Annotated in this window: 99 protein-coding genes, 1 other RNA gene and 1 pseudogene (2 of these 101 cut by a window edge); 53 read left to right on the forward strand and 48 right to left on the reverse strand. The window is 53.4% G+C overall.

Translation table 11 applies throughout. The features are described 5' to 3' along the window. On the forward strand, positions 1–198 hold the 3' portion of the coding sequence (locus HCX89_RS06045) for an NAD(P)H nitroreductase (protein WP_062793391.1). The gene continues 351 nt to the left of window position 1, outside the view; only the last 198 of its 549 coding nucleotides appear in the window; the start codon falls outside the window, past its left edge; it ends in the stop codon at positions 196–198. Positions 199–265: 67 nt separating this feature from the next. On the opposite strand, the gene HCX89_RS06050 is transcribed toward HCX89_RS06045, so the two are convergent. Further along, a complete protein-coding gene (locus HCX89_RS06050; protein WP_045282669.1) occupies positions 266–1,003 on the reverse strand; it encodes an MBL fold metallo-hydrolase in 738 nt (245 codons plus the stop codon). Between the two features lie 12 nt (positions 1,004–1,015). Then, on the reverse strand, positions 1,016–1,624 hold the full coding sequence (locus HCX89_RS06055; RefSeq protein WP_025011204.1) for a hypothetical protein: 609 nt from the start codon (positions 1,622–1,624) through the stop codon (positions 1,016–1,018). A 339-nt stretch (positions 1,625–1,963) separates the two neighbouring features. Here HCX89_RS06055 and HCX89_RS06060 point away from each other — a divergent pair, with 339 nt between their 5' ends. After that, positions 1,964–2,587 carry a 2OG-Fe(II) oxygenase gene (locus HCX89_RS06060; protein ID WP_025011205.1) on the forward strand — a complete coding sequence of 208 codons (624 nt, stop codon included), beginning with the start codon at positions 1,964–1,966 and terminating at the stop codon, positions 2,585–2,587. Between the two features lie 55 nt (positions 2,588–2,642). On the opposite strand, the gene HCX89_RS06065 is transcribed toward HCX89_RS06060, so the two are convergent. After that, the gene (locus HCX89_RS06065; protein ID WP_144133725.1) at positions 2,643–3,182 is read right to left on the reverse strand and encodes a hypothetical protein; all 540 of its coding nucleotides are present in this window, start codon (positions 3,180–3,182) and stop codon (positions 2,643–2,645) included. A 477-nt stretch (positions 3,183–3,659) separates the two neighbouring features. On the opposite strand from HCX89_RS06065, the gene HCX89_RS06070 reads away from it, so the two are divergent. The 9 genes from HCX89_RS06070 (at position 3,660) to HCX89_RS06110 (ending at position 11,319) form a co-directional block, all read left to right on the forward strand. Further along, complete coding sequence (locus tag HCX89_RS06070; protein ID WP_144438065.1) at positions 3,660–4,274, forward strand: GNAT family N-acetyltransferase; 615 nt, start codon at positions 3,660–3,662, stop codon at positions 4,272–4,274. Between the two features lie 40 nt (positions 4,275–4,314). Beyond that, complete coding sequence (locus HCX89_RS06075) at positions 4,315–4,770, forward strand: GNAT family N-acetyltransferase (protein WP_025887133.1); 456 nt, start codon at positions 4,315–4,317, stop codon at positions 4,768–4,770. A gap of 55 nt (positions 4,771–4,825) precedes the next feature. Further along, positions 4,826–5,230 carry a hypothetical protein gene (locus tag HCX89_RS06080; RefSeq protein WP_123116517.1) on the forward strand — a complete coding sequence of 135 codons (405 nt, stop codon included), beginning with the start codon at positions 4,826–4,828 and terminating at the stop codon, positions 5,228–5,230. Positions 5,231–5,282: 52 nt separating this feature from the next. Then, complete coding sequence (locus HCX89_RS06085; protein WP_109247371.1) at positions 5,283–5,690, forward strand: hypothetical protein; 408 nt, start codon at positions 5,283–5,285, stop codon at positions 5,688–5,690. Between the two features lie 271 nt (positions 5,691–5,961). Beyond that, positions 5,962–6,642 carry an ABC transporter ATP-binding protein gene (locus HCX89_RS06090; protein WP_025011211.1) on the forward strand — a complete coding sequence of 227 codons (681 nt, stop codon included), beginning with the start codon at positions 5,962–5,964 and terminating at the stop codon, positions 6,640–6,642. Continuing rightward, on the forward strand, positions 6,632–7,708 hold the full coding sequence (locus tag HCX89_RS06095) for an HlyD family secretion protein (RefSeq protein WP_167715368.1): 1,077 nt from the start codon (positions 6,632–6,634) through the stop codon (positions 7,706–7,708). Before HCX89_RS06090 ends, HCX89_RS06095 begins: the two co-directional genes overlap by 11 nt. Continuing rightward, the gene (locus tag HCX89_RS06100) at positions 7,695–8,858 is read left to right on the forward strand and encodes an efflux RND transporter periplasmic adaptor subunit (protein WP_107005378.1); all 1,164 of its coding nucleotides are present in this window, start codon (positions 7,695–7,697) and stop codon (positions 8,856–8,858) included. Before HCX89_RS06095 ends, HCX89_RS06100 begins: the two co-directional genes overlap by 14 nt. Next, entirely contained in the window at positions 8,855–10,075 is a 1,221-nt protein-coding gene (locus tag HCX89_RS06105) for an efflux RND transporter periplasmic adaptor subunit (RefSeq protein ID WP_101052991.1), read from the forward strand. Before HCX89_RS06100 ends, HCX89_RS06105 begins: the two co-directional genes overlap by 4 nt. Beyond that, complete coding sequence (locus tag HCX89_RS06110; protein WP_025011214.1) at positions 10,072–11,319, forward strand: ABC transporter permease; 1,248 nt, start codon at positions 10,072–10,074, stop codon at positions 11,317–11,319. The genes HCX89_RS06105 and HCX89_RS06110 overlap by 4 nt, the downstream gene beginning before the upstream one ends. Here the strand turns inward: HCX89_RS06110 and HCX89_RS06115 are convergent. Next, positions 11,297–12,115 carry an ABC transporter substrate-binding protein gene (locus tag HCX89_RS06115; RefSeq protein ID WP_165768868.1) on the reverse strand — a complete coding sequence of 273 codons (819 nt, stop codon included), beginning with the start codon at positions 12,113–12,115 and terminating at the stop codon, positions 11,297–11,299. The genes HCX89_RS06110 and HCX89_RS06115 overlap by 23 nt on opposite strands. 177 nt (positions 12,116–12,292) lie before the next feature. Between HCX89_RS06115 and HCX89_RS06120 the strand changes: the two genes are divergently transcribed. The 3 genes from HCX89_RS06120 (at position 12,293) to HCX89_RS06130 (ending at position 18,115) form a co-directional block, all read left to right on the forward strand. Further along, on the forward strand, positions 12,293–14,509 hold the full coding sequence (locus tag HCX89_RS06120) for a DUF2157 domain-containing protein (protein ID WP_167715370.1): 2,217 nt from the start codon (positions 12,293–12,295) through the stop codon (positions 14,507–14,509). Next, a complete protein-coding gene (locus tag HCX89_RS06125) occupies positions 14,506–15,024 on the forward strand; it encodes a GDYXXLXY domain-containing protein (RefSeq protein ID WP_217351521.1) in 519 nt (172 codons plus the stop codon). Before HCX89_RS06120 ends, HCX89_RS06125 begins: the two co-directional genes overlap by 4 nt. A 253-nt stretch (positions 15,025–15,277) precedes the next feature. Continuing rightward, on the forward strand, positions 15,278–18,115 hold the full coding sequence (locus HCX89_RS06130) for an ExeM/NucH family extracellular endonuclease (RefSeq protein ID WP_167715372.1): 2,838 nt from the start codon (positions 15,278–15,280) through the stop codon (positions 18,113–18,115). 118 nt (positions 18,116–18,233) lie between these two features. Here HCX89_RS06130 and fabV read toward each other — a convergent pair whose 3' ends face one another. The 7 genes from fabV to pspF form a co-directional block, all read right to left on the reverse strand. After that, complete coding sequence (fabV, locus tag HCX89_RS06135; RefSeq protein ID WP_025887141.1) at positions 18,234–19,436, reverse strand: enoyl-ACP reductase FabV; 1,203 nt, start codon at positions 19,434–19,436, stop codon at positions 18,234–18,236. 116 nt (positions 19,437–19,552) lie between these two features. Continuing rightward, positions 19,553–20,338 carry an ABC transporter ATP-binding protein gene (locus HCX89_RS06140; protein WP_025011219.1) on the reverse strand — a complete coding sequence of 262 codons (786 nt, stop codon included), beginning with the start codon at positions 20,336–20,338 and terminating at the stop codon, positions 19,553–19,555. After that, positions 20,319–21,326, reverse strand: coding sequence for an oligopeptide/dipeptide ABC transporter ATP-binding protein (locus HCX89_RS06145; RefSeq protein WP_025011220.1), 1,008 nt, complete (start codon positions 21,324–21,326; stop codon positions 20,319–20,321). The genes HCX89_RS06140 and HCX89_RS06145 overlap by 20 nt, the downstream gene beginning before the upstream one ends. Positions 21,327–21,328: 2 nt before the next feature. Further along, a complete protein-coding gene (locus HCX89_RS06150; protein WP_028780445.1) occupies positions 21,329–22,219 on the reverse strand; it encodes an ABC transporter permease subunit in 891 nt (296 codons plus the stop codon). Further along, complete coding sequence (locus HCX89_RS06155; RefSeq protein WP_025011221.1) at positions 22,206–23,237, reverse strand: ABC transporter permease subunit; 1,032 nt, start codon at positions 23,235–23,237, stop codon at positions 22,206–22,208. Before HCX89_RS06155 ends, HCX89_RS06150 begins: the two co-directional genes overlap by 14 nt. Further along, positions 23,237–24,841 carry an ABC transporter substrate-binding protein gene (locus tag HCX89_RS06160; protein ID WP_254428363.1) on the reverse strand — a complete coding sequence of 535 codons (1,605 nt, stop codon included), beginning with the start codon at positions 24,839–24,841 and terminating at the stop codon, positions 23,237–23,239. Before HCX89_RS06160 ends, HCX89_RS06155 begins: the two co-directional genes overlap by 1 nt. Before the next feature lie 226 nt (positions 24,842–25,067). Further along, positions 25,068–26,147 (reverse strand): phage shock protein operon transcriptional activator, encoded by a 1,080-nt coding sequence (gene pspF, locus HCX89_RS06165; RefSeq protein ID WP_167715374.1) that lies wholly within the window; start codon positions 26,145–26,147, stop codon positions 25,068–25,070. A 179-nt stretch (positions 26,148–26,326) separates the two neighbouring features. On the opposite strand from pspF, the gene pspA reads away from it, so the two are divergent. The 6 genes from pspA (at position 26,327) to HCX89_RS06195 (ending at position 31,597) form a co-directional block, all read left to right on the forward strand. Then, positions 26,327–27,010, forward strand: a complete 684-nt coding sequence (gene pspA, locus HCX89_RS06170; protein ID WP_025887146.1) for a phage shock protein PspA — start codon at positions 26,327–26,329, stop codon at positions 27,008–27,010. 20 nt (positions 27,011–27,030) lie between these two features. After that, complete coding sequence (gene pspB, locus HCX89_RS06175) at positions 27,031–27,264, forward strand: envelope stress response membrane protein PspB (protein WP_025011223.1); 234 nt, start codon at positions 27,031–27,033, stop codon at positions 27,262–27,264. Continuing rightward, positions 27,257–27,646: an envelope stress response membrane protein PspC gene (gene pspC, locus HCX89_RS06180; RefSeq protein WP_025887147.1), complete on the forward strand. Its 390-nt coding sequence runs from the start codon at positions 27,257–27,259 to the stop codon at positions 27,644–27,646. Before pspB ends, pspC begins: the two co-directional genes overlap by 8 nt. A 54-nt stretch (positions 27,647–27,700) precedes the next feature. Beyond that, positions 27,701–29,137 carry a YcjX family protein gene (locus tag HCX89_RS06185; RefSeq protein ID WP_093983127.1) on the forward strand — a complete coding sequence of 479 codons (1,437 nt, stop codon included), beginning with the start codon at positions 27,701–27,703 and terminating at the stop codon, positions 29,135–29,137. Positions 29,138–29,140: 3 nt separating this feature from the next. Continuing rightward, on the forward strand, positions 29,141–30,274 hold the full coding sequence (locus HCX89_RS06190) for a YcjF family protein (RefSeq protein WP_167715376.1): 1,134 nt from the start codon (positions 29,141–29,143) through the stop codon (positions 30,272–30,274). A gap of 129 nt (positions 30,275–30,403) precedes the next feature. After that, positions 30,404–31,597: a PLP-dependent aspartate aminotransferase family protein gene (locus HCX89_RS06195; RefSeq protein WP_167715378.1), complete on the forward strand. Its 1,194-nt coding sequence runs from the start codon at positions 30,404–30,406 to the stop codon at positions 31,595–31,597. Positions 31,598–31,645: 48 nt separating this feature from the next. On the opposite strand, the gene HCX89_RS06200 is transcribed toward HCX89_RS06195, so the two are convergent. Further along, complete coding sequence (locus tag HCX89_RS06200) at positions 31,646–33,040, reverse strand: DASS family sodium-coupled anion symporter (protein ID WP_167715380.1); 1,395 nt, start codon at positions 33,038–33,040, stop codon at positions 31,646–31,648. 376 nt (positions 33,041–33,416) lie between these two features. Here HCX89_RS06200 and HCX89_RS06205 point away from each other — a divergent pair, with 376 nt between their 5' ends. Continuing rightward, entirely contained in the window at positions 33,417–33,725 is a 309-nt protein-coding gene (locus HCX89_RS06205; protein ID WP_025887151.1) for a helix-hairpin-helix domain-containing protein, read from the forward strand. A gap of 145 nt (positions 33,726–33,870) precedes the next feature. After that, positions 33,871–33,967: signal recognition particle sRNA small type (gene ffs / locus HCX89_RS06210), an RNA gene on the forward strand. A 362-nt stretch (positions 33,968–34,329) separates the two neighbouring features. Here the strand turns inward: ffs and HCX89_RS06215 are convergent. The 6 genes from HCX89_RS06215 to dinG all read right to left on the reverse strand — a co-directional run bounded on the left by HCX89_RS06215 (position 34,330) and on the right by dinG (position 39,826). Continuing rightward, complete coding sequence (locus HCX89_RS06215) at positions 34,330–34,620, reverse strand: late competence development ComFB family protein (RefSeq protein WP_028780439.1); 291 nt, start codon at positions 34,618–34,620, stop codon at positions 34,330–34,332. Between the two features lie 62 nt (positions 34,621–34,682). Then, on the reverse strand, positions 34,683–35,588 hold the full coding sequence (locus HCX89_RS06220; RefSeq protein ID WP_028780438.1) for a histone deacetylase: 906 nt from the start codon (positions 35,586–35,588) through the stop codon (positions 34,683–34,685). 3 nt (positions 35,589–35,591) lie between these two features. Then, entirely contained in the window at positions 35,592–36,290 is a 699-nt protein-coding gene (locus HCX89_RS06225; protein WP_025011231.1) for a DUF2057 domain-containing protein, read from the reverse strand. A 9-nt stretch (positions 36,291–36,299) separates the two neighbouring features. Further along, positions 36,300–36,962, reverse strand: coding sequence for a primosomal replication protein (locus tag HCX89_RS06230; protein WP_025011232.1), 663 nt, complete (start codon positions 36,960–36,962; stop codon positions 36,300–36,302). Next, positions 36,959–37,732: a TSUP family transporter gene (locus HCX89_RS06235; protein WP_025011233.1), complete on the reverse strand. Its 774-nt coding sequence runs from the start codon at positions 37,730–37,732 to the stop codon at positions 36,959–36,961. Before HCX89_RS06235 ends, HCX89_RS06230 begins: the two co-directional genes overlap by 4 nt. Before the next feature lie 21 nt (positions 37,733–37,753). Then, positions 37,754–39,826: an ATP-dependent DNA helicase DinG gene (gene dinG / locus HCX89_RS06240; protein ID WP_025011234.1), complete on the reverse strand. Its 2,073-nt coding sequence runs from the start codon at positions 39,824–39,826 to the stop codon at positions 37,754–37,756. 86 nt (positions 39,827–39,912) lie between these two features. Between dinG and HCX89_RS06245 the strand changes: the two genes are divergently transcribed. The 9 genes and pseudogenes from HCX89_RS06245 (at position 39,913) to HCX89_RS06285 (ending at position 52,508) form a co-directional block, all read left to right on the forward strand. Further along, entirely contained in the window at positions 39,913–42,282 is a 2,370-nt protein-coding gene (locus tag HCX89_RS06245) for a DNA polymerase II (protein ID WP_167715382.1), read from the forward strand. A gap of 215 nt (positions 42,283–42,497) precedes the next feature. Beyond that, on the forward strand, positions 42,498–43,697 hold the full coding sequence (locus tag HCX89_RS06250) for a porin (protein WP_025887154.1): 1,200 nt from the start codon (positions 42,498–42,500) through the stop codon (positions 43,695–43,697). Between the two features lie 419 nt (positions 43,698–44,116). Further along, positions 44,117–46,875 (forward strand): annotated as a pseudogene (locus HCX89_RS06255) (TonB-dependent receptor). Between the two features lie 676 nt (positions 46,876–47,551). Then, positions 47,552–48,334, forward strand: a complete 783-nt coding sequence (locus tag HCX89_RS06260; RefSeq protein WP_025011235.1) for a DUF3450 domain-containing protein — start codon at positions 47,552–47,554, stop codon at positions 48,332–48,334. Then, on the forward strand, positions 48,334–49,689 hold the full coding sequence (locus HCX89_RS06265) for a MotA/TolQ/ExbB proton channel family protein (protein WP_071237515.1): 1,356 nt from the start codon (positions 48,334–48,336) through the stop codon (positions 49,687–49,689). The genes HCX89_RS06260 and HCX89_RS06265 overlap by 1 nt, the downstream gene beginning before the upstream one ends. Then, positions 49,689–50,216: a MotA/TolQ/ExbB proton channel family protein gene (locus tag HCX89_RS06270; RefSeq protein ID WP_081737208.1), complete on the forward strand. Its 528-nt coding sequence runs from the start codon at positions 49,689–49,691 to the stop codon at positions 50,214–50,216. The genes HCX89_RS06265 and HCX89_RS06270 overlap by 1 nt, the downstream gene beginning before the upstream one ends. A 13-nt stretch (positions 50,217–50,229) precedes the next feature. Further along, on the forward strand, positions 50,230–50,634 hold the full coding sequence (locus tag HCX89_RS06275) for a biopolymer transporter ExbD (RefSeq protein ID WP_025011238.1): 405 nt from the start codon (positions 50,230–50,232) through the stop codon (positions 50,632–50,634). A gap of 1 nt (position 50,635) precedes the next feature. Beyond that, positions 50,636–51,256, forward strand: coding sequence for an energy transducer TonB (locus HCX89_RS06280; protein WP_025011239.1), 621 nt, complete (start codon positions 50,636–50,638; stop codon positions 51,254–51,256). 1 nt (position 51,257) lies between these two features. Next, positions 51,258–52,508, forward strand: a complete 1,251-nt coding sequence (locus HCX89_RS06285; protein WP_025011240.1) for a lipopolysaccharide assembly protein LapB — start codon at positions 51,258–51,260, stop codon at positions 52,506–52,508. 49 nt (positions 52,509–52,557) lie between these two features. Here the strand turns inward: HCX89_RS06285 and HCX89_RS06290 are convergent, their stop codons facing one another. After that, positions 52,558–53,067 (reverse strand): diguanylate cyclase, encoded by a 510-nt coding sequence (locus tag HCX89_RS06290; protein WP_025011241.1) that lies wholly within the window; start codon positions 53,065–53,067, stop codon positions 52,558–52,560. Positions 53,068–53,146: 79 nt separating this feature from the next. Between HCX89_RS06290 and HCX89_RS06295 the strand changes: the two genes are divergently transcribed. The 6 genes from HCX89_RS06295 to HCX89_RS06320 all read left to right on the forward strand — a co-directional run bounded on the left by HCX89_RS06295 (position 53,147) and on the right by HCX89_RS06320 (position 58,764). After that, on the forward strand, positions 53,147–54,982 hold the full coding sequence (locus HCX89_RS06295) for a DUF885 family protein (protein WP_107110616.1): 1,836 nt from the start codon (positions 53,147–53,149) through the stop codon (positions 54,980–54,982). Positions 54,983–55,177: 195 nt separating this feature from the next. Further along, positions 55,178–55,456: a peptidylprolyl isomerase gene (locus tag HCX89_RS06300; protein ID WP_167715383.1), complete on the forward strand. Its 279-nt coding sequence runs from the start codon at positions 55,178–55,180 to the stop codon at positions 55,454–55,456. A gap of 15 nt (positions 55,457–55,471) precedes the next feature. Next, positions 55,472–56,005: a GNAT family N-acetyltransferase gene (locus HCX89_RS06305; protein ID WP_025887157.1), complete on the forward strand. Its 534-nt coding sequence runs from the start codon at positions 55,472–55,474 to the stop codon at positions 56,003–56,005. A gap of 87 nt (positions 56,006–56,092) precedes the next feature. Then, entirely contained in the window at positions 56,093–56,314 is a 222-nt protein-coding gene (locus HCX89_RS06310; protein ID WP_037437279.1) for an RNA-binding S4 domain-containing protein, read from the forward strand. A 16-nt stretch (positions 56,315–56,330) separates the two neighbouring features. Continuing rightward, the gene (locus HCX89_RS06315) at positions 56,331–56,717 is read left to right on the forward strand and encodes a ribonuclease E inhibitor RraB (protein WP_025011246.1); all 387 of its coding nucleotides are present in this window, start codon (positions 56,331–56,333) and stop codon (positions 56,715–56,717) included. Positions 56,718–56,802: 85 nt separating this feature from the next. Beyond that, positions 56,803–58,764, forward strand: coding sequence for an NERD domain-containing protein kinase family protein (locus HCX89_RS06320; RefSeq protein WP_144224868.1), 1,962 nt, complete (start codon positions 56,803–56,805; stop codon positions 58,762–58,764). Here HCX89_RS06320 and gcvA read toward each other — a convergent pair. Next, positions 58,734–59,639 (reverse strand): transcriptional regulator GcvA, encoded by a 906-nt coding sequence (gene gcvA, locus HCX89_RS06325; RefSeq protein WP_167715385.1) that lies wholly within the window; start codon positions 59,637–59,639, stop codon positions 58,734–58,736. The two genes, HCX89_RS06320 and gcvA, sit on opposite strands and share 31 nt — an antisense overlap. Before the next feature lie 121 nt (positions 59,640–59,760). Here gcvA and HCX89_RS06330 point away from each other — a divergent pair, with 121 nt between their 5' ends. From HCX89_RS06330 to HCX89_RS06350, 5 genes are all read left to right on the forward strand, one after another. Continuing rightward, complete coding sequence (locus HCX89_RS06330; RefSeq protein ID WP_144132292.1) at positions 59,761–60,534, forward strand: TSUP family transporter; 774 nt, start codon at positions 59,761–59,763, stop codon at positions 60,532–60,534. Positions 60,535–60,658: 124 nt separating this feature from the next. Beyond that, positions 60,659–61,801: an exonuclease SbcCD subunit D gene (locus HCX89_RS06335; protein ID WP_144132290.1), complete on the forward strand. Its 1,143-nt coding sequence runs from the start codon at positions 60,659–60,661 to the stop codon at positions 61,799–61,801. Further along, positions 61,798–64,956: an AAA family ATPase gene (locus HCX89_RS06340; RefSeq protein WP_167715387.1), complete on the forward strand. Its 3,159-nt coding sequence runs from the start codon at positions 61,798–61,800 to the stop codon at positions 64,954–64,956. The genes HCX89_RS06335 and HCX89_RS06340 overlap by 4 nt, the downstream gene beginning before the upstream one ends. Before the next feature lie 209 nt (positions 64,957–65,165). Beyond that, complete coding sequence (locus tag HCX89_RS06345) at positions 65,166–66,410, forward strand: peptidoglycan DD-metalloendopeptidase family protein (protein WP_167715442.1); 1,245 nt, start codon at positions 65,166–65,168, stop codon at positions 66,408–66,410. Positions 66,411–66,533: 123 nt separating this feature from the next. Further along, the gene (locus tag HCX89_RS06350) at positions 66,534–67,385 is read left to right on the forward strand and encodes an alkyl sulfatase dimerization domain-containing protein (protein ID WP_144132288.1); all 852 of its coding nucleotides are present in this window, start codon (positions 66,534–66,536) and stop codon (positions 67,383–67,385) included. A gap of 47 nt (positions 67,386–67,432) precedes the next feature. Here the strand turns inward: HCX89_RS06350 and HCX89_RS06355 are convergent, their stop codons facing one another. The 4 genes from HCX89_RS06355 to HCX89_RS06370 form a co-directional block, all read right to left on the reverse strand. After that, positions 67,433–67,837 (reverse strand): hypothetical protein, encoded by a 405-nt coding sequence (locus HCX89_RS06355; RefSeq protein ID WP_028780776.1) that lies wholly within the window; start codon positions 67,835–67,837, stop codon positions 67,433–67,435. 307 nt (positions 67,838–68,144) lie between these two features. Continuing rightward, positions 68,145–68,654 carry a M48 family metallopeptidase gene (locus tag HCX89_RS06360; RefSeq protein WP_144132287.1) on the reverse strand — a complete coding sequence of 170 codons (510 nt, stop codon included), beginning with the start codon at positions 68,652–68,654 and terminating at the stop codon, positions 68,145–68,147. Positions 68,655–68,658: 4 nt separating this feature from the next. Next, positions 68,659–69,096, reverse strand: coding sequence for a DUF3010 family protein (locus HCX89_RS06365; protein ID WP_025887164.1), 438 nt, complete (start codon positions 69,094–69,096; stop codon positions 68,659–68,661). 49 nt (positions 69,097–69,145) lie between these two features. Beyond that, positions 69,146–70,501, reverse strand: a complete 1,356-nt coding sequence (locus HCX89_RS06370) for a DEAD/DEAH box helicase (protein ID WP_144132286.1) — start codon at positions 70,499–70,501, stop codon at positions 69,146–69,148. Positions 70,502–70,719: 218 nt separating this feature from the next. Here HCX89_RS06370 and rssA point away from each other — a divergent pair, with 218 nt between their 5' ends. From rssA to HCX89_RS06405, 7 genes are all read left to right on the forward strand, one after another. Further along, positions 70,720–71,667 (forward strand): patatin-like phospholipase RssA, encoded by a 948-nt coding sequence (rssA, locus tag HCX89_RS06375; RefSeq protein WP_044734731.1) that lies wholly within the window; start codon positions 70,720–70,722, stop codon positions 71,665–71,667. A 158-nt stretch (positions 71,668–71,825) separates the two neighbouring features. Beyond that, the gene (locus HCX89_RS06380) at positions 71,826–72,569 is read left to right on the forward strand and encodes a hypothetical protein (protein WP_167715389.1); all 744 of its coding nucleotides are present in this window, start codon (positions 71,826–71,828) and stop codon (positions 72,567–72,569) included. A gap of 210 nt (positions 72,570–72,779) precedes the next feature. Further along, positions 72,780–74,897, forward strand: coding sequence for an anaerobic ribonucleoside-triphosphate reductase (gene nrdD, locus HCX89_RS06385; RefSeq protein WP_167715391.1), 2,118 nt, complete (start codon positions 72,780–72,782; stop codon positions 74,895–74,897). A 49-nt stretch (positions 74,898–74,946) separates the two neighbouring features. Beyond that, entirely contained in the window at positions 74,947–75,420 is a 474-nt protein-coding gene (nrdG, locus tag HCX89_RS06390) for an anaerobic ribonucleoside-triphosphate reductase-activating protein (protein WP_025011145.1), read from the forward strand. Between the two features lie 151 nt (positions 75,421–75,571). Beyond that, positions 75,572–75,928: a YibL family ribosome-associated protein gene (locus tag HCX89_RS06395; protein WP_025011144.1), complete on the forward strand. Its 357-nt coding sequence runs from the start codon at positions 75,572–75,574 to the stop codon at positions 75,926–75,928. A gap of 168 nt (positions 75,929–76,096) precedes the next feature. After that, positions 76,097–76,714 carry a GTP cyclohydrolase II gene (ribA, locus tag HCX89_RS06400; protein WP_025011143.1) on the forward strand — a complete coding sequence of 206 codons (618 nt, stop codon included), beginning with the start codon at positions 76,097–76,099 and terminating at the stop codon, positions 76,712–76,714. 55 nt (positions 76,715–76,769) lie between these two features. Continuing rightward, the gene (locus tag HCX89_RS06405) at positions 76,770–77,573 is read left to right on the forward strand and encodes a hypothetical protein (RefSeq protein ID WP_313906138.1); all 804 of its coding nucleotides are present in this window, start codon (positions 76,770–76,772) and stop codon (positions 77,571–77,573) included. Positions 77,574–77,579: 6 nt separating this feature from the next. Here HCX89_RS06405 and HCX89_RS06410 read toward each other — a convergent pair whose 3' ends face one another. The 18 genes from HCX89_RS06410 to HCX89_RS06495 all read right to left on the reverse strand — a co-directional run bounded on the left by HCX89_RS06410 (position 77,580) and on the right by HCX89_RS06495 (position 99,530). Next, the gene (locus HCX89_RS06410; protein ID WP_025887169.1) at positions 77,580–78,041 is read right to left on the reverse strand and encodes a hypothetical protein; all 462 of its coding nucleotides are present in this window, start codon (positions 78,039–78,041) and stop codon (positions 77,580–77,582) included. A gap of 132 nt (positions 78,042–78,173) precedes the next feature. Continuing rightward, positions 78,174–78,524 carry a VF530 family DNA-binding protein gene (locus tag HCX89_RS06415; protein ID WP_025887170.1) on the reverse strand — a complete coding sequence of 117 codons (351 nt, stop codon included), beginning with the start codon at positions 78,522–78,524 and terminating at the stop codon, positions 78,174–78,176. 173 nt (positions 78,525–78,697) lie between these two features. After that, positions 78,698–81,070 carry a S8 family serine peptidase gene (locus HCX89_RS06420; protein WP_144158379.1) on the reverse strand — a complete coding sequence of 791 codons (2,373 nt, stop codon included), beginning with the start codon at positions 81,068–81,070 and terminating at the stop codon, positions 78,698–78,700. Positions 81,071–81,613: 543 nt separating this feature from the next. Continuing rightward, the gene (locus HCX89_RS06425) at positions 81,614–81,934 is read right to left on the reverse strand and encodes a rhodanese-like domain-containing protein (protein WP_254428364.1); all 321 of its coding nucleotides are present in this window, start codon (positions 81,932–81,934) and stop codon (positions 81,614–81,616) included. Positions 81,935–82,010: 76 nt separating this feature from the next. Then, a complete protein-coding gene (locus HCX89_RS06430) occupies positions 82,011–82,223 on the reverse strand; it encodes a DUF2892 domain-containing protein (RefSeq protein WP_025011137.1) in 213 nt (70 codons plus the stop codon). Position 82,224: 1 nt separating this feature from the next. After that, on the reverse strand, positions 82,225–85,470 hold the full coding sequence (locus HCX89_RS06435) for an efflux RND transporter permease subunit (protein WP_109247346.1): 3,246 nt from the start codon (positions 85,468–85,470) through the stop codon (positions 82,225–82,227). Positions 85,471–85,479: 9 nt separating this feature from the next. Then, a complete protein-coding gene (locus HCX89_RS06440) occupies positions 85,480–86,505 on the reverse strand; it encodes an efflux RND transporter periplasmic adaptor subunit (RefSeq protein ID WP_109247345.1) in 1,026 nt (341 codons plus the stop codon). A gap of 225 nt (positions 86,506–86,730) precedes the next feature. Continuing rightward, positions 86,731–87,447, reverse strand: a complete 717-nt coding sequence (locus HCX89_RS06445; RefSeq protein WP_044734721.1) for an SIMPL domain-containing protein — start codon at positions 87,445–87,447, stop codon at positions 86,731–86,733. Positions 87,448–87,667: 220 nt separating this feature from the next. Next, the gene (locus tag HCX89_RS06450; protein ID WP_025011135.1) at positions 87,668–88,954 is read right to left on the reverse strand and encodes an OmpP1/FadL family transporter; all 1,287 of its coding nucleotides are present in this window, start codon (positions 88,952–88,954) and stop codon (positions 87,668–87,670) included. Positions 88,955–89,316: 362 nt separating this feature from the next. Then, positions 89,317–90,768 carry a sodium/proline symporter PutP gene (gene putP, locus HCX89_RS06455; protein ID WP_093983404.1) on the reverse strand — a complete coding sequence of 484 codons (1,452 nt, stop codon included), beginning with the start codon at positions 90,766–90,768 and terminating at the stop codon, positions 89,317–89,319. Positions 90,769–90,916: 148 nt separating this feature from the next. After that, a complete protein-coding gene (locus HCX89_RS06460; RefSeq protein ID WP_115390209.1) occupies positions 90,917–91,621 on the reverse strand; it encodes a DUF3379 domain-containing protein in 705 nt (234 codons plus the stop codon). After that, on the reverse strand, positions 91,614–92,177 hold the full coding sequence (locus HCX89_RS06465) for a sigma-70 family RNA polymerase sigma factor (protein ID WP_025011133.1): 564 nt from the start codon (positions 92,175–92,177) through the stop codon (positions 91,614–91,616). The genes HCX89_RS06460 and HCX89_RS06465 overlap by 8 nt, the downstream gene beginning before the upstream one ends. 299 nt (positions 92,178–92,476) lie before the next feature. Continuing rightward, on the reverse strand, positions 92,477–94,096 hold the full coding sequence (locus HCX89_RS06470) for a BatD family protein (protein ID WP_167715394.1): 1,620 nt from the start codon (positions 94,094–94,096) through the stop codon (positions 92,477–92,479). After that, positions 94,090–96,150: a VWA domain-containing protein gene (locus HCX89_RS06475; RefSeq protein ID WP_167715396.1), complete on the reverse strand. Its 2,061-nt coding sequence runs from the start codon at positions 96,148–96,150 to the stop codon at positions 94,090–94,092. The genes HCX89_RS06470 and HCX89_RS06475 overlap by 7 nt, the downstream gene beginning before the upstream one ends. Beyond that, the gene (locus tag HCX89_RS06480) at positions 96,147–97,136 is read right to left on the reverse strand and encodes a VWA domain-containing protein (protein WP_167715397.1); all 990 of its coding nucleotides are present in this window, start codon (positions 97,134–97,136) and stop codon (positions 96,147–96,149) included. Before HCX89_RS06480 ends, HCX89_RS06475 begins: the two co-directional genes overlap by 4 nt. Then, complete coding sequence (locus HCX89_RS06485; RefSeq protein WP_109247341.1) at positions 97,130–97,633, reverse strand: DUF4381 domain-containing protein; 504 nt, start codon at positions 97,631–97,633, stop codon at positions 97,130–97,132. The genes HCX89_RS06480 and HCX89_RS06485 overlap by 7 nt, the downstream gene beginning before the upstream one ends. Continuing rightward, positions 97,630–98,574, reverse strand: a complete 945-nt coding sequence (locus HCX89_RS06490; protein WP_109247340.1) for a DUF58 domain-containing protein — start codon at positions 98,572–98,574, stop codon at positions 97,630–97,632. Before HCX89_RS06490 ends, HCX89_RS06485 begins: the two co-directional genes overlap by 4 nt. After that, a complete protein-coding gene (locus HCX89_RS06495; RefSeq protein WP_028780795.1) occupies positions 98,574–99,530 on the reverse strand; it encodes a MoxR family ATPase in 957 nt (318 codons plus the stop codon). Before HCX89_RS06495 ends, HCX89_RS06490 begins: the two co-directional genes overlap by 1 nt. A 243-nt stretch (positions 99,531–99,773) precedes the next feature. On the opposite strand from HCX89_RS06495, the gene fadI reads away from it, so the two are divergent. Both fadI and fadJ read left to right on the forward strand, forming a co-directional pair. Continuing rightward, a complete protein-coding gene (gene fadI / locus HCX89_RS06500; protein ID WP_045282694.1) occupies positions 99,774–101,084 on the forward strand; it encodes an acetyl-CoA C-acyltransferase FadI in 1,311 nt (436 codons plus the stop codon). Positions 101,085–101,090: 6 nt separating this feature from the next. Further along, positions 101,091–103,229, forward strand: a complete 2,139-nt coding sequence (gene fadJ, locus HCX89_RS06505; RefSeq protein WP_109247339.1) for a fatty acid oxidation complex subunit alpha FadJ — start codon at positions 101,091–101,093, stop codon at positions 103,227–103,229. 504 nt (positions 103,230–103,733) lie between these two features. Here fadJ and HCX89_RS06510 read toward each other — a convergent pair. From HCX89_RS06510 to ggt, 3 genes are all read right to left on the reverse strand, one after another. Beyond that, entirely contained in the window at positions 103,734–105,362 is a 1,629-nt protein-coding gene (locus tag HCX89_RS06510) for a methyl-accepting chemotaxis protein (RefSeq protein WP_025887179.1), read from the reverse strand. A gap of 345 nt (positions 105,363–105,707) precedes the next feature. Beyond that, positions 105,708–107,801, reverse strand: a complete 2,094-nt coding sequence (locus HCX89_RS06515; protein ID WP_117200795.1) for a putative Ig domain-containing protein — start codon at positions 107,799–107,801, stop codon at positions 105,708–105,710. 570 nt (positions 107,802–108,371) lie between these two features. Then, positions 108,372–110,114: a gamma-glutamyltransferase gene (gene ggt, locus HCX89_RS06520; protein WP_109248733.1), complete on the reverse strand. Its 1,743-nt coding sequence runs from the start codon at positions 110,112–110,114 to the stop codon at positions 108,372–108,374. 92 nt (positions 110,115–110,206) lie between these two features. Between ggt and HCX89_RS06525 the strand changes: the two genes are divergently transcribed. Then, complete coding sequence (locus HCX89_RS06525) at positions 110,207–111,388, forward strand: GNAT family N-acetyltransferase (RefSeq protein ID WP_109248732.1); 1,182 nt, start codon at positions 110,207–110,209, stop codon at positions 111,386–111,388. Here HCX89_RS06525 and HCX89_RS06530 read toward each other — a convergent pair. The 3 genes from HCX89_RS06530 to HCX89_RS06540 form a co-directional block, all read right to left on the reverse strand. Beyond that, complete coding sequence (locus HCX89_RS06530; RefSeq protein WP_025887183.1) at positions 111,385–111,999, reverse strand: LysE family translocator; 615 nt, start codon at positions 111,997–111,999, stop codon at positions 111,385–111,387. The two genes, HCX89_RS06525 and HCX89_RS06530, sit on opposite strands and share 4 nt — an antisense overlap. Positions 112,000–112,149: 150 nt before the next feature. After that, entirely contained in the window at positions 112,150–113,190 is a 1,041-nt protein-coding gene (hppD, locus tag HCX89_RS06535) for a 4-hydroxyphenylpyruvate dioxygenase (RefSeq protein ID WP_039033461.1), read from the reverse strand. A gap of 71 nt (positions 113,191–113,261) precedes the next feature. Continuing rightward, the gene (locus HCX89_RS06540; protein ID WP_167715399.1) at positions 113,262–114,422 is read right to left on the reverse strand and encodes a homogentisate 1,2-dioxygenase; all 1,161 of its coding nucleotides are present in this window, start codon (positions 114,420–114,422) and stop codon (positions 113,262–113,264) included. Positions 114,423–114,666: 244 nt separating this feature from the next. Between HCX89_RS06540 and HCX89_RS06545 the strand changes: the two genes are divergently transcribed. Then, a protein-coding gene (locus HCX89_RS06545; protein WP_025011124.1) for a LysR family transcriptional regulator crosses the window boundary here: on the forward strand, positions 114,667–115,343 show its 5' portion. 238 nt of this gene lie beyond the right edge of the window; the window shows 677 of its 915 coding nt (coding positions 1–677); the start codon lies at positions 114,667–114,669; the stop codon falls past the right edge of the window.

A 115,343-nucleotide genomic window follows, 5' to 3' on the forward strand; every position in this document is an offset into this window, starting at 1 on the left:
ATGCAGCAGGCCGCATTTGCCCAGGGGCTGGGCGGAATATGGCGCACTGGTACCTTTGCCTTTGACTCTACGGTCAATACGGCGTTGGGGCTCGATGGCAGCGATCAGATAGTGGGCTTTCTCTATCTGGGCACTCCTGTGGTTGAAGCGCCGCTCAAAGCCACCAAAGAGGGCAGCGCCTTTGCCCGCTATCTCTGATAGCTGCCGAACACTCAATGGCGGAAAACTTGCCATGGGCTAAGCTCATGGCATCAAGCTATTTTACTCAGTTGCCTACCGCAACCCCCACTTCCAGGCGCTCGAACCAGTCGAGAAACTCAGGTATCTGCTCGCCCCTGAATATCCGCCCGTGCTGCGGACATAAATAGTCCAGCTCCAGCTCTCTCACTCTGGCTATCCAGTCCTGCTTGGCGCGGTTGGAGGGCATCCATCTTTGATGGAAAAAGCGCATCTTCTCGGTGTGACGGCCAAAGTCATCGACAAATAGCCCGGCATTCGTGTCTTCCAGTGCCGCACCTATATCGCCCGACATTAGCACTTTGCCGACAGGGTCGTAGACATGAAAATTGCCGGAAGCGTGCAGATAATGGGCCGGGATAAACTGCACCTCTACGCCATCGAGCGTCAGCTTGCCGCCTTGATCTTTAATGGCCTGGTATTGGATATGCTCCATCCCGAAATGGCGGATGAAACCTTCCCAAATCCAGGGCGCGTGCAGCTGGGCCCGCTCCAGAGTCTGATCCCACAGCCCCAGGGAGGAGATGATATCGGGATCCTGATGGGATGCGAATAGATGGGTGAGCTGCTCTATGGGAATGTGGCAAACCACATTGGCCAGCATGGGGGCAAATAGCTCTATGCCACCCGGGTCCATCAGCAGAGCCTGCTCGGCAGTGACCAACATATATTGATTGGTGTCTATGATGCCGTCGGGTTTGTCCGGATCCCGGCCAAAATAGATCCATTTGTGGCTATGGGTTTCCAACAAGAGTTGGCTCTTCATCCCTGTACTCCCTTATTGTTCAAGTAATTGAATCGCCTTATCTACCTGAGTGCGGATCGCCCCGGCAGCAGCATCGACCCGGTTGGCAACATGGTTGAAAGTGGCCTGGTCGGCGGGCTTTATCCGGCAGGCTTCGATGCGGCACAGCGAGGCCAGCACTTTAGCGGTTTTCAGCTGCTGGCAGAGCTCTTCCAGTTGCAATTCAATATCCAGGCTCAGGCGTTTGCACTGCTGCTCAAGGGCCGTAAAGTGTTGGCTGTTCTTCTCCAGCGCCGGCATGATGCTGTCGCCATAACGGGCTTTACGGGCTTTCTCCCTGGCGCGGGCAAATTGCAGCATCGCCTTGCGGACTCGGGTCTGCTCGCTGGTTAGGCGGCTGATGGTCTGTGCCAGATGATTGATTCTTGCGGCTGAGTGGGTGGTGAAATGCGCCAGTTCGTCGATGGAGTGGGTCAGCGCCTTAAAGCCCAGCGCCATGCTGCCGGCACGAATCGATGCCGCCTGGGCATTGCTGGCGATGATATTAATCTCTTTGCAGTGGCCCTGAGTCTTTTCCAGTTCGGCGGCTATGATGGCGGCACGAACATAGAACTGACGCGTTGGTTGACGTTCTGATCCCATAATTCACTGTTTTACAGTCATAATCCTGTTTGAGAGTATAGAAGATAATTAACTTCCCCACAGGCGCGAGCCGATTTTTCCCATCAATGGATTCAAGCTACAACTCAAGCGCTTGAATTTGCACCCTGTTTAGCTTGAAGAGCCTCTTTGATAATATATGGTTAGTGTTGTAACTATATGAATTGAAAGTTTTATTTTGATTGTCAGCCCAAATCGAATGCTCTAGTATCCGCTGCTATCAGAATCGGCCCCCGCTTTATTCAAGTGGGGGCTTTTTAGGTTGTGGCTTTGTCAATAAGCAGGCAATAACAGCCGCAGCATTTCAGAGAGGATACCCATTTGGTTTCGCTGTTAAACGATGAACTATTGGACAGGATTGCCGATGCACTTACGGACAAGGGATACATAGTGCTTGAGGATGTGCTGCCGGAGACGTTGAGTAGCGCATTGCTGGATAAGGTTAACCACTCGCCGGTAGAGAGTTTTCGCTGGGCTGAAATCGGCCGTGGCAATGAGCGTGTTCGCGAGCAGGAGATACGTTCAGACAGGATCCGCTGGTTGAATGAAGCACAACAACCGGATGCCGACTATTTGGAATACATGGCGTGCTTGCGTCATGGGCTTAACCGGCGCCTGTTTATGGGGCTATTCGATTATGAAAGCCATTACGCCTTTTATCGCCCTGGTACTTTTTACCGTAAACACCTGGATGCGCTGCGGGGCAGTCGCAACCGGATCTTGACCACGGTATTTTTCCTTAACCCCGACTGGCAACAGGGTGATGGTGGCGAGCTGATGCTCTATGAAGAGGACGACGCTCTGCTTGAGCAGATCCCGCCGAGAATGGGCACTCTGGTGATCTTCCTGAGCGAGCGTTTCCCCCATGAAGTACTGCCAACCCATAAAGATCGTGCCAGCATAGCCGGTTGGTTCCGGGTTGCCGGTAGTTATGAATTGTTGTAACTGGCACGATATTTGGCCGGGGTTAACCCGGCCAACGTTTTACTATTCTGAGCGCTTATATTGTTGGGGTTAATTCTGATGTATCAAACGGAATTGCTTGACATAAATTATGATGGCCGTTCATAAGGCCAGCGATAAACTTTTCCACAATACTAACATCAAAAAATACCGTATTTGACTCTTTCACCCTAAAAACCAAACGTTTATGTAATGGAATAAGCTCGAGTTTTTCCGGGCATATAGCTAGACGAGAAACAATAGGTGGTCGGTGGGGCTTTGGATTTTGAATAATTCTACTACGCTCAGTATCTATAACGTCAATGACATTCTTTATTGATACTATGTACCTTTCTGTAAGAAGTTCATTTTCAATGAGCAAACTTGCTGGATATATCTCCACACCATAAGGGTCAAATGACATTATTAGTTTAGCAACTTCTTTGGATACGAGCTTATCACCTTTTTCAACGATATCAGGAATCTCAGTACTATCTGATATCTCTGGATCCTCCCAAGTTATGGGTGAACGAGAAGAGCAAGGTATATATTCATTGGTGGCATAAAAGTAATTTCTCTCATCAACCTCTTTAAACATACAATCAGACTCGTCGAAGTCCTCGGATAGGGTCCCTAAATTAAAACATTTCTTACTCATCATTCTGCCTTCGACTGCAATTATTCAACTGTCATGACTCTATTACCGTCTCTCTATAGTGATTCAAGGGAAGCACGAATTCAACTTGGAAGCGCGACTCCGTCTATGTGATCAGAAGGTTCTTCAGGAGTACCATCTCAGGTTGCTTCAATTCAATCTATATAGTGAGCAGAAGCGTGCTGCTCAACGGTTGATGCCTCAGTCCGTTCAACCATGCGTGTTGCACTTATTGACTGCAGCCCTGGCTGATATTCAGCGGGTCAAAAGGCCGGGTTTTCCCCTCAGATTGACAGAGTTCAGCTGGCTTGCTGCAGAAACCGTTTGTTAACATTTTCTCTGGTTTAATGATTTATTCATGTTAGTCTGGTAATCAAACAAGTGTTAAATCATCATCTTGCATTATTAGGGAGGCAAATCATGGGACTGGAAGCATGCTTGACCGGAGAACATGTGATCCTCGAACCTTTGAGTCAGGATCATCTGCCGGCGTTGTCGCTGGCGGTCGCCGATGGTGAGTTGTGGCGCTTGTGGTACACCAGCGTGCCGCATCCGGATGAGATGAAAGAGTATATCCAGCAGGCTTTGGATAGTGAGCAGCGCGGTGAAGCCTTGGCCTTTGCGGTACGTAGCCGAGGCAGCGGTGCAATTGTCGGTTGTACCCGTATTTGCAACTGGGATCAGGCCAACCGCCGGCTGGAGATAGGGTATACCTGGTATGCCAAGAGCGTGCAGCGCAGCGCCATCAATACCGAAACCAAGCTGTTGTTGCTGGAGTACGCCTTCGAGACCCTGGATGTGATGGCGGTGGAGTTCAGAACCCATTTTCATAACCAGGCTTCGCGGGAAGCCATCACCCGCCTGGGAGCCAAGCAAGATGGCATCTTACGAAACCACAGACTACTCAAGGACGGCAGTGTCAGGGATACAGTGGTCTACTCCATCATTGACAGCGAATGGCCCGAGGTGAAACAAGGCCTCAAGGACAGGCTGGCATTACACAGTGATCAGTACCATGCCGAACTCGCACAGTGAGCACCATTTAGGACAATATTGAATTGAAGGGAAATCATTCATGCTAAAGCAAGTTATTCGGGCACAGTCACAGGATGCCGAGATTATCTCACCGCTGTTTGATGAGTATCGCCGGTTTTATGGATATCCCAGCGAGCCCGAACTGGCGTTAAGCTTTATCAGCCAAAGGCTTAAGCGGGATGAATCCGTGATTTTTTATCTGCCGGACGAGCAAAACCAAGCCTTGGGGTTTGTGCAGCTCTATCCCGGCTTTTCTTCGCTGCAGGCGGCGCCGCTGCTTATCCTCAATGATATTTATGTCACTCAGCATGCCAGGTGTGTCGGCATAGGTCGTGCGCTGCTCGATGCCACGCTGAGTTACGCCAAAGCACAGGGCATTGATGAATTGATCCTCGAAACCCAGCGTAATAATGTCAGGGCTCAAGCTCTCTATGAGTCCATTGGTTTTGTCCGGGACAATGAATTTTTCCACTACAGTCTGACCCTAAAACCTTGAAATTCATCAGGCACTAAAGTAGCTTGCCTTCATTGATATCAAGAGGATCACCAAGATGTCCCATAAAACTGCTTTGTCTGTCTTTGCCGCCATCGGCTTGTTTTCCAGTGCCACAGCACTCGCCGGTTCTGCCGAGGAGGCCTTTAGCGCCGAGTTGCAGCAATGCGCCGCCTATTATCAGATAAGTTCTGAAGCCATAGCAGCAATGAATGCACCGCAGATGGCCGCCGTTGGAGATAGACTGAAACAATCTGCCAAGGATGCCGAGGCTTTGGCCGCCCAGTACAGTTCGGCACAGGATGCCGAGAAGGGCGTGGCTGCGGCCCGTGCCGAAATGCTGGAAACCATGGGTAACAGCAAGAGTTTGGGTGGTTTGATGAGCCAATACAAAGACAGCTGCAAAACCATCTTGGCCGAGCCGCAAAAGCGCCTTGACTACTGGATAATGGCCAACATGTGATGCAATAAAATGCAGCCGCAGCCTGTCTCTTTGTCCATGGGAGGGAGGCACTATGCTTTTGAGTCTGTTATTGGCTGCTTGTATCATCTTGTTCGCGCTGGTGATTGAGTTCTGGCCCAGGATCCGTTCCAAAGCCCGCGAACGCCGGCAAGGGGCAGCTTGGACGCAGGAAAACCATGGCCGCGCCAACAGGCGTGAACAGCAAGACTGCTTTGCGGATCTCAGTTTTGCGCCCTTCTTGCTTACTGCTGCTCTGGCCTTGATAGCCTGCGCGTTTGAGCTGATGCCGGCAACTTATGTGTTTGGTTTAATACTCTTTATTGTTCTCAACCTACTTCTCTTGATGGTCTGGCATCTCTATGCCAGACTGCTTGGCGGGCAAAAAAGTGGCCAGAGCCTGTTGCCGCCGCTGCTTTACGGCCTCGCGGCCCTGTTTGCCTGGATAGGGGCTATGCCATAAGTCAGGCCATAAGTCAGGCCCTAAGCCCGATTCCAAGGCAAGAATTCATGAGCCCGGCCCGAATTACACCAAGAGGCGTTGCATCGGCCTCAAGCTGTTTGAGGCATCACAGTATTGGTTCTCGGGCGCTGAAATGTCAGCTTACAATTAGCTTGCGGCCCGGCGTTGGAATTTGGCATTAAATAGGGAACTTGCGCCTTTATCCAAGGTTCAAAGCTGCAGACAATAACAAGGAGTGGTTGAGCGCCGGTCGCAATACCCACCAAGAGCAATGATAAAGCTTCAACAACTTTGCAAAACCTATCAGATGGGCGACGCTTGTGTGCGTGCGCTTGATGAAGTCAGTTTCGACATTCAAGCCAATGAATTTGTGGCCATCATGGGGCCATCGGGTTCAGGCAAGTCGACGCTGATGAATATCATCGGCTGCCTGGATAAACCCAGCAGCGGCAGTTACCTGCTCAATGGCGAAGAGGTGGGACAACTGGATGATGATGCCTTGTCTGCGGTGCGTAACCGCCAGATAGGTTTCGTGTTCCAGAGTTTTCACCTCTTGCCGAGACTCACTGCGCTGCAAAATGTGATGCTGCCGCTGAGATACAGTCCAGAAGGGCAGGGCGATGAAACCCACGCTATAGAGTTACTGAGGCGTGTCGGGCTGGGAGAGCGACTGGATCACAGGCCTAACCAACTCTCGGGCGGTCAGCGTCAGCGGGTGGCGATAGCCCGCTCCCTGGTCAATCGCCCGGCCATTTTGCTGGCCGATGAGCCCACAGGGGCGCTGGACAGCAAGACTTCGCTTGAGATCATGGCGCTGTTTACCGAGCTGCATGCCGCAGGGCAAACCATTATTCTGGTGACCCACGAAGAGGAAGTGGCCGCTTACGCCCAGCGGGTTATCCGCATGCGTGATGGTTGCCTGCAGAGTGACAGGAGGGCAGATGCGGCCTGATTCTCTTTTACTTTTGAGCCTGGCGGTCTCTGGCCTGGCTTTTTCAAGCTTGGCTGTTTCAGGAAGTGCCATAGCGGTGGCAGCCGGCTCACCTTCTTCGATAGCTTCTCCATTGGAGCATCTAACGGACAAGGTGACGGACGCCAAGTCGCAGCCCGCCGCACAGCTGCTACTGACAGGTAAAGTCAGTTCCGCCAAATCGCAGACTTTCAGCGTCCCCAAGGCCGGTGATGCCTGGCGCTATCAAATTCAGTGGATGTTACCCGAGGGCTCTTTGGTGTCCCCCGGGCAAGTGGTGGTGGTGTTTGACAAGAGTCAGGTAGCCAACCAGATAGAACAGTTGGAAGCCAGCATGCTCAGGGTATCGGCGCAGGAGCAGAGCCAGTCCATAGAGCTCAAGTCCAAGGTATTGCAAGCCAGATTTGAGCTGAAAAAGCAGTTGCTGGAACAGGAAAAGGCGCAACTGGTAGCGGCCGTGCCGGCGGATTTTATTGCTGCCAAGGAGTACGCCGACAATCAGTTCAAGCTGTTGCAGATAAACGCCGAGGTGACCAAGGCCAAGCAAGCACTGGCCGAAGCTCTGGATACCGAGAAGGCGACTCTGGCACAGCTGAAGATTGACAAGGAAAAGGCGGCGCTCGAGCTGACCCAGGCCTTCAAGGACTTGGACAGCCTGGAGCTGAAAGCCGAAATCGCCGGCCCCTTGCTGCTTGGGCGTGAGCCTTGGAGCAATAAAAAATTCGAGGTGGGGGATACGGTGCAAGTGGGGCGACAAATCGCCACAGTACCTGCTATGGAGGATCTGGAGGTGATCGCCTGGGTCAATGAGGTGGATGTAGATCGCCTGAAACCCGGGCAAGCCGTGACCATGCGTCTGGATGCGGAAATTGAGCGCGCCTTTCCCGGACAAATTGCCAGTATCGGTCGCCAGGCCATCAATCTACCGGCCTGGGGCCGCAGTAACTGGTTTGAAGTGGGGATCCGTTTCAAGGCGCCTGAGGATATCGCCATGATCCCCGGCATGAGTGTGCTGGTGGAAACCGGAGGCAAACATGAAGCGCTTTAGTTTAGCCTGGCTGGCACTGCTTGCGCTGAGCGCCTGCAGTGATGGGGTGAGCACTCAGGTGGTGCAAGGTCCCCTGAGTCAAAAAATAGAAGTCACCGGTGAGCTGGTGGCGGCCGATACCGTATCTTTAATGCCGCCTGTGATGCGGCGCATCTGGCAATACCAGGTCAAGCAGCTGGCGCCGGAAGGCAGCGAGGTGGAAAGCGGCGAGATGGTGGCTCAGCTGGATACCTCGGAACTGACCCAAAGGCTGTCGGTCAAATCGGCCGAGCTTGAGGCTACGGTGCAGGACTTGCAGACCTCCAAGCTGCGTAATGCCAAGAAGATGGAAGAGCTTAAGTTGCAACTGGCGGAGGCCAAAATGGAGTTGGACAAGGCCGAGCGTAAGTTTGCCCTCTCTGATGACACAGTGGCGGCGTTGGATAAAGAAAAGTACCAGCGTGACGCGGTGATCGCCCGTGACAAAGTGACTCTGGTGCAGCAGCAACTGGTACTTGAGGCCGAGAGCGCCCGGCAACGGGAAGCCATGCTCGACGGAGACCGGCAGAAGTTCGCTGCCGAAGTGGCGGCGTTGAAAAAGGGTATCGCCTCGATGACCTTGGTGGCGCCCCGTGCCGGTATGGTGGTTTATGGCAACGATCCTCAGGGCAACAAGCTCAAGGAGGGCCAATCTGTGTTTGCCGGTGATGTGGTGTTGTCTATCCCGGATCTCGACAGCATGCAGGTCAATATGGCGATCCCTGAAGTAGAAGCCCGCAGAGTTAAACTGGGCCAGCAACTCAAGATCCGTCTGGATGCCAATCCTGATAAAGTCTTTACAGGAAAAATCAAAGAGTTGGGCGCGGTTTTTCGTAACAAAAGCCAGGAGGTTCCTCTGGTGGTGTTCGATGCGGTTGCCAGCATAGACGAGCCGGATACCGAGCTGATGCGCCCGGGAATGACCGCCAAGATCAGCATAGAAATTGCCGATGACAGCCAGCGTACTCTGGTGGCTCAGGATGCGGTGCATTACGAGGCCGGTCATCCTTATGTGCTGCTGGACGGGCTCTTGGGGGCTCGCAAACAGTCGGTGCGGGTTGGTGCCATGGGGGGCGATCAGGTTGAAATACTCTCCGGCTTGCAGGTGGGTGATGAGGTATTGCTGCCATGAAGAATCATTCGCTAATCGCTCTGGCCTTGATAACGCAGGCCTTGATAGCTTTGGCCTTGAGTGGCTGCCAACCGAGCGGCAACGATGGTGTGCTCACCATGACAGTCAGCCGCGGCGAGTTTCAGGTCAATATCCCCGCCAGCGGTGAGCTGGAAGCGGCGCAGTCCACTCCCGTTGTGGTGCCCACGGGGTTACGTGGGCCTCAGTCCCTGGCCTGGATCCAGAACAACTTTACTCAGGTCAAGGCCGGTGATGTGGTGGCCAGGCTCGATGATACCCGTGAGTCGTTTCGCTTGCAGATGGAAGCCTTCGACTTTGAGCGCCTGGCTCAGGATGCACAGATCCAGACAGAGAAAGATCTCACCTTGAGCCAGAGTTTGACTCTGGGAAGCAAGGTTACAGGTAATGAGCGGCAGTTGGCCGAGCGCTTTTTCAGTGAAGATGAGCGGGTCTACACCAAAATCGACATCATAGATCAGATGCGCAACAAGGAATATTTGGATGCCAAGCTGGACTATTTCCAGTGGGGCGGCACCCAGCACCAGGCGCAGGCCGATGCCGAGCAGGCGCTTATCAAGCTGAAACAGAAAGGCCATCAGGCCAAGATGGACAGGTATCAGGGCAATCTGTCACAGATGGAGATCATCGCGCCGCACGATGGGCTGTTTGTCTATCAGGCTGGCTGGGATGGCGCCTTTCCCGTGGTGGGTGACATGATCTGGTCCGGATTCCCCATAGGCATATTGCCGGATACTTCCGTGATGCAGGCAAGGGTCTATGTGCTTGAATCGGAAGCTGTGGGGCTCGCCATCGGCAAGCAAGCCACAGTGACTCTGGATGCCTATCCTGAGCGGCCTTTTAGCGGCACAGTGACTCAGGTCGATGCGCTGGCCAAGCCCAAAGACAGAGACAGCCCGGTGAACTATTTCCAGTTCACCATCAGCCTGGATCAAACTTTGCCGGCCATTATGCAGCCGGGAAGACAAGTGAACGCCAAGGTACAGGTGCTGGATCTCAATGATGTATTGACTGTACCCAATCAAGCCCTGTTTCAAAAAGATGGGCGCTACTGGGTGTTTCTTAAGCAGGGCGGCGGGTTTGTGCGCCGGGATGTGACTCCGGGGCACAGGTCCCTTAACCGCACCGAAATTACCGCCGGGCTAAATCCCGGTGATGTAATAGCCCTGACAACCCCACCCAAGAGGAGTCAGCTATGAGTCCGGTGATAGGGCTATGGCAAGGATTTGCCCAGGCGTTCGATGAGATGCGCCACCATAAGCTGCGTACCGCCTTGACGTTGCTGGGGATGATATTCGGTGTCGGCGCCGTTATAGCCATGCTCAGCGTCGGTGAGGGTGCCGAGCGTGAAGCTTTGAAGATGATTGAATCCATGGGGGTTCGCAATCTGGTGGTCAACAGCCGCAGCAATGACGGCGAGGCGCTGAAATCGATTCGTGAACACAGTGTCGGCCTGAGCCTGCGTGACATCGACAGTGCCAGAGACACCTTGCCTTTTATCCAGGATTGGGGCGCCGCCAAGGAAGTAAAGGCCTTCAGCCTGTTTTCCGCCGAAGGGCGCAGCGATGCCAGTGTGATGGGAGTGACTCCCAGCTATTTTGGGCTGACATCGCTCAAGCTCAGTGAAGGGCAGATTTTTACCGAGCAGGATCAAGTTTACTTTCGCCAGGTCGCCGTGTTGGGGCCAGAGGCGGCCCGCAGCCTGTTTCCCAAGGGCGATGCCCTTGGCAAGAACATCAAGATTAACCATCAATGGTTTACCGTGGTGGGTATCTTGGCCGATGCCAATCGCGGTAAGTCCAAAATCCAGGGCGTCAAGCTTGGGGGCGAGCGCAATCAGGTGTTTATTCCACTGTCGAGCGCCCTGAAAAAGATGCAGTTCAAGGCGCTTGAAGATGAGCTGGACATGATCAAGCTGTCGCTCAGGGAAGAGGTTGAGCCTTCGCTGGCGGCCAAGAGCCTGAATCATCTGTTGCAGCGCCGTCATGGCGGTGAGAAGGACTATGACATAGTGGTGCCGGCCGACCTTCTGGCCCAACATCAGAAGACCCAACAGATCTTCAATATCGTCATGGCCTGTGTCGCCGGGATCTCGCTTCTGGTGGGCGGGATTGGCATTATGAACATTATGCTGGCCACCATTTTGGAGCGCACCGCCGAGATAGGTTTGCTGCGGGCGCTGGGAGCCAGGCGCAAGGATATCGCCCGGCAGTTTTTGATTGAAAGTATCGCCATTTCGGCTACCGGCGGTCTGTTTGGCATAGTCGTAGGGCTGGGACTGGCGCTGCTTATATCAACTGCGGCCGGTTGGCCTGTGGCTTGGTCTCCCTTTGCGATACTGCTGGCGCTTGGGGTTTGTATGAGTATCGGGGTCGGCTTTGGCCTCTATCCGGCGCAGAAGGCGGCCAAACTGGATCCCATTATTGCCTTGCAACGGGACTGACAGAGGGTTCTTTCGCCTCTGTCAGCGGCCTTGGCGCCATGGACGGCGCTCGCAAGGGCAGGCTGAACTGACGTGACAGCTTTTCCAGCACGCCTTCGGCTCGTAACGCTTCCAGAGTGGCTATCAGTTCGGTCTCTTTGATGGCGGCATCGCCCGCGAGCAGAATATGGTGGTCATAATGCTGCACCCGGAGGCCGGATATCATCAATTGCCGGCGTTTATTGGGATACTTGGCCAGGTAGCGCTCCAGCATGGAACGGGTCAGGGGGGCGATATCTGCCCGTCCTTTGAGGATCCCCTGCAATACCTCATGATTACTGCTGACATAACGCACTCTTTTAGGTGGGCCTCCGAGCTCCTGCCAGAGTCCGGGGTAATGATAACCTTCCACCAGTAACATCTGTTTGTTGTTCAATTGGTTAAAAAACTGCTCGTCGCGATTTTTCTCTGCCTTGGCGATATAGATCTCACTGTCTTCAAATGGCAGTGGGATGAAGTGTGGCTGTGGATTGAGTTTGCTCCAGCCCCACTGTGGGTTTTCAAACAACATCATCTGGAAACGACCACGACTGAAGGCGGCATATCTGTTATGTATGCTGGTTGGAACAAACAGAAATCGATATTCGGGGTGTCTGGCGGCAATCGCATCGAGCAGCATGATACTCAAGCCCGAGGGCGGATGCTGATTGTGCAGCCGGATATAGGGCGGAAAATCATAACCGCCCACCAGGATAAGGGGCCTTGAGTCGCGAGACTCGGGCGTCTCAGTGGCGGCCTGCACTTGCGTGGGCAGCAACAGACAAGCCTGAAAGAGGCAAGCCAACAGCCACTGCCAAACAGGGGCTTTTCTTGATATCTTCTCGGCATGGAAACGTCCGACACACAAACCCTACCTCCAACTCTGCTGATCTGTTTGATCTTGTGATTAAATATAGGAACTTAATTCACTCAAGGAAAGCGGGCAGGTCATTTCATGGATGCTTTGCAACAACACAGAGCCCAGGCCAAGCAGCAACTCTATCTATGGCATTCGCAACATCTTGTCTCGGGGGCTGCGTGGCGCAACGCCTTGGGATTACTGCCATCAGCCGGGGCCAAGCAGAGCCTGAGCTTTTTCAACCTTTTGCTGCTGGGGAGTGCTGCGCTCTGTTTTGCTTCGGCGCTTATCTGCTTTTTTGCCTACAACTGGGCCGCTTTACCGCGCATGGGCAAGTTGGCGTTATTGGAAACCGGCTTGCTGGGCTGTTTGTTGCTGGCCTTTGCGTTGAGCCGATGGCTAAAGCCACCCCTTGCCGACAAGGCACAAGGCGCTTTGCCCTGGCTCCTGTTTGTGGCCTGTGTGTTTGTCGGCGTCTTGCTGGCCTTTATCGGCCAGAGCTATCAGCAAGGGGCTGACAACTGGCAGTTGTTTGCCGTGTGGGCACTGCTTATTCTGCCCTGGGTGGTATTTCTGAAACTGGAAGCCGGTTATCTGCTGCTTATCTTGCTGTTGAACCTGGCCCTGTGCTTGTTACTGCAGATAACCTCATTGCCGTTTGCAGACCTGTTTAGCTTCCTGGGGGATGACAGGCTCGCTATCCCTTGGTCACTGTTTGCGCTCAATTGGCTGCTGCATCAATGCCTGCTTCGTTTTGCGCTGACAGACAAGCACGGCATCCCCCTCAGCGAGGTAACAAGCGGGCTGCTGAGTTGGGGCTTTTTGTTGCTGGCGAGTTGTTGGACACTGTTCGACTCCTTGAGCAAAGAGCAGTTTATTGCTGTGGTTCTCTACGGGGTTGTTGCCGCAGCGCTGATACGAGGCTATCACACAAGGCGTAAACTCTACGGCATGGCGCTCGGGTTTTTCGGCACGGCAGCGCTGTTTGATCTCTGGTTGCTGCGCTTGCTGTCTGAAGTGTTTGATGGTGATGCCGTGGTACTGTTGTTTGCCCTGATGACGCTTTGCGTGCTGCTCAGTGCCTCAGTCGTCGCCTTGCTGCTAAAGCGCTTGCAAGCTGACTATCTGGCCACGGCACCAGAGCAACAGGCTAAGCAGCACCAAGATGCGACAGCCGACACAGAGCCCAGGGAGGATGAGCAAATCGTCCCTAATGCGGGCAGCCTTTTCTGGCAACGGCTGCAGCAGGCAGGCATTGTCTCGGGGGATGTGACACAAGAGACACCAGAGTTGCAAAGTCCCTGGTATCTCAAGGCGATGCTTATCCTGTTTGGCTGGTTAGCCGGGATCTGTTTGCTGGGTTTCATCGGCACCAGCCTGGCGTTATTGTTGGACGATATTCAGCCTGGGTTGCTGCTGAGCCTGGCGCTGGCGGCATCTGCAGTGGCCTTTGGTTTGAGCCGAGGTCAAAGTGGACTGTTTATCTCTCAGTTTGCCTTGAGCTTTGCCGTTGCCGCCTTGGTGCTCTATGGCATCGCCTTTGATGAGCTGCTGTTTGAAGTGGCTTCCTGGCGCTGGTGGTTGATGCTGGCTCTGGCGGCATCGCTTCACTGGTATCTGCTGCCAGCTTATTTGACCCGGTCCAGTTGCGCGCTGCTGGCATTATTGGCCTTGATTGCGCTGTTGCAGACTCTGGCACTATTACCCTTGGTGACGCCGGCACTGCTACTGGGCTTTGTGCTGCTTTGGCGCCATGAGGCCGACTGGGGCAAGACGCCGCTTCGCTGGCGCTCCCTTGCCATGGCCCTGACCTTGGCGCTGCTCTTTTGTCAGACGCCGCAATTGGTTTGGCTGGAAGGTGTCTGGGAGTTAAAGAGTTCCGGCGTGAGCCTTGCTATGTTGCAGGGCGCGCAATGGTTACTTGAAGCTTTGCTGCTGTGGCAACTTTGGTGTCTTTTCGGCAGTCGAATGAACGCAATCCGGCATCAATTGGATGGGCGTTCGCAGATGCTGTTGCTACTGGGACTGCTGTCGGCCTTGGTTTGGTTTTGGTGGATCCCCGGGCTTATCGCCGGCGCGTTGGTCGCGGTTTTCGGCTTTGTGCTGGCCGAGCGCTTGCTGCTCTGTCTCGGGGTTCTGGCTATGCCGGTTTACTGCGGTTATTACTATTACTCGTTGCAGCAAACCTTGTTGGAAAAATCCTTGCTGCTGATGCTGCTTGGCGTGAGTCTGCTACTGCTCTGGTTTGCGCTGAAGCCTTTGAGCGACAGGCCTGAGTGGCTGGCGGCGCAGAATGGAGGAGAGCAGTCATGAAACCCAAATTGACGCCCAAAATAATGGGGTTGTGCCTCGTGTGGGGGCTGCTTTGTTTGCTGGTCATCAACATTTCTGTGTGGCAGAAAGAGCAACTCTGGCAGCACGGTGAGCCCATCTTGCTTGAGCTGGCCCCGGTGGATCCCCGCTCGCTGATGCAGGGGGATTATATGCAACTCGATTATGAGTTGGCCCGGCAACTGGCCAATGAGCTGCGCGCAAAAGGGCAGTTTCAGGACAATATGCAGGGCTGGCTCAGAGTGAGTATCGATGAGCAGCAGCGTGCCGCTTTTGTGGCGCTGGAGAGTGACCCGGAGGCTCCTTTGTTGCAGCGGCAAAGACGCTTGCCGTTTAAAGTCCGTCAGGGAGAAGTGCAATTGGCGAGCCAGGCTTTTTTCTTTGAAGAGGGCCAGGCCGAGCATTTCAGTCAGGGGCATTATGGCGAGCTGAGATTGGGCGCTGACGGGGAACTGATGTTAGTGGGCCTGCGTGACAGCCAACTTAAGCCGCTTTGAACCTAAGAGTGGTAAGGCCATGTTCTTAGAGCACTAGAGTTACTCAGGCGCTTTCAATTTTTTCTCCAAGCTAACCCCTTGATAGGACTAATTAACTAACACTAAAGTTTGATAAATATTTTACATATTGCAACTTGATTGTAACCTGTGGCCTTTATAGTGGCTGCATCTCCGGATGCGGGGATGTAGAAATAACATTACTTATTGATAAATAAGAAAATCACTATAATCAGGATATATTTCAGGGGTCAATATGTTAACCAAGGCAAGTCTGCTTGCCCTGGCCGTGGGCAGTATTGCTGCCCAGGCTCAGGCGAGCGAGCAAGTGATCATTTCCGAATATGTTGAAGGCTCAGGCAATAACAAGGCCATCGAACTCTTTAACGCCGGCAGCCAAGCTGTCGATCTCAGCCAGTATCAGCTGGATATCTTCTTCAATGGCAGTAGCAGCGCAGGCAGCAGCATTGCCCTGAGCGGCATGCTGGCCGCCGGTGGCACTCATGTATTGGCCGACAATGATGCCGACGCTGCAATCCTGGCATTGGCGCAGCAAACCAGCAGCGCCAGTTTCTTCAACGGTGATGATGCCCTGGTGCTGAGCCGTAATGGTGAGGTGGTCGACAGCCTGGGCCAGGTTGGTGTGGATCCCGGCTCCGAGTGGGGCAGCGGTGATGTTTCCACTCAGAACAATACTATAAGGCGTAAGCTGGACAACTTGAGCGCGGATCTCGACCCCTTCGATGCGGTTGACCTCAGCGGTTGGGATGGTTTCGCCATCGATAATATCGACGACCTGGGGGCCTTTGGCGGTAATGCCGGCGAGCCGGGTGAACCGACAGATCCCGGTAATGGCGCCTTGGTTTGCGGCGATGCGGCTACACCCATTCATGCATTGCAGGGTAGCGGTGAGGCCAGTCCATTGGCCGGTGAAACCCTGGAAGTGGAAGCAATAGTCACCAGCAACCAGGAAGCGGGTCTCAAGGGATTGTTCCTGCAGATGGCCGATGCCGAGGCGGATGCCGATCCTTTGACCTCGGAAGGGGTGTTCCTGTACACAGGCAATAGCGCCAGTGGTTATCAGGCTGGCGACCGAATTCGAGTGCGGGCTCAGGTCACTGAATATCAAGGCCTGACCGAACTGACCAATGTCAGTGCCAAGGCCTTGTGTGCCACATCACAGCCTCTGCCGAGTGCAGCCAGGGTGAGCCTGCCGGTAAATGACAGCAGTGCACTTGAAGCCTTCGAAGGCATGTTGGTCAGCTTTGAGCAGCATCTTACGGTAAACGAAGTCTACAACCTTGGCCGTTATGGTGAGGTGTTGTTGGGTTCAAGCCGTCACTTTATCGGTACTCAGGTGGCCAATCCCGGCGCCGATGCCTTGGCGGTCACGGCAGCCAATGCCCTGGATTCCATAGTGCTTGACGATGGTCTGACGGCACAAAACCCGGATCCTGTTATCTATCCGGCCCCGGGTCTGAGCGCCGCTAACCCGCTCAGAGTCGGTGATACTGTCACAAACCTCACCGCGGTGATGCATTACGGTTTTGGCATTTACCGTTTGATGCCGGTCGATACCGTCAACTTTGTTGCCGCCAATCCCAGAGCATCCGAGCCTGAGTTGAATCGTCTCGATGCCTTGACAGTTGCCAGTTTCAACGTGCTCAACTATTTCAACGGCGATGGCCAGGGCGGTGGTTTCCCCACGTCCCGTGGCGCCGATACTCAAGAGGAGTTTGAGCGCCAACGAGCCAAGATAATCGCGGCGATGAAAACCATTAACGCCGATGTCTTCGGTTTGATGGAAATCGAGAACGATGGTTTCGGCAGTAACTCGGCAATTGCCGATCTGGCCCGCGGTCTCAATGACGCTATTGGCACTGACAGCTATCGCTATCTGGCGCCACAGGTTAATCGTATTGGCAACGATGAGATCAGCGTCGGTATTCTGTATCGTCAGGACAGAGTCACCCCAGAAGGGGTAGCGGCGATTCTGGACAGCAGTAATTCGGCGCTGGATGACAATGGTCAGGTGCTGTTCAACGATGGCAAGAACCGTCCCATGCTGACCCAGAAGTTTAGCGTCAACGACAGTGAGGATAGCTTTGTGGTGGCGGTCAACCACCTCAAGTCCAAGGGCAGTGATTGTAATGCGCTGGGCGATCCCGACATGAACGACGGCCAGGGTAACTGTAATCTGACCCGAACCCGCGCAGCCATGGCGATAGGCCAGTTCCTGCAGGCAGAATATCAGGATGACAAGGTGCTGGTGATAGGGGATCTCAACGCCTACGCCAAGGAAGATCCGCTGACGACCCTGGCCAATGCCGGTTACGCCGAGCTGTTTGGCGAGCTTGGTAAGCCTTCAGCATACTCCTATGTGTTCTCCGGTGAGTCGGGACAGCTAGATCATGCACTGGCCAATGAAGCCATGCTGGCCAATGTTCGTGATGTGACTGAGTGGCATATCAATACCGATGAACCCAGGGTGCTGGACTATAACACTGAGTTCAAGACGCCGGAGCAACTGCAAAGTTTCTACAGCAACGATGCCTTCCGTTCATCGGATCACGACCCTGTGATCATCGCCCTGGACTTTGCCGCGGCCAATCAGGCACCGGTTGCCGAGTTCTCAGTGCAGCAAAATGGCGCTGCGGTGGCGCTCTTTAGCACTTCGAGTGATAGTGACGGTGAGTTGGTGAGCCTGGAGTGGGATCTGGGTGATGGCACTCAAGCCTTTGGCGAGCAGGTGAGCCATGAATACCAGCAAAGCGGTGTCTACCTCATTACACTGACTGTGACTGACGACAAAGGTGCCCAGCACAGTGTCAGCCGTGAGGTAACCGTTGAGATAGCCCCTGAGCCGACCGAGCCTGTGGCGGTTATCCGTCATCTGGATCTTTGGCTGCTGCAGGTGTTTATCTCAGAGAGCTATGATCCTGACGGTTATATCAAAAAGCAGCAGTGGCGCTTCAACGATGGGCGTAGATTCAACGGCCCGGTTGCCATGCGTATTGGCGGTCGTGCCAATGAAGTGACACTGACAGTGACCGACAATGATAAGCAAAAGGCCAGCACCAGCCTGAGCTTCTAATCAAAAATACCCGAAAAGGTAAAACGCCCCCAATAGCTAAGGCAATTGGGGGCGTTTCTTTTGTGCATTTAATCAAGAGCAGCGTTTAACAGCGACTTGATACTTGCCTGCACCTTGTTTAGAGCTCTATAACATCAAACTCAACCGCCGGATTAACGTCGGCATCATAGTCTATGCCTTCGATACCAAAGCCAAACAGCTTGAGGAATTCGGCCTTGTACTCACGGTAGTCGGTCAGCTCACTGAGGTTTTCTGTGGTGATTTGTGGCCAGAGATCGCGGCAGTGCTGCTGGATATCTTCTCTCAGTTCCCAATCATCCAGGCGCAGGCGGTTGGCATCGTCTACTTCTGGCTTGCTGCCATCGGCCTTGTATAGGCGCTCGCTGAACATACGGTAAATCTGTTCCATGCAGCCTTCATGCAGGCCTTCTTCGCGCATCTTCTTGAATACCATGGCGATATACAGCGGCATTACCGGAATAGCCGAACTGGCCTGAGTGATCACACTCTTGAGCACGGCGACATTGGCACTGCCACCCTTGGCGGCCAGTCTTTGGTTCAGTTCGCCGGCGGCGCGGTCGAGATCCATCTTGGCTTTACCCAGAGCGCCATGCCAGTAGATAGGCCAGGTCAGCTCTGTACCTATATAGCTGTAAGCTACTGTCTTGCAACCATCGGCCAGCACGCCGGCCTTGTCGAGGGCATCTAGCCACAGTTCCCAATCCTGACCACCCATCACAGTAACAGTATCTTTGATTTCCTGCTCTGTCGCCGGCTCAACCGAGGCTTCAATGATGGTGTCTTTGTTGGTGTCCACCGCGGTAGAGCGATATGACTCGCCGATAGGCTTGAGGGCCGAGCGGATCACTTCGCCGCTGTCTGGCAGTTTGCGTACAGGCGAGGCCAGTGAATAAACCACCATGTCTATCTGGCCCAGATCGGCCTTGATCAGCTCAATCACCTTGGCTTTGGCTTCATGGCTGAAGGCATCACAGTTGATGCTCTTGGAATACAGGCCTTCAGCCTTGGCAAACTTGTCAAACGCCGCCGAGTTGTACCAACCGGCTGTGCCGGGTTTGGTCTCAGTGCCGGGCTTTTCAAAAAAGACCCCGATAGTGGCAGCGTCTGAACCAAAGGCGGCGGCAATACGGGAGGAGAGACCATAACCACTGGAAGAACCTACCACCAGTACTTTCTTGGGGCCATTGGCTATCTTGCCTTTGGCCTTGGTGGTGTTGATCTGCTCCAGCACGTTGGCTTCACAGCCCAGAGGATGAGTAGTGGTACAAATGAAACCACGAATTTTAGGTTTAATAATCATGTCTTAGCTTCTTCTTCCGAAAACTGTCATTAGGATAAGTATTTCAACTCTAATTGGTACTGATTTTTTCAAAAAGCCTGCCGACGGGGCAGTGGTTGGAGCAGTTTGAACCCTTATCAACGCTTGCGGGCCAGTTGTGCCTGCTCCTGCAATAATCTTTGGGTGTATTCGTGTTGCGGATCATTGAACAGGGTCTCGGTGGCGGCTTTTTCCACCATCACCCCCTTGTGCAACACCATGATCTTGTCGCTTACATGGCGGATAACATTGAGATTGTGGGACACAAAAATATAGGAAAGCCCCATCTCTTTTTGCAGCTTGAGCAGCAGGTTGAGGATCTGAGCCCGTACCGAGAGATCCAGCGCCGTCAGAGCTTCATCGGCGATAATGATCCTCGGGTTGAGCATCAAGGCCCGGGCCACCGCTACCCGCTGCTTCTGTCCTTCGGAAATCATATGGGGATAAAACTCCACATGTTCCGGCAGCAAGCCGACTTTGCGCAAAGTCTCAACCACTTGCTCGCTGCGGGCATGGGCCGAGAGCCGGGTATTAAACCTCAGCGGCTCATTGAGCAGTTCCCCTATGGTCAGCCTGGGGTTGAGTGAGGTGTTGGGATCCTGGAATATCATCCGGATAAGTCTGCAGCGCTGTTTCAGATCATGGCTGTCGAGCGGCTCACCATTGAACAGAATTTGTCCGCCGCTGCGATACTCGGCGCCGACCAAAATACGGGCCAGAGTACTCTTGCCGGAGCCGGCTTCACCGGCAATGGCCAGGGTTTCGCCACTGTTGAGTTCGAACGAAATGGGCGCCAAAGCCTCAGTATATTGGCGGCGAAAGCCCTTGTAGCCGCTGAAGTAGCGTTTGCTCAGGTCCGTGACTTTAAGCAAGGGAGTCGTCATCAATAGGCTCACTCTGATAAGGGAAATGGCAGGCGTAATATCTGTCTTTATGATGGCTCAGTTGCGGTTGTACCACGCATTGTTTGCGGGCCTCCGGGCAGCGAGGCCCCAGGCGACAGCCTATCGGCAGATGTTGCAGCGCCGGCACTGAGCCAGGCAGGGTCGGCATCAGCGTCTTGTGGGCTGCAGGGCCTGAGTAGTCCGGCATATTATCCAGCATCGCCTTGGTATAGGGATGATAAGGCTGCTCAAGTAGCTCTGCGGTAGGGCCGGATTCCATCACCTGGCCGCTGTAGAGCACAGTCAAACGGTTACACCAGTTCGACAGTGTGTCCAGCTCGTGGCTGATCAGCAAGATGGCGACGTTCTGCAACTGATTGAGCTGAGTCAACAGACGAAATATCTGCGCCTGGGTACTGGGTTCCATCGAAGCCGTGGGTTCATCGGCTATCAGCAACTTGGGACGATTGGCGAGCGCCATGGCGATCATCACTTTCTGGCATTCACCTTCGGAGAGTTCCCAGGCATAGCTGGCCAGCACCCGCCGCGGCTCTTTGACCCCCACCTTGTGCAACCATTTTTGTGCTGTAAGACGCCGCTCTTTACCGCGGCGCCAGAAAGGTGTCTGCTTATTCAGCGGCATGGCTTCAATCAATTGGCTGCCCACAGTAAGCGCCGGGTCAAAGCTGCCGGAGGGATCCTGAAATATCATCGACATATCAGAGCCCATAAGGCTGCGCCGCTCCGCCTGATTCATTTCCATCAGGTTGCGGCCATCCCACATCATGCGATCGGCGGTGACAGTCCAGTTGGGGCCGGGGATCCCGAGAATGGCCCGCGCCATGAGAGAGCGGCCCGAGCCGGATTCACCGACCAGACCATGGATTTCACCGGCATTGACTGTCAGGCTGACTTTTTCCAGCGCCTTGACCCGCCCATGGGGCGTGTCCAGTTCTATGGTGAGATTACGAATATCGAGTAACGGCATAATCAGTTTCTGATGGGCGCAAGCGCCGATCTCAGTCCATCGCCGACCAGGTTGACGGCCAACACACTCAGCAGGATAGCCGCTCCCGGAATGGTCACTGTCCAGGGAGCGGTCAGCAGGTTATCCAGGCCCTGGAATACCATGGCACCCCATTCGGATTTGGGCGCCTGGGCACCGAGATTGAGAAAACCCAGCGCGGCGATATCCAAAATGGCCGCCGATATTGCCAGCGTTGTTTGAATAATCACAGTCTCCCAGACATTGGGCATAATCACAAACCAGAATATCTGCAGACCATTGGCGCCATCCAACTTGGCGGCGGTGACATATTCTTTTTGCAACTCTTCATGCACGGCTTGATGTATGGCGCGAACAAACTGAGGCGTGAGCGCGATACCCACGGCCCAGAATACGTTCATCAGCCCGGGGCCCATTACCGCCACCACCAGAATAGCCATCAAGAGTGATGGAATCGACAGCAAGGCATCGAGCAGGTGCCCTAGGATACTGGACTTGAGGCCGCGCATCATCCCCGAGAATGAACCTATGATAAAACCCACCAGGAGTGCGGTGGCGACAATCGCCAGCGCCATGCCGAAGGTGTAACTGGTGCCGTGCAGCAGGCGGGAAAAGATATCCCGGCCGAGATCGTCTGTACCGAGAAAGTGCTCAACCGTGCCGAGATCGTCCCAGGATGGTGGCAGTAACAGGGCGTTGGGATCTTGAAAATCGGCCGGGTAGGGGGCAATCATGGGCCCGAACATTGTCAGGATCAGCAGGCAGAGCACGCCCCAGAGCCCGGCAAGCGCAAAAGGATTGGCGGCAAAGGTACGCCAGAGCTTGAGGCTGGGGGATGGAATATCGTCTTCCTGATAAATCTTAATTTGAGGCATAGAGTTCCTTCCTGCTGAGCGGATTGGTGGCCGTATGCAGCACTTCAATCAGAATACTCAGAAAGATAATCAGCAGCGCTACCGCCAGTGTGCCGCCCTGGATCACAGTGTAATCCCGTTGGTAGATACCTGATACCAGCCAGGAGCCGACCCCGGGCCAGCTGAAGATCACTTCCACCACTATGGCATAGCTGGCAAATGGCCCCAGCATAAGTCCCAGGTGCTTGAGCAGGGGGATCAAGGCATTGGGCAGGGCGTGGCGCAACACGATTTTACCCGTGGGCAGGCCTCTGGCCTCGGCGGCGCGGATATAGGTCTGGTTCATCACATTCATCATCGCCGAGCGGGTAATACGTACCACCACGGTAAAGGGCAACACAGACAAGGTCAGCGCCGGCAGGATAATGTGCAAGGCGGCATCCTTAAAGGCGGATAAGCGGTATTGCGAGTCGGACAGCAGGGTATCTATCAGCATAAAACCGGTCACAGGCTTGATCTCATAGAGCAGGTTTATCTGGCCGGAAATAGGCAGCCAACCCAGTCTGACCCCGAACCAGAGCGACAGGGACAGCCCGAGCCAGAATACCGGAATCGAGTAACCTGTCAGTGTCACCGCCATGATGGCGTTTTGGGTCAGTTTCTGTTTACTCAGCGAGGCCAACACCCCCAGCGGCACCCCGAAGATGATGGCAAACAAACCGGATACAGTCGCCAGTTCGAAAGACGCCGGCAGTACCGCCAACAGCTCTTCTGCCACCGGTCTTTGAGAGGTCACAGAAATGCCGAGATCGCCACTGAGTCTCTGCCCCAAGTAGCCAATAAACTGAGAAAAGGAGCCGCCATCGAGATGATAGTCGGCGATGATTTGTGCCTCCTGGGCATCACTCGGGGCCTGGATCCCGGTCAGGGCATAGATGCGGTCCACCGGAAACAAACTGGTGGCGTAGAAGAGTACACAGATAAGGATGAGTGAGGTGGCGACAAAGAGATTAAGCCTGCGCAGCAGATAAGCAGCCATCAGTTTTGCTCCTTGGCGGGCGATGTTTTTTTCTCAACAGCCGGTTTGTTGCCGTGGCCTATGTTGGCAAAGGCGATGCCGCCAAAAGGCGTGAGGCTGGTTTCGGTCACGCTGGCATTTTTCAGTGCCATACGTTTGGCATGAGCCAGGCTCACCAACGGCATATCCTGTGCCAGAATCGCCTCGGCCTGGCGGTACAGCAAACTGCGGCTTTCTCTGTCGGTCACGCGTCTGGCCTGGTTGAGCAGGCCGTCAAATTTGGGGTTACACCAGCGGGAACGGTTGTTGTTGGAAGCGATGGAGCCACAACTGAGCAAGGGGGTAAAGAAGTTATCCGGATCGCTGTTGTCGGCGTTCCAGCCGATGAGTACTGAGTCATAGTCACTGCGCGCCAGTTTTTGGGTGAACACACTCCAATCGTAGTTGACGATATTGACCTTGACACCTATGGTCGCCAAATCAGCCTGGATCAGCTCGGCGGTCTTTAGCGCATTGGGGTTGTATATTCGTGCCACAGGCATAGCCCAGATATCCAGCTCCAGTTTATCTATGCCGGCTTCATCCAGCAGCGCCCTGGCTTTGTCCGGGGCATATTCATAACTCTTGGCCGAGTCGGAATAGGCCCAGGAGGAGGGCGGCAGAATACCGGTTGCCTCGACGGCAGTGTCCTGATAAACGGCTTTGAGCAGGTTTTGCTTGTCGATGGCGTAGGCCAGCGCCCGTCTGACCCTGACATCATTGAACGGCGGCTTTTGGGTATTGAAGGCCCAATAGGCCACGTTCATCCCGGGGCGGCTTTCCAAAACCAGGTTGTCGTGCTGCTCAATAACCGGCAACTCACCGGCCTTGGGCAAGGCCGAGACGCTGCAATCGCCGGTGATCAGCTTGGCCAGGCGGGTAGTGCTTCGTGGCGTGATATCGAACACCAGCATTTCAGACTGCGGCATATTGCCCCAGTAACCCGGGTGGCGCCGGTAGCGGATATATTCATTCTTAACGTATTGCACCAGCATAAAGGGGCCTGTTCCTATCGGCTGGTTATCCAACTGCTGTGGGCTGCCTTGGGCAAGAAGCTGATCGGCATACTCTTTGGAGAGGATCACCGCAAAGTCGGTGGCCAGGTTGGAAAGGAATGAGGCATCGGGCTGGGTGAGTTCAAATCTGACTCTATATTCGCCCTGTTTGCTGATGGATTTTATCAGCCCGGCAAAACCTATGCTTTGGAAGAAGGGGTAACCGCCCTGAGCTACCTCATGGAAAGGGTGCTGCTTGTCTATGATGCGGTTGAAACTGAACAGCACATCATCTGCATTGAAATGCCGACTGGGGTGAAAGTAGGGCAGATCGTGAAACTGGGTACCCTGGCGCAGCTCAAACTCATAACTGAGGCCGTCTTCGCTTATCTGCCACTCGGTTGCCAGTGCCGGAATGATATCACCGCTCTCGGGATCATAATCCACCAGGCGGCTATAAATTTGGTGCGAGGTGGCATCGATTGTGGTTCCCGAGGTCACCAGCTGCGGGTTGAACGACTCGGGATTGCCCTCGGAGCAGTATACCAGGCCGGAGGGCACTTTCTGTTGACCACAGCCGCCAAGCAGCATTGTCAGAGCCAGGCCGGTCAGTATGCTCCCGGTCAGCTTCAGGCGCCGGCATGAGCGGAATAAACGCCCTGCCACAAGATCTCCGTAGAGCTTGCTCCTGGAGACTTGCGCCATTGCATCAGAGTCTTGCCCGGGGCGTAACGTCAGCAGATTCATTGCAAAATCGTTAGTTATTCAGATGTTGACCGAACATTTTAGCAGTGCAGCCGTTACCTGGGCAATCGGCTTATGCCTTATCGAGCAAATTGTATTTTTTCAGTATGCCTCTGAGCTGATGGTAGCTAAGTCCCAGTAGCTCTGCGGTTTTCTTTTGATTGAACTGGCTGGCACTGAGCGCACGTTGAATAAGGTCGGTCTCGAAGTCTTCACAGCACTGTTTGAAGTCCACCGGGAACTGTATCTGGTTTGCCGAAGGTTCAGGGTTATCGCTCGTCGGTGCGGCGGCACTGCCGGCAAGGACTTCATTGCCAACATCAGCAGTCGCCAGCTGGCGACTATGGGTCTTGACCCGCTTGGTGGGCCGGTAGGGCGAGGCAAAAGGGTCGAGCACTATGTTCTCAATCGGTTCGGGGTTATGGCCATGGCGATAGACGCTGCGCTCTATGGCGTTTTTTAGCTCCCGAATATTACCCGGCCAGCTGTGATCCAACATGGTCGCCACGGCTTCGGCGGCAAAACCGGTAAACAGCTCCAGTTTGAGCTGACGCGCCATCCCCACGGCAAAGTACTCGGCCAATGGCAAAATATCTTCCCGGCGGCAGCGCAGCGGCGGCAGGGTGATCACATCGAACGCCAAACGGTCGAGCAGATCGGCTCGAAACTCGCCGGCTTCAGCCAGACTGGGTAAATCTTCATTGGCGGCGCAGATTAGGCGTACATCGGCATTGAGGGTCTTGCTGCCGCCCACCCTTTCATATTCACCATATTCTATGACCCGCAGCAGCTTCTCCTGAATGAGGCCGGACGTATTGGCCAGCTCATCGAGAAACAGGGTGCCGCCGTCGGCGCGCTCGAAGCGGCCTTCATGACGCCCCTTGGCGCCGGTAAATGCGCCGGACTCATGGCCAAACAGTTCACTTTCCAGTAGATTTTCACTCAAAGAGGAACAATTGAGTTTGATAAAACTCTGATCCCAGCGTTGGGAAAGATAGTGCAGACGCTCGGCGATCAGCTCTTTACCCGTCCCCCGTTCACCTATGATAAGCACGGGTTTGGACAGCGGCGCGATTTGGGAAACGTGCTCCAACACCTCCAACAAGGCATTGGATTGACCGATAAGATTGTCTTGCTGATAGGGATTGGCCACGATAATAGTTAGTCTTTAACGCTAATAATTGGTGAAAATCATAATATGCGGGTAGGTTAAATAAATAAAGAGAAAGTTAAAATTTATATTAAACTATTGATTTTAAATGGCGTTTAAAAGTTGGCACGGGATCTGTATTACAAGAACCGAGACCCACAATAAATGTAGAGGACAGGATTATGGGAATTTTCACACGTTTTGCCGACATCATTAATGCCAACATCAGTGCCTTGCTGGACAAGGCGGAAGATCCGGAAAAAATGGTGCGCCTGATCATTCAGGAAATGGAAGATACCCTGGTTGAAGTGCGTTCTACTTCGGCTAAAGTATTGGCAGAGAAGAAAGAGTTGCTCCGCCGTATTGGCAAAGTGCAGCTTCAGGTGCAGGATTGGCAGGAAAAGGCTGAGCTGGCACTGACCAAAGACAGGGAAGACCTGGCCAAGGCCGCGTTGGTTGAAAAGCAAAAAGCCGCTACCCTGGCGCAGACTCTGGAGCAAGAGCTCGAGGTAGTTGAAGAGCATATTGCCCGCCTGAAAGAGGAAGTGGGTCAACTGCAGGAAAAGCTGGCCGATGCCAAGGCACGCCAGAAGACCATCATAATGCGCAAGCAAACCGCTTCTTCACGCCTGGAAGTGAAAAAGCAGCTGGATTCCAGCAAAATCGACAACGCCATGCTCAAGTTTGAGCAGTATGAGCGTCGCATCGAAGGGCTGGAAGCTGAAGTTGAGTCCTATGATCTGGGTGGCAAAAAGTCCAGTCTGGAAGAGGAATTTGCGGCACTCAAGGCCGAAGACTCTGTCAGCGCCGAGCTGGAAGCCTTGAAGGCCAAGGTGAAAGGCGATAGCGCCAAAACCAAAAAATAATTCAGACTCAGAGGTGATTTATGGATATGGACTTACTGCTGGCACCCCTGATTATCTTCATGATCTTTGTGGCGCCAATCTGGTTGATTCTGCATTACCGCAGTAAACGTCAGGTGAGCCAGGGGCTTACCGAAGCAGAGTTCAAACAGCTTAACGACTTGATAGACACAGCTGACAAGATGGGCCAAAGGATTGAAACGCTGGAAGCCATCCTGGATGCCGAGTCCCCGGAATGGAGGCAACGTCATGACTGAATCAGGCAAGCGTACTCTTTACCGCATTCCCCAGCAAAGGAAGATAGCCGGGGTCTGTGCCGGGGTAGCCGAGTACTTTAATCTGGAACCTTGGTTGGTTCGGGTGGTGGCAGCTTCCATCTTCCTGCTCGGTGGCTCAGGCATAGTGGTTATCATCTATCTGCTGCTGTGGATGATACTGGATGTCAAACCTTGGACAGCCAAAGACACCCATAAGGACATTGGGGTCAAGAAAAAGGTCTGGCAAGCCGGGGAGCCCGCCAAACAGGCGCTCAGAGATGTAAGCAATCGCTTTCAATCACTGGAGCATAGGCTCCGGGCACTCGAACAACATGTCACCTCTGAGCAGTTCGAGTTGAAAAGACAGATCAATAACCTATAAATCCTTGTTCAAGGGGCGGTGCTTACCGCCCCGTTTGTTTGTATCAGGAGAATTATGGCAAGCGTCAGGCAAAAGTTCGGCAAACTCAAACACAAAACCCGCGAGTTGGCACAACGCACCACAGACAGGCATCTTAGGTTGGCGGTTACCGGCCTTTCCGGCGCAGGCAAGACGGCCTTCATTACCGCGCTGGTGGATCGACTGCTGCGCGCCGGCACTGAGGCTGATGGCAGTGGCTTACCCCTATTTCAGGTGTGCCGCGACGGACGTTTACTCGGGGTCAGGCGGGAGCTGCAGCCTGATTTGACCATAGCCAGTTTTGACTTTGATGCTGCAATTGCCAGCTTGACCGCAGCCAAGCCCAGTTGGCCGGCGTCGACCCGCAGTATCAGTGAGCTGCGGCTGACGCTCAAATATGTGCCTACCAAAGGGATGCTGGCAAAATTGGCCGACAGCGCCAAACTGCATCTCGACATAGTTGATTATCCCGGGGAGTGGTTGCTGGACTTGCCCATGTTGAGCCAGGACTTTAACCGCTGGTCCGAAACCCGCTTTGCCCGGCAATCAACCCTGGAATCCTCGCCTCTCTATCCTAAGTTTGCTGCGGCGCTGGCGACGCTGGATTTGTACGCCGATGCCGACGATCAGGCGCTGGCCGCCATTGCCGAAAGTTATCGGTTATTGCTGCTGGATCTGGTGCAACAACAGGGGTTTTATCAAGCCCAGCCGGGGCGAATGTTGCTTCCCGGAGAGCTGGCCGGTACGCCAATTTTGGCTTTTTTCCCCCTGTTACCCGAGCAACTCCAAGATAAGCAGCAACTGGCATCGGCCGGACGTCGCAGCAATTATCAGGTGCTCAGGCACAGATATCTGCAATATCTGGCCAAAGTGGTCAAGCCCTTCTATCAGGAGTATTTTGCCGGTTTCGACCGTCAGTTAATTCTGGTGGATTGTTTCAGCGCCCTTAATCGTGGCAAGGCGCAGTTTGAAGATATGGCCGAAGCACTCAATGCCATTTGTGCCAGCTTCCAGTATGGCCAGTCCAGTCTGTTGCGACGTTTGTTTGCCCCCCGAATAGATACTCTGCTGTTTGCCGCCAGTAAAGTCGATCAGGTGACCCGGGATCAGCAGGGCAATGTGTTGTCACTGCTCAGTGCCATGTTGGCGCCCAGTCGGCAACAGGCCGGATTTGCCGGCAGTCGGGTGGAAACCATGGCCATCAGCGCCATCAAAGCGACCCGTCACGGTATGGTCAAAGATGCCGATGGCGTGGAGGTGGAAGTGGTTTGTGGCCGACGCATGAGCGATGGCCAGAAGGTGACCCTGTATCCGGGCGAGGTGCCCAGAGCCTTGCCTGAGCAAGCGTTTTGGCAAAGGCAGGGATTTCATTTCTGTGAGTTTGCGCCGCCCGACAGCCAACCGGAACTAGGCTATGAACATATCCGGCTCGATCATCTGCTGGAGTTTCTTTTGGGCGACAAGTTGAGGTAAGTCGTGGCAAAACACAGTTCAGAAAAGCATGTTGATAATGCTGCCGGCAACGGCAGTCACGCTGATGAAGCGCAACCCACAGAGTTGGCGCCGCAGAGAATTTTCAGTCATCAGCCGGAATCCGCCGCCGAATTGGCCGCGGCCAAGGATTTCCAAGGCGATGACTTTGTTGAATACCCCACAGAAGCCGAACTGGAACAAGTGCTGAGTGCACAGCCCAAGGCAGATGAACTCATCTCCCTCAAGCCCAAACGCTGGTCCTGGTTGGCGCGCTTGGCTCTGTTGGGCGTGATGGCGGCGGTCGTGGTGCAGACACTGCTCGGTCTTGTCGATGCCTGGCGCGACAGCCCTTGGCTGTTTGGTTTTTACAGCCTGGTGCTCGCTTTGGTGCTGGCCTGGGTAGGCAAGCTTTGTTTCGGGGAATGGCGCAAACTCAAACGCCTGCGCCAGGTGGAAGATACCCAGCAAACCGGGCAACGCCTGCTCGGCAGTATGCAGATGGGCGAAGCGCGCGACTTTATCTATGGTATTTGCAAGCAGATGCCCAAGGGGCCAGAGCAGGACAGGCTGCAGACGCTGCTGAATCCGGAGCAGAATGATGCCGAGCAGTTGCAGCTGTTTGATCAGGTAGTGCTGACCGAGCGCGACAAGGTTGGTATGAAGCTGGTGCGCCGTTATGCGGCCGAATCGGCCCTATTGCTGGCGGCCAGCCCGCTGGCGGTCTTGGATATGGCGCTGATCCTCTGGCGTAATCAGAAGATGATCCAGGATATCGCTCGCTGTTATGGGGTAGAGCTGGGTTATTGGAGCCGTATTCGGCTGATCCGCGGGATCCTGGTCAATATTCTCTATGCCGGCACCACAGAGCTTGCCACCGACTTGGGTACCCAATTGCTGTCGGTAGAGATGTCCGGCAAGCTTTCGGCGCGGCTTGGTCAGGGGCTGGGTGGCGGTTTGTTGACGGCGAGACTTGGCTATCAGGCGATGGCGCTTTGTCGGCCGCTGGCATTTTCCAGTGCCAGCAAGCCCAAACTGTCGCGGATCCACAAAAAACTCCTGTTGGAGCTGAAGGATTTTTCAGCCTCTGTGCTGGCCAGAAAAACCGAACGTAACAAAGATTTTACAACCAAGGAGTAATGATTTTTGCTTGCCGATTTGGGCAAGTCTTGCTGACTCAGTATGTTGGTGCCAGGACAACTGAATCATCCCGGGCGAGAAGCCGAATAACAATATAAGGGATGGTCGGACTGACATGGGGAGTTAAGCATGCAACACAAGCAGCCAAAAGCACTGCACTCAGCCACACTGGCTATTCATGGCGGCCTCTCGGGCGAGCCTTCCGGGGCACTGGTGTCGCCTTTATATCAGAGTGCCACCTTCTGTTTTGATACCGCCCAAAGCGGTGGTCGCCGCTTTGCCGGTGAAGAAGAGGGCTATATCTATACCCGCTTGGGTAACCCGACGGTTGCCGAGCTTGAGCGGCGTCTGGCGCTGCTTGAAGGCGCTGAAGCCGCTGCTGCTGCCGCGTCCGGCATGGGCGCGGTATCGGCGGCCTTGCTGGCATACTTGAGCTGTGGCGATCATCTGCTGGCTTCCTCAGCCGTCTATGGCTGTACTTTTTCATTGATGACAGAGCAGTTTGCCCGCTTCGGTATTGAGGTTTCTCTGGTGGATTTTGCCGATCTCGCGGCCGTCGAGGCGGCTATTCGCCCCAACACCCGGGTGATTTTCTGCGAAACCCCGGTGAACCCGCATCTGGCCGTGTATGATCTCCGCGCCATAGCCGCTATCGCCAAGCGCCATCAACTGACCAGCATAGTGGACAACACCTTTATGACGCCGCTGCTGCAGCAGCCACTGCAGTTGGGAATCGATCTTGTGGTTCACAGCGCCACCAAGTATCTCAATGGCCACGGCGATGTTATTGCCGGTATCATCTGTGGCTCACAGGCGGCGATAACGGCCATCAAGCAACAACAGCTAAAAGATATTGGTGCCGTGCTATCGCCTTTCGATGCCTGGTTGATTTTGCGAGGCCTGAAAACCCTCTCGGTACGACTCGAACGTCATTGCGATAATGCCGAGCGCCTGGCGCAGTATCTCGAATCTCATCGCGCCGTGGCCAAGGTACATTATCCCGGGTTGGTTTCCCATCCGGGCCATCAGTTTATCGGCTCGCAGATGCGCAGGGCCGGTGGGGTGTTGGCGTTTGAGCTTAAGGCCGATTTGGAGCAGTCCATGGCCTTTGTCAATCGACTGGGATTGTTCAAAATTGCCGTGAGTCTGGGGGATTGTGAGTCGCTTATTCAGCACCCGGCGTCCATGACCCATTCACCCTATACCCAGGAGGCGCGTCTTAAAGCCGGCATAGGTGACAGCCTGCTGCGAATATCGGCCGGGCTTGAAGATGTGGATGACCTGATAGCCGATCTGGAGCAGGCATTGACAGTGATCAGTTAAAAGAGACAAGGCGAGCATGGCTCGCCTTGTTTTTCGGGCTTAAGAGAATCAAATGCCCCAGAAGGTGTGGGCTATGATATAGAGCACCAACATACTGATGAAGTTGATGATAATACCGGCACGCATCATTTCAGACTGCTTTATGTAGCCTGAGCCGTAGACTATGGCGTTGGGTGGCGTGGCCACCGGCAGCATAAAGGCGCAGGATGCCGAAATACCTATGAGCACCGACAACATTACGGGCGATAGCCCCAATGCTTCGGCGATAGCGGCAAACACAGGTACCAGCAAGGCGGCACTGGCGGTATTACTGGCAAACTCGGTCAGCATCACCACAAAGAAAATGACCGCAAACACGAACAGCGACATATGGGTACTGCCGAAGATGTCCGTCATCCAGTGGGCCAGGAAGACGCTGGTACCCGTGGCTTTCAGTACGGCACTCAGGGTCAGACCGCCGCCGAACAGTATCAGCACACCCCAGTCGGTGGTTTTTTCTATTTTTTTCCAACCAACCAAGCCAAGACCTGCCAGCAAAACCACTGCAGAAAGAGCGACTATGGTGTCAAACTGGCTGATACCGCCAAGGGCGGCCGATAGAGGCTGACTAAAGATCCAGCAGCAAACTGTGGCCAGGAAAATAAGCAGAGTCAGTTTTCCCTGGAAACTCAGTTTTTGATCTTCGATATCCAGTTTACATTCCACCGACAGATCCGGTTTGAAATACAGATACAGGGCGATAAGCATGGTTGGCAACATCAAAGCCACGGTCAAGAGGCCAAACTCCAGCCAGTCGCTGAAGCTCAAGCCGGCCTGGGCAGCGGCGATGGCGTTTGGCGGACTACCTACCAGAGTGCCTATGCCACCAATGTTGGCCGAGTAAGCGATACCCAGCAGCATAAAGACATAGGTGTTGTGCTGGCTCTCTTTATCCAGTTGCTGCAAGATCCCCAGTGCCAGAGGCAACATCATGGCCGCGGTGGCCGTGTTGCTGATCCACATAGACAGCAATGCGGTTACCCCAAACAACATCATACAGGCGATGCTGAGTTTACCTTTGGAAGCCAGCAGTACCTTTTGGGCGATAAGGGTATCGATTTTTTGATGGTGCAGGGCAGCAGCCAATACAAAGCCACCAAAAAACAAATAGATAATTGGATTGGCAAAGTTGCTCATGGCAGCTTTGGTTTCAAATACACCGAAAAATACCGCCAGAACCGGAATGAGTATCGCCGTGATACTCAGATGAATGGCTTCCGTAAGCCAGAGCACAGCGGCAAATACCAAGATAGACAGACCGGTATTTATCCCGGGTTCAAAAGGTAAAAAGCTGTGCAATAGAAAAAGCAGCAGGATATCTGCAGCCAAGATCAACATGTTACGTTGTTGTGTGCTCTTCTCTGTCTGCGAAGGGGGTAAGCTTTCCGTTTGTTCTAAAGACATTCTCAACTTCCTCGTCTTGTTTTTATGGCAAGCAATTTAGGGCATAGCTCACATTTGGCAAAGGGCTTTCTTGGGTAAGTTAACTACCATGCCCACTACATTTGCATGAGGAATCTATCACGAAAATAGCAAATGTGAGAGCCGTATCACCCTAAATTGATCGCCTTTGAGCGTTTTTTTGTTTCAAACGGTTAACTAAGGAGCACGGCCTTTATATTGCTGAAAGAGAATGAAAGTTTAAAACGGTGATACTGATCACATTAACTTATTGTACTAATGTCTAGTTGCAATAATTTGGCAATATTCGTGCGCTGGTCTACATTTCTTTAAGGCCAAGGAAAGGGATACCGGCCTTAACAAATGACAGGAGTCTTATATGAAAACACCATTCTATGCTTTGCTACTTGCAGCCACCCTGAGTTCTCCCCTATACGCCGGAGAGCCCACTAAAGACAAAACCCCACAAACGCCGCAAGCCAGCCAAGCGCAGGTTCATAAAATCAACATTAATACCGCTTCGGAATCTGAGCTGCAGTTACTGAAAGGGATAGGTGAGGCCAAGGCCAAAGCGATTGTTGAATATCGCAGCAGCCAAGGTAAATTCAAATCCATTGATGAGTTGACCCAAGTCACGGGTATCGGCGCCAAACTGGTCGAGCAGAATAAACATCTGTTGGTACTTTGAAGGGCAGAGATAAACACAAGTTTTTGTTTATCTTATGTTCACTTGAATGCCACAGAGGGCAAACCTTAGTAATTTCCCTTGATCCCGGCGGGGCCATGATGGATAATCCCCGGCGTTGCAGCAAGGCTGCAAATCTGTGGTGACCCCAGGGTCCCCCCGCAATGATAACTTGTGAACCCGGCCAGGCCCGGAAGGGAGCAACCGTAGCAAGTGACTCATGTGCCGGGGTGTGGCTCTGGGGGAACCTCCAATTCCAAACCTTTTCAAATGGTTAGTGCTGAAAGTACCTAAGGGGTCCACAAGGTGGTCCACTTTGAGTCTAGCTAAAGCCGATTTTCACCCCTATCTCTGTTACTCCTGACACGATATTTGATGCGCCAGAAGCGCGGCCCCTCTATAGCGAAGAAGCGCCAATGGCTACCATTAACACTTTGTTTGGTATAAACAGCTGGCTACATGGACTGAGATGGCTTGGCTATCAACTCGTTAACGGCCAAAACAAGGCAGCCAAGAAATAAAAGAATAGTCGCAGAGCGGCGACTTTATTTCAGCTGGTAAGGCTCAAACCCAGAGTTGTCCGTGTTTCTTGATAACTGGGCCTGTGCTACCCCTGCGCTTGCTGGTCGGTTTCCAGTTTCGGGGGCAGTTTGGATTTCAAAAACGCGCGCGATTTCTCTAATGCCTGGTAGATTTCGTTGCGCATTCTAGCTTGCTCTTGATAGTCACCGTAGAAATAGGTGTCTACCAAATGGTGAATGTAGCGCACTGGTAGTTGATTGAGCGTGATACAAGCCAGATCGGCCACATAGTCGACCGGCAGCTCGTCCATTAATCCCTCTTCGGCGAGGATTTCCATTAACATCACTTCGTAGTAGTTGCGGATCTCTAACTGCATAGGTGACGCTCCCCAAAGTTTTGCTGCATTACGCTTGGTTTATAGCATTTGGTTTGTAGCCTTTAGCGATATAGCATAGCAGCGGCATGAAATAACTGACTGTGTCTGAGTGTTAATTGTAGAGGGTCTTTGCAGTATCCGCCTCCCGTGACACAGGCTATTGGTATTGCAGCGTCTCTGGCATGACGCAATACGCTCATATCCCGCCTGAATATGCCCTCAAGGCTGAGCTGCAGCAAGCCGAGTTCATCTTCAGCATGCACATCGACTCCGGCGTCATAAAGAATGAGATCCGGTCTATGAGTCAAGATCAGCAAAGGCAGTATCTGTTCCAGCGTTGAGAGGTACTCGTCATCACCAGCGTCTTTTTCAAGCTCGATATCATAGTGAGAGTCTGCTTTACGGGCGGGGAAGTTTTGCCGGCAGTGTATTGAGCAACTGATGATATTCGCATCGCCGACTGTCATGGTGGCTGTACCATCGCCTTGATGGACATCGCAGTCGATAATCAGAACCTTGTCCGCCAGTCCTTGGTTTATCATGCGTCTGGCACTATAGACCAGATCGTTGAAAATACAGTAACCGCTGCCAAAGTCCTGGTGAGCGTGATGGTAACCGCCGCTGATATGCAGCGCTATGCCGTGCTCGAACGCTTTTCGCGCCGCAAGCTCGGTACCCGCGACTGAGTGCAGTGTCCGCGTCAGTAGATGTTCGCTCCAGGGAAAACCTATGCGGCGCATCGCCTTGGGATCCAGTCGATTGTGAATAAACCCGGCAACATATTGAGGACAATGCACAGAAGCGAGGGCAGTTTGGTTTGCAGGCTTTGGAGAACAGAGGTTGAATTGCCCGGAAAATGGAGTTTGGCACAGGTACTCAAACAGGCGTTGATATTTGCTGATGGGAAATCTGTGCCGGGATGGTAACGCCAGCCTGGAATAGCTGGCGTGATATACCAAAGGGATCATCTATCAGAGCTGTTTGATGGCCCAGCTCATGAACTCTTTGCGAGTCGCTTCATCGGCCTGTAACCACCAGTACTGCAGCATTTGCTGAGCGTGGGCGGCACTGTCACCATTTTGGCCGGCAGCCTGAGGAGCATTGCTTGGCATTGTCATGGCGCTGACGGGGGATGGCTTGGATACAGGTGCTACCGGTTGACTGGCTGCCATGTTGCCTGCGGTTACGGCAGCGGCTGCGGTTTCAACATCAGGGCCATTGTTGCCGCTGAACAGTTGCGACAGGAACGAGGTTTCTTTCAGCTGAGTCAGTTCCACCTGGTAGTTGACCTGGCCCTTATCGGCGCGGGTAATGACGACCTGAGGGGTTTTGGCAAACTCTTTGGGCTTCTTGACGTAGTCACCATCGGCAGGCTTGAGGATGTACTCGTTGTCGCCTTCGGCTTTCAGGGTCAGAATGAAAGGAGAAGACTTAACGAAGCTCTGACTGTCGGAAAACTCGTCATCGATCATGTCATGATAACGAATGGCAATCTTGTGGACACCTTCGGACAGTGCCAGCTCAGATTTGTGGTTGAAGTTGCTGGTTTCAATTTCCTTGCCATCCAGTGCCAGATACTCAAAAGACATAGGGATGGTCAGATTGGCCGCAAATACCGAGGAAGTGCTGAGCAGGGCCAGTAGGGCCGAGGCGGTCAAGCGTAGTTTCATTGTTGCTCCTTAACGATTGTAACTCTGATGCGGACGTTCAAATGCCTGAATGCGATCTTCAATATAGCTGATCGCCTGCCTACACTTACCGAGGCGGCGATGCATCAAAAGGATGTCATTCTGGACGGGGATTTTGTCAGTACTATGACAGTTTTCAAGCTTTGATTGCAATTGTTCAATCTTTTGTTCTATTTTTTTGGCCCAGTTCAGATGTTTGTTCAGCTCTTCGTACAATTGATGGCTGTTTTGCATAACACCTGCGGCGATCCAGCCAAAACCACTTTCCTGATGCCGGCGGCCCTGACGTTGTTGGTAGCTTTGCCGTTTACTGGCCTGCTGCAGCTTCTGGATCCTGGCGTTGAGACCTGTGGTTCCCAAGGCCCGTTTCAGGGCGACAAACCTGTCCTGAATGCGTTCGCAGCTTAAGGCGATAGTGTGTTGGGCCAACTGATGGCGTAACTGTTTTTCTAGCTGATCTATGCTCTTGTGCAGCTGTTCCACGCAGGGATAGAGTTGGGCACCATGCTGAATAAACAGTTCGCTGTTGAAGCGTTCTGTATCCTGCAGCAGTTTGCGCTGCGCCGGTGGCAAAGAGGCATCATGCTGCAGCACTTCCTGCTCCAACTGCCTGAGTTGTTCCCGCAGGCGTTGTACCAGTTGGTTGGTGTTCAAAACCAGGCACTCCAGGCTAGATTGGCGGCGATAAGCACCACGATAGCAATAAAGAGTGGCCTGATAAACGGCATTCCAAAGCGGATAGCCGAGTGGGCGCCGATATAAGAACCCAGCATCATACACAAGCCCATCACCACACCAACCAAAAGGTGCACCTTACCTAGCAGCAGGAAAATCATCAATGCCGTGATATTGCTGACAAAAGTCATCGCTCTGGCCAAGGCACTGCTGTGCAGGAAGGGCAAGCGGTAAAGCGCGGTCGAGCTGACTGCCCAAAAGGCGCCAATGCCTGGGCCGGCAAAGCCGTCATAGGCGCCAAGCCCCAGCCCCTGAAGTATCTGTTTATGTTTCGCCGGCGTTTCGGTGACGGGTTTACACTGGCTGCAGCCCATGGCTCCGGGTGAAAACAGCGAATAGAGCGCGATTGCGATAATAAGCAATGGCAGAATTTTTTCCAGCCAACGGGTATCTATGAGATAAACGGCAATGCTGCCGATAACGGCGCCTACGGCGGTGGCAATAAAGGCGAACAGCCAGAACTTTGGCGTCAGCAACTGCTTGCGGTAGTAGGTAAATGCCGCCATGGAAGAGCCGAAGCAGGCCGCCAGTTTATTGGTCCCCAGCGCCAGATGAGGCGGCATGCCCACGGTCAGCAAGGCGGGAATGGACAACAGGCCGCCGCCACCGACTACGGCATCAATAAATCCGGCCAGCAGGCCGACTGCGGCCAATATGGCCCAGCTGCTGGGTTCGAGCAGAATATCCACTTTACATCCTGATTGAGCGCATCATTCGATAACGCGGCGGTAAGGCGGCAGGGCATCGAGCAGCGACGACCCGTATCTTTTGGTTACCAAACGCCTGTCCAATATGGTTATTCGGCCATAGTCCTGCTCTTTTCGCAACAGGCGGCCGCAACTCTGGATGAGTTTCCGTGACGCATCCGGAATAGTCAATTGTAAAAACGGGTTACCGCCTTTCATTTTGACATATTCAGCATGGGCCTGCTCTACCGGCGAGGTGGGCACGGCAAACGGCAGCTTGGTCACTATTAAGTTGGTCAGGTAGTCGCCGGGAAGGTCGAGCCCCTCGGAAAAACTGCCGGTACCAAAGATAATGCTGGGCTCGCCCTTGTCACATTTCTGCTTATGCTGCTCGAGCAAGTGTTGGCGTGGGGCACTGCCCTGGATCAGCGGTTCGGATACCAGCTTGTTGCGCAGTAGATCGGCCACCTTTTCCATCTGCCAGTATGAGGCAAACAGCACCAGAGTGGCCATTTCCCCCTCCACCAACTGCTTTATCTGGCTGGCGAGTTCTTCTGTGTAGGCGTCTTCGGTTGGCTCGGTGCGCATTTTCGGCAGGTAGAGAGTGGCGTTGTTTTCAAAATCGAAAGGAGATTGCAGCGCCAGGTAGCGACTGCCATCATTGAGTGACAGGCCAACCTGATAGGCAAAATGCTCAAAGCGGTTCAGCGCTCTGAGGGTGGCGCTACATAGCACGACGCCGGCGGCTTTTTCCCACAACATATGTTCCAGCATATAGCCGACTTCGATTGGCGATGCACTGAAAAGGTAGTCCTGCTGCTTGCCGCTGAGGGCTTCAATCCAGCGGGCGGTGGGGGCACCTTTGGGACTGTCCTCCTTGGCCATCATTTTCCAGAGCTTTTGCAGGTTTTCCAGGCGCTGCATCATAAAGCCGGTTTCACTCAAGAGGGCTTCCGCCTGATGCCTTGGCAATTCACCATCCTTGACGCTTTCGCTGAGGATAGCCTGCATCTTGTTGAATTGCTTGAGGGCATCGTTGGAGGCCGTGGCCAGGTTTTCCGCCTGAATCAACAGGGCGTCCGGCAGCTTGCCATGTTCGAACCGCAGGCGGTTTTCCGGGTTGGCAAAGAGTTTGGGTTGGGTATCACAGTAGTGGGCAACCTGATTCAGCAGACCGGTTAATTCTTCGATGCGATCCAGCATCGCCTGCGCCGGGGCGATGATATTGTTGCTCTTTATTTGGTTTTGCAGTTTGGCCGTGGTCTTGCTGACTTTCTCCAGCCAATCACAGGCGCCCCTGAGCGTGGCCTGGGCGCTGGAGAAATCCCTGGCTACATTCGGCAGGTGATGGGCTTCGTCGATAACGTAATAGACTTCTTCCGGATCCGGCAGAATCACACCGCCACCCAGCTCAAGGTCGGCCAGTAACAAACTATGGTTGGCAATAAGCACATCCCAGGTGTCAATATCTTCGCGGGCCTTGTGGAAGGGGCAGTGGCTGTGACTGGCCAGTTGGCGATGACAGCTGTGTTTGTCACAGGCTATCTGCTGCCACAGGTGGTCCGGCAGCGGTGTCTTGAGGGTATCGAGCTCACCATTCCAGCGGCCATCCTGATAGTCTTTGAGCAGCGCCTGCAACTGCTCAACCTGTGAGGTATCAGGCTTGGTCTGCCACATGGCCATCTGGCTGCCGTTGCCATCACCGACCAACATCTCAAGCTTAGCCAGGCACACGTAACGCTGACGCCCTTTGACCAGACCGAAACGGAAGTTGAGTTTGGAGTGTTGCAGAAAAAACGGCAGATCTTTATGCAGCAACTGTTCCTGCAGCGCCACTGTCGCGGTGGCAATACAGACTTTTTTCTTGCTGGCCAGCGCCAGGGGAATGGTTCCCAGAATATAGGCCAGGGATTTACCTATACCTGTTCCCGCTTCAATCACCATGATGCGCCGCTGCTTGTCGTATTCACCGGCAAGTGTCTTGGAGATCTCCGCCACCATATAATTCTGTTCCCGGCGGGAACGGAAGTTGGGCAGTGCAGAGGCAATGTCCTTGTAGATCTCACGGATCTGGGTCTTTACATGGGCTGCTAGCATGAGACTCGGTTCTGGAAAATTATCCTGTATATATTACCAGTAATTTCTTATGCTAATAAACCTCTAAAACGCGATTGTCCCGACTCATGCCCCAAAACACGCCGCAAACCCTTAAGGGCCGTATTCTTACCCGTCATCTGGCTCAGAGAGACGAGGGGCTATGCCTGCAGTACTATTTGGCCACCGAGTTGGGGCCTGTGTTGGTTGAGGTGCCGGGGCAGGAACAAGTTTGCTTTGCCAAAGAGCAGGATGCGGCGGTTTTATGCCAGGGTTTAAGCCAGGTGAGGGCCCAGCCGCTGGCGTTGAGAAACTTCGCCAAAGAGAAGGTTGCAGCGCTTTACAGTCGCAGTCGGCAACAGATGCGGTTGCTGCAAAAGCAGGCCCAGGATCAGGGGATGCCTTTGTATGAAGCCGATCTTAAACCCCAGCAGCGTTTCTTGATTGAACGCTTTATTGCGCTCGATGCCGAGTTTTACGGTTATTTCAGCGAGGAAAGCGGTGCGCTGAGGCGGTTTGTTGCCAGTCGCGCCAGGAAAGCCTCGCTGAACAATATAGGTCTGGCTGTTATTTCCCTCGATCTTGAATGCAGCATGCAGGGTGAACTCTACTCCGCCGGACTCTACGGTCGTGACCGCGAAGGAGAGCTGTTTCAGCGCGTGTACATGATAGGCCAAGCCCAGGACGGGCCTGACTATATCCACTGGGTCAGGGATGAAGCAGCCCTGTTGCAGGCTTTGGTTGACTGGTTCAGTATCTGGGATCCGGACATCATCATAGGTTGGTCGGTTGTCAATTTCGACCTGGCACTGCTGAGCCGACGATACGCCCATCATGGTATTGAAGCACGGCTTGGGCGCGCAGGCATGCCCATGTCCTGGTTGGTGGAAGGCAAGTATCGACCGGAAACCCTCTCCTTGCCCGGGAGAGTGGTGCTGGACGGTATAGACTGGCTCAAGGCCGCCTTCTATCAGTTTGAGCGCTATTCGCTCGAGTTCGTCTCCCGCGCACTCTTGAATGAGGGCAAGGCGATAGATAAAGTTGAAGATCGCGGTCAGGAGATAAGCCACCTCTTTCAAGAGGATAAATTGGCATTGGCCCACTACAATCTGACCGATTGCCGTCTGGTACTGGATATTTTCGATAAAACCGATCTATTGAATTTTGCTTTGGCCCGGGCGCAGCTGACCGGGTTGGAGTTTGGCCGGGTAGGGGCTTCGGTGGCGGCGTTCAATCATCTCTACCTGCCACACTTGCACCGCGGCGGATTTGTGGCGCCGGCAGCACCGGCCAGTGATGGTCTGGAGAGTCCCGGCGGCTATGTGATGGACTCCATTCCGGGCCTTTACCGGGACATTCTGGTGCTGGACTTCAAGAGTCTATACCCTTCGATTATCCGTACTTTTTTAATCGACCCCATGGGGCTGGTGCAGGGCATGGGTGAACCCGAAGTTGAGACGGTTCCCGGCTTTCTCGGTGCCAGATTCAGTCGCAAACAACCTATCTTGCCAACGCTTATCGCCAAGTTGGCCCAAGAGCGGGAAAGCGCCAAGGCCCAAGCCAATGCTCCCCTGTCTCAGGCAATCAAGATCATCATGAATTCGCTTTATGGGGTACTGGGCTCTCGGGGCTGTGTGTTCCACGATGCCCGATTGGCAAGCTCAATTACCATGCGCGGCCATGAAATCATGCAGCAGACCAAACGTTGGATTGAGGACGAAGGCATGAGTGTCATCTATGGCGACACAGATTCGACATTTGTTTGGCTGGGACAGCAGCATGATATAACAGATCCGCAAGCCTTCGGCAGGGAGTTGGCTGCCAGGATAACCGCCAAGTGGCAACAGCATTTGGCGGAGCATTTTCAGTTGCAGAGTCATCTGGAACTCGAGTTTGAGCGCCATTATGAACAGTTTCTGATGCCCACCCTCAGAGATTCGGAAGAAGGCTCCAAAAAGCGCTATGTCGGTGCCAGCCGCAATAGTCAAGGTCAGTTGGATATCATCTTCAAAGGCATGGAGCAGGTTCGCAGTGATTGGAGTCCCCTGGCCAGACGAGTGCAGTACGAGCTGTACCGGCGCATGTTCAATGGCTTGGATGTGGTGGGCTTTCTGGCCACAGAAATAGAAGCGCTCAAACGCGGCGACTATGATAGTGAGCTTGTTTTCTCCAAGCGGCTAAGGCGTAAGTTGGATGCCTATCAGGCCAAAGCATCACCCCATGTCAAGGCCGCCAGACAACTGTTGGAGCAGACCGGCGACCCTCGTTATGGCCGTTTGGGCACCCGGATTGATTATCTGGTAACAATCAATGGCCCCGAAGCTGTTTCCCTCAGACGTTCAGCCATTGATTATGACTACTACATCGAAAGACAGATTAAGCCGATAGCCGATCCAATACTTTCCATAATGAAAGAAAATTTCACATCAATCAGCACAGGACAAATGAGTTTAATCTGACGCTTAATTTGTTTCAAAAAGTTAATAAGGTTAATAAATGGTTTTATTGCTGGGTTTTATCGGTTCTTGTGGTTTTTTTTAAGGTAAAACTAATAAAAAATGTGATTTTTGTCTTTGCCGCTTTACTGACCTTTTGCTAATCTTCGCCACCCTTGGAAGGAAATAAAACAACGGAATGGGGTAGGCAGACTGAAAACACTTAAGGTTAACAGCAAATGAACAAGACTCTCATCGCATCCGTCCTGGCAGGACTCTTGGCCGTTCCATCGGTTCAAGCTATTGAAATCTACAAAGATCAAAAAAATGCAGTCTCTATCGGCGGTTTCGTTGATGCCCGAGTAATCAATACTCAGGGTGAAACGGAAGTCGTCAATGGTGCTTCCAGGATCAATTTTGGCTTTGAACGTGAGCTGACCCACGGCTGGAATGCGTTTGTGATGCTTGAATGGGGTGTCAACCCATTCGGTAACAGCGATATTGTCTATAGCAGCAAGTTTGAATCAGTCCAGGATGATTTCTTCTACAATCGTCTTGGTTATGCGGGACTTTCTCACGACAAGTACGGCACCCTGACCATAGGTAAACAGTGGGGCGCCTGGTATGACGTGGTGTACAACACCAACTATGGCTTTGTGTGGGATGGTAACGCTGCCGGTGTCTATACCTATAACAAGGATGATGGCGCCATCAATGGTACCGGTCGTGGTGATAAGACAGTTCAGTATCGCAACAGCTTTGGCGATTTTAGTTTTGCCATCCAGACTCAGTTGAAGCACGATGACTTCCTGATGGATGAAAGTTCAGGTACCAACCCGTTCCCGCCAAGGGATCATGCGCCTGTTACCGGCACTGCTGCGACTGCCGGAACCGCCACCAAGGTGGAATTCAACAACACCTATGGCATTGCCTTGACCTATGCGGTCAGCAAAGATCTCAGCCTGATGGCTGGCTATAACTATGGTGAGTTTGAAGCGACCCGCGCAGATGGCAGTACTTTCTCCGAGTCTGACTATATCTATGGTGCAGGTATTACTTGGGGTGGTTGGGATAATCAAGGTTTGTATGCCGCTGCCAACGTCAACAAGAACGAGTTCCACGATACAGATAATCTGGGGCGTCTGATCCCTGAATCTTATGGTGTTGAAACTCTGGTTTCGTACCGCTTTGACAATGATATTCGTACCTTTGTCTCATACAACTTACTGAACGCCGGCGATGCTTACGAGCAGGCTTACGGTGGTGATGTGTTCAAGCGTCAGTTTGTGGTTATGGGTGTTCACTATATATGGGATGCCAATACCGTATTGTATGTTGAAGGTCGTAAAGACTTCTCTGATTTCAAGGGCGCCGAAGAGGCTGCGATGGAATTGTCTGAAGATGATGGCATTGCAATAGGTATTCGCTATACCCTCTGATTACAGATTGAGCTGTTCAAAAAAGCGCCGAAAGGCGCTTTTTTATTGGAAAAACACAAGTATTCACACTCCTTTCCAGAAAGAGGTATGTAACACATGTGTTACGTTTCTGGTGGAAAAAGGCATCGCGATAAACTCCCCTTACTTCAGGCCGTTACAAGTTATAACACTACCCCAAATACCTACTACTGCTGTGATAGCCGTTATATTCAAGCTCAGTGAAATAATACCTTCTCTCTTTTGTTGTTAATTTTATATGCAATATTAACGTTTCAAATGTTGATAAAATGTTTGTTATGTGATTTTATTTGCGTGAAATTGTTGCCGGTTAACTTATGTCTACCTGCAAGCAACTAAAGGATCCGGGCAAAGCATTCGGATCCGTTACCAAGACACAAGATGTCGAAAGGGAGATAAGTATGTATAAGAATAATTCGTTAACCAACGCAGTGCGTCTGGCATTGGTTGGTGGTGTTGCAGCGACTGCTTTTAGCGCTCCAACCGTTTTGGCGGCCGAAGAAGGTGCTGACAATGTAGAGCGTATTCAGGTTACAGGCTCTCGCATCAAGCGCACCGATATGGAAACAGCAAGCCCTGTTAGCGTGATCGATGCTTCATCTATCATAGCGTCAGGTGCCGTTAACATTGATGACGTTCTACAGAAAATGACCTCTGCCGGTGGCGCCATGACCAACGCCGGTATCAACAACGGCTCAGGCGGTAACTCTCGTATCAACCTGCGTGGTTTGGGTGACAACCGTACTCTGGTTCTGGTGAATGGTCGTCGTATGATTGCATCCGGTACCGGTGCAGCTTCTTCTGTTGACCTTAACACTATCCCAGTTTCCATGATCCAGCGTGTCGAAGTACTGAAAGATGGTGCTTCTGCCATTTATGGTACCGATGCGATTGCCGGTGTGGTTAACATCATTCTGAAAAGAGATTTCGACGGTTTTGAAATCAACGTTCAGACCGGTATTTCCGGAGAAGGCGATGCCGACGAGTCCAGCATCGACATGACTCTGGGTAATACCTTCGAGAAAGGTAATATCGTAGTTAATGCTCAGTACACCAAGCGCGGTGATGCCAGCCAGGCAGATCGCGATTTCTCCAACTGTCCGATTGCAGAGACAGGTCCAAAAGGGGACCGTAGCCTGTACTGTGGCGGTAGTAGCTACTCTCAAGGCGGCCATGTCTGGGGTGACAACAACTTTGGTATTGTTGGCACCGGACCTGAAGGTGCTTATGCCATAGGTGACAAGGGCTACTATGGTGAATATGTTGATAACGGTGAAGGCAAGCCAAAGTTCCAGTACTTTGATGGCATGTCTGAGGCCGATCTGAGTGGCCTGGGTGGTACCTACCACGAGTTCGGTGATGCTGACAGATACAACTACGCCAAGGACAGCTATCTGTCGACGCCAATGGAGCGTTTGAACCTGTCCATGGCCGGTACTTATGAACTGACCGAATCTATTCGCTTCTTCACCGAAGCCATGTACTCCAAGCGTTGGTCCAATCAGCAGATGGCGCCTCAGCCAATCTGGAACGGTGATGCCTGGGTTTACAATCCAAAATCAGCCGGCGGCTGGATGACTGATGACCTGCTGCCTTGGGTTCAGCCAGGTGAAGAACTGGCTTATGGTCGTCGTATGGTTGAATCCGGTACCCGTGACTTTGACCAGGTAGTAGACACCATACGTATCGTTGTTGGCCTGGAAGGTGAGTTTGAAAACGGCTGGACCTGGGATGCTTCTTATAACAAAGGTAAGAACGACTCAACCGATACTCTGGCTAACCTGCACAACTTAGGTTCCATCAACGCTGCGGTACTCGAAGGCACTTTCGATCCTTTCCTGCAATCTTCATGGGAAGGTGAGAGCATCAAGCCATACATCTATACCGAAGTGAACAGCGGTGGCAGTGAGTTGGATGTGATTGCAGCGACTCTGTCCGGCGATCTGTTTGAAATGCCTGCCGGTATGATGGGCTTTGCAGCGGGTTATGAGCACCGTAAAGAAGCGGCTCATTATACTCCGGATTCCCTGACTTCTCAGGGGCTGGCAAACGATCCTCGTGTTGAGCCAACTGCCGGTGATTTCAGCGTTAACGAATTCTACGCAGAATTGGCAATCCCACTGCTGAGCGAGCTGCCTTTGGCACAACAAGTGGATCTGAGTGCTGCTATGCGTTACTTCGACTACAGCACTTTCGGTGATGATACTACCTGGAAACTGGGTCTGACTTGGCGTGTATATGATGACCTGATGATCCGCGGTGGTATGTCTACAGCCTTCCGTGCACCAACTGTATATGAACTGTACGGTGGTAAGTCACCATCGTTCGAACAGATAGTTCACCCTGCCACCGATCAGGACCAGGCTGAAGTGACTGTTGGTGGTAACGAAATGCTGACCCCTGAAGAAGCTGATATCACTACTCTGGGTCTGGTGTATTCACCAAGCTTTGTAGAAGGTCTGTCTCTGACCGTCGATTACTATGACATCGAGATCTCCAACACTATTACTTCAGTTGACAACAACTATGTTGCCAACCAGTGTCTGGATGCCGGTGGCAACAAGATCAACACAGGCACTGCGCTGTGTCAGTCTTCCAATATCGAAATCGACAATAGTGGTCGTATCAAGTTCGATAACGGTCTGCAGAACATAGGTGCTACCAATACCTCAGCTCAGGTTACGATATCAACGTTGCCTACGTATTCGATGCCTTCGGTCTGGACTGGAAAGCCGGCTGGGACAGCTCTATCCTGAGCGAGTATGAAGAGTTTGACCCGGATGGTAATGCGGTTGACTATCGTGGTTACATCACAGGTGGTGTGGGTGCTTATGCCAAATTCAAGAGCAACCTGAATATCACAGCAGCCGGTGATGACTGGACTGTCACTTATGAAGCCCGCTATATAGACGGTATGGATTCATTTGCTTGTAAGAACGACGATGGCAGCTGCTACGCGCCTTCAGTTGACAGTGTGGTTTACCATGACCTGTCGGGTTCTTACGATATCACCGACCGCATCCGCGTATCCGGTGGTGTCAACAACCTGTTCGACAAAGAGCCTCCATACTACACAGGTAACAACGACTCGAATACTGACCCTTATACCTATGATATGTTGGGCCGCTACTTCTTCGTTCGTGCCAGCATGAAGTTCTAATGGCAGATTTCATCTTTGGATGAATTAAGTCAGCTTCATTGAATGAAACCCCGGGATACCTTCCGGGGTTTTTACTTTTTAAACTCTCTATATAAGTAAGACATAGTCGCAAATTGACAAAACACTATTGCGTAACAACTGGAATCGACCCGGACTGCCAATTGATTTCATGGCAAGAGAGCAGGGGAGACGGCTTTGTGGTTAAACCGCTTTCCCAAGGACAGTAATCACTTGGAAAAAGTGTATTGCCATCGCTCGACAGAATTGAATTCTTTCAAGATTGATAAAACATAACGCACCGACTTATGCTTTTTAATTATATATAAATCATAAGGTTAAATATTAGCTGGTGCTGTTTTTACCGCTATTCACCGTTCAAGAAGAGGGCTGACAATTGATCACTAAATGTAAAAAAAAGCCATTGATGATTAATCACACAGTTAGCCTTAGTTTCCAGCGTTTTCGTCTCATTTCAAATGTTGACACAGGTCAACATTTTGTGAAATGATGCCAGCGGGTCTATGCCTTCAGGGGCATAGGAAAGGGAAGATAAAAAACTAACAATCACAAGAGAAAGACATACTTGATAGCACCACCTGCCGTTGAAATAGGGATATTCGGGGCACTGTTGCTGAAAAGTTAAACCTTTTTAATCACTTCAAATTGGTTGGGAACTATGTCCAAGGTAAGCAATAGAACAAAAATCGCTTCTGCGCTTGTTGGCGCGCTGGCACTCGCCAGCAGCAACTTAGTCGTTGCAGATCCTCTTACCGACGCGCAACAAGCCGCGGGTCGTCTGCAGTCAGACGCCGTTGCGTCACAGAAGAAGATCGATAAGTATTTTGACCAGGCTCAAGATATGCTTTTCGAATATTCCGCCGTTGCTGACGAGCGTGAATCTCTCAAAGCCTACAATGATTATCTGGCTGGACTGGTCGCTGATCAGGAAGCCACAATGAAATCCATTCAGGACGATATCAATGGTGTAGACAAACTGCGTCAGGGTGTTGTTCCTTTGATGTTTAAGATGGTTGATGCACTGGAGCAATTCGTGGCTCTGGATCTGCCATTTAAATCTGAAGACCGTGCACAGCGCGTTAAAAACCTCAAAGACCTGCTTAACACTGCCGAAGTGACTCTGGCTGAAAAGTTCCGTCTGATCCTGGATGCTTACAGCATCGAGCGTGAATACGGCAGCTTTGTTGACGTTGAAACCGGTAAGCTGAATCTTGATGGTAAAGAAGTGCTGGTTGATTTCTTCCGCTTGGGCCGCGTAGCTCTGTACGCTCAGAGCCTGGACCAGAAGACTGCCTGGATGTACAACCCTGAAACCAAGGGCTGGGATAAGCTGGATGACAGCTACCTGCGTGACATCACCAAGGGTATTCGTATCGCCCGTAAACAAGGGGCTCTGGATCTGTTCGCACTACCAATTCCAGCTGCGGAGGCTGCACAATAATGAAAAAGCTAATCACTACCGCCGTCGTTGCTGCCAGTTTTTCACTGTCTGCCGGTATGGCCAGTGCCGCCGAGGCGCCTAAGACGATTGACCAACTGCTGCAGCAAGTTAAAGTTGAGCGTGCCGCTCAAGGTAAAATCAACGCCAAGCGTGAGAAAGAGTTCCAAGCCGAGCGTGGCGACAAGGCTGCGCTGCTGAAGCGTGAAAAAGATGCGCTGGCTGCTGAAACTCAGCGTGGTAAAGACCTGAACCAGGCCTTCCTCGATAACGAGCGTAAGATAGCTCAGCTCGAAGAAGATCTGAAAACCGCTCAGGGTGACCTGGGTGAAATGTTTGGTGTGGTTAAAGGTGAAGCAGGCGATTTCGCCGGCAAGCTGATCAACTCCAACGTCAGTGCTCAGTATCCAGGACGTGACAAGTTCGTTCAGGACCTGGGTGCCCGTAAGCAACTGCCTAAGATTGAAGAACTGGAGCGCTTCTGGGAAGAGCAACTGTTCGAAATGGCCGAGTCTGGCAAAGTGGTTAAGTTCGAAGGTTCTGTAACCGACATTGATGGTAACGTGAAAAACACCACCATCTACCGTATCGGTGCCTTTAACCTGTTGGCTGACAACAAGTACGTGGTTCTGAACCACGAGCTGGGTTTGATCCAGGAGCTGTCACAGCAGCCTGAAGGTTATCAGGTTAAGCCTATCGCCGACTTCGAAAAGACCACTTCAGGTACAGCCAAGCTGTATGTTGACCCTGCCCGCGGTACTCTGCTGAACATCTTCACTCAGAAGGCCAGCTTCCAAGACCGTATCGAGGCCGGTGGTACCATTGGTTACATCATCATTGCCTTGCTGGCTCTGGGTCTGCTGATCTCTCTGGAGCGTCTGGTTACTCTGACTGTTATCGGTGCCCGTGTTAAGTCTCAGGCCAAGAATGTTGCCAACCCAGGTAACAACGCTCTGGGCCGTGTACTGAAAGTGTACCAAGAGAACAAAGATGTTGACGTTGAGACTCTGGAGTTGAAACTGGATGAAGCCATCCTGAAAGAAACACCAGCGCTGGAAACACGTATCTCCATCATCAAAGTATTGGCGGCTATCGCTCCTATGATGGGTCTGCTGGGTACCGTAACCGGTATGATTGCAACCTTCCAGAGCATCCAGCTGTTCGGTACTGGCGATCCAAAACTGATGGCCGGTGGTATCTCTATGGCACTGGTTACTACAGTACAGGGTCTGATTGCGGCTCTGCCACTGATGTTGTGTCATGCCATCGTTGTGGCTCGCAGTAAGTCTATTGTTCAAATCCTTGAAGAGCAAAGTGCCGGTATCATTGCTGAACACGCAGAGAAGAGGGCTGACTAATGATGCTATACCTGATGGACATTTGGGATTCCGTCAGGGGCTTCATGGCCTCCGGAGGCGACGTCCTCTGGCTTGTTGCGGCGGTGCTGTTTCTCATGTGGGTATTGATGCTTGAAAGATTCTGGTATCTGAACTGGGTATCACCAAAGAATCATAAAGACATTATTGCCGCATGGAATGCCAGGGAGGAAACGACTTCCTGGTATGCACACCGTATCCGTGAAGCTTGGGTATCCCAAGCGAAGCAAGATATGAATGCACGTATGCTGATCATCAAAACACTGGTAGCCATCTGTCCTATGATAGGTCTGCTGGGTACAGTGACAGGTATGATTTCAGTGTTCGATGTTATGGCAGTTCAGGGGACGAGTAATGCTCGTCTGATGGCAGCTGGTATTTCTATGGCCACTATGCCAACTATGGCTGGTATGGTCGCGGCATTGTCCGGGGTGTTCTTTAGCACTCGTTTGGACGCCAAGATGAAAATCAGCTTGGAAAAGCTGAAAGACAGCCTGCCACACCACTAGAGAGAGATTGAACATGGCACGTAAGAAGCATTCCAGTGTAGAAGAGGAAGCACAGATCGATATGACCCCGATGCTCGACATCGTGTTCATCATGCTGATCTTCTTCATTGTGACCACCTCGTTTGTGAAGCCATCCGGTTTGGACTACAACAAACCCAAGGCGTCTACAGCGACTTCAAAACCTTCGGCGAACATCTTTATCGGCGTCAGCAAAACCGGCGTGATCATGATGGAAAACCGTCAGGTTGATATTGAACGAGTAACCGCTAACGTAGAACGTATGTTGGCGGAGGCACCAGAAGCCGCCGTTCTGATCCAGGCAGACAAAGAAGCCCAACACGGCTTGGTTGTTAAGGTACTGGATCAGGTGAAGGCTGCTGGTATTGATAAGGTCTCGGTATCTGCGGGGAACGACTGATATGTTAAGAGCACTAGTATCTATCATTATTGGTGCTGCTGTGACTTTTGGTCTGTTCTGGTTTATGGCATTCCTGGTCGGAGGTGGCGCACAACGTGGCGACACCTCAGCCGAAACGCCAGTTATCGAGATCACAATGGACAAGCAGGATTCGAAGGCACAGAAGAAACCAAGGGTGACACCTAAGCCACCCCCACCACCAGAACAGCCACCGAAGCCAGCGGAAACGCCACCGGATAGCTCTTCTGATATTGATACCAATATGTCATTCAATATGGGTGGAGTAGAAGCAGGCGGTCCAAGCACAGGCTTTAAGCTGGGCAACATGATGACCCGTGACGGTGATGCAACACCTATAGTGCGGGTTGAACCTCAGTATCCCATTGCTGCGGCGCGTGACGGTAAAGAAGGTTGGGTACAACTTCGCTTTACCATCAACGAACTCGGTGGTGTTGAAGATGTTGAAGTTATCCAGGCTGAACCGAGAAGGATCTTTGATCGTGACGCGGTTCGTGCACTGAAGAAGTGGAAGTACAAGCCGAAGATTGTTGACGGTAAGCCGATGAAGCAACCCGGTATGACAGTTCAGCTGGACTTCACCCTGAACCAAGGAGACAGATAAGATGCAAAAAGTGAATAAGCTTGCTGCAGCCATGCTGTTGACTTTGACAGGCAGTGCAGTGCTGATGGCGCCAATCGCCCAGGCCGCTGAGAAGTGTCCTATCGACCAGCGTCAGGCCAAGGCTGTGGGTCAAACTGCTGCCAAAAAGGTGCAGAGATCCTTTGAAGCCTATCAGGACGGTAATCTGGACGAAGCAATCGCCGTATTGCTGGAAGCCAATGCCCGTAACGACTTCGACAAGGCCTATATCGCCCGTATGTTGGGTAACTTCTACGCTGAAAAAGGTCAGATGGGCACCTCCATCAAGTACCTGAAACAGGCGGTAGAAGCCGATATCCTCGGCGGAACCGACCACAGTGCAACGCTGAAGTTGTATGCGGATCTGCTGCTGCAGGAGAAGAAGTTTAAAGAAGCTATCACCTACTATAACAAGTGGATGGACTTCTCCTGTAAGCAAGATCCTGTGGTCTACCGTCGTATCGGTATTGCCTATACAGAATTGAAAGACTATCCAAACGTGCTGAAAACAGCGGACAAAGGTTTGTCACTGGCGGAAAAGCCTGACAAGAACCTTTATCAGCTTAAGTTCCAGGCTTACTTCAACCTCAAGCAGTACAAGAAAGCGGTTGGTGTTCTGGAAACTATGGTACCCCTGTTTCAGGACGATAAGCGTCTTTGGGTTCAGTTGGCTCAGCTCTATCTGCTGACCGAGGACTTCGACAAGGCAACAGTGACTTACGATCTGGCCTATCAGAACGGTTTCCTGGAAACCGCTGATAACATCACTCGTTTGTCGCAACTGTTGGCGTCCAAAGGTTCGGCTTATCGCGGCGCTGTGATTTTCGAGAAGCACATGAAACAAGGGCTTATCGAAAAGAATGAGAAAAACCTGTCTATGTTGGCCGGTTTCTTCCACAACGCCAAGGAGCTGAAGAAGGCCGCGGCCTATTATGGTCAAGCAGCTGCTGCCGGTAACGATGGCAAGCTGTACCTGAAACAAGGCCGTCTGCTGGCCTTGGATCAGCAGTTCAAGGAAGCGATTCCGGTATTCAAGCAAGCGCTGGATGCCGGACTGCAAAACCCAGGCGAAGCTCAGTTTGAGCTGGCACTGGCCTACTTGAACCTGAAAGACTATAAGTCGGCTTACCGCCGTGCCGAATTGGCCTCCAAGGATTCCAAGACTGCACGTAGCGCCACCAGCTACCTGTCATACATAAAAGAGAAAGCGCGGATCCACAACGTTTCGCTCTAATGTGATGTCAGTGAAAAGCCCCGCAAGGGGCTTTTTTATTGTCTGAGTGTCAATGAACTTCCTTGACCCTTGAAAGGGCGCTGTCCTGCTCTTCCAACTGATGGCTCAAGGTTTCGACGTCAATAAACAGGGTTTCGGGTTTCAATTCTTTGTTGGGTAAGCAAATACAGGCCGCCAGGCGATAATCCAGCCGAAGATGATGAAATTTGCTGTACTCTTCGCTGAAGGCCTTGAGCTTTTCATTAATTCGCTCAATCACTTTCTCTGTCCCCATTTTATCGACGTTGAACAGACCAAGGGCGAACAGATGGTGGTTCATGCGCCCCAGTAGATCGGTATTGCGCAGCAAGGCTTCCTGCACCTGTTTGGCAAAGAATTCCAGCAGGTGAGGTTGGTTAACTGTTTCATGTATGTGAGGGCAAAGATACAATAGCGCCAGACTCTGGTGATCTCGCAGATGGCGATACCATTCACGGTGAAAGACTTCCATAAAATAGGTCCGGTTATAGACCCCGGTTTCCGGATCCCTGAAACCCGAGTTACTGAAGGAATAAATCATGGGTTGGCTCCGAGCTAGTGACTGCTACAAGTATAGTTAACCAATCCATCTACTGAGTTGTGACAGGAGAATAACGACAATGAAAAAAGGGTTTTTGCTGTGCTCTATTATTTTGGCGTTGAGCGCTTGCTCCAAAGAGGAGAGCACTTTGGTGACTCAGCCACAGGCGGAGCAACAGCCCGCTGCGGCAATGGCACAAACGGCAGAGCAGGCTTATCTCGCCATGGTGGATCAGTTCTTCAAGGACTACCTCAAGCTTGAGCCCATCTATGCTACCTTTGTTGGGGTCAATGATTATAACGATACCTTCGGTGGTGACCTCTCCGAGGCTTACCTCAAACAGCGCCATGAACTCAATAGCCGCTACGCCGCCCAGGCCAAGACCATAGATAGACAAGCCTTGCCCGAACAGTTGCAACTCAGTTACGACATGTTTGTCTATGACAGGGACATGGCGTTGGTGGATGAAACCTTCCCCAGCCGTTTTATGCCAATAAGCCAGTTCTACAGCACAGTGATTACCATGGTGCAGCTTGGCAGCGGTGAGAGTGCCCAGCCTTTCAATACCCCGCAGGATTACGCCAACTGGCAGCAGAGGGTGAAAGGTTTTGTCAAATGGACTGAGCTGGCGAAACAGCGTATGGATGAGGGCATTGCCAGCAAGGTTGTGCTGCCACGGGTATTGGTCGAGCGGCTTATCCCTCAGTTGCAAGCACAGTTGGTGGATAAGCCTCAAGACAGTATCTTCTACGCCCCGGTGACCAAGATGCCCGAGAGCTTCAATGCCGCCGAGCGTGCCTTGATTGAGCAGGAATATCAACAGATGATCAGCCAAGAGTTGCTGCCGGCTATCGCCTCACTCAAGCAATATTTTGAGCAAACCTATCTGCCAGCCTCGCGGGCCACTGACGGTTGGTGGGCGCTGCCTAACGGTAAAGTCTGGTATCAACATCTGGCCAATGCCCATACCACAACCACTATGGCGGTGGACGATATTCATCAAATCGGCCTCAAGGAAGTGGCGCGGATCCTCGATGAGATGGACAAGGTGCGCCAGCAAGTGGGTTTTGAAGGTGATCTCAAGGCCTTCTTTGCTTCACTGTCATCCGAGCCAGAGTACTTCTTCAGTGACAAGCAGGGCTTAATTGACGGCTATATGGTGCTCAAGGACAAGATCAATGCCGTACTGCCCGGCTACTTCAATGTGATGCCCAAGGCCGACTATGTAGTTAAGCCGGTTGAAAGCTTCCGTGAAAAATCGGCCGCCGGAGCCTCCTATGAAGCACCGGCCGTCGATGGCAGTCGTCCAGGGGTGTTTTACATCAACACCTATAACCTGAAAGCTCAGCCCAAGTGGGGCATGACCACTTTGTCATTGCATGAAGCGGCGCCGGGTCACCACTTCCAAATAGCCATCAAGCAAGAGCTGCAGGGCGTGCCTGAGTTCCAGCGTTTCAGCGGTTACACCGCCTTTGAAGAGGGCTGGGCCCTCTATGCCGAATATCTTGGAATAGAGATGGGGCTGTTTGAAGACCCATACCAGTATTTCGGCAAGCTCTCGGATGAAATGCTGCGGGCGATGCGTCTGGTGGTGGATACCGGCCTGCATGCCAAGGGCTGGAGCCGTGAACAGGCGATTCAGTATATGAAAGACAACTCTCCGCTGGCAGAAAGCGACATTATCGCCGAGGTGGAGCGCTATATGGCAATTCCTGGTCAGGCGCTGTCTTATAAAGTCGGTCAGCTGAAGATCCTGGAGCTTAGAGCCCGGGCCGAGAAAGCCCTGGGGAACGACTTCGATCTCAAGGCCTTCCACGATCAAATTCTCACCACTGGCTCCTTACCCATGGCGGTGATGGAAGCCAAGATAGATCTCTGGATAGAAAAACAGCTGAAGCAGAAAGCATCAGCCTGAGACCAGAGTTAAGTCGAGTCTTTGATAAGCAAACTCAAAACGCCGCCATCAGACGGCGTTTTTCATTTTCAATTCAAGGCTTGCCATTATTGTTGTGTCAGTTAACTTCTGACACAGAATGATATTATACTGGCTGGCCTTGTTCGGTGAACCACCGAAAAAGGCCACTTGGCCAAGATTACTGAGGAGCAAATTATGGTGCAGGCAATAGCAAGACATCTACTGGTAAAGACCGAAGAGGAATGTGCCAGCTTGAAGCAACAGATTATCGATGGCGCCGATTTTGCCGAGTTGGCCCGTAAACATTCCGCCTGCCCTTCAGGAGCCCAAGGCGGTGAGCTGGGCTCTTTCGGCCCGGGTATGATGGTGCGTGAGTTTGATGAAGTGGTATTCAGCGCGCCGCTTAATGAAGTACAGGGGCCGGTCAAAACCGCTTTTGGTTTTCACCTGCTTGAAGTCACCAGTCGCGATTAAGCACGGGTTAAGCAAGTGATAGAAATCTATACCGATAGACTCAGGCTCAGGACTCTGACGGCGCAAGATTGGCCGGCGTTTCTGGCGCTGCATTGCGATCCTGAGGTGGGCCGCTTTGTACGTGAGCCGGAGCCGCAGGAGCAGATTAAAGCCAAGTTTGAGCAGCGAAGCCAGCCTTGGCGTTACGAGTCCGGGGATTGGCTGACGCTGGTGATTGAAGAACTGGGCAGCGACTGCTTTGTCGGCTTGACCGGCTTTTACTGTGTCGATCCTGAGCTGGCGCAGGCCGAGGTAGGTTACCTGTTGCATCCGGATATGCAAGGGAAGGGCTATGCCACAGAGTCGCTGCGCGGGGTAATAGATTGGGGCTGTTTGAGCTTCAATATTCACAAGTTCATCGGTCACTGCGCCAATGACAATTTGGCTTCGGCCAAGGTCATGGAGAAATGTGGCTTCGAGCTTGAGGGAATATTGCGGCACAACTTCCGTATCGGCGATCTTTGGGTGGATGACAGGGCCTATGGCCTGCTCAGCGATGAGCGTCGTTGACTTCTCTCCCCCAAGCGGATGCTTGCTGCTATAATCCGCCCCAAATCGAGTTAATTCCAGCAAGGCAAGATCACAGTGACACAGAAAATGAGCGAATTCACCCTCAATAGCGGCGATGAGTATATTGAGCTTTATAAGGTGCTGAAGGCAGAAGGCATGACCAGTGCCGGCGCCGAGGCCAAGCATGCAATTGCCGAAGGGCTGGTGCTGGTCAATAACGAGGTTGAAACCCGCAAGCGCAAGAAACTGCTGCCGGGCGATCTGGTCAGCTTCAACGGCGAAACGGTTAAAATAGTGGCGGCGCAATAAGCGCAAGGGGAACAGAATGCAATTTCCAGATGATGACAACGGCAAGATGCTGCAGGCAATGCAGGAGTCGGGTATCGACTTGAGCAAGCCTTTGGATGTGGACTTTTTCCTGGTGTTTGATGATCAGCGCGACGCTGAATCGGCATTGGAAGACCTGAGTCAATCCGAGCAGGCAGGCGAAGTTGAGCTGCAGTTCAACGAAGAGATTGAAAAGTGGGAGCTGATTGTCTGCATCAATATGGTGCCCGAGTATCAGGCTTTGGTGGCGCGCGAAACCGAGCTGAACAGCTTTGCCGCCGAGTTTGATGGTATGACAGATGGCTGGGGCGTGATGCAGCATCAGGACGGCGATGACGAGTTTGCCGATGATGACCACGAGTGCGATGAGCACTGCCACCACTGAAGATAAGTGAATTTTTCCTGAGCCACCCAAATTTGGGTGGCTTTTTATTCTGCACTCACGGATTGCCAATCTCAGGGAGAGTGATATGGCCAAACACATCAGTTTTGGAACCCCGGTCAACGACGCCGAGCGCTGGGCCTTTGAACTGCTGGGTGATGAGTTACCCAAAGATTATCTGCTGCTGACCAATATTGAGATCCCGACTCAGTCCGGGCAAGCGATGGAGGTGGATGCTCTGGTGGTCGGCGAGTGGGGCGTGTATGTCATCGATGTCAAAGGCTATATCGGCCGACTCAATGCCGGTCTGCACGCTTGGTCGCTGGATGGTCGCGAGGTGGACAACAGCCTGTCCAAGGCCAATTATGTTGCCAGAGTTTTGGCCGGTAAGCTGAAGAATAAGATCCCGGTCGGTGTCTATGCTCCCTGGTGCCAAGGCATGGTATTTGTAACAGGTCACAAGGGCGAAGCCATAGAGCTGGAGAAGCAGGACGGTGCCCTGAGCATCTATACCCCAAGGCAGATCATCGCTGCGCTTACCAAAGAGTGGGGCCTGACGGCTCCCCATAAGCACCAGATCAATCAGCGTCAGAAAGAGGCGGTGTTGGACACTCTGGGGCAGGTGGCTCTGGTGGAACAGCGCAACAATAAAATACAGGATTTTATCAAGCTCAAATGCCTGTTCCTGCAAAGTGGCCTCGAAGTCTGGCAGGCCGAGTACAATCCCGGCGGCTGGACCGCGCCCTGGCTGCTGAAAATTCTGATCCCTACCCATTTCGAGCAGCTTTCTGAAGCAAGACAGCATGAAGAGCGGCTGCGGGGGGAGTTTCAACGGTTACAGAAACTGTCCGGTTGCAGCGGCGTGCCTTACTCTGCGCCCCTTATTCAGGATGGCGAGCAGTTGGTGTTGCCTATTCGCATGCCAAGAGGTGTGCCTATTCATCTGCTGGAAATCGAGCGGCTCAGCATCTATCAACTGCTGGAGATACTGCGCCGCGGGGCCACCAGTCTGTCGCAAATTCATCGGCGTAATATCTGTGTCGGTGGCTGGGATGAGCACTGCCTGTTTATCGGTGATGATGGCGAAGTCGAGTTTATCGATATCCGTGATGACATCAGTATCGACGAGGATCTCAGGCGCTATGCTGAGCGATTCTTGCCCCTGGCGCTGGCCACTCATCAGCCACGTATCTATCTCTGGTTCCAGCGAGTCGCGGCAGGGCGGGGCGCGGATCTTGATGAGCTTAGAGCCGACCTCAGCGCGCTTATCGAAACCGGAGTCTGTGACAGCCTGGATAGTGATACAGAGATAGCCGAGGGCAGCGTTATCGACCATCACTTCCGCCTCGAAGAAGCTATCTATCAGGCAGCTCACAGTGAACTCTGGCGCGCCACTCACCTTCAGGGACAGTTCGATGTCGGGCTGTCTGTCTACCGCTTTTTGCAGCAGGACTGGCCCGGTCTAAATCATCAATACCGCAGCCTGAGCCGCATTTATCACCCCAATGTGGAGCGGGTATTGGCCTTTGGCGAACTTGGCGGCAGCGACAGGGTCTTCATTGCCAGGGCCTGGGAGCGGGGAGTTGCTTTGGATTGCGCCGAGATCCAATCGCCGCAACAGGTGATAGACTGGTTTCGGCAGTTGCTGACGGCGCTGCAGTATCTCCACAGATTGGATATCTTCCATCGTGCCATCTGCCCGAAGAATATTGTTTGCAATGGCGACAGCGCCGTGCTTTTGAACTTTGGCCTGGGTCAGGACATAGCGGCCAGACACTATGCTGCTCAATATGCTGACCCGGATCTCTGGGCCCTTGAAGGGGATGCCGAACGGGATCTCTATGGTTTGGTGGCCAGTTTTATTGATGTGTTGACCCCTATAGAGCTCAAGGGCGATGCAGGCCCTGCGGGTATGCTCAGGGCTCTTGATGCCTTCGATCCCCGTTGGTTGGGAGAGTCTTTGTTTGCCATGTGCCACAAAGTGCTGCGCTTTGAGGTCAGTCTGACGGACAATGCCGACTACTTGCCACTGTTTGGCTTCAAGCGGTAGGGCGCAAACTCAGACAGCAGCCAATCGATAAATAGTGCCGATTTACGTGGCAGGCTGCTGGACTTGGGGGTTAACAGATAATAGCTGTAGGGGCTGACAAAGGGCGCGTCAAAGGGGATCACCAGAGTGCCGGCCTTGAGCTGATCTTCGATAAAGAAACGCGGGATCAGCGCCGCCCCCATGCCGCTGGCGGCGGCCTGACTCAGCATATAGAAATGCTCGACGCCAAACTTCTGCTCTGTGGTCAATGTTATCCCCAGTTGCCTGGCCCAGTAAGGCCAAAGCTCAGGACGGGTGGTGTGCTTCAGCAGCGTCACCTGGTTGATGTCCTCGGGCCGTTTCAATTTAGGGGCCAGCAGCGGCGAGCATACCAGGCACAGCTCTTCATCCATCAGTTTGATCACATTCATCCCCTGAGGCTCGCTGGTGGCGGAGCGAATGGCAATGTCGTAGCGACCATTGGCAAAGTCGACAGCGAAGTCGCCTATAGTGAGATCCACGTACAGCTGTGGAAAGCGTGACTTGAACTCCTCCATTCTCGGGATCAACCAGTTGATGGTCAGGCTGGGTAACACATTGATGGCCAGGGTCTGCGCCTTGAGGCTTTGACGTTTCAGCTCGGCGGTGGCATTGGCCAGGGTCTGCAGTGCTGCCTGCACCTGCGGCAGGTATTGTCGCCCCTCATCTGTGAGCGCCAGTTGCCTGTGTTGACGCACAAACAGGCTGAACCCCAGGAAGTTCTCAAGTAGGCGCACCTGTTTGCTGATGGCACCGTGGGTCACATACAACTCCTGCGCCGCGAGGGTGATGCTTTGTAGCCTTGCCGCTGCCTCGAATGAACGCAGGGCATTGAGAGGAGGTAATTCCTGAAGCATATTTTCTCCGCTGTTTTTATGTGAGAAAATCTCACACATAGGCGAGAATAACTCCTTTGCCTTTTGGGGGCAAACTGCGTCTAATAGCAATCCTTCAACTCTGTACTCGACAACATAAAAAATGGCATTTGAACTCACTCTGCAATTGGCTACGGTTCTGTTTTTTGTCGCCCTGGTGGCGGGCTTTATTGACTCTATCGCCGGTGGCGGTGGTCTGTTGACTATTCCGGCGCTTATGTGGGCCGGACTGCCTCCGGCGGCGGCGCTTGGCACCAACAAGCTACAGGCCTGTGGTGGCAGTTTCTTCGCCAGTCTTTACTTTGTGCGTAAGGGAATGGTGAAGCTGGGGGAGATGAAACTGGCAATTGGCTGCGCCTTTGTCGGCGCCTCAGTCGGTACGATTCTGGTTCAGCTGATAGATGCCAGTGTGCTGGAGTTGGTGCTGCCGTTTCTTATCCTGGCTATTGGTTGTTACTTCCTGTTTTCAAAGAAAATTACTGAAGATGACCGTGCCAGGGTTCTGACCCCGGGGGTATTTGCCCTTACCGCCGCACTCGGGGTGGGTCTGTATGATGGCTTTTTCGGCCCGGGCACCGGCAGCTTCTTTGCCCTGGCGTTTGTGTCTCTGGCGGGTTTCGGCCTGGCCAAGGCGACGGCTCATGCCAAGGTACTGAATTTTTCCACCAATATTGCTTCGCTCATCTTTTTTGCCCTCGGCGGCAAGGTGGTGTGGCTGCTGGGATTGGTGATGCTGGCAGGGCAGGCAGCAGGGGCGACTCTGGGCTCACGTCTGGTGATCACCAAGGGCAGCAAGATCATCAAGCCGCTGGTGGTGGTCATGTCGCTGGTCATGAGCCTCAAGCTGCTGGCCGATCAATATCAGTGGAGTTTTTAAGCCCAAATAAGACAGACGGCTGAGTGGTAAGCACTCGGCCGTAGAACCTCGGCCGGCGCATATACTCTTGCATTGATTTTGCATACCATAAGGCTCACGTATCCGCCTGCAATCTTAGCGCCCAATGAAATTTATCCATACCTCGGACTGGCATATCGGTCGGCAACTGCACAACGAGTCGCTACTGGATGAGCAAGCTCATATGCTTGAGCAGATAGTGGCGCTTGCCGCTGAGCATCAGGTTGATGCCCTGGTGGTTGCCGGTGACATATACGACCGCTCGATCCCGCCTGCCAGCGCGGTTGCCCTGCTGGATAAGTTCCTCAATATCCTGCTCAATGAGCATCAAATTCCTGTGCTCATGATAGCCGGCAATCACGACGGTCAGGAGCGGCTCGGATTTGCGGCGCGGCAAATGGCCGCCAGTGGCCTTTATATTAGCGGCCCGCTGCAAGCGCAAGTTAAGCCGCTTATCCTCAAAGGCCGTGACGGCGATGCCTGTTTCTATCCCATTCCCTATGCCGAGCCGGCGCAGGTACGGCATGTGCTTGAGGTGGATGCCAGCAGCCACCAGCAGGCGATGGCCTGCTTGCTGGAGCAGGTTCAGGCGCACGATAGCCAAGGCCTGCCCAAGGTCGTGGTGGCCCACTGTTTCCTCGATGGCGGCAATGAGTCTGAATCCGAGCGGCCCTTGAGTATCGGCGGCGCCGATAAAATCGACCCTGCACTCTTTTGCGGCTTTGACTACGCGGCGCTCGGGCATCTTCATGGCCCGCAATACAAGGGCGCCGAGCACGTGCGCTATTCGGGCTCGCCGCTGAAATATTCCTTCAGTGAACACAAACAGAAAAAATCCGTGACTCTGGTGGAGCTGAGCGCAGGTAATCCCCCCAAAATCACCCTGCTAGCGCTAAAACCCAGGCGGGATGTGAGGGTGATTGAAGGCCTGCTCGATGAACTGCTGCAACAGGGCGAAAAAGATCCGGGGCGGGAAGATTACCTGATGGTGCGCCTGCTCGATACCCAGGCGCTGCTGGATCCCATGGGCAAGCTGCGCGGCGTCTATCCCAATGTGCTGCATCTGGAGCGCACGGGCCTGATGTCCCGGCAACAGGGGCAGGAGATTGGCCGCGACAGAATCAAAAAAGGCGAGCTCGACATGTTCAGCGATTTTTTCAGTCAGGTACAGGGTGAGGCCATGACAGAGGCGCAGCAGCAGACCATGAGCCGTTTGATTGAAGAGTTGCACAGGGAGCAGGAACAATGAGACCGCTGATTTTGGAAATGCGCGCCTTCGGCCCCTTCGCCGATTGTCAGCGCATCGACTTTACCGAGCTGGGTGACAAGCCGCTGTTTCTGATCAATGGCCCCACAGGGGCGGGCAAGACCACGATTCTGGATGCCATCTGTTTTGCCCTGTACGGCAAAACCACAGGTAACGAGCGGGAAGGCAGCCAGATGCGTTGCGATAATGCCGATGACGGCCTGCTCACCGAAGTGTATTTCAGTTTTGAATTGGGGCAAAAACGCTACAGCATTCGCCGCTGTCCCGAGCAGCAAAGAGCTAAAAGCCGCGGTGATGGTTTTACCCTGCAAAAGAGCGAGGCGGAACTCAAGCGGCTGTTGCCCGATGGCACCGAAGAGTTGCTGGTGGCCAGTAAGGTCACGGATGCCAACGCTTGCATTGAAGAGCTTACCGGCCTGGATGTGGATCAGTTTCGCCAGGTGATGGTGCTGCCCCAGGGCAAGTTCCGCGAGCTTTTGCTGGCGGACTCCAAAGAGCGGGAAAAGATCTTCAGCCAGCTGTTTCAAACCCATATCTACCGCCGTATTGAAGAGCGCCTCAAACAGCAGGCGCTGGAAATCAAGGCAAAGGCCAGAGACTTGCAATCACGCCGCGCCGGGATTTTGGAAACTGCCGGTGTCGAGAGTCTCGAGCAGTTGACCGCGGAAATTGCCGCTGTGACCCCCTCTTTGACCGAAGCGACAAGTAACAAACAAAAAGCCAGCGATGCCTTGGCCCAGAGTGCCAAGACGCTCGATAACGCCAAGGCGTTAACCGCCGAGTTTGAGCGCCGCAAGCTGCTGCAAACCCAGCTTAATGCGCTTGAGGAGCGGCGCGCTGAAATCGAGCTGCATCAGCAGACATTGGAGAATGCCCGCAAGGCTGAAAAGTTGCTGCCAAGCCTCAAAGAGTTGCAGTTTCGCCAGCAGGAGTGGCAGCAGGCTAAAGCCAAGGAAGCTGACTATGCCAAGCAGTTGCAGAGCGCTGAGCTGCGTCTGAAACAGGCTACAGATGATAAAGCTACACTCGCCGAGTTGGATGAGCACGCTAATAAGCTGCGACGGGAGCTTGAACAACTCGACAAGCTGCAGCCGGCCATTAACGAGCTCAAGCAACTGACCGAGGAGCATGAGCTTGGCCTAGTGGAGCTTGGGCGTCTTGAGCGGGCAGAGCAGCAGAGCCGCACTGAGCTGGAACAATGGCAGCAGCAACAGCAAAGACTCAAGTCAGAGGCGAACGAACTATTCTCAAGCGCCGAGCGCCAAGGGCCGTTGCATCAGGCACTGGCGGCGTTGAACACTCGCCTGGAGAAGACGGAGCAGCTCGGGCACATTAAGCAAAAATGGCAGCAAGCCCAAGCTGGCCTGCAGCAGGCCGAGGCCCATGGTCATCAATGCAAGGCCGAAAGACAGAGCGCCGAAACGGAACATCAAAGGTTGCAACTGGCCTGGCATACAGGGCAGGCGGCTATTCTGGCGGCTAAGCTGCAGCCTGGGCAACCTTGCCCTGTATGCGGCGGCTTGGAACATCCGGCACCGGCCGAAATGGCGCAGGATATTCCGGGTGAAACCGAGCTCAACCGAGCGAGAGACGCCGAGCAGCAAGCCACGGCAAGGCATGAGGCGGCCCGCAGCGATTATCGCAATATCAAGCGGCAAACCGAGGAGTTGCAGCTCGAACTGCAGCGCTTGAGCGCTGAGCTACAGGCCTGTGCTGCAGCAGATGTTATGGCTGATGTTAAGACTGATGCTACGATTGATGCGGCAATGGATGCCGACTCTTATGCCAAAGCCGATCTCACTATGGAAATAGACAGGCTTGTGTCCCGGCGCAGGCAGCTACTCAATGAATTGCAACAGGCCGAAGCTGCTCAAACCCGCCTCAATAACTGCAGGCAACAATTGCAGCAGGCCGAGCAGCAAGTGGAGCAGCGACTCAAACACAGAGAGACTCAATTACAACAGTTGCAGCAGCTAAGAGAGCAGTTGAGTCTTGCGGGTGCCCGTAAAGACGCGGCGCTTGCTGCTCTGCCCAATGAATATCATTCTTTGGCAGCCGAGGCGGCGCTTGAACTGATGGCGCGGCAACTTGAGCAAAAGCAGAGTGAGTGGCAACAGCTCAAACAGCAACAACAAGATATCAATCAACAGTATACCGAGGCCGTCAGCCAGCATAAGGCACTGATGCAGGCATTGGCATCGAGCCGTGAAGACAACGCCCGGGCCGAGCAGTTTGCCATCAAAGCACAACAAACGCTTGATGATGCCCTGAAACAATCTGGATTTGCCGGCCGTCAGGCGTTGGAACAGGCGCAGCTGGATGAAGCGCAGATGCAGGCATTGGCTGAGAAGATAGAGGCCTGGCGCACTCAGCGCTCGGAGCAGCAGGCGCTGCTCAAAGCCATGGATGAGCGGCTCGCCGGACAAAGCCTGCCTGAGCTTGGGCAGCTTGAAAGCCTCTGGCAGCAACAGCAGCAGCAACTCGCCGAGGCGGAGGATGCCTGGCAGACGCTCAACAACCGAATGCAAAGCCTTAAAGGCACAGAAGCCCAGCTCAATAAAGAAGCGCTAGCCGCTCAGGCGCTGGAGCAGGAATACGCCCTTATCGGCACACTGAGTGATGTGGCCAATGGCAACAGCCATAGCAAGGTGAGTCTGCAGCGCTTTGTGCTCAGTGTCTTGCTCGATGATGTGCTGCTCGAAGCCAGTCGCCGTTTGGTGCTGATGAGCAAAGGCCGCTACCGCTTGCTACGTAAAGAGGACAGGGCCAAGGGCAATAAGGCCTCTGGTCTGGAGCTTGAGGTGGAAGATGCATACAGCTCCAAGGTGCGTCCGGTGGCCACACTCAGCGGTGGTGAGAGCTTTATGGCGGCCTTGTCGCTGGCGCTGGGGCTCTCTGATGTGGTGCAGGCTTATGCCGGTGGTATCAAGCTCGATACCCTGTTTATCGATGAAGGTTTTGGCAGTTTGGATCAGGACTCACTGGAGCTGGCGGTTCGCACCCTGATGGATCTGCAATCCAGTGGCCGCATGATAGGGGTTATCTCCCATGTATCAGAGATGAAAGAGCAGATAAGCTGCCGTATTGATATCAACAAGCATGCACTGGGCAGCAGCATTCGCCTGGTTACAGTTTGATGCAAATGGGGCAATTTTGTCGGTCAATTCCGAAATTCACCCAGTAATCATGGGGTTTTGGCGAATAATACTTGTCTCAGGGACTTTTTTTGATATAAGTTTGCAGCTGGCCCCTTGAAAACAGGGGATCCAGCTATTGGTTTTTCAGTTTGAACTCGGTGAGGCAACAGTTGCAGACAGATAGAATATCCTGGTTGAGTATGATCCCTATGCGTTTGCAGGCCTTACCCGCTTTTCACAAGAAGCTGCTGCTCAGCTCAGGTTTGTTGGTGGGTGCGGTACTGCTTTGGCCTGGAGCTCACGAAGTCACCCCACAACGTATTCCCTTGCATCTGGATATGGAAGCTCTGCTGCCTCAAGTCGGCACTGAGCCTTCGGTTGTTGAAGTCGCCGGCCCGGATTTTGAACGTGTTATCCAAAGTGGTGACACCCTCAGCGTATTGTTCCAAAAGGCAGGTGTCGGCCAGCAAACCATGTACAAGGTGTTGGAAGCCGATTTGGATATCTTGGCACTCGATACCCTGCAACCGGGTAACAGGATCCGTTTCTGGCTCGATGAGCAGGGCAATCTTACCCAGCTGGAACTCTACTTCAACGCCGCACATCAGGTGCTGTTCAAGCGCTTCGACGATGGTGGCTATGGGGTGGAAGAGATCAACATCGAAGGTTTCTGGCAAAACCGGATTGTCAGCGGTGAAATCCAGGGGTCTTTCTATCGTTCGGCGCAGCGGGTCGGCCTGAGCGCCGCCGAAATTCAAAAAATTGAGAGTCTGCTGAAGGAAAAGCTCAATTTTGCCCGGGATCTGCGTGCCGGTGACCACTTTTCAGTGCTGATGAATGATCAGTACATAGAAGGGGAGTCGACCGGTGTCAGTCAGGTGCTGGGATTACGCATTCAAAACGGTCGCAATGAAATCACCGCCTTTCAGAGCACAGATGGCAACTTCTATGATGAGAAAGGTCAGAGCCTGGCGCGGGCATTTCAGCGGATCCCGCTGGAGAAACGTTACCGTATCAGCTCATCATTCAACCCCAATCGCCGTCACCCGGTCACAGGGCGGGTTTCACCCCATAACGGCACCGACTTTGCCGTGCCGATAGGCACCAAGGTCGTGGCGCCGGGCGACGGTGTGGTGACCCTGGTAACCAATCACAGATTCGCCGGTAAATATATAGTGATAGAGCACGGCAACAAATACCGTACCCGGTATCTGCACTTGTCCAAACCTTTGGTGCACAAGGGGCAGAGAGTCAGCCGTGGCCAGGTTATTGCGCTTTCCGGTAATACCGGGCGCTCGACCGGGCCGCATCTGCATTATGAATTTCATGTTAATGGTCGGCCGGTCAACCCAATGAAGGCGGATATCCCCATGGCCAGCCAACTCTCCAAAGAGCAGATGCGTGAGTTCAGCCAATTGGTCAGTACCCGCAAGATGATGATGGATCTCGGTTAAATCCGCTTATTGGTTTTGCAGTAGCCAGCGCTCAACGGCGCTGGCTTTTTTTATAAGCAAATTTTACCCATCCAGGCCCATTTGTTAGGGTGTGGAGAAAACCTGAGTGCAACAGGAGGAAAAATGAAGTTATGGCATGCACTGGTATTAGTGTTAATGAGCCTGGCGTTGCCGGTTACGGCGGCCGAAGAGCCGCCAAAACCCTATTCTGAGCAGAGTATTTACGACAAGCCCTTGATGGAGCGCTATGTGCTCGATGAGCTCAAGTCGATACGGCAAGACATGCAGTCGCTGGAAAAACGGGTCACGGTCGATATTACCGACCGAGAGTTGGCGGTGGCCGACAAGTCGATGAACTATGCCAATGTGACTGTGACCTACTTCTTCTATCTTATCGCTGCCGCGGTGTCACTGATTGCTCTGGTAGGTTGGCAGTCACTCAAGGATATTCGCGACAAGACCCAGGAGATGGCCAACGAGAAGCTGGAGGCGATTGCTGCCCAGTATGAGAAAAAGTTTCAGGAAATGGAACGTGAGCTGAAACGCAAGAGCCGGATCATTACTGAAAACAACAAGGAAATTGAACGGATCAACGAGATACACAACCTGTGGATCCGTGCTCAACATTCGCAGACGCCGGAGCAGCGAATCGAGATCTACAACGATATCCTCAAAATACGTCCGGGCGATCTCGAGGCCTTAACCTACAAGGCCGATGCTGCCATGGAAATGGGCGAGTATCACTGGGCCTTGAGCATCTGTAACCGGGTGTTGGAAGTGGATCCCGAGAACGCCAATGCACTTTATCAGCGGGCCTGCGCCTTTACCCGCATGGGTTCGGAAGAGCAGGCGATTTCCGATCTGGAATTGGCAGTGGGCTTCAGTGCCTCACTCAGTGAGGCGGCCAAGGAGGAGAAAGACTTTGATTCCCTGCATGGCTACAAACGTTTTGACGATCTGATCAGCGACGACTGACAGTGAACCCTGCAGGCCGGGACGGTTCTTGAGGCTGAAGGCGGGCGTTAGCCTGCCTGCTGTAGCCGCTGCTGATACTTAAGGGCGCAGCGGCACAGTTTGCCCTTGAGTGCCGGGCAGCCGCCACAGGGGGATTTCTTAAAGGGTCGCAGCGCAAAGCTCATGCTGCCGGTCTGGGGTTTTAGACTGTGAAGCTGCCCAAGAGAAGGTTGATTGGCGGCAATCCAACTGCCGGCACGGTTTTTCAGTTCCGCCTTGAGCAGTTTTTTTTGTGGCTTCTTGAGTTTCTTTTGCCGGGAGAGTTCTGTGGGCAGTTGCTGCTCTAATGCGCTAACCAAGTCTTTGCCAAGGCGTTTGCGGCTGGATTTGCCAAGTGCGGGCAGCGTCTTTTTCAGCGCTTTATTGGCCTGTTTATGGCATATCTTGGAAACATGCTTGCTTATCTTGGGCATAAACCACTCCACATCTAGCCGGTATCTTCATCTGTGCCAAGGCCGGTCAAAAGAAGCTGTCAGAAGGGCACTGACGATAACTTTTGGAAAGGCTGTTTTAAAGGGAGATACCAAAAACTAAAGCTGATTTTAAATGAAAACCATTATCAGTCAATATGCGGTTGAGTTTATAACGCTTGGGCTATTTGAGGGCAGGTCTTGGCGGAAACCGCTGCGAATAACGGCTGGATAGTAGCTGGATATATTACAGGAAGCCCAGGAGCCGCTCTTTTATAACCAAGTGGCTTTTTGAATGCAGCTCTAACATTTACATTGGGTAGGGGTCTTGGTTGGCATCCAGCAAGCTGAGGTAGATCCTGAGCTCAAACTCCAACTGATGGTAGTCAGGCTCCATATAGGTGCACAGTTTGTAGAAGGCCTTGTTGTGCTCTTTCTCCCTCAAGTGCGCCAACTCATGCACCACCAACATTCGCAAAAAGGCTTCGGGTGCCCGTTTCAGGCGGGAGGAGATACGGATTTCGTTCTTGCTCTTGAGTTTATGTCCTTGCTTACGGGCGGCGTAGGTATGCAGCCCCAGCGCCTGATGGCTGAGGCTGATCTTGTCGTCGAAACACACTTTGGCAAGCGGGTTTGATTGACGTAGATAAGTTTGCTTCAGCGCCTGGGTATAGTCCCAAAGCGCTTTATCACTGCGGATCTGGTGCAACTCAGGATGGCGTTTTCGCAGGTATTCTCCCAGCTTGCCCGCTTGGCTGAGCTGCTGAACCTGCTGCTTTATCTCGTCGCTGTAATGGGCCAGATAATCAAAACCGCTCAAGGGCTCAGACCTTTTTGTAGATCCGCATCTGCTGGAAGGCGTACGCGGCGTCAAAGGCGTTTTGCTGGAACTTTTTCAGCTCCAGGCCGCTGAAGTCCACTTGCGGTGGATTGCGTTTCAGCTGCTCTTTAATGCTTTGAGGTGTCAGCATTGTTACCGGCAACTTACCCAGTTGAATGGCTGCCTCGAACTTGAAACTGGCAGAGCTGCCGGCCAACTTACCCTTGTATTCGCGCTCGATAATCACTATGTGTTCGACCTGATAGTCTTCCATCAACTTATTGAAGGCGAATTGGAACTCCCTAATCGCCTCCTGGCTGGCAGGGTTGCTCAAGGTAAATGAGTGACGGCGGCAATCGGGGACGTTGAATACGTCACCCTGGGCGCTCAGCAAACAGATGACGGCTTCGCCGCCTTTTAATTCAACAGCACAAACTTTCATGGTATTCCTTGTGGTTCATCATGTGCCGCACCGGCGGCTAATGTTAATCTTATGACTCTGAGCCGCTTTCATCGCCGTTATCTACTGGAGCGGGTTTACGCCTCATAGGGGCATCGCCCACATCCACCCCGGTAATAAAGCGCTTGTCTCTGCCGGACTTGGTCTTGCCCGGTTTAGCCGCTGTCTTGCTGCGGCCCTTGGGCTTGCCGGCCTTGGCGTTCTTGGGTTTGCTGCTCTGACGCTTGGGATCGGCCAGGCCACTGAATTTGGGTTCTAGCCCCTCAAGGGTACTGAGCTCGAAGCGGCGACCGAGAAAGTTCTGCAGCTTCTTGAAGTTGAACCAGTCCTTGGGACCCACCAGAGACAGGGCGTCGCCCTTGGCACCGGCGCGGCCGGTACGGCCGATACGGTGGACATATTCTTCGGCGAATTTGGGCATGTCGAAGTTGACCACCAAGGACACATTCACCAGATCCAGACCGCGGGAGGCGACGTCGGTTGTCACCAGAATTTGCTGCTGGCCACGGCTGAACTGATCCATTATCTGGTTGCGGGCGCTTTGGCGCAGTTCACCACTGAGCGCCACGGCGCTGTAGCCTTCTTGCTTGAGCTTCTCGGCTAATCTGTCGGTATCCTGGCGGGTGGCGGTGAAGATGATCACCTGGCGCTGTTGCTCGCGCTTTAGCAGCTCAGTCAGCAGCGCCTCTTTATGATCCAGATGGTCACAGAGGAAAATACGCTGGTGTATGTCCTGATGCTCGGCATTGGCGGCGCCAATGGCTACGTGCAGTGGATCATTGAGCAAGGTGGCGGCGATGTCATTGACCTCTTCATGTTCCAGAGTGGCCGAGAACATCAGTGTTTGACGCCGTCTATGGTTGGCAGCGTCGTTGATTGCCTTGAGTTGCGGGGCAAAGCCGAGATCCAGCATGCGGTCGGCTTCGTCAAGAATAAGCAGTTCCAGCCCTTCCAGATACAGATGGCGTTGTGACAGGTGATCGGCAATCCGTCCCGGGGTGGCGACGATAAAGTGTGGATCCCGCGCCAGCGCCTTGGCCTGATCGTTGAAGTTTTCCCCGCCAAGCACACTGATGGCTCGATATTGGGTATTGGCAACCAACAGACGCAGCTGGGCGTAGACCTGGTTGGCCAGCTCACGGGTCGGCAGGAGTATCAGTACCCTGGGATCGCGCTTGCTGAGCGCCTTGGTGGAGATCACCCTTTGCATTGCCGGCAGCAAAAAGGCCAAGGTCTTTCCCGAGCCCGTCTTGGATGAGGCCATCAGGTCTTTCCCGGCCAGTGCTACGGGAATCGCTTCACGCTGAATTTCGGTAGGCTCGTCGATACCCATATGCTTAAGGGTTTGCAGCAGACGCTGATCCAGCGAAAAATCGGAAAAATGCAAAGGTAAACTCCTCAATAAAAACGACCGCATATTATAACGGCTTTTGTGGCGCTGGGCATGTATTTAGTCAAAGGAGTGTCGAAACAGCGGCGACTTTTGCTTAAAAAGGTCGCAAGCTCATGGCTGAAAGCCTGCCGGATAAAATCTGGAGCCGCTCAGGCTTCGGGTGTATGCTGCTTTGGCTGAATGGCATAGCTTGGAGTTTTTAAGGAGAGAGGATGGCGCAAAGTCATAACCCTTGTATCGGTATTGCCCTCGGAAGTGGCGCCGCCAAAGGATGGGCCCACATAGGAGTACTCAAAGGTCTGGCAGCCATGGGGGTGCATCCGGCCAAGGTGGCCGGTTCATCCATAGGTGCCCTGGTCGGTGCTGCCTATGCCAATGAGCGTCTCGAAGAGCTGGAAGACTGGGTGCGCAGTTTTTCCAGTTGGGACGTGTTGGGATTGATGGATATCAGTTGGGGCCGGGGCGGACTCATCAGTGGTGACAAGGTGTTCAATGCCATTCAGGACCGCATCGGCGATCTCTTGATTGAGGAGCTCAAATATCCCTTTACAGCGGTGTCGACCGACCTCTACTCAGGGCAGGAGATCTGGTTCCGTCAGGGCGACTTGCGCCAGGCCGTCAGGGCTTCCTGCTCCATGCCGGGGATCATGTCGCCGGTGCGTCAGGGCCATCGTTGGTTGGTGGATGGCGCAGTGGTGAATCCCATTCCCGTGTCTGTGGCCAGAGCCATGGGTGCCAGTTTGGTGATAGGTGTCGATCTGCATGGTCACAGGCGCGAACAGTTGCAGGTACTGCCGGTGGCACTCAATAGTGAAGAGCACTCATTACAGAACAAAGTGGTGGGGCATTCCTCCGAGAACGGTTTTATGGATCTGTTGGCCAAGGGCAAGGATTATATTTCCGGCCTGACCGACAAGTTCTCCCTCGGCAATAAGGCTGAACCCGGCATGTTGGCTGTGATGTCACAGTCGATGGATATTCTGGAGCAGCGCCACAAGCGCGCGCGCTTGATGGGGGATCCACCGGATATCTGTATCGTGCCCAAGGTGTCTGACATAGGCACTATGGAGTTTCACCGTGCCAGTGAAGCCATTGCCGCCGGTGAGAAGGCGGTGCAGCAGGCCTCGCATCTGATTGATGCGGCGTTGGGGCGTCTCTGAAACAGGCGCTTTTTTGTTAGTGCTTGGTATGGGCACACTTCCTGCATAGTCAGCACATCATCAGCATCAAGGCGCTTCAAGGGCGATTTTTTGACAATTTTTATGACAATCTTGTCTTAAAAACAACCGCTTGGGCGTCGATATGACGGAAAACTGACATGCAGCCTATCCATTCCTCTGTGGATCCCAGATTGTCCGGGGTCGATGCCTATGGCGTCAACAATCGTCTTACCAGCGGCAGCGGCCTTTCGGTTGTCGACACTGAAACTGTCAATGACAGCAGGAGCCAGGGCTCTGCATCGGCAAACATAGGGCAGGACAGCATATCCCTCTCCAACGATGGTAAAAGAGCCGCGCGGGTGCAGGAGTTGGCCAAGGAATTTTTCGGCTCAGGCCAGTTCAGCAGTGCCGATTTACCCAAGCTTCTGGCGCGCCTAGGCGACGAAGGGCTGTTGTCTGAAAGCCAGATGGCCAGATTGCAGGGCAGCGGCCTGATGGGAGTTGATACCAAGGATAACGCCAGCCTCAAGGAGTTTATTCAAGGCCAGATTGGTTTGCTCAGACAACAGGCCAGTCAAAGCCCTTTGCTCAACGCACTCAAGGGGGCGGACAGCCTGATGGGCAATATGGGGATGATGTATACCCCATCGAGCTCTTTGGCGGCCAACAAGGTGGCAGCTCAGTTGGACGCCGTGCTCAATGGAGAAAACCAAACTGCCGAGAGCGCAGAGAACAACAGCAACAAGCTAGCGGCCAAGGCCGATTCCGCACAGCAAGATCCTCAACTGTTATCCCGGCTCAGTGGTGTCAGCGCTCTGATGCGCACCGCAGCAGCCATAGGCAGCCAGCAGCAGGGCAGTGGGCAAATCAATAGTTATCTGGCCTTGGCAAAGAGGTACTGACTAGCGGCCGTTTGGGTCTCGGTCAAGGGAAAAATCTCCACAAGTTGTGCTCGTCGGCACTAATCCCATAGTGTTGTTCATCCTCTTCAATACCATGATCCAGATCATGGTATTGAAGAGCGATTTGTCGCTTAATTCTCTACATATTGTGCTTGGTTAATAAAACACCACTATATATGGTGTTAAATAAACAACATGGAGATTAGAGAAATGCCGGTAGTGATTAAGCGGGACGGGTGCCGTACTCAGTTCGACGAAACAAGGATAAGGGATGCGGTGCTGGCAGCCTCTAGCCACTGCGGTATAGAAGATGTGGACTATGCGGCCACAGTCGCAGTGCTGGTCACCCAGGCGGTAACCGACAAGGCTGAGGTCAATATCCAGGAGTTGCAGGACAGGGTCGAAAACCTGTTGATGGAAGGGCCGTACAAGCAAGTGGCCCGTAGCTACATCGAATATCGTCACGACAGAGATATCTGCCGTGAATCCAGCAGCCGACTGAATCTGGAGATCCGCGGCCTGGTCGAGCAGAGCAACGCGACCCTGCTCAACGAAAATGCCAATAAAGACTCCAAGGTGATCCCCACCCAGAGGGATCTCCTGGCCGGTATTGTCGCCAAACACTATGCCAAACATCATATCCTGCCCAAGGATGTGGTTGCCGCCCATGAGGCCGGTGAGATCCACTATCACGATCTCGACTATTCGCCTTTCTTCCCTATGTTCAACTGTATGCTGATCGATCTCGGTGGCATGTTGACCCAAGGGTTTAAGATGGGCAATGCCGAGATTGAGACACCAAAATCCATCTCGACTGCGACCGCAGTTACCGCGCAGATCATCGCCCAGGTCGCCAGCCATATTTATGGCGGCACCACAATCAACCGCATAGATGAAGTGTTGGCCCCTTTTGTGGCCAAGAGCTACGACAAGCATTATCAAACGGCGCTCAAGTGGGGGATTACCGATGCCAAGGCGTTTGCCACAGAGCAGACCAAGAAAGAGTGTCACGACGCCTTCCAGTCGCTGGAATATGAGGTCAATACCCTGCATACCGCCAATGGTCAGACGCCTTTTGTTACCTTCGGTTTCGGTTTGGGTACCAGCTGGGAGTCGAGGCTGATCCAAGAGTCTATTTTGCGGATCCGCATGGAAGGCCTTGGCAAGAACCGCAAGACAGCGGTTTTCCCCAAGTTGGTGTTTGCCATTCGTGATGGTATCAACCATAAGGCCGGCGACTGCAACTACGACATCAAGCAGTTGGCGCTCGAGTGTGCCAGCATCCGCATGTATCCGGATATTCTCAACTATGAGCAGGTGGTCAAGGTTACTGGCTCATTCAAGACTCCTATGGGTTGTCGCAGTTTCCTTGGCACCTATGAGGAAAACGGCGAGCTGCTGCATGAAGGTCGCAACAACTTAGGCGTAGTCAGCCTGAACTTGCCGAGGGTGGCGCTGGAAGCCAAGGGTGATGAAGCCGAGTTTTATCGCATTTTGGATCTAAGGCTGGAGATGGCCCGCAAGGCGCTGGATACCCGCATCGAACGCCTTGCCAACGTCAAGGCCAGAGTGGCGCCCATTCTCTATATGGAAGGGGCTTGCGGAGTGCGCCTGCGCGGTGATGACAATATTGCCGAAATCTTCAAAAACGGCCGAGCTTCCATCTCTCTGGGCTATATAGGCCTGCATGAGACAATCAATGCGCTTTATGGTACAGACACCCATGTGTTTGACGATGAAACATTGAGGCAGAAAGCGGTTGCCATAGTGGCTCACCTCAAGGCGGCTACAGTGCGCTGGAAAGAGGAAACCGGTTATGGTTTCAGCCTCTACAGTACACCGAGCGAGAGCCTGTGCAGCCGTTTTGCCAAGCTGGATGCCAAGAGCTTTGGCCTGGTTGATGGTGTTACCGACAAGGGCTATTACACCAACAGCTTCCACCTGGATGTGGAGAAGAAGGTGAACCCTTACGACAAACTCGACTTCGAACAGCCGTATCCCGAGCTCGCCAATGGTGGTTTCATCTGCTACGGCGAATACCCGAATATGCAGCACAACCTAGAAGCGCTGGAGAATGTCTGGGACTACAGCTACAGCCGGGTGCCTTACTATGGAACCAACACACCAATAGATGAGTGTTACGACTGTGGCTTTACCGGTGAGTTTATCTGTACCAGCAAGGGCTTTACCTGCCCCAAGTGTGGCAACCATGAGCCCAGTCGGGTGTCTGTGACCCGCAGGGTTTGCGGTTATCTCGGCAGCCCGGATGCCAGACCCTTCAACCATGGCAAGCAGGAAGAGGTCAAACGTCGGGTTAAGCACCTTTAACGACAAACTGTTTTATAGGCGCCCCTCGGGGCGCCTTGTGGATATAGCTATGAACTATCATCAGTATTACCCCGTGGATGTGGTCAATGGACCGGGCACCCGGGTAACCCTGTTTGTCTCCGGTTGTGAACATCAGTGCCGGGGTTGTTATAACCAGTCAACCTGGGATCCCCGCTCCGGGCATCCTTTCGACCAGGCGATGTCTGACAGGATCATTGCCGATCTCAATGACAGCCGGATCCCGAGAAGGGGCCTGTCACTTTCAGGTGGTGACCCACTGTTTCCGGGCAATCTTGACGCCATCAAGGCCTTACTGCTGCGGGTGCGGGACGAATGCCCTGGAAAGGATGTCTGGCTCTGGACTGGTTATCGTCTCGATGAACTCAGTCCGGCGCAGCGGGAATTGCTCGGGCTTATTCATGTGTTGGTGGATGGCAAATTCGTGCAGGAGCAAGCGGATCCGTCGCTGAAGTTTCGTGGTTCGGCCAACCAGGTGATACATCTGCTCAACGACCCTCAGTAAGTACAAAAGTGAAAACTGGTTAACACAATTGCTTTTCCCTGCTAAAAAACCCCGTCACCTGGGCTTGAGTTGCTGTTATACTTCTGTCCGGCACATTTACGGCAACCAGGCCGTCCATTCTCAGGGTGCCGGGATTTTGTAAGGTAACAGAATGAATTTGAAGCAGGAGCTGCAACAGCTCAACGATAAGCTGGATCAGTATCGCCGTAAATTGGCCGCCGCAGAGCAACGTGGCGATGGTCCTATCATTGCCCAGTTTCAGCGGGAAATCGCCGCCGTCAACAAGCGGATTGCAGCCATCAAGGGCCAGCAGAGTCGGCAGCTTGGCAAGCAGGGACAGTCTATTCGCGATCTGCCTTTTAGCCGCGAACTCACCAAAGCCGAACAGGCCGACATGGGCAAACTCAAGAAGTCTGTCCGGGGTTTGGTCGTTGTGCATCCCATGACAGCGCTGGGCAGAGAAATGGGTATTACTGCCGTTACCGGGTTTGCACCCAAGGCATTTTAACTGCCGCCGTGACAGCAGATAATAACCAATGAATTTACTTGGGTATTCCGGTCGGTGGTAAAAACGCATAAAATGACCGGCCTGAGTACTGAGCACGCTTCACTATTATCTTGATTTTGAGGGATGTTAACCGTCTCAGGGAATGAGAGCAGTCGTTAAGGTTAATTCATGTCTATTAAATTTATCGCCACCGCCAAATTGCCAACCCCTTGGGGGGTGTTTGCCATGCATGGTTTCGAGGATACCGAAACCGGTAAAGAGCACGTGGCGCTGACTTTTGGTGAGCTCCAAGCCGATAAACCCATGCTGGGACGGATCCATTCGGAATGTCTCACCGGAGATGCCCTGTTCAGCCTGCGCTGCGACTGCGGCTTTCAACTGCAGACCGCGATGCAAAATGTCGCCGAAGCCGGTCAGGGCTTTATTCTCTACCTGCGTCAGGAAGGTCGTGGCATAGGGCTGTTGAACAAAATTCGAGCCTACGAGTTGCAGGACGATGGCGCCAATACAGTGGAAGCCAACGAGCGTCTGGGCTTTCCGGCCGATATGCGCAAGTACGATATGATTGCGCCCATGCTGGAAAAAATTGGCGTTCACAAGGTTAGGTTGATGACCAATAATCCGCGCAAGGTGCAGGCGATGAAAGATGTCGGCATGGAAGTTGTCGAGCGGGTGCCGCTGCAGGTGGGCAAAAACCGTTACAACGAAGCCTACCTCAAGACCAAGTCTACTGAGCTTGGCCATATGATGTCTGAGTATCATTTCACCGAAGGTCATCAGGACTGAGTCGGCAAAGATGAAGTCACCGGGGAAAGCATCAACCCAAGTTGGTTTATTGAGTGTGTCTTCCCTGGGGCTTTTGCTGCTTGCAGCCCCAATCCTTGCCCAAGAGTCCCCCGGCCACGCCCGGCCGCCGGACAACTCCCACTATGCTTTTGGCAGCTATCTGGGCAGCGGGGTCTATCGCGCGTCCGAACAGGATGCTACCGTCATCAGCTTACCGCTGGACTTTACGCTGGAGCAGAGTGAGGACTCGGAGTTCTTGCTGCGCCTGCCCATCTCTGTAGGCTTTTTCAACTATAGCCTTGAAGATGCCGGTGAGTTCGAATTGCCTTCCAGTGTTGGTACCCTGACCGTGACCCCAGGCTTTGAAAAGCGTTGGCGTCTGGATGAAAACTGGCGCATGGAGGCCTATGGCGATCTCGGTTTTGGCAGTAATTTCGACCAAGGCGGTAATGTCGCCATCATGGCAGCCGGCATCAGTGGCTTACGTCATTTTGAGCTGTGGCAGGCAGATTCTCTGTGGGTGACCCGACTGAAATTTGCCGCCTACAGTGAACGGGCGTTCAGCATCAGCCAGAGCTTTTCCGTATTGCAAACCGGAGTGGATATCGGCTTGCCTTATCACTGGTCCTGGCAGGGGTTACAGATGCAGCCCAGGGTGTTTGCTTTGGGTTATTGGTATTTTGACCAGTTACAGTTTGCCGGCGATCTCAACCAGGATACCTTGGTGTCCGGCAGTGTTGAGCTGGGGGCCACCCTGGCCCTTGCCAAGCCAGTGCTTGGCATAGACAGATTGGGAATCAGTTACCGTAGTGGTGACGGGCTGGAGATCTGGCGCCTGGTGTTCAGCATGCCCATCTGAGCCGCATCAGCCCTCAGTGGCGGCGTTCTTGTCCTGGCGGGCTTTCTCGTTGAGCAGGGCGACCAACTGACCACTGACGGCGGCAATCTGATCCTGCAGCAACTTACGCTCTATCTCGGCCGCTTCAGAATCATCACCATTCAGTTGCTGTAGCTGCTGCTGCAACTCTTTGAGCTTGTCCTGCAGCTCTTTAATCTTCTTGTCAATTTCAGACATATCCGAGGTATCTTCCTCGGCGGCTTTCTGCGCTTCTGAGGTTTGCTCCGAATTGTTCCTATACAGCTGACCACCTATATCATCCGCCAGCGCCTTGCGACCGGCAGAAGAGATATTCACTTTATCCTGGCTGTCCGAACTTGTGGCAGCGCTTTCCTTGGCTGCGTCTTTGTCGGCCACTGTGACTTCACTCAGGTTGCGGGGACCGGTTCCCTGAGTGGCGATTTGACCTAAGCCTGCAATGTTCATCATTAAACTCCCTGGCGGCATCTGTTCGTGCTGATAGTCGATAACGACTTATCGGCTGCAAGGGGAAGAACTTTAGCAGCTTTAAGGCAAAATTGGTTAAAAATATAGCGGGTTGCGTGCTGTATCAGTATCTGCCTAGTCGCTCTTTTTACCCCAGATATGGGCATTGGTTTGAGGCTTGTCGGCACAGGTTTGTTTGGCTGGCTTTTGCCTTGTGGCCGGGGTTGAACTGCCCAGCAGGTGAGGCGGAATGGGCAAGCCCTTGCTGGTCAGATAGAGGCGTTCCAGTTTTTCCCTGGCCCATTGGGTCTTTCGCAAAAAGGTCAGGCTCGATTTAATGCTGGGATCATGGCTGAAGCAGCGCACTTTTATCCTTTGTGCCAGGCCATCAAAGCCGTACTGCTCCACCATCTCTGTGAGTATCGCCTTGAGGGTCAAGCCGTGCAGGGGATCTTTGTTGGCTTGAGGGGAATTGGAAGCTGTCATGAATGGGCCTTGGTAGCTGGTGTTATAAAAGCGGCGCCAGTATAACCGAGAAGCTTTTCAAATGCCTTGCAAAAAGGTTGAAAAAGTCGCGTCAAACTGTCCGGCAGCTCTTCAGCCAAGGGGAAACCATCGAGAGAGGAAAAAGGGGCCGTAGCGGCCCCTTGAAAGAGAGATTATTTAAAGTGCAGTGACCAGCTGTCGATGTAGCCTACGTCACGGCGACCGGAGTCAACGGCCTTGAGCAGCCAGGTACCACTGGACTCGACACCTGTCATATCGACCGAATAGCTCTGGTTGATATTGTCGGTGCCTTTGCCTGTGTTGTCGTGCAGCACGGCAATCTGGCCATTGGGGCTGTGCAGTTCAACCTGCAGATCGCCAATGTAAGGGTGCACTATGCTGACATCTACAGTGACCACACCCGAATCACCGCTGCGGCTGACACTGATGGGGCTGGTAATGCCTGTGCTGTTGTTGTCGGGAATATTGGCATTATCACCATTGGTGTAGCTCGCTGCGCCGCCACCTGGATTGGTGCTGCTTGAGCCTGTGTAGCTAGCCACCAGGCTGGCACCGCTGAAGCTGCTGTAACCGCGAACCATCACATAGTAAGTACCGGCTTGAGGGCTGTTGACCGAACAGCTTTCAGTGTTGCCGCCTTTCCAGGGGCGACAATCAAAGCTGCTGGTGGTTGGAGCCGCGCCGTACTGCATGTAAAGGTCGGCATCACCTGTGCCGCCACTCAGGTTGAAGCTGAGGTTGGAAGCGCCGGCAGGCACATCGAGGAAGAAGTGCAGTTCATCGTCTTTGGCACCACTAAGGTTGTTGACTGCCACACCGTTTTCCAACTGACCATCGCTTGGTGTGCCGGGATCGCTCGGGCCATTACAGGAGGCATCCAGATATTCCTTGGCAGCCACGGCATTGACCAGACCATAGCCGGTGCGATCGTCACGACCGGGAACATCCAGATCTTCGGCGGTGGCTTTCAGTGCCTGACGCACCTGGGCGGCACTACACTCAGTGTGATAGCTCCATACCAGAGTTGCGACGCCGGATACGTGTGGCGTCGCCATGGAAGTACCGTTGTAGTACTCATAGTCTTCACCAGTGGTGTTGGATACGCTGGCCTGCTGACCGATTTGGTTACGCAGCGCCAGACCGGTTTCACGGTCTACAGACACAGAAGCCTTGGTCAATTCAGTGTTTGAGTCCACCAGAAAGGGGTTTTGCAGTCCGGGCAGATCGCTGTTGGAGTAGACAATAGTCGCTGCCGAACCGGCGTTGTTACAGGCGCGAACCGCATTGATCTCGGGATAACCGGCACCTTGGTTTTCCAAACGTTGCACCAAACAGACTTTGCCTGTCATGTTGCCGCAGTTGTAGTTGCCGCCGCTGGTGTCACACTCGGCCAGTTCGCCGCTGGCACTGGCGCTGATGGGCGAGGGCACATAGTTGCTGCCCGATGGTACAAAGCGGTTATGAGGCACCACCCCTTCGGCAAACAGCGACTGACCGGCAATGACAATATCAGCCAGACGTCCTTCGCCGCGAGTCACGGTTGAGAGGATTGCTTCACCCGGGCCGGAGATTTCGACTTGATTGGTGTACTGGGAGAAGGCCGAATGGTCTTTGTTGCTGTCGACCGAGGCCACCGACATTACCGCATCATAGGAAGCCGGGTAGCTGTGGGTGTTGTTGCCATCGTTACCGGCCGCAGCAATCAAGAGCACGCCATTGTTAAAGTGGTTGGTCATGGCATTGCGCTCAGTGGTGCTGGATCCTGAGCCACCCAGGCTCATGGTGACCACATTGGCGCCATTGTCGACACAGGTATCTACGGCGGATACCAGTGAAGAGGAGTAACCCCAACCTGACTCGTTGAATACCTTGATCACATGGATATTGGCGTTCTGATTCGGCATCACCCCAACCACGCCTTCATTGTTGGCGATGGCGGCTATGGTGCCGGCAACGTGGGTTCCGTGGGCATTGTTATTGCCCGGCTCGAACCAGTTTCCGGTGCCCGAGTTGTTGGTACCTGTGACATTGTTGCCACTGAGATCCTGGTGAGCACGATCATAGCCGGAGTCTATGATACATATGGTGCGATTACCGCTGAGGTTATCGGCCAACTGAGTCGCGCCGACATAGGTTTGACCCCAGGGCGTGGTTTCACTCAACAAGCGGCGGGGCATATCTTCTTCGACATACTCCACATCGGTGCGGGCACGCAGCGCCTTGAGTCCGGGGTTATCCAACTTGACGCTGTAGCTGTGGCTGCGACCAATGCGCTTCATTTCGCGAGCCTTAACGCCGTTAAGCGCTCTGTGCTGGCCGAATACCTGATTCAGTTCGCTTTGGCCACTCATGGTTTGCAGGCCGTTGTTGTCCTTGAACTTAACGATATAGCGCTTGGGCAGGGGCGACTGCTGTGACAGATCATTGGCTTGAGGCTTGAAAGGTGCGCCATGAACACCGGCAGAGACTGCCAGGGCCAGCATGGACAGACTCAGGGCCAGCTGTTTATTTGTTATTTTTTTCATACTTGTCTTCCGTGTAACAGATCTTGGTTTATTGTCCTCGGGCACTTCAGCATTCACTGAAATGACCCATTTGCAATCTACCGCTATGAAAAAGTCATGTAAAACATATGTTAACGGAATGGCGTTCTATTTCAGTTTGGTTGTATTTCACTTTTTGTGAATAAAAATTCATTTTAGGTGTTGCTGTTACTAAATGTATCAGTAGCGGGTGCATGAAATTTTGCCGGGTTTGAATAAGATTCGATATGAGGTTTGATTGAGCTCTGAGATACGTGAAAGATATAATTGATTGATTTATAACTTTAATTATGTCTCTTATTCCAATTTGGCATAAGTAATTATTCTGAAGAATAATCGTTGCGAAAAGGAGACTTTAGTATGGGGTAAAGGCGACTTTTTGACTGAGCGTGCAAATTTGACACTTGCACGTTATCTTGGTTTTTGGTTTTTTGTTAATTATTTGTGCTACTTATTTCGTAAAAAGGCCCACTTGAGTGGGCCCGGTTGCATGAGTGGCGCAGTACTTAATGGTTATCTGGTCAGCTAGTTGCCGGCGCTGGCCTTGAGGCTATCATAGCCGCCACCATTGTAGACTTCCTGATAACCGGCTTTTTCCAGCGACTCTTTGGCAATACCTGAGCGGCGACCGCTACGGCAGTAAACAACTACCGGGATGTCCTTGGCAATGCCCTGTTTGGCAAAGGCTTCGGCTATCTGTTCAAAGGGGATATTAACCGCCTCTGGCAGATGTCCCTCTGCATATTCCTCCGGGGTTCTGACATCCACCAGCATGGCGCCCTGGGCGACCTTGGTCAGTGCCACCTCGGGAACCATCTGCTCGGCGCGAGCGCTGAGGCTCAGCAGTACAGCAAACAGCAGAGTGGTCAGCCACAGGAATTGGCGCTGGGTACGGGTTATTATCTTCACTTGCATTCCTTATTCAGTGGGCCTTGGCCTGTTCAGCCTCCGTTTTCATACCGAATTTACGCATCAGCATGCTGGCAGGACAAAAGCCGGTAAAAGCACTCTGAAACAGGTTAGCGCCAACAAACAGAGTTAGCCATACAAAATTGTGATGGACAGTGGCGGTTAACAGTAATGACAACATCACCATAAATCCGGCAAAGGCCATAGTGGCACGTTCTACAGACATTTTAAGCTCCTTTGGCCGCCTGGGCCTGGTTGATCACTGAGTCGATGCGCTTGCGCATCAGGGCATAGTAAAGTACCGGGATCACCACCAGCGTCAGCAGGGTGGAGATCAGGATCCCGAAGATAAGACTGATGGCCAGACCGTTGAAGATCGGGTCATCCAGAATAAACATGGCGCCTATCATGGCCGCCAGGGCGGTGAGCATAATAGGTTTGGCCCGCACGGCGCCTGAGTGAATGACCGCCTGTTCAAATGGCACTCCGGCAGCGGTTTCCTGGTTGATAAAGTCCACCAGGAGTATGGAGTTACGTACTATGATCCCCGCCAGCGCTATCATGCCTATCATGGAGGTGGCGGTGAACTGGGCGCCGAGTAAGGCGTGTCCCGGCATGACCCCGATAATGGTCAAGGGGATAGGCGCCATAATGATCAGCGGTACCAGATAGGAACGGAAGTGGGCCACCACCAGGAGATAGATGGCAATCATGCCGACCCCATAGGCCAGGCCCATATCACGGAAGGTTTCATAGGTGATCTTCCACTCGCCATCCCAGAGTACGCTGATGGCATCCAGACCATCGGGTTGGCTGAAATAATGCTGGTTGAAGCCAAGGCCACCTTCTGAGTCGATATCCGCCGCCATTTCAAACATACCGTACAGTGGGCTGTCGAGCGGCCCGGCCATGTCGGCAATCACCATGATCATCGGGATCATATTCTTGTGAATGATGGGTGCGTCTATCTGCCCCTTGCGGATTGTCACCAATTCGGCCACGGGCACAGTGCCGCCATGGAGGCTGTCGAGGCGCAGGTTAAGCACTGAAATCAAATCCAGTTTGTCGGCCTCAGGCAGTTCCAGGCGAATGGGCACAGGGCGTTTCTGCATCGGCTTATGCAGCACATTGATATCCTTGCCGCCGACAGCAGTGGCCACCAGATCCACTATGTTGGCGTAGGGCACGCCCAGCAGACTGGCCTTGCTGCGGTCGATAAGTACCTGCCATTTCTGTTGTGCCGCCGGCAGGAAGATATCGATATCCACCACATCCTCGGTCGCCTGGAACAGGGACTGCAGCTCTCTGGCCGCCTGCTGGCGAATATCTTGGCTGGGGCCATAGACCTCGGCCACAATCGGCGACCACACAGGTGGGCCGGGGGGCACTTCCACTACTTTGACATTGGCGTTGAAGCCCTGGGCGATTTGCTGCAGCGGGCCGCGCACCGCCAGGGCTATGCTGTGGCTGTCTCTGTCCCTGTGTTTCTTGTCACTGAGATTGACCTGAATATCGCCAAGCTCCTGACTGTTGCGAACAAAGTAATGCCTGACCAGGCCGTTGAAGTTAATCGGGGCATGGGTGCCGGCATAGAGCTGCAGATGCTGCACTTCGGGTACAGTCACCAGATAATCGGATAAGGCCTTGAGGACTTTTTCCGTCTGCTCCACCGGCGTGCCTTCCGGCATATCCACCATCACCTGGAATTCGCTCTTGTTGTCGAAGGGCAGCATCTTGAGCACCACCAATTGGCCGACGGGCAGGGCCACGGCCATGCCTATCAGCACAAACACGCCGGCGGCCATGCCTACACGGGCCTTTCGGCTCTCGAGGAATGGCTTGATAAGCCGGGTAAACAGCCTGAGCATCACAGGGTTGGCATTGTCGCTGTGCCCCTCGCCACCCTTGTGCCTGAGCAGTTTGTGGCTGAGCCAGGGGGTGACCACAAAGGCCACAGCCAGGGAGATCAACATGCCCATGCTGGCGTTGATGGGAATAGGGCTCATATAGGGGCCCATCAGCCCCGAGACAAAGGCCATCGGCAGCAATGCCGCAATAACGGTAAAGGTCGCCAGAATCGTGGGGCCACCCACTTCATCCACGGCGGCGGGAATAAGTTCACTCAGGCTGCGTTTGCCCATGGCCATATGACGGTGGATGTTTTCCACCACGACTATGGCATCGTCCACCAAAATACCTATGGAGAAGATCAGCGCAAACAGGGATACCCGGTTGAGGGTAAAGCCCCAGGCCCAGGAGGCGAAAAGGGTAATCGCCAGGGTAATGACAATCGCCACACCCACCACCAGTGCCTCGCGCATTCCCATGGTGAACACCACCAGGATAACCACAGCGGCGGTAGCAAAGATCAACTTGAAGATCAGAGTGTTGGATTTGTCAGCCGCCGTTACGCCATAGTTGCGCGACACAGTGACATTGACATTGTCCGGAATAAGCAGGTTACGGCTCTTTTCCACCTTGGCAAGGATAGCATCGGCCACATCCACGGCGTTTTCACCCGGTTGTTTGCCTATGGCTATGGTCACTGCCGGGAAGACGCCTTTAGCTTCTGCTTCGGCGCTGTGACCGTTTTGATGCCAGGCGCCATAGAGGGGCACATCGGCCTTGAGGCTGATATCGGCAATATCACTGAGGAACACTGGGGCGGCCTTGCCTTGGCTGTCATTGTGCACCGCGACCACCAGTTGCTGCACATCCTCCAGCGAACGCAGGAACTGGCCGGTCTGCACCTTGATCTCCTGGTTATCTTGCACCAGAGACACGGGCATGGAGACCGCATTATTGGCGCCGAGCGCCTGGTTGATGGCATCGAAGCTGACACCATAAAAACTCATTTGGGCCGGATTGATGCGTACATTGAGCACCAACTCATGGGACCCCATGGACTCGACATCTCGGGTGCCGGGAATGCGCTTGAGCTCGGTTTCGAGCCCATGGGCCACATGAGTCAGTTGCTGAGCAGAGACACCGGGATCCTCTGACCAGAGAGTCAGGCTGACAATGGGCACATCGTCTATGCCCATGGGTTTTATCAAGGGATCGCCCACACCCGCGGCTCTGGGCAGCTTGTCCAGGTTGGAATAGATTTGATTGTAGAGTTTGACTATTGCCTCGTTGCGGGGCACACCCACCTCAAAGATGACGATGATCATCGCGCCATCGGGCTGCGAGAAGGAGTAGAGGGTATCTATGCCTTTTATCTGCGAGATCACTTCTTCTGCCGGCAGGGTAACCAACTGCTCGACTTCGGTCGGTGTGGCGCCGGGGAAGGGGATAAACACATCGGCAAAGGTCACATCTATCTGAGGTTCTTCCTCCTTGGGAGTGACAAGAATGGCAAACATTCCCAGCAACAAGCCCAGCAGGGCTAGGAGCGGCGTAATGGCACTGAGCTGGAAACTGGCGGCAATGCGGCCGGAGATGCCGGTGTTATTTTCGCTGTGATTAGCCATGAGTTCCCCTTACTTGGCCTTGCGCTGCTCGAGCAGCAACCGATAGGCGTTGGCGGCGACTATGTCTCCGGCTTCGAGTCCTGCCAGTATGGTCACGCCATCGTCACGCACATCACCCAGGCGTACCTGTTGCAGGACAAAGTTGTCGCCGCGCTTGAGGTAGACGGCCGACAGCTCATTGACGCTGTAAAGTGCTTCTTTTGGCAGCACTATCTCCTGGCGCTTTTCTATGGCAAAGCGCACCTTAACGAAACTGCCGGGCAATAGATCGCCTGTGTTGGCCGGCAGTGGCAGTCTCACCTGAAAGGCGCGGCTCTGCTCATCACTGAAACCAAAGACCTTGGGGGTAGTGACATCAAAACTGCGGCCATCGGCTAGGATAACCGTCATCTTGTCTGTGGCTTTGGCGGCCTGAAGAAAACGCTGCGGCAGTTGCATCACCACCCGCATCTCATCGTCGGCAAAACCGGACAGGAGCGGCTGACCGGGAGCGACTGTTTCTCCCTCTTCCACATGCCTGGCCGTGACTATGCCAGCATATGGCGCGCTGACGACTGTGTATTTCAGTGATTCCTTTGCCTGAATGATCCTCGCCTTGGCAGCGCTGGCCGCTTGGGAGGCTGACTTGGCATTGGCTATGGCCTGATCCATTTGGCCGCGGGAAATCGCGCCCTTGGGAAACAGTTCCTGATAGCGCTTGAGCGTCAGCTGCGCTTCGGTATCCAAGGCTCTGGCTCTGGCGTATTCCGCCTCGGCCGCCGCCAGGGACGCGCCTTGCTCTTCACTGGTGATCTCAAGCAGCGCCGCCCCGGCGGGGACTCGGTCATTGACATCAAAGTAAAGCTTGAGGATCCGTCCCGAGGTCTGGGCCGACACGGTTGCGGCCTTGACCGCCTCGAGCCTGCCATCCAGGGTCAGCAATTGGGAGTGCTCTGTCTGGCGGACAGTCACTGTGGCCGGCTCGGCTGCCTTAACGGGTTGAATGAGCAGCAGCGCGGGCAGTAACAGGGTCAATACTGGCGTTATTCTGGGCATGGAACTGTTCTCAAAAAAGCATCTATGAGAAAATTCTAATGAATAAGGTGGTCGCCTGCAACTATTATTAGAAAAATATGATTAAATAAGAGGTGGCTTGAGTAACTGACTAGACCTTAAATACCCAGGCCAGAATATACACAGCCAAAATACAGATACGAAAACAGGCGGCCTTGGCCACCTGTTTATATTGAAAAATCCGTTTCAGGTTTGCGCTTCAAAAGTTCAGTCGTTGAGATAGTAGGTGAGGGTAGAGACGATTCGCACCTTCTTGATGTAAGGCGTATTACTGTCGCGATCGGAAATGGTGAAGGTGCCCTGGCTGGCTTGTTTGATCTTCCCAAGTACCGAGTCTGAATCTTTGGCAAACTTCTCGGCCACTTCACGGGCATTTTGGGTAGCCTCCTGCACCATGGCCGGCTTGATACTGTTGAGTTCGGTAAACAGGAATTCGGTGCGACTGTCATAGTCCTGACTGGCGATGGCTATGCCTTCTTTGGCCAGGGCCAGCAGCTTGTTACGGCTCTCAAGCAGCAGATCCACCTGGTGAGTATAAAGCGACACTGTCACCCGGGCTGCGTAGCGATACTTTACATTGGGATCGACATAACCCTGGGCTTGCCTGTCTTCGATGGAAGGCAGAGAGACAGAGATTTCATCCTTGTTGAAACCTTGCTGTTCAAGAAAAGCCGTCACTTTATCTGTGTTTTGTTGCACCGTCTGATACAAGGTGTTGAGATCGTTATCCACCTCATTGAAGCGAATCGGCCAGATGGCGACGTTGGCCTTGACCTCGCGTTCAGCCAGACCTTTGACCGCCACGGTTCGCTCCATACCTTTCATTGCCAGCAGGCTGTTTCCAATACTGGTGCCAAGCAGCAGTAAACCGGCGCAAATAAAACCCCCAAGCAACAGGGCCGCCAGAGAATAATTTTTACTCATTTCAAAATCCTTTTGTGACATAGGGAAGATATGAAGTACGCCTTATATCCGGCCCTGTAAGCCAGCCGATGCAGCGCAATTTACACCTTTCATAAGATAACCAAGCCTTGGCGAGAATGCATCTGTAAGCTTGAATGTTGCCTGAACAACTTGCTGTTAATCAACAAAAAAGCCGCCCCGAAGGGCGGCCTTGTCAGCTTAAACTCGTTGGAGCCTTGGCTCAGAATTGATAGCTGTACTGCACTGAGTAGTACATAGCTTCTGATTTGGTAATGGCGTTAACCGGACCAACTACTGCACTGTTTTCTACCAGTTCCACTTCTTCACCTTTAACAAAGGCCATACCGAAGTCGATGGTTTGATGCTGGTTGATGTGGTAGCTCAAGCCAGCAGTGAACCATTGACGGTCAGAATCAGGGATAGAGATTGAACTGATTTCATCAACCACACCATTGTCGAACATGTAACCGGCGCGAACAGTGAATTGTTCGTTAATGTCGTAGGTTCCGCCCACACTCATCAGCCAGGAGTTTTTCCACTGATACTGCTTCAGAGGGGCATTGACATTGTTGGCAATCACTGTACCTGTACCATAAATGCTGCTGACACCATCTTTGGCTGTAATTTGATCGAAGTTGCCCCAACGGGTGTATTGAGCCGTGTAATGGACAGCAAAGTTTTCGGTTAACTGGTGGAAACCGGCCAACTGGAATATGTCTGCCAAAGGCACTTCCAACTCGTCAAACAGGGTTGAAGCAAAACTGTTTGTTTGGCCAGGCAAAGGTGTCAGTGTCGCAATATGGCCACTCACATCGACATTGGGGCTGTAACGGTAACTCAGACCAAAACGGTTGTTCTCATTCAGCTCAAGTGTGGCACCAACAATACCGCCAATACCCCAACCATCGGCATCCACATCGACCAATGGCATTTGATTGTAATAGCGATCCAGGTTGCCTTCGCCATAAACCAAATCCAGTCCGACACCCAAACTCAGCATGTCATTGATGCGGTAAGACACACTGGTGTTGAAGTTGATGGTGGTTACTTCGGTATTACCTATTAGATCATAGGGAGCCGCCACTGTTTTGCTATTGACCAATGAGGCGCTGTCTGTGCCGGTACCGAAGTTGGAAAAGGCAGCAAAGCCCACAGCCCATTTATCATTCAAAGGCTGGATGTAATAGATGTTGGGGATCCATTTGACGCTGCCGGCATCATCAATCCCACCCAGATCCACCTGGCCGCCCATGAAGTTGACGTCTTTGATATCTACCTGGACGTCAACAGTGGTGACACCAACCGATATAGCGGCTTTGTCAAACAGTGCCATGGCGGCCGGGTTACGGGATAACACGGATGCGTTGTCTGCAATCACGGCATCACCGGCAAAGGCGCGGCCGATACCTGTGGCTGATTGGCTGTTGAGCTGGAAACCGGCTGCCAGGGTCTGGCCACTGACCAGCGCTACTGAAACCGCGATAAGAGTCTTGTTGAAATACTTCATTATTATCTTCTCTTTTATGTTTGCAGGTTGGCTGTCAGTCTCTAATACCCCACAGACACCCGCTTATTAGTCCAGTGCATCTTATGGACGCCCTATAGTGCCAACAACTCCGACCAGATGTGAAATTTTGTAATATTTTGGTTAATTTCTGCGAATGTGCTGCGAACGTGCGATGAACTTCAAAATGCAGGTTGAGCCGGAAAAGCTGCAATAGCTGAATAGTGGCTGGTTGAAGGTGACAAGTCTGTGTGTTGCTAAGCTGTAAAATCGGGTGAAACAATAAATTACAAACTGGCGGTGCGTTTGGCGTACAAGTGTACGCCAAACGCCGGGGTGGGCAATCGAAAGCTGAACTGACGAGCTTAGAGGCTCTGTTCGAAGCGACTGAACTGTGTCTGTGTAGTCTCGGATGGCGGCGACAAACGGCTCACTACAACCCCGGCCAGGGTGGCCAGAATGAATCCAGGCAATATTTCATAGAGGGCGAAGATACCGCTTTCCAATTGCTTCCAGATGATTACTGTCAAGCCGCCAACTAGGATGGTGGCAATGGCGCCGTTGCGGCTGTAGCCACGCCAAAACAGCGACAGGATCACTACAGGGCCGAAGGCGGCACCGAAACCGGCCCAGGCATAGCTCACCAGACCCAGTACGCTGGCTTCCCGATCCAGGGCAACAACCACTGAGATAATGGCAATGGCCAACACGCCGATACGACCGACCAACATCAGCTCCTTGCTTGAAGCCTCGGGCCTAAGCCACTTACGGTAGAAATCTTCGGTGATCACGCTGGAACACACCAGCAGTTGCGAGTCTATGGTGCTCATGATGGCCGACAAGATAGCGGCGATAAGCAGGCCACCAATCCAGGGGTTAAAGGCGACCTGAGTCAGATGGATAAACACAGTTTCCGGATTCTTGAGCGGCTCGTCGGCAAAATAGAGCGCGCCGGCAATGCCGGTCGCCAGGGCGCCGATCAGGGAGACAAACATCCAGCTCATGGCGATGCGGCGCGAAACCGGCAGATCCTTGACACTGTTAATCGCCATAAAGCGCGACAGAATATGGGGCTGTCCAAAGTAACCCAGCCCCCAGGCCAGAGCCGACAGCAGACCTATCAGGGTCAGCTTATCGCTCCATAACGACAGCATAGCCGGGTCCAGGGCATCCAGGCTCTTGTGACTCTCAGGATGGGTAAACATGCTGACCGGGACTATCAACAGGGCTATCAACATCAAGCAACCCTGGAAGAAGTCTGTCCAGCTGACGGCAAAAAAACCGCCGACAAAGGTATAGGCCACTATCACCGCGGAACCTATCAGCAGCGCCGTCAGGTACTCGAGGCCAAAGACATTGCTGAACAGCACCGCGCCGCCCACCATGCCGGAGGAGGCGTAGAAGGTGAAAAACAGTAATATGGTGACGGCGGAAACCAGTTTCAGGAGGCCGCCCTCGTCGTTGAAACGCTTCTCAAAAAAGTCCGGCAGGGTGAGGGCATTATCTGCCATCTGGGTATAGATCCGCAGGCGTTTGGCCACCAAAAGCCAGTTAAGCCAGGCGCCCAGTAACAGACCTATTCCCATCCAGGCTTCGCCCAGACCGCCGAGATAGACGGCGCCGGGCAAACCCAGCAGCAGCCAACCGGACATGTCGGAGGCGCCGACACTGAGAGCGGTCACCGCCGGGCCCATCTTGCGACCGCCGAGAATATAGTCATCGACCGAATCGGTCGCCTTGTAGGCCCAAAGACCTATCCCCATCATCAGAGCTAAATAGCCCAGAAAAGTTATCATTACCGGGGTTTCAATATGCATGCTGGTTTACACTTTTGTGTTGTTGTTTGGCGCGGATACTAGCAAAAGTTTGCCAAAGCGCCCAATGTTGACAGATTATGTGAGGCAGATCTGACCAGTCCCGGCAAGTGTTCGCCGGGAGATTTGGCAAGCAAAGAACCGCGATACCTTAGATAAAGCTCTGTTTTATTTCTTCTTTAACAGCGTCTAGGTCCTGAGGATATTCGGCTACCAACACCAGGTAAGCTGAGTCGGTTTTTATCGCCTCTCCCCGGTATTCGCTGTCAGCAAAGGCCTCGGCCAGCATCACCCTGTGCTCAGGGGGCACAATAAACACTGTTACCTTGCCTTGTTCACCGGCCAATACCAGGTGAATACTCTCAATTCCCTGAAAATCGCAGAAGGTGCTGTAAAACACCCGTCCAGGCTGGCTGTTGAATCTGGCACTGCCCAACCCCTTGAGCGATGCGAGCTTGGCATTGACCGCCTGATAAGAGATATCGGCATCACTGGTCATGGCGATGGTTTCATGGCGGACATGGGCGAGGGCGTGTTGTCCTAAATCCACCGGCCCTTGGCGCCAGAGACTGAAGCTGACTCCGGCAACAAAAGCGACGGAGGCCGCCATCGCCAGCATCCAGCCGGTGCGTTTGCGTTGGGCGTGATGCACGGCCAGCTGCTGTTTCAGCAGCAGTTTTTCGCTCAGTTCTTCGGCCACAGGAATTCTGAGCGCCTGACTTATCTTGCCATCGAGTGCCTTGAGTTCGGCGATAAACGCCTGATTGTCCTCGCTCTGGCTGAGGGCCTCGAGAAACTCGGGATCCTGATTATTGGGGTCGCCATAGGCCTGGCGGCGAAACTTCAGCTCATCCATTGGATTGACCTCTGACCTTGGAGTGTTCCAGTGCTTCTTTTAACTGATTTCTGGCCCGAAACAAGCGGGTCATGACAGTATTTCGGTTTAGATCCAGCAATTGGGCAATTTCATCGCCACTGAATCCGGCTATCAGCTGTAATAACAAAGGCTCCCGATACTCGGGTTCCAATTGGGCGATTTGACGCCTGAGCAGATAGTGCTCGGCATGATCTTCCTGGCTCTGGGACCCGGGATCCTGCCAATGCTCTTCGCCGATATCGGCATAATCAAACTGTTTACGCTCAAAGCGGCGGGCATTTTCCCGCCGTAAAATCGTGATTAACCAAGCCTTGGCCGCCTTGTCATCTTTCAAAGAATCCAGCGAGCGCCAAGCCCGGAGAAAAGTTTCCTGGGTGATATCTTCGGCCACATGACGGTCGCCGCAAAGCCAGAAGGCGTAGCGGTAAATATCGGTATGCAGCGCCCGGACCAGGCTATCGTAACGTCTTTGTTTATTCAGCATGTCAGAAATGACCGCGTCATCAGACTTTTTCTTTCGCCAGCTATCGAACATTTTCCATGCTTGTTTTATTTTTGTTGCCGCTAAGCTTAATGGCCTTGGGGGCATTCTGGCAAATACCATGAGTGTAAAATCGGTTGCAAGCCTGATTTAGTCTGGATTTCAGCACGCTTGGCGGTAAAAGTGATGGCCGAAATATCGGGATAAGGGTAAACACACTGTTGAAAAGGGAGGGAAACAGTTGGTTGAAAAAGTCTGCTGTTAAAGGCCTTGAGAGGGGAAATGGTAACGGCAGGCTATACCCAGACGGGCACTCAGCCATAGCGAATAGACGCTATGGCTGAAGCTGCCAATTAAGGGTTTAGCGGCGCCAGCACTGAGGCCGTACCGGCGGCGTTGGAGTACTGACTCTTGAAGCGCTCAAAGGCCTGCAGCAGCGCCGGGAAATGCTGACCGGGATCGCCGCCTTGTCTGCCATAGCGGCTGGCCTGAATCTTGGCGACCACGGCGGCCAACTCAGGGGCCAGTTGAGGCAGTTCATCGAGTGTGACGCTATGGCCTGTGATATCACTGAGTTCCTGCTGCAACGCCTTGAACACCTGGCTCAAGTCCCCTTGCTGACAAGCCTGGCTCAATCCCGGCTGGGTTTGGCTTGTTTGAGCTTGCAACACTGTTGCCGGAGCGGTCGGAGCTTGCTGCCTGCGGGCCTTTAGCCACAACACACAGGTGGCCAGCCACAGCGACGCAAACAGGGCCGTCAACCAAGGCCAGAAACCTGCGCTACTGCCGGGCTCCTGCGCAGGTTGGTTGATGGTTGGTTGCGGCATATCGGCGGCGGGGGCGACCTGGATAGTGCGCGCCGGCAGTAGGGCGAACTCCTGCTGTTTCAAATGCGGATTCCACCAAGGCACCTTGATCTCCGGCAGGGTATAGCTCCCCGGTTTCGAGGGCACTATGGCAATGGTCTGAGTCAGTTGCGATACCAGTTGGTTGTCGCGAACAAAGGTCTTGCGCTGCGCCTTTTCCGGATAGCTCTTGAGATTGTCCGGCAAGCTCAGTTTAAGCTCCGGTAGGCTGGTTTCATCGGCATTGGATGCCAGCAGTGTCAGGTTGCGGGTAATAGGGCGACCCACTTCAAAAGTCTGCTTGTCGTCCCATTCCTCTTTGAGCATCACCAGATCCGATATCAGCCCGTCGCCGTGATATTCGGCTGGGATGGGCTTGATGCTGACCAGCATGCTGTCACTCTGGGCCTGCATGGGGCGACTTTCCTGAAAGGCGAACATGCCCCGTCTTGGGGTATCGACCAGCACATCGCCAGAGAAGTTGGCACCGGAAATCGCCAGCTCGCCGGGTTCATCGGCTATGATGCCGTAGCTGCGCTCTATCACCCGAAAACGGCGGCCGTTGACGATTTCACTGCTTTCTTTATCCTCGCCGAGCTGTTTTATCTGGGCGCCGCTGATAGAGGGGGCCGACAACACCCCACGCTGCAGCTCGACGGCCAGAAAGAGTTTTACCTTGTAGGTGAGCAGTTGGCCGACATAGGCCTCCTTGGCCGAGATACTGGTACGCAGGAACAGGTTTTTTTGCGCCTCGGGGCGACTACCTGCCGGCATCACCTTCAATTCGATGGCATCGCTGCTGACGCCATCGATACTCAGGGCCGGAATAGTGACCTGGCCGGTGGTTTTGGGGGCCAGCATCACTTGCCAGCGGGTTTCCTTGCGGGCATCAAAATTGATGATCTGGGTACTGCGACTGACGCTGGTGCGGCCGACGATAAAGTCTTTCAACAGGGCCGAGGTGTCCAGTGCCTGGGCTTCGAGTTCATCATCTGCCACCACGGACAGCATAAAGTACTCGCTCTCGGTCACGGGATTGCGATCGACCGAGGCCTGAAGCTGTGTCAGTGCCAGTGCCTTGAGCGGCAGCAGGCACAGAAGCAATAGAGGAATAAGTCTAGTTACCACTGTTCATTGTCCTTGGGTGTCTCGCCGCGCTGGCGGCGTTTTTGATACTCGAGTTGCATCTTGTTGCGCAGCAAAGTGGCCGGGTCATCCACCAATGCCTTCAGCGCCCGCTCCATTTCAGGGGGCAGGGGCTCGGTGTCATCGAGTGACGAGGCGGCAACTTGTGCCTTAGGCTGCTCATCACTTTGCTCATCGTTTGGCCCCTCTTGTTGCTCGGCAAGGCTCGCCGAATTGGCCTTGTCGGCATCAGACTCTGAACCATCCTGCTTAGCTGCACCGTTTTGACTTGCAGCTGTGCTTGACTCATTTTGCGGCTCTTGCTCTTGTGGCAATGAAGCCTGCATCTCAGGCTCAGAGCTTGCGCCAGTGTTATCCTCGGCATTTTGCGGGTTCTGATCGCCTTTGGCGTCCTTCTCGGCGGCATTGTCAGCATCATTTTGCTGCGAGTCGGCAGTGGAAGGCTCGCTATTTTCTTTGTTCGCGTCTTTATCTGAGCCCTGGTGCGAGTCCTTGCTTGAGCCCTGGTAGGCTTGGCTGTCTTGGCCTTGCTCTTTGTCCTGGTTTTGGCCCTGGCTGTTGTCACCCTGGGCGCTGTCCTGACTGCCCTGACTCTGATCCTTGCCGGACTGAGAATTCTGTTGTTGATCCTGCTGGCTTTGATCCTCTTGCTTATCCTGGCTCTGTTGATCTTGTTGCTGCTCTCGCTGCTTTAGCAAGGATTCCGCCAACGCCTTATTGTCGATGGCATCCTGCATATCGGGCACTTGTGTCAGGGCGTCACTGTAGCGCTTGATGGCTTCTTCATATTGGCCAAGCTGCATCAGGGCATTGCCTTGGTTGTATAAGCCTGTGGCACTGTCATCTTGCTCGAAGGCTTGCAGCGCGCCTTGATAATCGCCGCTGCGGTAGCGGGCGCTGCCTTGCCAGGCCGGGTCAACAAACTTGTCGGCGGCAGTGGCAAAATCCTCTTGCTTGAATGCCTGCATTCCCTGCTGATCTCGGGTTTGCCAAAGGTCATCCCAGCCGCTCGCCTGGCTAGGTGGGCTGACAAGCAGGCCAAGACTCAAGGGCAGCAACAGTACCGGCAGGCCGCTGCGAAAGCTCAAGAGCAGCGGCAACAACAGCAAGAGCGCCAGATAGGGGCCAAGGTCGACCCAGGTATCGCCGGCAAGATCTGTTTCTGTGGCATCCGAGCTGGTGGCGAGCCACTGCTGCAGCGTCTGCAGATCCTTGCCGTCGTTGCTGTAGGGCACCAAAATGCCGTTCCCGGCACTTGCCAGCTCGCTGAGCAGACCAAAGTCGGTGGCCGGTACTACCACTTCATTGCGGCTGTCCTTGAGCAGTTGCCCATCCGGCAGCCTTATCGGTGCACCCTGGGATGAACCTATCGCCATAATGCCTAAGCGGTAGTGACTGCCCTCAATCGCCTGTTTGGCGGCATTGAGCTGACGGCTGCCGACGCCATCTGTCATCAAGATGATATCGCCCTGCAGGTGGCCGCCCTGGCTGAGCAGTTCCTTGGCTTTCTCCAGTGCCGCGACCAAATTGGAGCCGCGCACTGGCATGATGGCCGGGCTCAGGGTTGGCAACAGATTGAGCAGGGTGTTGCGATCCCGGGTCAAGGGGCTGATGACAAAGGCGTCACCCGCGTAGGCCAGCAGGGCGGTTTCCCCCTCATTGAGTTGCTCCAGCAGATCCGTGGCGCGGAACCTGGCCTGGGTTAAACGGTTGGGGGCGGCGTCTGTGGCATACATGGACAAAGACATATCCATCACCAGCACCCGTCCTGTGCTGCTGGCAAATATCGGCAGGGGTTTCTTGTAAAGCGCCGGGCCGCTTAAGGCCAGTACTGCCACTAACCAGGCCAGACCAAGCCAGGGCAGGCGGTTTCGGCGGCTTTTGCTGCCTTGGGTCAACAGCAGTGACGCCAGATGCGGCGCAATATAACGATCCCAGTCAGATTGGCCCGTTTGACGGCGACTTTGTAGCACTAACAGCAATGCCAGTGGCACTAAGGCCCACAGCCATTCGGGACGGATAAAGTGCAAACTCATGATTTCCTCCCCCAAGGCCTTGGCCAGACGCTGAGCAACAGGCTTTGCAGCTGCAATAGTGCGCTTAGCGCCAGCGCCAGTCCCAGCGGCCAGTAAAACAGCTCGGATTGCGGCCGGTAACTGAGGGCGTCACGGCTGACGGGCTCCAGCTTGTCGATTTCCTGATAGATCTGTTCCAGTTCTTCGGTATTCCGGGCACGGAAATAGCGCCCCTTGGTGGCATCGCTTATCCGTTGCAGCTGGGCTTCATCCAGATCCATCGAGGGGTTGACCCGTTCACGGCCAAACAGGGTGCGACGCTCCATCACATCGGCGCCCACACCTATGGTGTAGATGGTGATGCCGCGCTTGGCGGCAATAGCGGCGGCCTGATCCGGCACTATGCTGCCGGCATTGTTGGAGCCATCGGTCAAAAGCACCAACACCCGGTTGCTGTCTTTCACCTTATCGAAGCGTTTTACCGCCAGGGCAATGGCATCGCCAATGGCGGTCTGTTTGCCCACCAGGCCGATTTGGGCTTCCTTGAGATACTGAGCCACAGAGCGTCTGTCCTGAGTCAGTGGCGCCTGCAGGTAGGCGGCATCGGCAAACAATATCAGGCCGATACGATCGCCGGCGCGGCGCTCGATAAAGTCGCTGACCACTTTCTGGATCAGGGTGAATCTGTCTACCGCTTTGCCATCGAGCACCATGTCTTCAATTTGCATACTGCCGGAGAGATCCACAGCCAGCATCAGATCCCGCCCCTCGGTGGGCAGCTCTATGGGATCGCCAAGCCACTGTGGCCGGGCGATGGCCAAAAGCAACAGGCACCACAGCAGCCAGAGACTCAAGGGCGCTCTGCGTTTGCTTTGTTGCTGCTCGCGGGCATGGGCATTGACGCCGGGCAGTTGCAGTTGCCCGCCGCTGTTGACGGCGGGGCGATAGGCTAGCAGCAGCGGCAAGGGAATAAGCAGCAGTAACCAGGGCCAATTGAGGGTCAGCATCTTGGCTTGCCTCCCTTGGCAAAGTGTTTGGGCGCGCACTTGAGCCAGCAAACACAAAGCGCCCGCAACTCGGTGGGGGCAGCGCTCGGTTGGCCACTGTATTGATTTTCGAGCAAAGAGGCGAAGCGCCCGCGCTGCTCGGCTGGCAGTGCGTTATCCAGATACTCGGCCCAGGATTTACCGCTGAGTCCGGCCACCTGGGCGCGCTCACCATAGCTGATGGCGGTGCGTTTCAACAATGCGCTCATCTTGGATAGCAGCTGCGGGTCCTGGTCCTGCAGCTGTGTCAGTTCAGTCATGGCGGCTTGAGCCACCGCCTTGTGAGCCTTGGCTGCCTGCAGGCGCCGATAGCCAAAGAATGCCACGGCGCCAAGCAGTAACAAGGCCAGCAGCATCAGCAGCCAAATACCGGGAGCCGGAGGCCAAAAGGGCACCTCGGCCGGCAGTTGAATATCCTTGAGCGCACTCAGCGCCGGATTGGCTTGATTGGGATTCATCTTAACAGTGTCAATTGTTGATTGAGGCGCCGGCTGGCATCCAGAGTGCGAACCGGGACCTTGAGTTGTTGCATCAGGGTATCAAACTGCGCCAGGTTGGCGCGCTGACGACCGAGCCAGGCATCATAACCGCTGCGATCCAGGATCAGGCTGCGGCCCGACTCCCGTACCGGCAGGGCAAACTGCCGCGGCAGCTCGAGTGTGCCTTGGCGCATGGGATCTGTTACCACAAAGGCCGCCAGCTCGCAGTGGCGTTTGAGTTCCGACAGCGCCTGCTGACATTCGCTGCCAAAACCGTTGCCGTCTGTGATTATCCAGATAAGGGAGCCGGGTTTGGCCAGTCGTGCCAGACGCTGACAGGCCTGGAGCATTAATGCCTGACCATCTGCATAGGGGCTGTCCAGCGCTTCGAGCTGCGACTTGTGTACCGCCACCAGCGCCGATATCAGTGCCAGAATCCCCTGATTGCGTGCTCTTGGCTTCAGCTCTCTGTGGGCGCTATCGCCCACCACCAGCGCGCCGAGACGGTCGCCCTGCATGATGGCATTCCAGCCCAAGGTCGCCGCCAGATGTGCCACCTGTACTGATTGCAATAACAGCTGGGAGCCGAAATAGAGGCTGTGCTTCATATCCACCAACAGCAGAATAGGGCGCTCACGCTCCTCGACAAACAGCTTGGTATGCGCCTTGCCGGTGCGGGCTGTGACCCGCCAATCTATTGTGCGGACATCATCGCCCTGTTGATAGTGACGCACTTCGGCAAATTCCATGCCGCGGCCTTTGACCAGGCTGGCTCTGTGACCGGCCATGGCCGCGCGGGCTTTTCCCTGCCTGTCACCCAGAGCGCGGGCGATATTCTGGCAGGCTAGCAGCTCGGCCTCACACAGGTGGAGGCCGTCGGCAAACAGTGGCAGTGAAGAGTCTGTTGTTGCGGCTTTCATCAGGGAACGGCCACCTGATTGAGCACATGGTCAATCACCTGATCGCGGCTGACCCCTTCGGCCTGCGCCTGATAACTCAGCAGCAAACGGTGGCGCAGTACATTGGGCACCACGGCTTGAATATCTTCAGGGGAGACAAAGTCACGTTCATATAACCAGGCGCGGGCGCGGGCACAGCGCTCGATGGATTGGGTCGCCCGCGGGCTGACACCGTATTCCAGCCACTTGGCAAGCTGGTCGCTGTAGCGCTGAGGCTGACGGGTCGCCATCACCAAGTCGACAATATAACGCTCCAGCGGTTCGGCCAGATACAGCTCCAGCGCTTGCTCCCGGGCGAGGAACACTTCCTGCTGGCCTATGGGAGTGACTTTCTCCATGCCGTGGGTCTTGGCTTCGCTGCGGGACAAACGCAGGATCTCAAGCTCAGTGTCTGCCTCCGGGTAATCCAGGTTCAGGTGCATCAGGAAGCGGTCAAGCTGGGCTTCCGGCAACGGGTAGGTGCCCTCGTTTTCCAGCGGGTTTTGGGTCGCCATCACTAAAAACAGCGGCGGTAACTTGTAGGAGTGCTTGCCCACCGTCACCTGGCCTTCGGCCATGGCTTCCAAAAGGGCGGACTGCACCTTGGCCGGGGCGCGGTTGATTTCATCCGCCAGAATAAGGTTGTGAAATATCGGCCCCGCCTCAAACTCAAAGGTCGCGGTTTGGGCGCGATAGATGTCGGTGCCGGTCAAATCGGCCGGCAGCAGGTCCGGGGTAAACTGAATGCGGTGAAAGTCGCCCTCAATGCCATCACACAGCGCTTTAACGGCCCGGGTCTTGGCCAGCCCAGGTGGTCCTTCCACTAACAGGTGGCCATCGGCTATCAGAGCGATAAGCAGGTTTTCGGTCAAAATTGGCTGACCTATGATCACTTGATCCAGATAGGTCCGCAGTGCATGAAATCGACTCAAAGGCATGATGCTACTCGTTTTATTTTAAGGCCCAACTATAGACAGCGGTTATGGTAAAGAATTCCCTGCGCCCTTGGCTAGTGTTAAAAAAACAAACAGGTGTTTAAAACCGGCCAACAAGAAGTTAGAATCAGATCACATTTTTAATGGTCAGACCTGTTTAGGGCAGTACGGGTCTCTTATGGAAAAACAATAAAGCGCAGCGTCAGGGCCAGTTTTCGGCGTGCGCCACTGTAAAGAGGGTGACAAATGAGTGACAGACAACAGGTAACCAATGCCAGGGGCGAGCGGATTGCCATAGTGGCCGGTCTGCGTACCCCGTTCGCCAAACAGGCGACGGCGTTTCACGGCGTATCGGCGCTGGATATGGGCAAGATGGTGGTCAATGAGCTGCTCAGTCGCAGTGAATTGGACCCCAAGCTGATTGAGCAGCTTGTCTATGGCCAGGTCGTACAGATGCCGGCAGCGCCCAATATTGCCCGTGAAATTGTCCTGGGTACCGGCATGAACTTGCACACAGATGCCTACAGTGTTACCCGTGCCTGTGCCACCAGTTTTCAGTCCACTGTCAATATTGCCGAGTCGATCATGACGGGCAATATCGAAATAGGCATAGCCGGGGGCTCGGACTCCTCCTCTGTGCTGCCTATCGGGGTGTCCCGCAAGTTGGCCCATGCCTTGGTTGATCTCAACAAGGCCCGTACCCTGGGACAGAAGTGGAACATAGTTCGCCGTCTGGGGTTCAAAGATCTCTTGCCTGTGCCGCCTGCTGTGGCCGAATATTCCACCGGCCTGTCCATGGGGCAAACCGCCGAGCAGATGGCCAAGAGCCACGGCATCAGCCGCGCCGATCAGGACGCGCTGGCCCACCGCTCTCATACCCTGGCGAGCCAGAGCTGGAACGAAGGCAAGCTCAAGGATGAAGTCATGGTGGCTCATGTACCGCCCTACAAGAGTTTTATCGAGCGTGACAACAATATCCGCGACAACTCGTCCCTTGAGTCTTACGCCAAACTCAGACCCGTATTCGACCGCAAGCACGGCAGTGTCACCGCCGCCAACAGTACCCCGCTGACCGATGGCGCCTCGGCGGTGATCCTGATGAGTGAAGGCCGAGCCAAGGCCCTGGGTTACACCCCCATTGGCTATATCAAGAGCTATGCCTTCAGCGCCATAGATGTTTGGGAGGATATGCTGATGGGGCCATCCTACGCTACGCCACTGGCGCTGAAACGCGCCGGTATGCAGCTCGAAGATCTGACCCTGATAGAGATGCATGAAGCCTTTGCCGCCCAGACTTTGGCCAATATGAAGATGTTTGCCTCGAAGAAGTTTGCCGAGGAAAAACTCGGTCAGAGCCGCGCCATTGGAGAAATCGATATGAGCAAGTTCAACGTACTCGGCGGCTCGCTGGCCTATGGCCATCCGTTTGCGGCCACGGGTACTCGCTTGATCACCCAAGTGTGTAATGAACTGAAACGCCGCGGTGGCGGTACGGGGCTGACAACCGCCTGTGCGGCCGGTGGTCTGGGTGTGGCAATGATAGTGGAAGTGGAGTAATTGCAGATGGAAAACAGCAACAAGAGTTTTAGCCTCAGCCGCCGCGACGACGGCATTGCCATTCTTTCCATGGATGTACCCGGCGAAAGCATGAATACCCTCAAGGCCGAATTCGGCCCTGAGATCAGCGCCTTGCTGAGCGAAATCAAAGCGGACAGCGGTATCAAGGGCTTGGTGATCATTTCAGGCAAGCCCGATTCCTTCGTGGCCGGCGCCGATATCTCCATGCTCGATGCCTGTCAAAGCGCCGCTGATGCCCGCGAGCTGTCGAGCTCAGGGCATAAGGTGTTTGCCGAACTGGAAGGGTTGAAGATCCCCGTGGTGGCAGCCATTCACGGCGCCTGTCTCGGTGGCGGCCTCGAGCTGGCACTGGCTTGCCATCTGCGGCTGTGCAGTGACGACAAGAAAACCATGTTGGGGGTGCCGGAAGTTCAGCTCGGTCTGCTGCCGGGCGGTGGTGGTACCCAGCGTCTGCCACGCCTGGTGGGGATCACCACAGCGCTGGATATGATGCTTACCGGTAAGCAGGTTCGCCCCAAGCAAGCGCTGAAGATGGGGCTGGTGGACGATGTGGTGCCCAAGTCGATTCTGCTGGAGGCGGCAGTTGAACTGGCATTGGCCGGCAAAGCCAAGCGCGGTAAAGGCAAAAATAATAAACCTATGATGAACAAGCTGCTCGAAAGCAACGGCTTTGGGCAGAAAATCATCTTTGATCAGGCCCGTAAACAGGTTGCCAGAAAAACTCAGGGTAACTATCCGGCGCCGGACAAGATCATCGACTGTGTGCGGGTGGGGATGAGCCAGGGGCTAGAGGCAGGTTTGGCCACCGAGGCGCGCCATTTCGGCGAGCTGGTGATGACGCCCGAGTCGGCGGCGCTGCGCTCCATCTTCTTTGCCACCACAGAAATGAAAAAGGAAACCGGCGCCGAAGGTGCTGAGCCGAGTCCGGTTCACAAGGCCGTAGTGCTCGGCGGAGGCCTGATGGGCGGCGGTATCGCCTCAGTGACCACTACCAAGGCCAAAATTCCGGTGCGGGTCAAGGATATCAGTGAGCAGGGACTCAGCAATGCGCTGGGCTATGCCTATAAGTTGCTGGATAAGGGCGTCAAGCGTCGACATATGACCCCGGCGGTGCGCGATAAGCAGATGGCCTTGATGACGACGACTACAGACTATGTCGGGGTAAAGGATGCCGACATAGTGGTCGAGGCGGTATTTGAGGATCTCAGCCTCAAGCATCAAATGGTGCGGGATATCGAGCGCGAATGCGGTGAACACACTATTTTTGCTTCCAACACCTCGTCTCTGCCCATAGGTCAGATTGCCGAAGCCGCCGCCAGGCCGGAAAACGTCATCGGCCTGCATTACTTCTCGCCGGTAGAGAAGATGCCGCTGGTGGAAGTGATTGCTCACGACAAGACCTCGCCCCAGACGATAGCCACCACAGTGGCCTTTGCCCGCAAACAGGGCAAGACGCCGATAGTGGTGAAAGATGGCGCCGGTTTCTATGTTAACCGTATTCTGGCGCTCTATATGAATGAAGCGGCGCAGCTGCTGCTTGAGGGCAACAGTGTCGAGAGCCTAGATAAGGCGCTGGTGAAGTTTGGCTTCCCGGTCGGCCCTATCACTCTGCTCGATGAAGTGGGTATTGATGTGGGCGCCAAGATTTCGCCGATACTCGAAAAAGAGTTGGGTGAGCGTTTTGCTGCCCCCTCTGCCTTCGATAAGCTGCTCGCCGATGACCGCAAGGGGCGCAAGAACGCCAAGGGTTTCTATCTCTATGGTCCCAAAGCCGGCAAGAAGAAGGAAGTGGACAAGAGCGTTTATCAGGTGCTGGGGATAGCGCCGGGTGTTGGCGCCGAAAATGCCAACCTGGCAGAGCGCTGTGTGGTGCAGATGCTCAATGAAGCGGTGCGGTGTCTGGAAGAGGGCATCATAGCCTCTGCCCGCGACGGCGATATTGGCGCCATCTTCGGCATTGGCTTCCCGCCTTTCCTCGGTGGGCCTTTCCACTATATAGACACCATGGGCGCCGATCAGTTGCTGGCCAAGCTGGAACGCTTCCAGAGCCGCTTCGGCGACAGATTCGCCCCGAGTGAATTGCTCAAGACCATGGCCGCAGAAGGACGACGCTTCTTCGACTGACAGTGATTGGAATGGCTGTTCTTCGAATCGCCTTTGAGTAACAGCACTTTGAATAACAGTGCTTTGAGTTACAGTGCTTCGAATAACAGCGCTGCTTTACTGTAAAAGCGGCCTCAGGCCGCAACCCTCCAACCAAACGCCCCGGTAAGGCAGTAAATCTCCGGGGCGTTTTTTTATAGAAGCTTGGGACGTCCCGCTCTTGGCAACCAAGGTGGCAGAGCTCAGGGAAGAGCAAGGAGCCAATCTAAATGAGTGGGTCGCTATGCTTATCAATGAGCAGAATGCTGATGTCAATCTGGCATCAGATACAGGGCGATGCCGCGTTTAATGATCTGAAAGCCTGTCCACTGGATAAGTCAGCCTTGGCAGAGGTTTTCTAGCCTTGATAAAGGCAAACTGACTACACGCTTTATCCAGTCAGCTTATCGGTTGTTTCCATGGTGAGCCGGCTTCTGTGGCTTGGCGGGATTCGCCGTAAGCCACAGAAGCCGGGTTAATGTTGACTCAGAGCTTGAATACTTCCATCCTGGCTTTGAGGCTATGGGTTAAGTTGCTGATCTCCTGGCACGCTATGGCCGTTTGCGATGCCCCTTCGGCCATTTCGGTCGACACGTTATTGATATGGTCGACACTGCGGTTCAACTCTTCCGATACCGCATTTTGCTCACTGCAGGCGGTAGCAATTTGAGTACTCATTTGGGCGATGTTTTCCACCGAGTGCTCTATTTCGGTTATTTGGTTTCCGGCTTCGTTAACCTGCTCTACGCATTGGGTGATACCCGTCTGACATTCTTGGCTGGAAAGACCGATTTTGCTGCTGTTTTCCTGCAGTTGATTGACGATGTCGACAATTTGCGAGGTTGAATCCTGGGTGCGCTGCGCCAAAGAGCGCACTTCGTCCGCGACCACGGCAAATCCACGTCCTTGCTCACCGGCTCTGGCCGCTTCTATGGCGGCATTCAGTGCCAGGAGGTTGGTTTGTTCCGCGATGCCGCGAATAACGTCGACCACCATATTGATGTTGTTTGAGCTTGATTCCAGCTCTCTTGCCAATAGATCGGATTGCTGAATGCTCTTGGACACTTGCTCGATAACCGCCACGGTGCGTTGCAGGGTAGCAGTGCCTTGTTTGGCGACTTCGGTTGCCGAATAGGCCGACGTTGCCCCAGCCTCGGTATTTTGAGCCACTTCGGCGACTGCTGCCTGCATTTGGGTCATGGCCGATGCGACAGAGCTGAGCTCTGATTGCTGGTTTTGCATACTCGAGGCATTTTGCGCCGAAATGGCACTCACTTCCTCCACCGCTGCGGTCAGTTGGATGGTGGAGTCGCTGATCTCAGACACCAGAGAGTGGAGGTTGGCCTGCATGGTGACCAACTCTTTCAGTAGTGTTCCCAGCTCATCTTTGGTCAGGGCCTGCTCATCTATGGCGTTATTCAGTTGTCCCTTGGCTATCTTGGCGGCGAATTTCAGGGCCCTGTCTATGGGGCGGCAAATTGCCCGCGAGAGCAGAGTGGAGGAGAGGGCTATCACCATTATGATGATGAGCGCACCTATGGCAGCACCGTACTGGGTCAATGAGGCTTCATGCTGAACGTCATCACTGATTTTATTGATTAATTCATCATTGAGCCCCAAGGTATTGTCAAGACTCGTCAAGGCGCGGGAATAGGTATCAAAGCTGGAGAGGATCACCTGATTGGCGGTTGTCGCATCACCTTTTTTCAATAGTTCATTATAGGAACGGGTTTCCTGAATGTATTGATTCCAGGTGTCTTTAAAGGCTTTAAAAGCGTTCTGCTCTTGCCTGCTCAGTTCCAAAGCTTCGTAGGCGACTATGCCCGCCTGAACGTCGGCTCTCAGTTTATCCAGCCCTTGCAGCCATTCACCTATTTGCGGGTTATCTATATTGGGAAGCAGTGAAAACTCATCTTTTCGAACCTTGGTGATATCGACTTGGATACCTTTCAATATGGCCACCGAAGGCAGGCTCTTGTCGGTCAGCACCTTGATATTTTGGTTCAATGCCGACAGGCTCAGTACCAATAATATGGCTACAGCAGCAAATACCACAAAGACGACCAGGTAACTCGCCCATATTTTTTTAACGACACTTAAGTCTCTAATATTCATTTACTTCCCCATCAAGGATTGGCTATTAGACAAATGTACAATAACTATAGCCTGATTCCGGGGGACTCCCACCTGTTATAAACAGTTTGCTATTCCGTTTGAAGATTGTGACTTTCCCAACGTTTGTGGGTGATGCCAAGTGAGTGCTAAAGCCAAAGTCAGGCGGGAGTTGTGTTTTTTGCCAAGGGGAATAAATATGCGGCGTTACATGCTACGAGCCACTTAAGAAAGGTAGAGCGTGTTTACTTGAGACAAAAAAGCCGGTCAGCATCTTGCCCACCGGCTTGGTAGAGTTCACGGCATCAGAGCCCTATTCAGTCAAGGCGCCGATTCTATTTAGCGGTATCACTCGTTATTGCCTGTCCCTGTCCATTGGATATTGGCTTTAATCTCTTCCACCAGACCGGCATCCTCTTCGGTAACATGACCTATAACACTGTAAATTTTGCCGACAACAGGTTGCTCGATATCGAATTGCGCCTGGCAGTATTCGATACTATTTTCTTTACCGGAGAACAGATAGGCAGGAATGCGATATTCCATACCTTCGTAGCTGAGGTTGAGGTCGTAAAACTCCCTTACCTCATCACAGCTGAAGTCGGTGTTGGGTACATCGAAGTAGAGCCCCACCTTGGCGCCGCCATTATCCGCAGCTGTCATCTGCATGGTCAGGTGACCGAGCTGATAGCTTGCTTCCGTGGCCGCCGGCAGTTCCGCTGTAAACATACGACCTTGGGCATCGTCATCAGACTCAATATCCAGACGTTTTTCTACATCATCGGCTTTGCTGAACAGGGTATAGCGACCGTCCCAAAGTTGCAGCACTTTGGCATTGTCACCGACACCGGCAATGGCGTCGTTCAGTTTGATGGTTTCCTGATGTTCAACACCTTCATCATCGCCGTACTCCAGCACCATTTGGCCTAGTTCATTAATGATATAAGTGGAGACTTCCACGGTTGCAGTGGCGGAACATTCGCTGAGGTTGTCTTGAGTGCGGACATTACGCAGCACAGAGCCGTTTTTGAACTCCAGAGTGTCGCACCATACTTGCATCACACCGTCGTCGTTCTCGTCGGCAGAACCCCATTCTGTAGTGAACCAGGTTTTGCCTTCCAGCGGATGTTTGGGCTCTGCTTCGACACCGTTATCGGCAACCTTGACTTTGAGGTCGGTCTTCACAGCTGCATGTTTGCCGTCATTGACTGTCACAGTGATCACAAAGTCGCCGGCAACCAGAGGCTTGCCGGACAAACGCAATGAGTCACCTTGCTCAATTTTCAGGGCGATACCTTGCATATCCGTCATGGCGCTGAAGGTCAGTTGATCTTTATCCTGATCGCCAAACAGCTCATCCAGGTCAATCACCTGATCGATTTGATTGCCTACTGTCAGCGACATGCGTGCCAGTTCAGCTTCCAGTTCGGCTTTTTCAGCCGGGTTGATGACAGGAGCATGGTTGATACTGCTGACTTCAATCTCAATTTCCAGTGGGTATGAGCGGGCGCCCTTGCTGTCGGTGGCGTAAGCGTGCAGCTCAATTTCACCGGCTACCTTAGGTGTACCGCTGAGTACGCCTGTTTTGGCATCGAATGCCAGGCCCAGGGTTTCCAGTGCTATGTTGCCATCTTCCTCCATCAGGCTCAGAGTGAAGCTGTCGTTGTCCTTGTCGGCAAAAGCGGCTGACAAATCTACGGCAGTCATCGGCTGACCCAGTTCCACTTCAATTTGGGGCAGCTTGTCCAGCTCAGTCTGGCTCAAGGCAATATGAGGCCTGTGGTTGGACTCTACACCGCCTTCTGGGGTGATCACCGGCTCGTAGTCGTCGAGTTTGTCACCGGCTTCTACCTTGGCAGCCACATCTTCAACCAAGCGTTGCAGATGCGCTTCAGCCAGGCCCTGATGGCTAACCAGCGTCTCGCCGACAATGTTCAGCGCTTGAGCGACCTTGTTGGCACTACTCTTGGCCAGATAGTCACCAAACAGCAGCTCTGGTTCGGCTTTAAGTTCTGCAAATTGAGCCGACACAGCTTGTTCGGCATCCGCCTTGGATACACCTTGGTTGGCATCCATATGCTTGACAACCAAGTCGGTCAGCGGGCTGATCACTTGGCTGTTGGCATCTTTGCTTGCCGGGGCCTTGAGCTCAAAGTTTTTTTTCACCAAGCCGCGGCTTTCATCCATGGTCTTGTCGGCAACAGCCTTAACACACAGTGTTTGTCCCTGATATTGGCCATCGATCCGGGCAATACCGCCTTTGCCGGTTGTCGCCACTTTGGTTTGGCAGTTTTCGCCGGCATAAACGTCGGCATTCACCAGATAACCATCAATGGCTGTGACCGAAAATGATTTGGCTGTGGGGTTGTCATTGTTGTCGCTGCCGCCGCAACCGGCCAGTGCCAGTGCAATTGACGCTGCAAGCAAAGTCGTCTTCTTCATTCTTTATCCCAAAATAATTTGAGCGCCTTGATGACGCCCATCCACCTTTTTAGATACAAAAGTTCCATTTAAAGGGATGCAGATGATAACTTTGATAAATAAAAGATAAATTGATTGGCATCACATAAAATTCCTGATTAAAAACAGTGTGATAGGTTGAATTTTGAGCTGTGGTTTAATTTTGAACACATATTGGCGTCATAATCGCCAAAAGTGCCGCTATCTGAGTTTTTACTTGTCAGAAGCAAGGAATTGTGCCGCCTGAATGGATTGATAAATGCTTATAAATAAGAGGGTTATTGATGGCTTGTTAATTGCGTCTCGGGTAGCAGAAATGAAAGCTCTGGATTGAATTAGCGCATATTTAGCCCACGCCAAGGCGCGGAGGTTAAGCCGCCGGTTTGTTAAAAGTGAACCTTGGTTCAGTGTAAAAAACAGCTCCGCAAGAGTGGCATCTGCGGAGCTGTTTTAAATGAGAGTTAAGCCGAATTTAATGCCCGTCGCTCACTACTTTGTTTCAGAAACCTATCTAAGGAGTTTTTTCAGTGGCTTAGGTTTAGGTAACTGGGCTCAGTAGCCCGCCGCTTCGCTGCCGGCACGGCGCGGGTCAGATGCACCAAATTTACCTTCTTCGGTCACCATAATGCTCTGGGTGCTGCCCATGGAACTTTTGACCTTGACCTGGTGGCCCATGGCTTCCAGCAGCGCTATGGTGTCACCATTGAGGCTGCGCTCAACCCGAATTTCATCTGGCAGCCACTGGTGATGCATTCGCGGCGCAAAGCTGGCTTCGGCGATATTCAGGTCGTGGTCAATCACATTCATGATGATCTGCAGCACTGTGGTAATGATCCTGGCGCCACCCGGGCTGCCGGTAACCAGAAACGGCTGACCGTCTTTCATTATCATGGTCGGGCTCATGGAGCTCAGTGGCCGCTTGTTGCCCTGTACCGAGTTGGCTTCACCGCCCACTAGGCCATAACCGTTGGGGGTGCCGGGTTTGGCTGAGAAATCATCCATCTCATTGTTCAGCAAAATCCCTGTACCATCGGCCACCAGCCCAGAGCCATAACTGAAGTTGAGGGTATAGGTGTTGGATACCGCATTGCCCCATTTATCCACGACCGAGTAGTGAGTTGTCTGGTCACTTTCATAGGGGGCCAGTTTGCCGGGTTTGACCTGGCTTGAAGGGGTGGCGTGCTTGCTGTCGATGCTCTTGGCCAATGTCTGGGCATAATCCGGGCTCAACAGGGCTTTAACCGGCACAGGATAGAAATCCGGATCGCCGAGATACTCGCTGCGATCGGCATAGGCCCGTCTCATGGCCTCGGCCATAAGATGCAAAGTGGCGGCGGTGTTGTGGCCCAGATCATGGATGGGGTACTGCTCGAGAATGTTGAGGATCTCTATGATATGGATGCCACCCGATGATGGCGGCGGCATGGAAACCACCTCATAGCCTCGATAGTGTCCGCGCACCGGCTGGCGCTCTATGGCCTGATAGTTGTTGAGATCCTCAAGGGTCATGATGCCGCCGGCGGCCTGAATGGCACTCACCAGTTTCTCGGCGGTTTCCCCTTGGTAAAATCCTTTGCTGCCCTGTTTGGCAATCAGCTCCAGCGAGTGAGCCAACTCAGGCTGCTTGATGATGTCGCCCGGTACAAAGCTGCTGCCATCTGCCTTGTAGAAGATGGCGGCAGAGCTTGGCCATTGGGAGATGCGGCGCTTAACCCCATCGAGGGAGTTGGCCAGATCTGAAGTAACGCTGATCCCTTCCCGCGCCAGTTTGATCGCCGGGGCTATCACTTGTTCCCGTTTCATGGTGCCATACTTGGACAGGGCCAGCTCCATGCCCATCACAGTGCCGGGAACACCCACCGCCAGGCCGTGCTCGCGGCTGAGTTTATTGACCGCATTGCCCTTGTCATCGAGGAAGATATCCCTGTGGGCCTTGGAAGGCGCCATCTCCCGATAGTCTATGGCTATGGTCTTGTTTTCCTTCGCCAGGTGTACCAGCATGAAACCACCGCCACCTATATTGCCGGCCCGGGGCAAAGTCACTGCCAGGGCATAACCCACGGCCACTGCTGCATCTACTGCATTGCCGCCTTGCTTGAGAATATCCACCCCGATACGGGAAGCCAGTGCCTCTTGGCTGGAAACCATGCCATGCTTGGCCCAAACGGGCTGGGCTGTGGCCATTTCACTGTAAATCGAGGATTCGTTGGCGGTAGCTTGTGGGCTGTAACTCAGGGTGGAGGCTGCAGGCAGAGCCAGAGCGACGGCGAAGATCAGCGGTTTTATCAGACGCACTATATTTCCTTATACTGCTTTTGCTTAAGTTGCTATGCAATGTGCCGCCAATTATCCTTGATTGCAAGTTTGCCTCGGCATATGGAATAAATTTGGACAATAAGCACTGGCAGTGGCGTTTTGCCGCCGGCATTGATGAGATCCCCGCCGCCGAGTGGGATCTGTGTCTGGCTGAAGATGGCCAAACAGAGCCGGACAACCCATTTTGTCGGCATGCTTTTTTGAGGGCGCTGGAGCAAAGTGGCAGTGTTTGCGCCGCAGCCGGCTGGCAACCCATGCATTTACAGCTGTTTTGCAACGACAGGCGTTTGGCTGTGATGCCTCTCTATCTCAAGGATCACTCCTGGGGCGAATATGTGTTCGACTGGGCCTGGGCCGATGCCTATCAGCGCCACGGTGAAGCCTATTATCCCAAGCTGGTCAGCGCCATTCCCTTTACGCCTGTCACCGGCCCAAGACTCGGGATTGCGCCCGAGGCCAGGGCGGCGGCCACTGATATCCAGCAGGCGCTGGGGAAACTGTTTTGGCAACTGCTTGAAAGCTACTCCTCCTGGCATTGGCTGTTTGTCAGCAAGGGGCAACTCGATTCATTGCGGCATTTGCCCCAGACCTTGGTGCGGGAAGGCACGCAGTTTCATTGGTTTAACCGGGGTTACAGCCAGTTTGATGATTTTTTGGCGCGGCTCAACTCCAAACGGCGCAAGAGTATTCTCAAAGAGCGCCGCGCCTTGGCTGGCTTGCAGTTTGTCTGGCTCAGGGGCGATGAACTGCAAGATTGGCACTGGCAGCTTTTCTATCGCTGCTATCGGCAAACTTACCTGAAACGCTCCGGCCATGGGGGATATCTTCAGCCCGACTTTTTCAAGTTACTCGGTAAGTTGATGGCGGCCGAGGTGCGTTTGCTCCTGGTGCACCGCTTGGGTGAAACGCCGCAACAGGCGCTGGCATGCGCGCTTTATCTGCAGGGGAAAGATACCCTTTATGGCCGCTATTGGGGTGCACTTGAGGAGATCCCGGCGCTGCATTTCGAGGCCTGTTACTGGCAGGGGATAGACTACTGTATTGATAATGGCCTCAGTTGCTTCAACGCCGGTGCCCAGGGGGAGCACAAGCTTATCCGCGGTTTTGAGTGTGTCACCACCTATTCGCTGCATGGCATAGCGCATCCAGGCTTTCGGGAGGCGATAGCCGATTTCTGTCAAACAGAGGCCGGCAACAACCGCTTGTATCAAGCGCAGTTGCAGCAGGCCTTACCCTACAAAAAGGGCGATTAACCCAGCGCCAGCCAGACACCGACCCCAAGCATCAGGCTGCCGGCTATCCGGTTGAGCAGACGGACATTGTTGCCACGGCTCAAAAACAGCCTCAGGCTCTTGCCGCCATTGGCATAGGCCAGCATGCAGATGAGCTCGGTACACATGATAATGCCGATGAGTGCCGTCAGTTGCGGTGCCATAGGTTGCTGCAGATTGATAAAGGGAGGCAGCAAGGAAATCATAAAGGCCCAGCCCTTGGGATTGGCAATGGCGGTGACAAAGCCTTGGGAGATCAACGCCGTGCGCTTGATACTTCGGGGTTGGTCCAGATTGGCCATCTTGCCCTTGGCCCGCCACATATTGATGCCTAGCCAGATAAGATAGGCACCGCCAAGATATTTGAGCCCCTGGAAGATCATTGGATGTTTCAACATAACCGTGGCCACACCCAGCACGGCCGCCAAAGCCACCAGGGCGACCCCCACGAGTTCACCCAGCATCATCCACAGAGTGCGGCGCACCCCAATGCTCATCCCCAGTGTCATGGCCAGGGTCATGCACATTCCCGGGGTAACGGAAACAAAGAAAAAGGTTGGAATAAAAGCGACGAGCAGGGCGTAGTCTTGCATTTTGGGTACAGCTGTCTCTCAAAAAAGGGAGATCAGTCTAATGAAATCCTACCGGGTGACAAAGTAAAAAATTGCAGTGCTCAATACACTAAGGCGGAAAACAAGAGACCGATCATCAGATCGGTCTCAAACGGGTGATTTCGCTATCGGTTACAGCACGCCACGCTTCATTTGATCGCGCTCAATGGATTCGAACAACGCCTTGAAGTTACCCTCGCCAAAGCCGAGGTTGTTCTTGCGCTGAATAATTTCGATAAAGATGGGGCCGAACAGGTTTTTGGTGAAGATCTGCAGCAGATAGCCACTGTCATCCCCGTCCACCAGAATTTGATGATGCTTTATCTTGTCACGGTTTTCCGTCACCTGAGGCACCTTGTCGAAGATGGTGTCGTAGTATTCAGGGATGATGTCCAGGGTCTCGATTGAGGTTCCTTCCATGGCATCGAGCGAGGCGACTATATCCCGGGTGCGGAACGCCAGATGTTGCACGCCCGGGCCGTTATATTCGCGCAGGTACTCATCAATCTGGTTTTTGTCGTCACCCTTGCCCTCATTGATGGGAATACAGAAGCTGCCATCGGGAGAGCGCAGGGCATAGGAGACCAAGGCGGTTTGTACGCCGCTGATATCGAAGTAACGCACTTCGGTGAATCCGAAGATATCCTTATAGAAATCAGACCATTGTTCCATAGTACCCTTGTGGACATTGTTGGTCAGGTGATCCACTTCCATAAAGCCTTTTTCAGGGACTATCACAGGGGCAGGCAGGTCGACAAAGTCTGTCTTGTAGATGTTGTTCTGCTCGCCGAAACGGTCGATGAAGTAAATCAGGCTGTCGCCTATACCATAGATTGCCGGGTAGGGCAGATCAGTGTGGGCCTGATCCGCCGGACGGGCGCCGCGGGATACCGCCAGTTGCAGGGCATAATTGGCATCTTCTACCCGCCACCCCATGGAGCAGATGGCCGGGCCATGGTGCTTGGCAAATTCGGCGCTGAAGCCTTGACGCTCCTTGTTGAGCAGAAAATTAATGTCATTCTGCTTGTAATAGAAAATCTCCCTGTCCTTGGCTTTTTTCAGCATGGAGAAACCAAAGTCGATAAAGACCTGGTGCATGAAATCACTGTCCGGGGTTGCAAACTCGGTGAATTCGATACCGAGCAGTCCCAGTGGATTCTTTTCGCTTGCCATTTCTATGTCCTCTTCAATGATGTTGCTTGCGGCCATTCTCTGATGGCCTTGCTGGATATTCGGGTCCGGGCTCAGCCTTCGAGCCAGGAGCGGTTGTAATCAGTACTCATGCAGCTTTGCACATGGGTGGTTAACTGCAGCGGGGCAAAGGTGTCCACCATAACGGCGTATTCATAGGTGTCTTTCTTGCCGATGGAGGCTTCGGTGCGCCCGGGCTGTGGCCCATGAGGCACGCCTTTTTGATGCAGTGTCAGGTAACCGGCTTCTATGCCGGTGCGGCTCATAAAGTCGCCATCCACATAGTAGAGCACCTCGTCACTGTCGATATTGTTGTGGTAGTAAGGTGCCGGGATCGCCTTGGGATGGAAGTCGTAAGGTCTGGGAACAAAGTTGCAGATAACAAAGTTGTGGGCGGTAAACACCAGATGATCCGATGGGGGCAGGTGAATCTTGCCTACCTTGGGCGCGTACTCTGTGATGTTGAAGGCCCAGGGGTAGACAAAACCGTCCCAACCCACCAGATCAAAAGGATGCCATTCCAGCTGAGTCAGCTGATACTTGTCGCCAAACTTGCTGACCAGAGAGAACTCCCCTTGCTCGACCCTGGCCTCTGTTAGTTCGGGTACCCGGATATCCCGCTCGCAATAGGGCGCCGACTCCAGCAACTGGCCATAGTCATTGCGAAAGTGTTTGGGGATCTCCACCATGGAGAAGGATTCGATCACCAACAAGCGCACATTACTATAGTCCTTGAATTTCAACTGATAGGTGGTGCCGCGGGGGATCACCAGATAGTCCCACTTTTGCACCTTGAGCTTGCCGTATTCACTTAAGAGCTCGCCTTCACCCTCGTGGACAAATACCACCTCGTCGGCGTAGGCATTGCGGTAGAACAGCTCGGTATCCTCGGTGACTCTGGCAGTATAAATCGCCAGATCCTGATTGAAGAAAATCTTGTTGCGGGCACAGAAGAAGTGCCCCTTTCTGTCGGCCTGTTTACTGTCCAGTTTATAGTTCTGTACCAGGGAGTCCTGCCACACTTCACCATGGCTGAGCTCAAAAGGCTCAACGGTTAACGCCTTGGTAGGCATATTGTGGTGATACTTGTTGGAATAGATATTGGAAAAGCCATGGGTTGAAAACAGCTCTTCACGGTAGAGTTCACCGGATGGCTTCTCAAATGCGATATGGCGCTTGTTGGGAACCTGCCCCTGTTTTACATAAAATGGCATCTGACTCTTCCTTGGTGGCGCTTGCTGTTAACCTTCTTTGGGAACCTTCGGCGGCCACTGTTGTTATTCTTGTTCTCTTTGCGCTCTTGTCTGTCGGAATTGCCGGTCGCTGGCAGCGCAAATGAGCCGTTTTTGTGATCTATCTTTCAATTTAGTTGCGCGCTTGTACAAAAAAAAGAATAATTATTCGGCATACTCAATCTAAAAATTTGATTGTCTTGTTGGATTTACGGGAGTGTAAACCTTGCGTATCGATATCGACGCCTTCAATGTGCTTAAGGTGGTGGTGGAAGAGGGCAGTTTTGCCAAGGCGGCAGAGCGTCTGCACAAGGCGCAGTCTGCGGTCAGTTATCAGATAAAGAAACTGGAACAATATCTTGGCGTTAATCTGCTTGACCGTAATCAATACCGGGCCGAGCTGACTCACGAAGGGCGGGTTATTTTGGCCGAGGGACAACGCTTGCTGGCACATCTTGGCAATATTGAGCATCTGGCCAGCCGTTTCAGTGAGGGGTGGGAGCCCAGATTGGAGCTGGTGATAGACGGCGCCTTGCCGATGGAGCCTATCATGACCGCCCTCAAGCGCATGACAGAGCATAAGATCCCGACCAAAATCCAGCTCAATATGGAGTTTCTCGGTGGGGTACAACACAGGTTTGAGCGCGACAGCGCTGATCTTATGTTGGTGAAAGACTATCGCAGTGGCCCCAGTTACCACCCCAAGCCCCTGCCTGCTATCACAAGTGTGTTGGTGGCAGGTAAAGACCACCCCTTGACTTCGCGCCGCGGCATTACCCTGTCAGAATTGCAGCAACATGTGGAGCTCACCATCGAAGACTCATCACCGGTCAAGAGCCAGCGCGATGAGCTGCAGTTCGGCGGCGACAAGGTCTTTTATCTCTCCGGTTTCATCATGAAAAA

The organism is Shewanella sp. Iso12 (genome assembly GCF_012030025.1).
GTDB lineage: Bacteria > Pseudomonadota > Gammaproteobacteria > Enterobacterales > Shewanellaceae > Shewanella > Shewanella algae.

Coding starts and splice junctions, on each gene's coding strand:
- HCX89_RS06355 (WP_028780776.1), bottom strand. CDS start 67,837: ATGCCCAAGATAAGCAAGCATGTTTCCAAGATATGCCATAAACAGGCC.
- HCX89_RS06140 (WP_025011219.1), bottom strand. CDS start 20,338: ATGACGACTCCCTTGCTTAAAGTCACGGACCTGAGCAAACGCTACTTC.
- gcvA (WP_167715385.1), bottom strand. CDS start 59,639: ATGCTTCAGGAATTACCTCCTCTCAATGCCCTGCGTTCATTCGAGGCA.
- HCX89_RS06345 (WP_167715442.1), top strand. CDS start 65,166: ATGCGTTTGCAGGCCTTACCCGCTTTTCACAAGAAGCTGCTGCTCAGC.
- HCX89_RS06435 (WP_109247346.1), bottom strand. CDS start 85,470: ATGGCTAATCACAGCGAAAATAACACCGGCATCTCCGGCCGCATTGCC.
- HCX89_RS06275 (WP_025011238.1), top strand. CDS start 50,230: ATGGCACGTAAGAAGCATTCCAGTGTAGAAGAGGAAGCACAGATCGAT.
- HCX89_RS06270 (WP_081737208.1), top strand. CDS start 49,689: ATGATGCTATACCTGATGGACATTTGGGATTCCGTCAGGGGCTTCATG.
- HCX89_RS06225 (WP_025011231.1), bottom strand. CDS start 36,290: ATGAAACTACGCTTGACCGCCTCGGCCCTACTGGCCCTGCTCAGCACT.
- HCX89_RS06395 (WP_025011144.1), top strand. CDS start 75,572: ATGAATTTGAAGCAGGAGCTGCAACAGCTCAACGATAAGCTGGATCAG.
- HCX89_RS06310 (WP_037437279.1), top strand. CDS start 56,093: ATGAGCGAATTCACCCTCAATAGCGGCGATGAGTATATTGAGCTTTAT.
- pspA (WP_025887146.1), top strand. CDS start 26,327: ATGGGAATTTTCACACGTTTTGCCGACATCATTAATGCCAACATCAGT.
- HCX89_RS06245 (WP_167715382.1), top strand. CDS start 39,913: ATGCCCCAAAACACGCCGCAAACCCTTAAGGGCCGTATTCTTACCCGT.
- HCX89_RS06450 (WP_025011135.1), bottom strand. CDS start 88,954: ATGAAGTATTTCAACAAGACTCTTATCGCGGTTTCAGTAGCGCTGGTC.
- HCX89_RS06050 (WP_045282669.1), bottom strand. CDS start 1,003: ATGAAGAGCCAACTCTTGTTGGAAACCCATAGCCACAAATGGATCTAT.
- putP (WP_093983404.1), bottom strand. CDS start 90,768: ATGCATATTGAAACCCCGGTAATGATAACTTTTCTGGGCTATTTAGCT.
- HCX89_RS06420 (WP_144158379.1), bottom strand. CDS start 81,070: ATGAAAAAAATAACAAATAAACAGCTGGCCCTGAGTCTGTCCATGCTG.
- HCX89_RS06430 (WP_025011137.1), bottom strand. CDS start 82,223: ATGTCTGTAGAACGTGCCACTATGGCCTTTGCCGGATTTATGGTGATG.
- pspC (WP_025887147.1), top strand. CDS start 27,257: ATGACTGAATCAGGCAAGCGTACTCTTTACCGCATTCCCCAGCAAAGG.
- HCX89_RS06410 (WP_025887169.1), bottom strand. CDS start 78,041: ATGATGAACATTGCAGGCTTAGGTCAAATCGCCACTCAGGGAACCGGT.
- ribA (WP_025011143.1), top strand. CDS start 76,097: ATGTCTATTAAATTTATCGCCACCGCCAAATTGCCAACCCCTTGGGGG.
- HCX89_RS06055 (WP_025011204.1), bottom strand. CDS start 1,624: ATGGGATCAGAACGTCAACCAACGCGTCAGTTCTATGTTCGTGCCGCC.
- HCX89_RS06080 (WP_123116517.1), top strand. CDS start 4,826: ATGTCCCATAAAACTGCTTTGTCTGTCTTTGCCGCCATCGGCTTGTTT.
- HCX89_RS06220 (WP_028780438.1), bottom strand. CDS start 35,588: ATGATCCCTTTGGTATATCACGCCAGCTATTCCAGGCTGGCGTTACCA.
- HCX89_RS06515 (WP_117200795.1), bottom strand. CDS start 107,801: ATGAAGAAGACGACTTTGCTTGCAGCGTCAATTGCACTGGCACTGGCC.
- HCX89_RS06100 (WP_107005378.1), top strand. CDS start 7,695: ATGAAGCGCTTTAGTTTAGCCTGGCTGGCACTGCTTGCGCTGAGCGCC.
- HCX89_RS06265 (WP_071237515.1), top strand. CDS start 48,334: ATGAAAAAGCTAATCACTACCGCCGTCGTTGCTGCCAGTTTTTCACTG.
- HCX89_RS06090 (WP_025011211.1), top strand. CDS start 5,962: ATGATAAAGCTTCAACAACTTTGCAAAACCTATCAGATGGGCGACGCT.
- HCX89_RS06350 (WP_144132288.1), top strand. CDS start 66,534: ATGAAGTTATGGCATGCACTGGTATTAGTGTTAATGAGCCTGGCGTTG.
- HCX89_RS06440 (WP_109247345.1), bottom strand. CDS start 86,505: ATGCCCAGAATAACGCCAGTATTGACCCTGTTACTGCCCGCGCTGCTG.
- HCX89_RS06185 (WP_093983127.1), top strand. CDS start 27,701: ATGGCAAGCGTCAGGCAAAAGTTCGGCAAACTCAAACACAAAACCCGC.
- HCX89_RS06130 (WP_167715372.1), top strand. CDS start 15,278: ATGTTAACCAAGGCAAGTCTGCTTGCCCTGGCCGTGGGCAGTATTGCT.
- HCX89_RS06315 (WP_025011246.1), top strand. CDS start 56,331: ATGCAATTTCCAGATGATGACAACGGCAAGATGCTGCAGGCAATGCAG.
- HCX89_RS06340 (WP_167715387.1), top strand. CDS start 61,798: ATGAGACCGCTGATTTTGGAAATGCGCGCCTTCGGCCCCTTCGCCGAT.
- nrdG (WP_025011145.1), top strand. CDS start 74,947: ATGAACTATCATCAGTATTACCCCGTGGATGTGGTCAATGGACCGGGC.
- HCX89_RS06495 (WP_028780795.1), bottom strand. CDS start 99,530: ATGCCTTTGAGTCGATTTCATGCACTGCGGACCTATCTGGATCAAGTG.
- HCX89_RS06215 (WP_028780439.1), bottom strand. CDS start 34,620: ATGCAGTTAGAGATCCGCAACTACTACGAAGTGATGTTAATGGAAATC.
- dinG (WP_025011234.1), bottom strand. CDS start 39,826: ATGCTAGCAGCCCATGTAAAGACCCAGATCCGTGAGATCTACAAGGAC.
- nrdD (WP_167715391.1), top strand. CDS start 72,780: ATGCCGGTAGTGATTAAGCGGGACGGGTGCCGTACTCAGTTCGACGAA.
- HCX89_RS06110 (WP_025011214.1), top strand. CDS start 10,072: ATGAGTCCGGTGATAGGGCTATGGCAAGGATTTGCCCAGGCGTTCGAT.
- HCX89_RS06330 (WP_144132292.1), top strand. CDS start 59,761: ATGGCATTTGAACTCACTCTGCAATTGGCTACGGTTCTGTTTTTTGTC.
- HCX89_RS06380 (WP_167715389.1), top strand. CDS start 71,826: ATGCAGCCTATCCATTCCTCTGTGGATCCCAGATTGTCCGGGGTCGAT.
- HCX89_RS06105 (WP_101052991.1), top strand. CDS start 8,855: ATGAAGAATCATTCGCTAATCGCTCTGGCCTTGATAACGCAGGCCTTG.
- HCX89_RS06065 (WP_144133725.1), bottom strand. CDS start 3,182: ATGTTTAAAGAGGTTGATGAGAGAAATTACTTTTATGCCACCAATGAA.
- HCX89_RS06120 (WP_167715370.1), top strand. CDS start 12,293: ATGGATGCTTTGCAACAACACAGAGCCCAGGCCAAGCAGCAACTCTAT.
- HCX89_RS06150 (WP_028780445.1), bottom strand. CDS start 22,219: ATGCCTCAAATTAAGATTTATCAGGAAGACGATATTCCATCCCCCAGC.
- HCX89_RS06530 (WP_025887183.1), bottom strand. CDS start 111,999: ATGCAAGACTACGCCCTGCTCGTCGCTTTTATTCCAACCTTTTTCTTT.
- hppD (WP_039033461.1), bottom strand. CDS start 113,190: ATGGCAAGCGAAAAGAATCCACTGGGACTGCTCGGTATCGAATTCACC.
- HCX89_RS06480 (WP_167715397.1), bottom strand. CDS start 97,136: ATGCTGACCCTCAATTGGCCCTGGTTACTGCTGCTTATTCCCTTGCCG.
- HCX89_RS06145 (WP_025011220.1), bottom strand. CDS start 21,326: ATGCCGTTACTCGATATTCGTAATCTCACCATAGAACTGGACACGCCC.
- HCX89_RS06290 (WP_025011241.1), bottom strand. CDS start 53,067: ATGATTTATTCCTTCAGTAACTCGGGTTTCAGGGATCCGGAAACCGGG.
- HCX89_RS06510 (WP_025887179.1), bottom strand. CDS start 105,362: ATGAATATTAGAGACTTAAGTGTCGTTAAAAAAATATGGGCGAGTTAC.
- HCX89_RS06260 (WP_025011235.1), top strand. CDS start 47,552: ATGTCCAAGGTAAGCAATAGAACAAAAATCGCTTCTGCGCTTGTTGGC.
- HCX89_RS06300 (WP_167715383.1), top strand. CDS start 55,178: ATGGTGCAGGCAATAGCAAGACATCTACTGGTAAAGACCGAAGAGGAA.
- HCX89_RS06295 (WP_107110616.1), top strand. CDS start 53,147: ATGAAAAAAGGGTTTTTGCTGTGCTCTATTATTTTGGCGTTGAGCGCT.
- HCX89_RS06155 (WP_025011221.1), bottom strand. CDS start 23,237: ATGGCTGCTTATCTGCTGCGCAGGCTTAATCTCTTTGTCGCCACCTCA.
- pspB (WP_025011223.1), top strand. CDS start 27,031: ATGGATATGGACTTACTGCTGGCACCCCTGATTATCTTCATGATCTTT.
- HCX89_RS06200 (WP_167715380.1), bottom strand. CDS start 33,040: ATGTCTTTAGAACAAACGGAAAGCTTACCCCCTTCGCAGACAGAGAAG.
- HCX89_RS06415 (WP_025887170.1), bottom strand. CDS start 78,524: ATGACAGCTTCCAATTCCCCTCAAGCCAACAAAGATCCCCTGCACGGC.
- HCX89_RS06205 (WP_025887151.1), top strand. CDS start 33,417: ATGAAAACACCATTCTATGCTTTGCTACTTGCAGCCACCCTGAGTTCT.
- HCX89_RS06285 (WP_025011240.1), top strand. CDS start 51,258: ATGCAAAAAGTGAATAAGCTTGCTGCAGCCATGCTGTTGACTTTGACA.
- HCX89_RS06445 (WP_044734721.1), bottom strand. CDS start 87,447: ATGAGTAAAAATTATTCTCTGGCGGCCCTGTTGCTTGGGGGTTTTATT.
- HCX89_RS06075 (WP_025887133.1), top strand. CDS start 4,315: ATGCTAAAGCAAGTTATTCGGGCACAGTCACAGGATGCCGAGATTATC.
- HCX89_RS06195 (WP_167715378.1), top strand. CDS start 30,404: ATGCAACACAAGCAGCCAAAAGCACTGCACTCAGCCACACTGGCTATT.
- HCX89_RS06365 (WP_025887164.1), bottom strand. CDS start 69,096: ATGAAAGTTTGTGCTGTTGAATTAAAAGGCGGCGAAGCCGTCATCTGT.
- HCX89_RS06095 (WP_167715368.1), top strand. CDS start 6,632: ATGCGGCCTGATTCTCTTTTACTTTTGAGCCTGGCGGTCTCTGGCCTG.
- HCX89_RS06280 (WP_025011239.1), top strand. CDS start 50,636: ATGTTAAGAGCACTAGTATCTATCATTATTGGTGCTGCTGTGACTTTT.
- HCX89_RS06490 (WP_109247340.1), bottom strand. CDS start 98,574: ATGAAAGCCGCAACAACAGACTCTTCACTGCCACTGTTTGCCGACGGC.
- HCX89_RS06085 (WP_109247371.1), top strand. CDS start 5,283: ATGCTTTTGAGTCTGTTATTGGCTGCTTGTATCATCTTGTTCGCGCTG.
- fadJ (WP_109247339.1), top strand. CDS start 101,091: ATGGAAAACAGCAACAAGAGTTTTAGCCTCAGCCGCCGCGACGACGGC.
- fabV (WP_025887141.1), bottom strand. CDS start 19,436: ATGATTATTAAACCTAAAATTCGTGGTTTCATTTGTACCACTACTCAT.
- fadI (WP_045282694.1), top strand. CDS start 99,774: ATGAGTGACAGACAACAGGTAACCAATGCCAGGGGCGAGCGGATTGCC.
- HCX89_RS06250 (WP_025887154.1), top strand. CDS start 42,498: ATGAACAAGACTCTCATCGCATCCGTCCTGGCAGGACTCTTGGCCGTT.
- HCX89_RS06485 (WP_109247341.1), bottom strand. CDS start 97,633: ATGAATCCCAATCAAGCCAATCCGGCGCTGAGTGCGCTCAAGGATATT.
- HCX89_RS06465 (WP_025011133.1), bottom strand. CDS start 92,177: ATGTTCGATAGCTGGCGAAAGAAAAAGTCTGATGACGCGGTCATTTCT.
- rssA (WP_044734731.1), top strand. CDS start 70,720: ATGGCGCAAAGTCATAACCCTTGTATCGGTATTGCCCTCGGAAGTGGC.
- HCX89_RS06125 (WP_217351521.1), top strand. CDS start 14,506: ATGAAACCCAAATTGACGCCCAAAATAATGGGGTTGTGCCTCGTGTGG.
- HCX89_RS06320 (WP_144224868.1), top strand. CDS start 56,803: ATGGCCAAACACATCAGTTTTGGAACCCCGGTCAACGACGCCGAGCGC.
- HCX89_RS06460 (WP_115390209.1), bottom strand. CDS start 91,621: ATGGATGAGCTGAAGTTTCGCCGCCAGGCCTATGGCGACCCCAATAAT.
- HCX89_RS06160 (WP_254428363.1), bottom strand. CDS start 24,841: ATGCTGCTTGGCGGCTGTGGTCAACAGAAAGTGCCCTCCGGCCTGGTA.
- HCX89_RS06475 (WP_167715396.1), bottom strand. CDS start 96,150: ATGAGTTTGCACTTTATCCGTCCCGAATGGCTGTGGGCCTTAGTGCCA.
- HCX89_RS06540 (WP_167715399.1), bottom strand. CDS start 114,422: ATGCCATTTTATGTAAAACAGGGGCAGGTTCCCAACAAGCGCCATATC.
- HCX89_RS06335 (WP_144132290.1), top strand. CDS start 60,659: ATGAAATTTATCCATACCTCGGACTGGCATATCGGTCGGCAACTGCAC.
- HCX89_RS06070 (WP_144438065.1), top strand. CDS start 3,660: ATGGGACTGGAAGCATGCTTGACCGGAGAACATGTGATCCTCGAACCT.